Consider the following 115,343-nt stretch of genomic DNA (forward strand, 5'->3'; position numbering starts at 1 on the left):
AGAAAAGCATCATTTCCTTCAAAAGTCAATATTCTTGGTGCACGTGATGTAACCTTGAAGAATTGCTTCACCGAGGGATATTGAAAATTATATACTTCTTTTTCAAATACATTTTTGTACAGCGGGTGATCAAAGGAAATTGTAGTGATCTTTTTATCTACAGTAGTTTCTTCAAGCAATTTAGTAGCAGAAAAACCAGATAAAAACTGATTATATGAGTCAAGGTCACTGCCAACAGCCGGAATTACAATTACAGTTCCGCCATTTTCTCTAAACCTCCTAAGGACTTGCTGTAAGCTATTCGGGATAGTTTTTAAATTATTCAGAACAACCACATTTTGCTTGTCGATATTGCTGTAATCCAATTGATTTAGGATGGTTTGTTGTAAAGTGAACTCATTTGGGGTGTATAAACGGGATAAATAATCAGCATTCCTATCTCCAACAGCCAGAACTTTGATTTTTTCCTTCTTATTGATATTGAAAAAGAACTGATCGTCGTAATTCAAACTGGCGTCTGTAACTTGTAATCGACCTTTTATTTCTTTGTTCGCCGGAATTGAAAAGGTAACACTCGACTTTCCATTTGCCGCGAACTTGGCAGCCGTTTTTGCAATTAATGTGTCACTATTATAAAGGGATATAGGTAAGGCGTCACCATCCAATCCGCCAGATAATAGCGTTGTGAGCGAAACTTGCTCCGATATGTCGTTACTGATATAAGCAGAATCGATAGAAATATTCTGTAATTCCTTTGGTTGCACGGCTACAAAATATGTCGATGTGGCCGAATCTGCAATAATGGTTTTGGGACTAAGTCTTTGCTGAAAGTCAGAAACAAGAATCAAGTTTTTCCGAATTGAATTCGATTTTGAAAACAACGTATTTCCTTTAAGTTGAATTTCATCCAAAGTCAATTGCTTGTAGGAATAGGGAAGTGACAACAATGTATTTTGAATGTCCTTTAGTTTGATATTCTTGAACGTACGATGATTGGTAAAAAGACTGAAAACTTGTTCCGGGCCAACACTCTTGATTAAATCTTGAACAGATTTTTCTAACAACGTGATGCCATTCGATTTGGCTTGCATACTGAACGAATCATCAAGATAAACTACTGTCTCTTTTTCTTGAAGTGCAGTTGTAGAAGCTGAGAAAGGTTGAGCGAATGCAAAAATCAAACATGCCAATAAAAGCAGGCGAGTAAACAAAAGGAGCCACTTTTTAAGCGTATTGCTTTTTCTGGATTCCGAAACTACTTTTTGTAGCATAGCTACATTGGTAAAAGGAGTTTTCTTAAACCTTCGGAGTTGAAAAAGATGAATAATAATGGGAATTAGTAGAAGAAAAAGGGCCCAAAGAATTTCTGGATGTTTAAACTGCATTCCCAACTTTGATTGGGCAAATATAGGTATTATTAATATGGTTTCCCCCGTTGTTTGGTGTTAAGACTTATATAAATTCGTTGGCCCGAGCAGTCGTCAACAGAAGAAATAATAATCCTGCATAGACTGCTGCCGCATTTTATGGAAGAAATTCTTTATTTCAATTTGAGCTTCTTCATTGGCCACCGTTACGATGCTCTGGGGGTTGTCTAATTTTTCCAAAGCAGTGAAGTGTACCAATTCTATATCGTAGATTTTTTTACCGATCTTTTTGGGATTATCGCAAAGCCAGGTAAAGTCTATTTTATGCTTCACAAGTTTTTTGGCAATATTCTTTCCCTTAAACCCGGCGCCCCAAATGGCCAACGGGCGTTGTTTGTCATGGTCTAACTTCAGAAAATAGTGGAGTTTAATATCCAAAAAATAATTCTGGGCGTAATGTTCATGCGTTCGGGAAGTTCTAGTATCATAATCACGCCATAAATGGAGTATTTCGAAGCAGGGAATAATTTTTAGACCCTTTTCATAAAATCGAAAGGTAAGATCGTAATCTTCGGGATATCGGTTCGGCTCAAACGCTCCACATGCATCCAGGTCTTCTTTGAAACTCATCCAACAAGGCGATGGAATAACACATTCCTTATAGATTTCATCATAATTATTTCCATCCGACGTCAACTTGTTCAGCCATTTCTCATAGCGTTCGTACCCGTTACTGATGCCTCGGTCCGAAAAATAGTTCACTTGACCCACTGAAATATGACCATTTCCATGTGTATTAAGATTATTCACCATAACCGACAGCCTATTGGGTTTCATTATGTCATCTGAGTCCATACGTGTGATGAATGCTCCCTTTACATTGGAATAGGCCGTACGAAGGGCAGGAATAATACCTTCGCCTTTATTGGCAAACACTTTTATTCTTGAATCTGATTGGGAATAAGCGGTTAGAACTTTTAAACTATCATCTGTGGAATGGTCATCTACTGCCAATACCTCCCAAGCTTCAAAGTTCTGGTTGACGATAGAATCTAAACAGGCAGGTAGAAAATGCGCTGTGTTCTTAAAAGGGATAAGGATACTAACCTCGGGATTTTGCATTATGCAAAGTAAACAAAATCCCGAGGGAAAATACCCGAATTATTCAAAGGGCAGAACGTCAGGCTCTATGTAGCTTACCCTTGCTTCCTCACTGGAAAAGATATCAATTCCGTAATGTTGGTCCAACAATGCTCTGAAGGCAAATTTCAATCTTGGAAATTCCTTTATAAAAGCGCCAAAATCAGTTGACTCGGACTTTTGCATAAAATGATGGACTGTTTTTACAGCAGCTACGGTAAGCGTTGTATTAAACTTGTCTCCGCTTCCATGGAGTTTATCAAACAGTCTAATTTCATTACAAGCCTTGTCCACAGCTTTTTTCTCTCCATATTTTTTAAGGTACAGCCAAGCCAATCTTAAATGTGCTTCATGATCAAAAAGCGAAGGGGGGAGGTCTCCTTGTTCAAATAAGCTCTCGAATAGAACATCGCCTAATTCCGAATGGTGCTTGATTGATTTCTTATTCCAATATTGGGGATTAAAGCAAGGCATATGCATCAGTTTTATTAGACAGTTTCTTTCTTGTTGACATCTTTAAAGGTTATCATGTCCCAGACTCTAGCTGAAGCCCCATGATAGAAACCGGTTTCATTTTCATATCCCTTTGGGTTTTTAAAAGTTCCAAAAATGATATCGAAAATCGGGATGTCAGAATAATTATATGCGTGAATACCTTTGGCATGATGCACGGTATGCGCTTCTGGTCTTTGGATAAAGTATCCAATCCATGCCGGTGTTTTGATGTTACTATGTTGAAAGATTCCCAAGAAAGTGGTTATCAAAATAAACAGTGTAGATGCTTCAGCGGTAAAACCGGCTACAACAACTAAACATAGACTTCCTAAGAAAGTGAATCCTATCATATCCATTGGACTAAAGTAAAAAGCTCCATAGCTGTCCATACGCTCAGCACTGTGATGCATTTGGTGGAAAACTTTCCAAAGTCTATCATTCTTGTGCATGCTTCTATGCCAGACGTAGAGTGCAAACTCATAGATCATGATTCCCACAAATGCACCCCACCAAGTACCAAGGGCTGTCAAATCGAAAATCTGATAATCAACTAGGTAAGTGTCCCAGATAAGTGGAAAATACGTTGATAGATAAAAGAAAACAGCAAAGGAGGTTAGTCCTCGGAGTTTCCAAAATTTCATTTTGGGGAGTTTTCTGGCCGGAAAAACAGCCTCCCATACCATTAGAACCCCATACATTCCCAACACAATTAATGATATTGGATCGATTAGTACCTCCCAAGGGTTTGGTAGATTTTGCAAAATTGCTTCCATTTTTTGTTATTTAAAATATTAGATCATGTTTCACTTATATAGGCAAAAGTTTTTGCCTTACAATGTGAGGAAGCGATGTAAGTATTATATAGTCCACTGGTGTGGCGACTCGGGAGTGTAGCTGCAGTAAGTCCCGGTTTTGATCGAATTGGATAAATGTTTGGACAGTTTCGGATGTACTTTTTCAATTTTTTTTATTGCGCTTCGTATACGCCAGGTAACCGCGGATCTTGCTTTCTCCAACGAGGATCCTGTTTTTCTTGCTTTATTGGCCAAGCCCGTAACTTGTGATAGGTGCTCCAACAACACGTCATACTCTTCTTGAAGTTCATCCGCCTTTAAAGCTTGTCCCATCTCTTCAGCGTCTGAAATATCGGATTGAAGTTGTTGAATTTTGCTTTTGTAATCTCCAAGCGCTTTGTTGTCCACAAGTTCTGTTCCGTCACTGTCCAAAACAGTACCCATTAATTCGGTGCAATGGATTTCACTTTCAGGATTGGCTAACAATTTGGCAATATCTTGGAGTCCTTTGGAATCCTTTAGAACAACGGATTCATTGGCATACTGCACTTCCCACAATTCTCCTTTTTGTGTAAAGTCACCTGATGTATTGGAGGATTGGAACTGTTGTTTTTTAGCAACATTACTTGGTTTTCCCATCATAAAACTCCAAAAGGGTTCCAAATTGGATGCATTCTTATAGGGATTTACTGTTCGCTGCCATTCAATGGCTGTTTTTACATCGGCCTTTTTTCCATTGTTAATGTTCTCTTGGAAAATGCTCAAGTATCTTTCCCAATAGTATTGCATTCTTTCAAAATCGGCCAGATGATAATATACAGCAGCGGCATAAGCAGTGAAATCAGTCCAAACAGAATCATATGGAACCTTTTCAACGTACTCTGCTGCCTTTCGATAATCTCCCAATTCAAAATAGATGAATGATGCGTGCAGAAAATATGCGTCAGGATGAAGAGGATTTAAGTTTTTGGCCTTTAGATATAATTGTTCTGCTTCTTTTGAGTACCCCAGATATACCAAATGCATGGCCACCTGAATCAGATTATCAGCATCACTTGGATTCATCCGCAGTGATTTTCTCAAAAAATGCTCTGATTTTTCGTAATCCTCGAGATACAAAAACGTTCTGCCTAAAACGGTTAATGATATATAGTCGTTTTCATCAAGTTCTATGGCTTTTAAAGCATAATCATGCGCTCCTTTTTGACTTACTTCCCAGCGATCCCATAAGCGACAACTCCACTCGTTGAAATAGGAAAGTGAAATACCTGTATAGGCCCTAGCAAAATGAGGGTCTATGTCTAGTGCGGATTCAAAATATTTCCTTGCCTTTAAATCACTTTCCAATGAACCTTTTTTTAACTCGCTCATTCCCAACAACCAGTTTTCATATGCAGCAAGGTCTACTGATTCCTTTTTATATGAGAAAGAGAGTAAATCATAATTGATTTGTTGCTGTAGGACGCTTACAATCTGCTCTATAATACTGTCTTGAGCACTTAGTATGGCATCAAGAGTCTCATCATGATTTCCAGCAAAAATTACTTTATTGTCCCGGGCACGTACGAGTTTTACACCAATTCGAAAACTATCCTTCATCGGTCTAAAGTTTCCGGTGATTATATAATCGGCACCCAACTGGGAAATTGATGTGGTATCGGAAGTACTGAGGATATCAAGGGTCGAATATTGGGAAATAACAGAGAGACCAATAAACTTTGAAAAATTCACGATAAGGTCTTCCGTAAACCCAATGATCATCGGACTGAGGTCCTTTTCTTCACCCAATATTCTAAATGGGAGAACGGCTACAGTGGTCTCTTTGTTCCCTACAAGCTCCATTCAACAAATAGATTGATGTTTAAAGATACAAAATGCTTTATATAGACAAATTAATAGCCTTATGTAGACTTTTGGTGGCAAACATAAACTCAAATACGATTGAGAATTTATGTTCGAATACTACGACTTCGTTTTGTGGTTTTTAAATCCTTCCAAATCAATTTTTGCCTTGTAAAGTCTGCTATTTCCATTTTGATAGGTGCCCAAAAAATTTGATAGTTTTTGAATTGACTCAATACGTTTACTAGGTTTAGAACTTCTGCGACTTGTAAAATACAACATGTCATTAGCCTCGTCCATAAAGGGACAAAAGTCCATGTACTTTGAGTTTATTCCAATCGGTAGGGGTTTGGCTTTGGACCAATTTCCATTCCCATGGTTATAACTAATATAAATGTCACCGCTACCTTGGCCATCTTTACGATTGTATCCACCAAACATAAGATAAGACTCATCTGAAGAGATGAAAGCATTATATTCAAATCCTTCAGAATTGATATTGGCATCCAAAGGAACAGGCTTAGCATATGTGTCATTTTTATGTTCAGCATAAAAAATATCATCCCTGCCAATGGCGCCAGGGCAGTCACAGGTAAAATAAAGGTTTCCGTTTTTGGATACGGCGGGATAGAACTCATTACTGTCTGAATTGACAGGAGATCCCATATTAATAGGTTCTGACCAATCAGAGGATAAATCACTTCTTTTTACAAACCAAATATCAAAATCCTTGACTTCTTCCGATGGATTTAAAGGTCTGTTTGATACAAAATATAGTTGGAGGCCATCTGGTGACAAAAAGGGTTCCAGGTCCTTATATTCTCCTGAAAAAGAAGCTATGTGAGGTGTATTCCAGCTATTGCCATCTTTTGTAGAACTTGCAATGACCGAAACTTCTTCATTAGCTGATTGAATGGTAAAATACGCCTCATTTCCGCTTTGGGTCATTGTAAAATCCCTAACTTTTTCGAATTGTTGCAGCAACTTCAAAGCCGGATAAACCTGAATCTCATTTTGACCAAAACCAAATATGGTAAAGAGTAAGAATGAAGTAAAAGTCAATTTCATTTTTGCAACACCTTTGCGATTGATTTCTCAACGAGAGATTCCATTATGACATAGCCTTTTTTAGTTGGATGGACACCATCTTCCGCCAGTTCTTTTGGAAGTCCGTTTCGTTCATCGGCCATTGCGGTAAAATAATCCAGATAAAGGATTCCCTTTGCGTTCGCTGTTTTATTGAGCATGGCATTGAGCTTTGGAATCTTTACATTGGGCTCCAGACCAGGCCTCCATGAGTAATCGTAGGCGGGCAGAACGGAACATAGGATGGGACAGATCCCGTTGGCTTCGGCAAGCTCAATCATTGACAGTATATTGTCGTGAATCTGTTCCAGGGTCATTGGACCGGTATTTCCTGCAATGTCATTGGTGCCAGCAAGAATTAATACAACTTTTGGTTTCAAGGCGATCACATCTTGTCGAAATCTTAGAAGCATCTGTGGTGTTGTTTGTCCACTAATACCCCTGTTCACAAAAGGTTTACCTTCAAAAAACTCAGGATTTGCAATGGACCAACCTTCAGTAATTGAATTCCCCATAAACACAATACGGTTTTCGTCATTAGCTGGAGCTTCCAGAGTGGCGTTAGCTTCTTGATATTTTTGGAGATTGGCCCAATCTTGGGCTTGAATGGTCTTGGATAAGCCTAAAAAAGAAAGCACAACAAGTAATCTTATTTTAAATGTTAACATTATATCGGTCGGTTTAAAAATTGGGGGATAATTTGACAATAGAATTTATGCATATACAACTCAATTCTTAGGTGGTGTAATCATAATATGCGCTCGATGCGTTCCTGGGTTCATTAACCATGCATGACCTGGAGGTGTTGGAGTAGTGGGTAAGCCAGTTGAAGCCCCTGTCGCAAATGGGATATAAAAAACATAACGGACGTACTGATTTTCAATTTCCCTGGTTTCTGAGTTCACTTTTCCTGTAAACACGCACAAGGTCGCTTTGTCCGGCATTTTTAGTTTTCCAGCTTTTACTTCTTCTTCTCGAATATCAAAAATCTCCTGAGCCTCTTTTCCCATTGCTTTCAATTCTCTTCCTCTTGCCATAAAAGGTTCTAAGTCTTTATGATAAGCAGCGGTGGAAAAACTTTCTTTTTCAGGGTCATCTGCAAGTGCAATGTAATCGTTAGCACCTTTTTTTAATGTAACGAAGTTTCCGCTTGTGTCATACCCATAAACGGTTGCACCATCCTTATAATCTTGCGGAACAGCCATTATAGCCGTTTTTATTTGCCAGTCTTTTGAAGGAATTTCTTGGGCCTTCAAAATCTGGGTGAAGGCTAAACCAATGCAAAGTAAGGAGATAGTTTTTTTCATAGTTTTAATTTATAGCCTTTGCGCTCCAACCATCCTGTAAACAGAACAACAAGAAGTGCGAAGCAAAGAGAAATCAATAATCCAACAATACCCGAGTTTAAAATTTCAGGTAATCTAATATTGCTCAAGTTACGCAAAGGATAAATAAAATAAGGAATCATATAGCAGGTCAAAGTTGCCGTCCCGGCGGGTTTGATGATATTTGCCCATCGCGTTATTTTGAGAACATCCGAAATATAGTGTAGGAGTATGAAGCTTAAAAAGCCAATACCTGAGCATATGGCGAGCCATGAAGGTGTTCCTTGTATTTTTGAAATACCCCAAAGAGGTCTTGTAGAAAGTCCATAAACAAGGCATAATATGCCTAGACCAATAAGAACTGAATACGACCATTTAAAACCTTTTTCACCTAACCTTTTGAACAGCAAAGTAGCTACTACTCCTGCCGAAGTAAATGCGGGAATAGTTCCGGTATATACTGGTGAAATATAACCAAGAATGCCTTCAAATTGCAATAAATCAGTGGTTGTAGCCAAAACGGAGAGCGTATTGAAGCCAATCCATAACATCAGCATTACATACAAATTTCCTTTGGTAAAAAGGTACACCAAAGCATTTGCAAGATATGCCCAGCCTATAAGGCCAAGTATGCCCCACCATTGAGGTTTCATACTAACTTCCCCAAGATCACCACCTTGATATGAAATAGCTAAATACACCAAAATCATGATTCCAACGGATTGAAAAATGATATGCCACTTTTTAGGAATTGGGCTTTTTTTCCAATTCATCCAAATCAGTACAACGGCAACTGCCATTAAAAAACACCATAAATACCTTCCTAATCCAAGGGTTTCATTATGTGTTTCATAATTGACCATATAAAAGCCGATTAGTAATAGTGAAAAAGACCTAATAAGAATATGTTTGGCCAATCTCCAAGTACTTTCATTTTTTGAAAGTCTATGATTGATGGCATAGGGAATGCTGAGTCCTACAATAAAAAGGAATAAGGGAAATATGATGTCTGAAAAGCCTAAATAATCCTCCACTGCAGAGGCATGTTGTAGCCATTTTGGGACATTGTCCAAGGTCCAAAAGTCATTTACCCAGATCATTAAAACCATGGTAAGAGCCCTTAAAATGTCAATTGAGGCAATTCTCATATTTATTATTTATGACTCCAATTATCTGGGTCGTTACTATCATTAGGGGAAAGCCCTAAAATATCACCGGTGGTGTTTACTCCAAGCCCAATAACCGTTCGGTTAACATAGTTAAAGTAACTAGTCACCTGGTTTATCTCCAAAATTTGACCATCGGTGAAACCTTGGGACCTGAGTTCGGTGATATCATCCTTACCAATACTTGTATGTTCCAAAGTCAGCTTTTTGGAATAAGCTATTCCTGATAAATACTTCTCATCAAAAAAAGTATTGAGTGCATCAAGTTTGACTGCCTCCATAAAATCTGTTGCTCTTTTGGTATCGTCCACCAATCTTTTAAAACCTTCAAAATGATGTTGTACGCAGTAATCACATTGGTTCAAATAGCTTACATAAACACCTATGGCCTCCAAATACCATTTGGGAAGCTCATTGTTGGAGTTATGCAGCACATTTTTATACAATGCCATATGACCAACAAGTGAATGCGGTCTTAGGCTGTGAATGGACAATACATTGTCTATGTTGTTATTTGGACCTTTAACCCGGTCATATATTTTTCTTAGACGGCCATCTGCATTTTCATAATCCACAACTTTAATCCAACTCATATTGAAAATTTACCTGTCGATTGGATTAATATTTTGCACTTTTTCCGTTGGTTTTGGTCCGCAGAATGAAGCTCCTTAGATCATCATTTGCTTTTTGAAGGTCTTCACGTCTTAAATACATCATATGTCCTGAACGGTAACCCTTAAATTCAAACCTATCTTTCATGCGCCCGCTTGGATCAACTTGCCACATGGTATACTTTGCATTAAAATAGGTAGTGGCACCATCATAATAACCAGATTGAACCAAAACATTTAAATATGGGTTTTGCGCCATTGCTTGCCGAAGGTTATCCCTTGTATTGTCATCGTCATTGTTCCAAGGATGCACAGGTCCAAACATATTGTATTTGATATCTGTTTTGAATTTTAATTCTTCTTGCAGATAATAATTGATACCAGGAGTAAAACTATGCAGCCAAGAAGTAAGTTCTGCAGAGTAATCGGGACTCTCACCAAAGAGTTGTCTGTCGATACCTAGATACCGGCTATCCAATCTTCCAACATTGTAACCTCCATTGTCTTTCAATAGATTTTTCCAAAAGAATTGGGTTGGCACATCCAAATTATGATCTAGAATATCTTTTTCCTTCAATCCGGAATAATAAGCCATTTTTTTGGCAACACTCTTACGTTCCGAATCGGAAATAAAACCTCCTTTGGCTATGGCAGGAATCAATGTGTTGACAGTATACGCTTCTGATTCTGGTAATACCTCCAATAGGTCCTTTCCTTGAAGTTCAGAAGGTAAAGCTTTGTGGTGCCATGCAGCAGCCGTATAGTACGGTAAATTTAAAGCGCTTGAAACAGGTCCACCAACTCGTATTACCTTATAATCAGCCGGAGAAACCATAATCACTCCATTCAAATACATCCATTGCTGGTTTTGAAGGGCAAGTGAAAGTCCCATAACCCGTGTTCCTCCATAACTTTCTCCGATAATGTATTTCGGAGATCGCCAGCGGTTATTGCGAGTGACAAAAGTATTCAGCCATTCGGCCAAATATTTAACATCGGCATTAATGCCAAAGAATTTATCCCTGTCCACTTTTTCACCAGTCTCAGGAATGGTCCTTGAGTATCCTGTATTTGCAGGGTTAACGTATACGATGTCGGTTACGTCCAGCACAGAATATGGATTGTGTTTTACACCATAGGGTTGAACAGGATAACCTTCATCATCAATTTTTAGAATTCTAGGGCCCGTATAGGCGAGATGCATCCATACTGAACCGGAACCGGGACCTCCGTTAAAAGAAATCAGTAATGGACGTTCTGCTCTATTCTTAACATTGTTTCGGGTGTAATAGGTGTAATGTAAAGATGCAATGGGCTCACCCATTTCATCCCAAACGGGTTGGGTACCTGTGGTAGCCGTATAATTTATAGCTGTACCATTAATATTGACATTGTGTTGCGTGGTCACCGTAGTGTCGATGGGTAATTTTCTACTTTGCCCTAAGGCAACAGCACTGCACATAATCATGCAGAGCATAAATTGGAATGTTCTCATTTTATATTTGAATTAGTCAGATTCGTATGGTTTTGGTTCTTTCCTAAGTTAAAATAGATTCTATCGCAGCGAGCTCTTCGGGCGAAAAAGTAAGGTTGTCCAAGGTTTTAATATTGTCCAAAAGTTGTTCGGTTCTGCTAGCACCTATTAACACGGTTGTGATTCGCTCATCTTTCAGTACCCAAGCTAGCGCCATTTGTGCTAAACTTTGATTTCTTGAACTGGCAATGGCATCCAATTTCTCAACCTTTTGTAATATTTCCGAAGTGATTTGGTCAGATTTTAGATAACGAGCATCCTTTGATGCCCTGGAATCCTTCGGTATGCCTTTCAAATACTTGTTTGTAAGTATCCCTTGTTCCAAAGGTGAAAAGGGAATGGAGCCAATTCCTTTTTTACCTAATACGTCGAGCAATCCATCTTCTACCCATCTATCCATCATGTTGTACCTAGGCTGGTGAATAAGTAGGGGAGTTCCCAAATCTTTTAGAATCTCATATGCTTTCTCCGTGTCCTCTGCGTTATATTGGGATATACCAACGTATAATGCTTTCCCTTGCTGTACAATGTGATGCAAAGCTCCCATAGTTTCCTCCAAGGGTGTTTCAGGGTCCGGCCGGTGGTGATAAAATATATCAACATAATCCAATCCCATTCTCTCCAAGCTTTGATCCAAGCTTGCAATCAAATATTTTCGGGAGCCGAAATTCCCATAGGGGCCAGGCCACATATCCCATCCAGCTTTGGTTGAAATAATCAACTCATCCCTATAGCTTTTGAAGTCCTTATGAAAGAGTCTTCCAAAGTTATCCTCTGCAGCTCCATATGGGGGACCATAATTGTTTGCCAAATCGAAATGAGTTATCCCATTATCAAATGCAGCCCTTAAAATTTGACGGGCATTTTGAAAATCGTTGGTATGGCCAAAATTATGCCATAAACCAAGGGAAATCATAGGTAGCAAAAGTCCAGAATTACCGCAACGTCTGTATTGCATTTTTTCATATCTGGATGTGTTGGGGGCATATGATGCTATCCCAGAGAAGTCATTTATGGTCATAAATTAAAGTATAGTTGTTTTAAGGCAACTAAATTTATCACATTTCAATATAGATATTCTTGTTTTACCGATTTTAACTTAAATTTTTGATAAATCGAGATGTTGAAAATGTATCTTCCATACGATTCTTTGAGTAACCTAATGTCGAACTGAAATACAAAAACATGGGAAAGCTATCACGCCGTGACTTTAATGCAACCGTTGCAAAAGGGACAGGAGCTGCAGCATTGATGTCAATATCACCATTGGCCTGCGCTATGGGAATGCATAAAGACAAAAAGAAATTGGGAGTTGCCCTTGTAGGTTTAGGTAGTTACAGCACCTACCAATTGGCTCCGGCACTTCTGGAGACGGAGCATTGTTATTTGGCTGGAATTGTTACTGGCACAAAAGATAAAGAACAGATTTGGGCTAATAAGTATGGTATTCCAAAAGAGAATATATACAACTACGAAAACTTTGACGATATCGCAAAGAACGGAGCAATAGACGTTGTGTATGTGGTCTTGCCAAACAGTATGCATGCCGATTTTTCCATTCGGGCTGCTCGGGCAGGAAAGCATGTGATTTGCGAAAAACCCATGGCTATGAGCATTGAGGAGTGCGATGCCATAATTGAAGCCTGTAAAGGAAATAACATAAAACTTGGAATGGGATATCGCTTACATTCAGAGCCTTACACTCAAGAAGTAAAACGTTTAGTTAAAGAGAAGACCTTCGGAAATATCAACTATATCTCTGCTGAAGCCGGTTATAGGTCGATGTCCAATCCCGATCAATGGAGATTGAACAAAGAACTTTCAGGAGGAGGTGCGTTAATGAATATGGGGGTTTATGCTATTCAAAGTATTATCTATGGTACTGGCGAGAATCCAATTTCAGTATCTGCTCAGGAGTATAGCACCCGTCCAGACTATTTTAAAGATACAGATGAGACCATTACCGCCCAATTTGAATTTAAAAGTGGGGTAGTGGGTAATATTATGACTTCACACAATGTTAGAGCTAATAGACTATTTGCTTCATGTGAGAGGGGCTGGTATGAGCTGGACCCAGCAAGTACCTATATACCTTTGGCAGGCAGAACATCCAGAGGTGAAATGAACTTTCCACAAGAAAGTCAACAAAAATTACAGATGGACGATTTTGCAAAACACATCTTGTTTGATGAACCAAATAAAGCACCTGGTGAAATGGGCAAACGGGATATGATAATTGTTAAGGCCATTTATGAATCCATCGCTGGCGGTGGAAAGAAAGTAGCATTGAATTTTGAACCTTACTTTGGATTTGGAGGCTGATTCATGACAGAATATTAGAATTTTTCAAAAACGCCTAGCCCAAAAAGAGCAAAATCATACTTAACGGGGTCCACTTGGTCCAATTTCCTCAGGCTTTTATCCAATTCTGCTAGAGCTTTAGCGTCATTTTGTTTTCGTCTTAGCAGCTTAAGTTTTCTGGCCACATTACCTGAATGTACATCCAATGGGCATGATAATTGACTTGGACTTATACTTTTCCAAAGACCAAAATCTACTCCGGTACTGTTGTCCCGGACCATCCATCGTAAAAACATATTGATACGTTTGGCGGCAGAACCTTTTAAAGGGTCCGAAACATGTTTTTGTGTTCTTTGCTCATGTGGCAGTTCAAAAAAAACCTTTTTAAACAGTGATATGGCCGGTTGTAACGAATCTTTTTCTTGATGATTGGAGAAAGTGGATTCCAGCCCCCCGTGATTCTGGTATATGTTTTTTAAACTTTGAATGAAATAATGCAGATCTAGGCCATTAAAGGTTCTATGTACAAAGGAACTCAATCTATCCAAATCAGATTCCGAGTGGTTAGCTATAAAGTCGTGCGGAGCATTATCTAGCAAATCCATTAAGTGAAGCGCATTATTAATGATGCTCTTTCGATTTCCCCAAGCAATGGTTGCGGTTAGAAAACCACAGATTTCGATATCCTCCTTTTTAGAAAATCGGTGAGGAACTTGGATGGGATCACTCTCCAAAAACTTGGGATGATTGTATTGGACGACTTTTTCATCCAAAAAGGCTTTTAATTCAGATTGGGTCATGGTTCAGCTTCAAGAAACAATCAATCCATCTACCATAGTCAATTTGCGATCAGCCATATCCGCCAATTCTGAGTTATGGGTCACCAAAACAAAGGTTTGTCCAAACTCATCACGAAGTTGGAAGAAAAGTTTATGCAAATTATCAGCACTTTCTGAATCAAGGTTACCACTAGGCTCATCGGCAAGAATAACGGAAGGGTTATTGATGAGTGAGCGGGCCACGGCAACTCTCTGTTGCTCTCCGCCAGAAAGAGCGTTTGGTTTATGGTCTTGTCTACTGCCCAGCCCTAAAAAGTCAAGTAATTCTTTGGCTCGTTTTTCTGCCTCAGCTCTCGGTGTTTTTTTGATAAAGGCAGGAATACAGACATTTTCCAAAGCAGTAAATTCTGGAAGCAATTGATGAAATTGGAAGATAAATCCAATATGCTGGTTTCTAAAACGTGCCAAGGCTTTATCCTTCAATTCCATGACATTGATATCATTCACCATTAAGGAGCAATCATTGGCGTTTGAAGGTGCATCCAAGGTTCCCAATATTTGAAGTAAAGTGGTCTTTCCAGCACCGGATGCTCCCACGATGGATACCACTTCTTTTTTCTGTATTTCTAAGTCAACTCCTTTTAAAACTTGTAGCTGGCCGTAGTTTTTTTGAATATTTAAAGCTTTAATCATTAATAGGTGCTTTATGAGGTGAAAGTAATGATATCTAACGAGCACACAAAAATCAAATTTTAAATAAAGGTTTTATTCTTATTTACGACTTTTATCAGGATTTAGTTAAAATCAAATGGTTGTATAACCATCAACTTTGTTTAACTTTACACTATAAATGGATAAACAAAATAACACAAATCTGGAAATCGCAATTTTTGCAGGAGGATGTTTTTGGTGTACCGAAGCTGTTTTTCAACGACTTAATGGTGTTCATGAAGTCAGATCAGGATATACGGGCGGCGCAATTAAAAACCCGGCTTATCGGGAGATATGTACTGGGAGAACTGGACATGCGGAGGCGATTGAAATTACATTTGACCCCAATCTGGTGTCGTATACTGAATTGTTGGAAGTTTTTTTTGCTACACATGACCCTACAACGTTGAATAGACAAGGGAATGATGTGGGCACGCAATACAGAAGTGAGATTTTCTATACCGCTCCTAAACAAAAGGAATTGTCAGAGCAGTTTATCTCCTTATTGGAACAAGAAAAGATTTTTAATGCTCCAATAGTTACAGCAGTTTCTGAAGCGCAACCTTTTTATGTAGCGGAACAAGAGCATCAAAATTTTTACAACGACCATAGGTCTCAGCCCTATTGTCAAGTCATTATAGATCCAAAAATCAAAAAATTAAATAAGCATTTCTCAAACAAGCTTAATACCGTAAAATAACCATGGCACCATATAAAAACTTAGAGGAATACAATATCGAGGTCACCAATGAGGTTAAAGACAGGTTTTCCAAGATTATTGATGAGATAGGGGAGGATGTTAGTCGTGACGGGTTGCTAAAAACTCCGGAACGGGCAGCGAAAGCAATGTTGTTTTTAACACAGGGGTATCGGCAAAATGCGGCCGAAATACTCAAAGGAGCTATGTTTAAGGAAGATTATGACGATATGGTCATCATCAAGGACATTGAAGTGTATTCACTGTGCGAGCACCATATGCTTCCATTCTTTGGAAAAGCTCATATTGCTTATATCCCAAACGGACATATAGTTGGATTAAGTAAGATACCACGTATTGTGGATGTTTTTGCACGAAGACTTCAGGTACAAGAGCGTTTGACTCATGATATTTTGGAATGCATCAATGATACTTTAAAACCACAGGGGGTTGCCGTTGTCATCGAAGCTTCACATATGTGTATGATGATGCGTGGAGTGCAAAAACAAAATTCAGTGACAACCACTTCGGGTTTTAGGGGCCAGTTCGAAAAAATTGAGACTCGAAACGAGTTTCTAAAGCTAATAAGCTCCGATTTGTCGTAAACCATTTTTACATCTCATTACGATTTCCTATTTTTCTTGAATGGGAAAAGAAAAAGACCCCAAGTATAAATATCTACTGCTAGGATTACTATTTGACGCTATAGGAATGCTTTCATTTGCTATTCCAGGAATAGGAGAGTTTTCCGATGTGATTTGGGCTCCCATGGCCGGGTGGCTCATGACACGAATGTATAAAGGTAAAATAGGGCAGGCTGCTGGTATTGTTACTTTTGTTGAAGAATTAGTACCGGGTTTGGATATCATACCTTCTTTCACGATTATGTGGGTTTACACCTATTTGATTTCCAAGAATAAGAAGATAAAAGGAAGCCGCTAATGCGACTTCCTAACTAACTAAAATCTAAAACTGCTTTAAAAACGTGATTTTACTTATGAATTGGGTAGTATTTCTTGTGGGGTCGAAAATATCTGTTTGTGTATCGTTAAAAACAATGTAGATAAAGGAAAGCGGCATATATTCCCAGCTAAAACGTACGTTCCAACGGCCCTCCTCATTAAAGCTATTGTATTGATAAAAGGTGGATAATTGAACTCGAGGATTTAATGCCAACCTTAGACTTGCCGAATATAAATTTGTGGTCAAATTTGAATTGCCAATACCTACATTTTTAAGGGTATTGTGCTCATAATCCAAAGAAAGTGCAGCATGAGGAATAGGGGCAAACCTCGCTGCTGCATTGATGGTATTTCGGGTGCCGTTGTAAAAGTTACCAAAACTATATCCAATATCTCCAGACCACTTTCTAGATTGGTCTGTATTATATTGCATTAAATATCTGGTATAAAAATAGTTATCCTCTTGAATTTCTAATCCCAGCGGAGCAAAGTCAAAATTGATATTTTGCCATGTTGGGGTAAATGAGATTTCCACAAAGCTATTGTCTTTGAACCAAGTATATATAGGGAAAATATAAAGACTAGCTTGCTGAAATTCAGTTGGATCTGTTGCATCATGATTGTAATTGGCAAATACACCGGGGTCCCACCTTCTAATCCAGTCAATTTTTTCAGGACGCCATATATAATAACCACCCGGGTTGTGTCTAATTACGTTGTTCTGTCGAACAAATCCCATTCGCGGATTGTAGTTGGCATCTGTATATTCGGTCACCCAACCATAATAATGCGAATTAGTAGTACTTCCAGCAAAAATACGTCCGGCGTAGCCAGTCTTCCCCGTTGTTTCATCAATGGAACTTGAAAACAAATATTGGATATCCCATTGGCTTGTGGGCCGTATTTGCCCATCAATTGTAATTGTTGTGTTATTGTTTCCTTCTAGGTTGAGTTCCAAATAACTGTCATCCATTCTATGGGTCACCATAATACCCATATTGTTTTCCCTTCCATAATTTTTGAGATAACGAAAAACACCAAAATTGGCTCCAGCAGAATTTTCAGTCTCACGTTGTCGCACAAACAGGCCAGCTATTGCGTTTTTTTCAGTACGCTGGGTAAATCGAGTGCCGACATCAATAGGAGCTGGAGTAGCATTGAATTCACCTTGTAAACCTACACGTCTACTAAAAAAGGGTCTTATGGACTGCTGTAACCCTCCTGCCCAGATACCGGAGTTTTCCAAAAAGAATTGACGTCGCTCCGGAAAGAAAATATTGAATCGTTCCAGGTTGTTCACGGCACGATCCACATCAGCCTGGGCAAAATCAGTATTTACTGTGAGGTCTAAAACCGTTTTTGGGTTTATAGCCCATTTGGCATCAACTCCCACTTTAGGATCGCTTAGCTTATCTGTAAGCACATCCCCTTCTTTATTTTCATCATATTGATAAAGCGCATATGGTTCTATTCTAATATTAGCCGAAGGTGGAGGAACCTCAATCCCAGTAAGTTTGGCTGCGTAGGTCATACGATACGGGGTAAAGGATTGCGGAATGGCCGGAAAAGTGGAAACTTCAACTTCCCTACGGGCATAACGTACCATGGTCATTCCCCATTCAATGGTGTTACCATTTTCCGGAAGGTTGTAACGCAAAGATTTGAAGGGAATGGCCATTTCCACAAAAAAACCTTCCTCTGTTCTTTGGGTACGAACTCTCCATAAAGTATTCCAACCAGTATCAAAACTGTTGCCATTGAAATTTTGAAAATCACGTTGATTTCCATAAGGAGTGGTCTGAAAACCTTGAGCGTATTGTTTAAGGTTTTGGGGATCCAGGGCTATACCGAAAATGTCGTTTTCTCCCCAACTAAAATCTCTTCGAAGGTCTTGTATTCGAATCCCTTTAATTCCAACAGAGTCTTTGCAAAATGCCCCTACATAAAGATTTTTATCGTCATATAGAAACTTCACCTCTGTGGGATAAAGGAGTGTACCACCTTGTCTAGGCTCTCTCCTAAAGAAATCCTTGATAGTTTTTACATTTTCCCAATCATCTTCATCTAGGAACCCATCAACACGAATACCTTGTTGTGCTTTAGCAATCTTTATTTCTTGAGGATTTTCAGGTGGAGGGAAATTATCCGTAGTACTCTCTTGGGACTGAACGGGAGCAGCAAATATGAAAGCAATAGCAAGTAGTATACAGATTCTCAAAACAATAGGGTTTTAGAAGATTTTACCTGTGGACTAAATGCTATTCCAATAGTGCCCATGACTACGGATATAGCGAGTATTGCTAAAGCTGATATACCGCTGGTTTTAGGGGTCAACGGCTTGAAAGTAAATGAAGGCAAATCTTTATAATCACTACTGGTGAAAGATTGGTTATTGTATAAAAATGGAATTAAATGCTGCCTCCATGTTTCAGCAAACCCAATCACTTGACCTCGATAATTTTCATAATCCTTCGTTGAAGATCCAGAAATCTCATTAAGAGCTTGTTGCATTACAATTGCAGGTGAGATCCATTTTAGCTTCCCAACCCAAGTCTGTTGTTTGTCCAACTGATTCTCAAATTCACTAACTATAGGTTCCAATTCTTTCTTTACCACATCCTGCGAGGCCATATAGCGGTGATAGAACCTTCTGCTCTGATTGGGGTCATTAATGGCGTACTCAGGATGGTCACGTAGAAAGTTATCCAATATTTCATCTTGTTTTTCAGTTACCTCAGCTTTGACAGTTCGCATTTTATTGATCATAAGCGTCCGTGATGGCATTGGATATATTGTGCTTCCCAGTTGATTGATTATGGAAGGTGCCAGTAATACAAAAACTAACCAAAGCCCCAGAATAGTAATGGCATTTTTTGCTGAATTTGAAGCCTGCAGGTTAACCACAAAGGCCAGCGCAAACCAGAACAAAATATATGCGATCGTTAATCCAATAAAAGAAAACATGGTTCCCAAATCAATGGTGTCACCAAAAATTAGCAAAGTACCCCAGAGCAGAATTACAGTTAGTGTAGCTATCCATAAAAAACGAATTCCAATTTTTTGAAGCACCCAAATATGAATGGAGATGGGCTGTGAAGCCAAAAGTTTCAAGGAACCAGTTTCTCTCTCGGAGGTAAGGATATTGTATGAAAAAGCAATGATAATTAGGGGTAATAAATATATAATTACAAAGGACAAGTCAAAACTTCCAAAGAGTTGTTGTACCGGACTACTGATTTCAGTGAAATTTAAAGCAAAGTCATCGCCAGCCATTGTGGGTTTAACATAATGGGTAAACAGGTCACTTTGGCCTGTAGCGATAAAGGCCATTGCAGATGGTGGCATTGCCGCAATTCTTGGATGATAGTTACCTACTGCTGTGGGTCCTGATGGAATTGTCCATCTTGAGGCATTTACACTCAACCCTCTCTCGATTGAATCTAATTGCGCCAGCATTTTTTGGTCGGACTCATTAACCTGTTTTTTGATAGAGGCAATATCCAATTCTCTTTTTTCAACTTTTTGACTACCATTGAAGGAAGCAAAACCAAAAAGTACCAACAAAAGCACACTAAGAAATTGAATCCATCCGCTTCGCAGCAGGGTTTTCAGCTCATATATAAAATTATACTTGTACATGACTATATTTTTTTGATTGTGATGAATAGGAAACCAAAGGATACAATCAACCATGTTGAGAGTATCAAAAGATTGGAAGCGTTCGTTGATAAGATTTCGCCCAGTTTTGGAGGTGCATATTCAAATGGTGGCAGCTTCTTCCAGGTATCAGCATTAGCCCTGTAACTCCATTCGCCATATGATGAGTTTTCTGCAAAGTTGTTATTTAAAAATGCCTGGGTTTTAACTCGATAATCCTCGGCGGCGTCGGCAAAGTTCCAATGGGTCGCATAATCCGTTCTTGCAATGGCCATACTCAGGAATCTAGTTGGAAGAAAGGGTGAAAATGCAGCTAAACCCCGGTAAACCTCAGATTGTTCAGCGAATTGTTTTTTTAAAAACCTGTAGTGTTTTAAATATACCTCGGACTCATGTTCTTCTCCCTTTTGCATACGATAAGCATCAAAATTAAAGGGCAAAAGATGAAGACTGTCCACACCATATTCCGCTAAGACTTCTTTTTCTAATTGTTTGGCTTGCTTACTCCATGGATCATGTCCATCGAGTCCTTCAAGCTTATCCTTAAGAACATTGGCTGCAAATTCTTGACGTGTAGGGTAGGGGTGTTTGGTGTCTGCAATATTGCTTGAAATTTTTGGAACCAGTAAGCAAGCAATTATCCATATCGAAAGGGAAAAGACAAGGGCTATTCCTGATTTCTTCACTCTTGATGAAATAATAAGAACCAAATTGGTGAAAACAACATAGTAACAAATGAATACCAGAAAAAGTACTCCGAGTGATCCCCAGGAAAATACTCCAAAATCGTCTAGATTAGAAAGTACAACGCCGGCAATAAGAAATAGGATAGTGGTAATTAAAAAGATGGGGGACATTATGGCCAACCATTTTCCTAATATCAATTTGACAACTGAAGTACCTTGACTTTTTAGCAATGCCATGGTTCCCATTTCGTGCTCTTTGGTAAACGAATTATATCCTAGCAAAACAATCAGTAACGGAATAATGAAAAGAAGGATGAAATCGGGTGTTAAGTCACCAAATCGAGCCAATCCGGTTTGGTCAGTTGCCATACTGAATTGTGCTTCGTTACGTTTATGTGCCTCCAAAAAAATAGACGTTCCTGCATATTTGTCCACCCCCTGATCAAGTAAGGAGAGTGGATACTTTGGTTTGAAAGCATAGGTTCCATAATGTGCAGCTGAATGTGGATTTTTATCACCTTGATTATCCCAGATAGCTCTTTCAGTTGACTTAGCTTCGCGATACTCTTGGTTAATCGCATGGTATCTTTTGCCGCTTATCCATATAGCCATTACAAGTAGGCCAACCACAATAACAAAAGCTGTTGCGACCCGCCCATCTCTAGTGAGCTGTCTGATTTCTTTTATAAAAGTACTTTTGATCATTGGACTAATTCTTTATAGTCCATAGTATCTAAATAAGCCTGCTCAAGTTCTAAAAGTGAAAGATTATTAGCGTCAAACTCCTGTCTTAGCTGCCCATTTTTCATAATCCCAATGTGGGTAGCTACTTCTTTTGCTCTAAATAGATCGTGAGTTGCCATCAAAATGGCGACACCCTGACCTCTCAAATTTTCCAAAAGCTGTCCAAATTCATTACTTGCCTTTGGATCTAACCCCGAAGTTGGTTCATCTAACAATAATGATTTTGCATTTTTGGCCAAGGCAATGGCAATACCTACCTTTTGTCGCATTCCTTTGGAAAAGTTTGATATGCGTTGATGAAATGCACTTTTTTGAAGTCCCGCCTGACTTAAAAATTCTTCAAGCTCACTTTTCTTAAGACTTTTACCTCCAATACCAGAGAAGTATTCCAGGTTTTCAACTGCACTTAATGTTGGGTAGAGCATAAGGTTCTCTGGAATATAAGCGAGGAACCGTTTTGTTTTTTTTGGATTTTCATCCACGTTCAATCCATTGATAAATGCACAACCGGAAGTAGGCTTAAGGAAGCCTAAAAGCAAATTAATTGTGGTTGTTTTGCCAGCTCCATTTGCTCCGAGCAAACAATAGATTTCACCGGCTTTGATGTTTAGGTTCAACTGGTTCAATACCACCGCTTCACCATATTGTTTGGTGAGATTATCTGTTATAATCATTGAAAATAGTTTTAGGTTAGGATAATATGATTGGTCTTCAGCGTCAATATTGACAGAGAAGTATAGGGTATAGGGGTCACTCTAAATACGAATGCCCTGAACAGTAAGCAAAAAGAAGTCTAAATAGTGTGCGGTGGTCCCCTAAGAAGATTGAGGCCGAGTAGTGGTGTGCAAATTACGGAATCATCCGAAGTGATAGGTTGATAATTTTTGGTGATGACAAATGCAATTTCCGGTGTAAAAAAGAGTGTGCTTGGCTTCGTATTTAACTTAGCACATAGCTCACATTCATAGTCTACACCGTAAACCGCATCGTCACTATTATCAACTTTATTATGGGTATGAAATTCCGTATGTGATGTGAAAACATGGATGGCCCCAAAGCCCCATTGAAATAACAGTATGGAGGCTAGTAAGGAACTTAACCAAATATGTTTTCTTCCTGTTTTCACAGTTTTCTAATTATATAAGTGCAATTAGATTTAATTGAGTTATCCGATTGTTAAATCGAATGTCTCAGCAATATCTGTTTCTCCTCCTGCATCGCTCAAAGTCCCATTGTTTGGTTTCTTTGGTTCGTGACGCAAGGTTATGGTAATTGAGGCTGCCCCTGCGGTATCTGTGTTTAGTGTGAAAACTATTCCCACGGGATTACCATTTCCATCGGTATCACCATAAGTAACACTTCCAATAGATCCTGTAGTTTGGAAAAAGAACTGATGCTCTTCATCCAATTCAGCTACTTCCTCAGTAACATCTTCTGCAGGTGTTTCAGTCTCATTCAAGAGAACAATGGTACCGTCATATGCGGTATTACCTGCCAAATTACCGGATACGGTAATTACAGGAGCGTTTGGCCCATCTCCATCCAAATCCCTTGTTTGCAAGGTTATTGTATCTCCGCCGCCTTGAGGTACAAGACTAACCGTCATGGTTGTAATGGTTTCTTCTTCGACTACTGGCTCTGGATCATTGTCGTCACTAGAACATGACACAAAAAATAGACCTGTTAATACTGCTAAGGATAAGAATTTAATTGTTTTCATTTTTAATAAAGTTTAATAGTTAAATTTTAATTGAATAATAAAGTTCCTACCTAAATCATCAGCAAAATATCGCTGACGGTTCAAGTAGTCCCTGTAATTTGTGTTTAAAAGATTGTTTACAACCAACGAAGTGGTCAAATTTGTGCCATTGCCAAAAGGGAATTCCATTTTTGATTTCAACCCCAAAAGGTGATAGGCATCTGGTGCTGTATTGATTTCCAACAGTACTTCTTGTTGTTGTTCAGGTGAAAAGACCATAATGTTATCGGGAACTTCATTTTGTCTAAAAACATATTGGCTTTCCAAGGAAAACTCAAAATTTTTCCATTCAGGTTTGGCATAGGTGACTTTGTTCCTTATGTTGGCCGCAGGAACATTGATTAATGGCGTGTTATTGGAAATATCTCTGCCCTTAACCAATGAGAATCGATGTTCTGTTCTCAATTGATTGGTCCAATCCGAATAGATAGAGGCATCAAGCCCGAGCAATCTTGCATCGGTTTGCCTATACTCCCATACCGGAAAGGCACCCCTAATGTTGAACTCAACTCCGGAAGGTTCCAACAGTAAAAAGTTTTGGACCCAATTGCCGAAAGGTTCAAAAGCAAAGCCCCAGTTGTCGGAATTCATTTGATAGGAAGCAGAAATTTTATGTGATGTTTCGCTTTCTGCCCGTAATTCACCTAACTCAATTCGAGCTGCTGAATGATGCAGACCATCGCTGAATAATTCAGAAGGATTTGGTGCTCTTTGTGCTAGGGCGTAGTTGACCTTCAGGTTAGATTCATTATTGAACTCATAGTTTCCTCCAACGGTGGCCGATACATTGTGATAATTAAATATAGGATTGACCAACAATTGTGTTCCCAAGTCATCAATAATCAGATTCTGGAATTCTGTGTCGTAACCTCTTTCTTCCCAACGCGAAGTCTGATAGAACTTTTTGGCATCAATACGATTGAAGTCGTATCGGATTCCGCTTTCCAATAATAATTGATCGCTGACTTGATATTCACCTAGAATAAATGCGCCAAAGTCAAACTTTTCGTAGTCCGGAATTAACCTACGCACTCCTGTATCAGGATTTGCAAAATTTTCTTGATATCTACCGAGAAGTCCGACATGTAATTGATAATTCTCATTTGCATCCCATTTAAAATTAGTGGATATTGTATGTGTGGTCAATTCCAAATCTATAGACGCCCGGTTATCCCGTTCGCCGCGACGCACATCAAATTCAAACCTTCTGTTATTTTGAAAATCATACTGCAAACTCCATTTTCCTAAGCCTTCAAATCGTTTGTAAAAATTGAGTTTTCCTAGGTGATGGGTTACCTCCTGTCTTGGATTTTGCAAATCATAAGTAAACGACCTTATAACCTCAGGCTGTCCACTATTGATACTACGGACCAAATCATCTACATTACCAATGTGTGATGCCCTTAACACGGCAATTTCTGAATTGAAAAAGGAATACCGCGCATCCCACCCCCATGTAAACTGTCGTTTTCCAATTTGTAGGGAAGCACCAATTTCTTGTATACCGGTATTGGATAAAACGTAGTCTGGTGCTTCGCGATCCCCCAATCTTTTGAAAGAGCCTTGACCTTTAATAAACCAACCACTCTGATAGGCTTTTATCAACTCTGATGAGATATTACCCCCTCTACCGTTGGACATACCATTCAAAAGCGTTTTACCATATATAGTATCCTTAACAGGAACCTTTGCTTGTTCCATTACAATGACACCTCCTATGGCATCACCTCCATATTGCAAGGCTGAAGCGCCCTTTATGACTGACACGGCACCTGTAGTATTAATATCAATATTGGGTGCATGTTCGTCGCCCCATTCCATATCTTGCATTCTGACACCATCATTCAAGATCAAAACACGACTACCGTTTAAGCCATGGATGGTAGGCTTTACAATATTGGATCCGGTATTAAGGGATGAAACTCCTCCCAACTCTTTTAAAGCATCGCCTAAACTACCGGAGCTATATAGTTCCAATGTCTTTAGCTTTAATTTTTCTTCTTGCGCTGAATTGGTCTTATCATTTATGGCATCGCCAACCACATTTACCTCGTCCAATTCTTCAAGATGATGCTCGAGTTTTATATCGAATTCAGTAACCCCTGATACTTCAACATCAATAAAAATGGTGCTACATTCTGGGTGGGAAACTTCCAATTGATATTGACCTGGACATAGGTTTGGGATGCTATATTTTCCATTTAAGTCTGTTTCCACTTCTAGATTTTTATCAACAACAGATACACTGGCTCCGCCTAAAGGTGTTTTGCTGTGGTAATCTGTTATTTGTCCTTTAAGTACTTTATTACAATCTTGGGATTTAACCTGTATTGGAATAACAGTTAATAGAATAACGAAAAGCAATGCTTTCATTCTGAATTCAATATGTTAATGTGTGTTAGAAATTGTTTCCTTGAAGAAACGGGAAATCGAGCAGGGGGTCCTAAGACATAAGCGCAGGTGGGGGCCTAGAAAAAAGAAGGGAATTAAGTTTTGTTGCCACAAATGCTTGATTCTCGAAGAGTACGAGAGAATCAGTAGCAATGTCTTGAATTGCTACTTCAATTATTCCAGCAGTGAATAAGATATCTGAATTTTGGTTTTCTAGGGCAACTTCACAGGTAGCGCAATTTTCTATTGAGTCACCTTCAGTATCATTATGAGTGTATACATGAAGCGCAGACACCTTGACAAGCATCAAGGCTGCAAACAATAAAAACCCCAAAAATCTCTTACATCTGGGCATAGGAGCAAAGGTATATTTTTTGAGACAAAGAATTATGTTAACGAAAACATAATTTATGGGAGCAAAAAGCCCAATCCCATACGTTTCAGCATTTTCTTCTCAAAATTCCAGAAAAAACGAAATTGTCCAAATAACCAACCAAAGAAGACCAAAAGAACTTGGTAAATTGGGAAAATGAGTAAAATACGAATGGTCCAAAAAACCCAACCGCTTACGTTTTCTTTCTGAATACCAACAAACTCAGTAAATGGACCTGCCAGTTTACCAGAGATACTCCCTGTAATGGCAAAGACAATAAAAATCGCAATCATCTCCCAGCGCTGTTCAACGGGCCATTTATTGGTAAGTTTTTTAAAACACCAAAGAAAAAATCGTACCATGATGAAATACAGAATCACCATTACCACTGTAATGAAAAGCCATTCGAGTACCGTATTGTTAAGGTCAAAAATATGCAGTAAGCGCCTAGCAATAGTATAGGAAGTCAATAAAACCAATACTACACCAAAAATAGGAAAGAAAAGTTGCCAATTTTTAGTAATGTCCCAACGCGTTCTTATTTTTTCCATCCAATAAAATTCGATGGCAAAAATAGCATATTAAATCCTAGGAAGAAAAGGACCTAATCGTTGATTGTATTTTCTTTGAAAATATATGAAGTAGTTATAAAGCTTGTAATTCACCTCATATCCATAATCTATATTTGGATCATAATTAATTTGAAGCTCATACAAATTAGAGTTGAATCGACTCGGTTGAAGTACCCTCTGATTCCAATTAAGAACGAGCAGTTGATTGCGGTTTTCCAAAAAGCTTTGTGAATAATATCCTTCGGGCCGTGCTATACTTTGCAGCCAAACAAAGAAGCCTGGCTCAATGATAATAATTTCATACTCCGTTTCATCATCCTTGATTTCAACTTTTTCCTCATCATTTGAATTAAAAACAGCCTGTTCGTCTTGTGAAATATCCATTGCTTGTTTTTGTGAAGTGCAGGAAAATAATACGACCGCTCCTAGAGCAACCATAAAAATGTTATATAAAGTTCTCTTTTTCATAATATTAAGATACAAAAAAAGCCATTTGGACTAGCAAATGGCTTTGTTAAATAAAGTTAAGGTGACTGTTATTTTCCGAAGAGTCCGCCCAACAATCCGCCGAGACCGCTTTTTTTGCGTCCTCCACTGTTCAGCACCATTCCTGCCAAATCATCAACCACACTGCCGTCACCATCTGAATCCAAGAAGGTTTCAATAAGGGATTGTTGTTTTCTAGCAGAACTCCCGCCTCCCATTAATCCTCCCAGAAGACCGGTAAGGGCATCAGGACTGCTAACATTTTGTTGTCTTGTCTGTTTGCCCAAATATCCAAGTAGGATAGGGGCTGCTATTTTTAGAATTTGAGAAATGGCACCAGCATTAATTCCGGATTTACTGCTCAATGCATTTTCTACTTGAGGCTGCTTTGCGCCAAAAACATGACCCAGAATCCCAGCTCCGTCATCCATTACTCCTTTATCTACTCCACCGCCGAAAAGTCCACCAAGGTCATCCAAAATACTACCATCATGTTTGGATGATAGCGCATTCATTAATCCTTCAGCGCCGTTTGATGTGGAGGCATTTTTTTTCATTGCTCCCATTAAAAGAGGCATGGCCATGCTTAAAACGTCTGCTGTTTTGTTTTCAGATTGCCCAGTTTGACCAGCTACTCCGCTTATCAATTGTTTGCCCATCGGGCTATTCAATAAATCTAATAATCCTGACATTATATAGTGTTTAGTTTAGAACGACAATGTACAAAAAGAAAAGGTATACATCCTACTTTAATAATTTTATGATTTGCTCTGCCAACTCCAACCCGATGCGGTCTTGGGCTTCTTTGGTAGCTGCGCCAATATGGGGTGTCAATGAGATTTTCGGATGCATTAAAATTCGAATTTCTGGCTTTGGTTCAGACTCGAATACATCCAAACCGGCAAATGCAATTTTTTCACTTTCCAGGGCATCTATAAGGGCAACTTCATCCAAAACACCGCCTCGAGAGGCGTTAATGACCGCTGCACCAGTTTTCATCATTTCAAATTCCTTTTTCCCTAAGACATAACTCTTTTGAGCAGGTACGTGAACGCTGATGAAATCTGATTCTTTCAACACAGATTCCATATCCATGCTTTCTAGCTCAAACTTTACAGATTGACCATCATAAAAAGGAACATCTATAGTTGCATTGCTCACCATCTGATCATTGAAAATCACCTTCATTCCCAAACCAAGGGCCATTTTTGCCACTGCTTGTCCAATACGACCGAAACCAATAATTCCGATGGTCTTCCCCCTCAGCTCTATACCTCCGGCATAACTTTTCTTAAGTTGCTTGAATTTACTATCACCGTCAAGGGGCATGTTCCGGTTTGAATCGTACAAAAACCGAACACCACCAAATAAGTGAGCAAAAACCAATTCGGCCACAGATTCAGACGACGCGGCCGGAGTGTTTATGATGTGCACCCCTTTTGATTTTGCATAGTCTACATCAATATTGTCCATACCAACTCCACCACGACCAATTAATTCTAAAGTAGGGCAGGAATCAATTAGAGACTTTCTTGCTTCGGTGGCACTTCGCACTAACAAAGCACTTATTTCATTGGTATTAATATAGTTTTCCAGTTGTTCCTGGGCCACTTTTGTGCTTATCACTTCAAAACCTTCGGATTGAAGTCTATCTATTCCGGATTGTGCAATACCATCGTTGGCTAATATCTTCATGATTTTTTACCCCTTCTTTTCTAATTCACTCATGATATCAACCAAAACCCCAACACTTTCTAATGGCAGGGCATTGTACATAGAAGCTCGATATCCACCTACAGAACGATGACCGTTGATGCCGTTAATGCCGGCCTCCTTACACTTCTCATCGAAAACCTCTTTTAGCGTTTCATCAGTGATGTTAAATGTGGCATTCATTATTGAACGGTCTTCTTTAGCTGCAAATCCGGAGAAAACTGGGTTCAGTTCTATTTCAGAATAAATCAGATTTGCTTTTCGTTCATTGATTTCTTCAATGGCCGCGATCCCTCCCAAATCCTTGAGCCATTGCATAGTGAGCATAGATACATAGACAGCGAAAACAGGTGGCGTATTGAACATGCTATCTTTTCCCACATGAACAGCATAGTCTAACATGGAAGGAATTTTTCTCGATACTTTGCCTAAAACATCTTCTTTTACCACAACTAAAGTTGTGCCCGCTGGGCCCATATTCTTTTGTGCTCCAGCGTAAATCAAATCGAATTTTGAAAAATCCATCTGACGCGAGAAAATATCAGAACTCATATCACAGACCAACGGAACGCTGGTTTTCGGGAATTCCTTTATCTGCGTACCAAAAATGGTGTTGTTGGATGTAATGTGCAGGTAATCCAAATCCTTTGGGATTGTATACCCTTTGGGTATGTAGTTGAAATTTTGGTCTTGGGATGAGGCAACTTCCACAATCTCGCCAAACAATCTCGCTTCTTTGATTGCCTTGAGACTCCAGGTTCCTGTATTCACATAGCCTGCTTTCTTGTCAAGAAAATTGTAAGCAGCCATTAAAAATTGACTGCTAGCTCCTCCTTGAAGGAATAAAGCTTGGTAGCCTTTACCTTCCAATCCCAACAATTCCAAAGCGAGGGAACGTGCCTTTTCCATAATCGCAACAAACTCTTTACTTCGGTGTGAAATCTCTATTAATGAGAGTCCTATGCCGTCCAGTTCAACAATTGCTTCAGATGCTTTTTGCATTACTGCTTGAGGTAAAATACAAGGGCCTGCGCTAAAATTGTGCTTTTTCATGTGTTCGTTTAAAAAGGTGGTTGCCGCAAGGTTTTTGAGATAAATCCTGCAATTTCATTTTTAATTAAGCGATAAAGGTCTTAAAAAATCTTGGATATGAAAACTATGAATTCAGCTAAAGTTCCAACAAGAATTTCATGGTATCGACTCCGTCGGCATAATCATCCAGTTTTGGTTTTTGAGTTTCACCAAATGCAATCTCATTCTCAAACATATCATTGGAAACTATGCATTGAATGTCTTCTTTTCGAGATTCCAAAAAATCTTTTAACTCAGTTTCTGAGTTGTAAAAAGAATAAAACAAAGAAGCGATGGGAGAAGATAAGCTCTCATCCTCTTTTAAAATTAAAAAACCATTGTCCAGAATTTTGAATTCACTCATCAAATAAACCGCTTTGTTATAATCATAATTATTGGCGTATTTGGTTTGATTGATAATATCCTTGTAAGCAAATAGAGCTTTGAAAAGTTGGTCGAAATTATAATCTTTAGGCACATAGATTTTAGCGACATTTCTGCATCCCAACCCCCAGTACCTAAATATGTCTTCGCCAAGATTCCTAAGTTGTGTTTCAGATTCATTTCCGGTCAATATGGCTACAGCATTTCGGTTTTTTCGGATAATATTCGGTTTTTTTCCAAAGTAATATTCAAAATAGCGACTCGTGTTATTGCTTCCCGTGGCGATTACGGCATCAAAATGCTCAAATTTTCCATCCGTAAATTCAATCGCATCTTTTAACTCAGGTTCTTGCTGAATTAAATAGTTGGCTATAAATGGAAGCAAAACCTTGTCATGGGAAGATGTTTTTGCGAGCACTTTATTTCCTGAAAGCAGAATACAAAGGAAATCATGAAATCCCACTAATGGAATGTTACCGGCCATAACAACCCCAATGGTTTTAGGAGGTGAGTTATCAGCGATATTGTAATCTGAAAGCCATTGGACAAGATTTTCGTCTGTCAACAAGGCAGACCACTGCTCCAGTGCATGAAATAAATTTTCTTGTGTGAACCATGAATTTTGTTGTTCAGCACTTATTAAGACATCATTTAAGGACGAAAATTCTATTTGCGAATTTGAATTGTCATTTTCACAAAATTCCCTCAAATAATTTCCAAGTTTAACAAAAGCTTTCAATCTTCGGTTATCTGCCGTCATTATATTTGTACACTAAATTGGTAGGGTTTATTTTTGTCCTCCAAAAGTAAGCATGCTGAACTGATTTCGGCATACCTGAAAAAGAAAATTATGGCTATAATTATAACAGACGAATGCATCAACTGTGGAGCTTGTGAGCCAGAGTGCCCTAACACTGCGATATACGAAGGTGCTGATGAGTGGAGATATAGTGATGGGACCTCTCTAGCGGGGGATGTTGTTTTACCTGATGGCAAAGCGGTTAATGCTGATGAAGTGCAGGAACCTGTAAGCGATGAGATTTATTATATAGCTCCCGATAAGTGTACTGAATGTATGGGCTTCCATGAAGAACCACAATGTGCAGCGGTATGCCCGGTTGATTGCTGTGTTCCTGACGAAGACAGGGTAGAAACTGAAGAAGTACTTCTTGGAAAACAGAAGTTTATGCACCCAGATGGGTAAATGCTAAAGCATTTTAGCTGCTATTTCCTTAAATAATTTCGCGCAGACCATCGCGGTCATATCATTAATGTCTCTGGTTGGGTTGTATTCAACAATATCTGCACCAACGAGCGGAGCTTCCATTTTTTGAATGATTTCAATAACCTGTCTTGTGCTTAAACCTCCTGGTTCATGATGTGAAACCCCCGGAGCATAAGCGGGATCTAGGGCGTCGATATCCAAAGAAAGATATACTGGATTTTTAAACACAGGCATTTTAAAGGCATCAAAATCTTTCATTTCGTTAATTTTTACTCCCAGCCTCTCTGCGTGAATTCTTTGTGTGTCGTTTAAAGTACGAATACCTACTTGATATAAATTTTCGACAAGGCCATTAGTCATTATGTTGTAAAATGGGCAGGCGTGGGAATATGGGTCACCCTCAAAATCTTCGTATAAATCGCCATGTGCATCGATATGTAAAATGTCCAATTTCTCATGGATTTCATAGAATGCTTTTATAATTGGAAATGTGATTGAGTGGTCCCCACCAAAGGTTATCATAGGATTCCCCAGCTCTAAATGCTTCAACGTTGTTTCTGAAATATCAAAATAATCAGTGATATTGTGGTCGCCCGTGTCTTCAAATACATTGGGTGTGATTAATTGGCCATCCTCAGCGTAGTAATTTGCCGAATTGCTGTGATATGCCTTTCGAATTAGAGGAGGGGCTAAACCCGGACCTCTTAGAAAAGAAGACTTTTCATCATAAACGATTCCCTGAATTGTGATTTTACCCATGGCCCAAATTTAAAGATTGAAAGTAAACATTGCAGATTAATTGTTCTATCAAGGAAGAATACATCCTGGTATTTCTTTTTACTTTTGCCAAATCTTGCAACTATACACATGGAAGAAAAGAAAAAAGAGTATAAAGGATTTTGGAAAGATATTGGTTGTATCCTTTCTGTAGTTGCCATTTTGGGCATCATCACCATAATAATCCTTGGAATCTATATGTTGTTGCAGGGACTTTAGCTTTATAAAACATAGTTTTCTTTCTAAAACTTCAGCTTATATTTGCAGCCTCAAAATATGTTTAGATGAAAGCTGGTATCGTAGGATTACCCAACGTAGGAAAATCAACCCTTTTCAATTGTTTGTCAAATGCCAAGGCACAAAGTGCCAATTTTCCGTTCTGTACCATAGAACCCAATATAGGTGTAGTAAACGTTCCTGACCAAAGATTGGAAAAATTGGAAGATTTAGTAAATCCGGAAAAAGTCATTCCAGCCACTGTGGAGATTGTGGATATCGCTGGATTGGTAAAGGGTGCCAGTAAAGGAGAAGGACTTGGAAACCAATTCTTGGGGAATATTCGAGAAACCGATGCCATTCTTCATGTCTTACGATGTTTTGACAATGATAATATTGTGCATGTTGATGGCTCAGTTGACCCGATGCGGGATAAAGAGACAATCGATATGGAGCTTCAACTTAAAGATTTGGAAAGCGTTGATAAGAAACTGGACAAAGTAAAACGTACTGCTAAAACCGGAAATAAAGAAGCTCAAAAAGAAGAAGCGGTCTTGAATATACTCAAGGAAGGGCTAGAATCTGGCACATCTGTTCGTGCTATAGTAATTGATGATGATAACCGATTGGAATACGTCAAACCTTTGCAATTGATTACAGATAAGCCCGTAATGTATGTATGCAATGTTGATGAAGGAGCTGCCACCGAAGGTAATGCCTATGTCGAAAAAGTTAAAACAGCTGTTGCCGACGAGAATGCTGAAGTGATTTTCCTTGCGGTAGGAACCGAAGCAGATATTACTGAATTGGAAACTTACGAAGAGCGTCAGCTCTTTTTGGAAGATCTTGGGTTGAGCGAACCTGGCTCGGCTAAACTTATTCGCGGAGCATATAAATTGTTAGACCTGGAAACTTATTTTACCGCCGGTCAAAAAGAAGTTCGGGCCTGGACCATACCTGTTGGGGCGACTGCACCGCAGGCGGCTGGAGTTATCCATACCGATTTTGAAAAAGGTTTTATCCGGGCGGAAGTTATTTCTTATGATGACTATGTAAATTACGGTAGCGAAGCAAAGGTAAAAGAAGCGGGTCGTATGCGCGTAGAAGGAAAAGAATATATTGTTAAAGACGGAGATGTGATGCATTTTCGTTTCAATGTTTAGGGAATTATAGTTATATCAACAGTATTTGTTGATTACTTTCCCTTGTCCATACTTTTATTTTTAGCTCTAAATTTTATATTAGCGAGGATTAACCCTTACTAATGGCACAAACCCAGTATACAGAGGATAATATTCGTTCGTTGGATTGGAAGGAGCATATCCGCATGCGTCCCGGAATGTATATTGGTAAGCTCGGTGATGGATCTTCAGCCGATGACGGCATCTATATTCTTCTTAAAGAGGTCATTGACAACTGTATTGATGAATTCGTTATGGGTGCCGGAAAGACGATTGAAATCAATATTCGAGAAAATACGGTTCATGTTAGGGATTATGGTCGGGGGATTCCCTTAGGGAAAGTTGTGGATGTTGTGTCCAAAATGAATACAGGTGGAAAGTATGATACCCGAGCGTTTAAGAAATCTGTTGGATTAAATGGAGTGGGTACAAAGGCGGTAAATGCGCTTTCCAATTTTTTTAAAGTCGAATCTGTTAGAGATGGACAATTAAAAGCAGCTGAATTCAAAGCGGGAAATTTAGTAGAGGAGGAGCTGGTCGATTCCACGAAGCGCAGAGGAACCAAAGTAAGTTTTGTTCCTGATGAATCCATTTTTAAGAAATATAGATATCGAAACGAGTATGTGGAACGCATGCTCAAAAACTATGTGTACCTTAATCCAGGGCTGACCATTGTATTTAATGGCGAAAAGTTCTTTTCAGAAAATGGGTTGAGGGATTTATTGGAGGATAACAATAATCAGGAAGACTTTCTATATCCTATCATACATTTAAAAGGCGACGACATTGAGGTAGCCATTACCCATAGCAGAACACAATACAGTGAAGAATACCACTCCTTTGTAAATGGTCAACATACAACACAAGGAGGAACGCATCAAGCCGCTTTTAGAGAAGCCATAGTAAAGACCATCCGCGACTTTTATGGAAAAAATTATGACGCTTCAGATATCAGAAAATCAATCGTTTCTGCTATTTCCATTAAAGTAATGGAACCTGTTTTTGAGAGTCAGACGAAGACCAAACTGGGCTCTACGGATATGGGTGGAAAGCTGCCTACAGTGCGGACATACATTAATGACTTTATTGGAAAGTACCTTGATAACTACCTTCATAAAAATCAAACTACCGCAGAAGCAATTCAGCGTAAAATTGTTCAAGCAGAGAAGGAACGAAAAGAACTTTCTGGTATTCGGAAATTGGCCCGTGATCGTGCCAAAAAAGCGAGTTTGCACAACAAAAAGCTTAGGGATTGCCGTGTCCATCTTCAGGATATGAAGAAAGATAGAAGATTGGAGTCAACTCTGTTTATAACTGAGGGAGATTCAGCTTCAGGTTCAATTACCAAATCTAGGGATGTTAATACTCAAGCCGTTTTTAGTTTACGTGGAAAGCCCTTGAATTCTTATGGAATGTCCAAAAAGATTGTATATGAAAATGAAGAATTCAATCTTTTGCAAGCAGCATTGAACATTGAAGAGTCCATGGAAGATTTGCGCTATAACAATATTGTTATTGCTACAGACGCTGATGTCGATGGGATGCATATTCGCTTGCTATTGATTACATTTTTCTTACAATTTTTCCCAGAGTTGATAAAAGAAAACCATCTATATATTCTTCAAACCCCACTTTTTAGAGTACGAAATAAAAAAGAAACTATTTATTGCTACAGTGAAGAGGAAAGAAGAAATGCCATTCAAAAACTTACAGGGAAGCCAGAAATTACCCGATTTAAGGGGTTAGGTGAAATTTCTCCGGATGAATTCCAACACTTTATTGGAGATGATATTCGCCTTGAACCTGTAATGTTGGACAAAGCAATGAGCATAGATAATTTACTGAAATTCTATATGGGCAAAAACACCCCTGACCGACAAGAATTTATTATTAAAAACCTTAAAGTAGAACTTGATTTAGTTGAAGAAAAATAACTATAAATCAGATAAATGTATCCCCTTCTAAATGGAAGAGAATGAAGATTTGAATGATGAAGGTTTAGAAAACCAAGACAGTTCCCAGGATAGCCTTACCAGGGTTACAGGCATGTACAAGGATTGGTTTTTGGACTATGCCTCTTATGTTATTTTAGAACGCGCAGTTCCTGCTATTGAAGATGGTTTTAAACCGGTACAGCGCAGAATAATGCACGCCTTGAAAGAATTGGATGATGGCAGATACAACAAAGTTGCCAACGTTGTCGGGCACACCATGCAGTACCATCCCCACGGTGACGCTAGTATAGCCGATGCCATGGTTCAAATTGGTCAGAAAGACCTCCTAATTGACACTCAAGGAAACTGGGGTAACATTCTCACTGGGGACAGTGCAGCAGCATCAAGATATATTGAAGCCAGACTCTCAAAATTTGGGCTGGAGGTAGTTTACAGTCCTAAAATCACAGAATGGCAATTGTCATATGATGGAAGGAAAAAAGAACCTGTCAATCTACCAGTAAAATTCCCTTTGTTGCTGGCTCAGGGTGCAGAAGGTATTGCAGTTGGGCTTTCAACTAAAATACTACCACACAATTTCAATGAATTGATTGATGCTTCAATCAAGCATTTAAAAGGACAACGTTTTAAGTTGTTTCCGGATTTTCCAACAGCAGGCATTATTGATGTCACCAATTATAATGAAGGTTTGCGAGGAGGTAAGGTTCGTGTTCGGGCGAAAATATCCACCTACGATAAAAACACCTTGGTCATCAAGGAAATACCCTATGGAACCAATACGTCATCCTTAATAGATTCCATATTAAAGGCCAATGATAAAGGGAAAATCAAAATCAAAAGGATTGAGGATAATACCGCTGCGGAAGTTGAGATTTTGGTCCATTTACCTAGTGGAATCTCCCCAGACAAAACTATAGATGCATTGTATGCATTCACCTCTTGCGAGTCGTCAATTTCGCCTTTGGGATGTATCATTGAAGATAATAAGCCCCTGTTTATTGGAGTCCGTGAAATGCTGGAGCGTTCAACAGATTATACCGTTGAACTTTTAAAAGCAGAGCTTGAAATTCAATTGAGTGAACTGGAAGAACAATGGCACTTTGCTTCTTTGGAACGCATTTTTATTGAAAACAGAATTTACCGTGATATTGAGGAAGAAGAGACCTGGGAAGGAGTTATCGCAGCTATAGATAAAGGACTAAAACCTTATACAAAGAACCTTAAAAGAGCTGTAACCGAAGAAGACATTGTTCGGTTAACGGAAATCCGAATCAAAAGAATCTCCAAATTCGATTTGGAAAAAGCGCAGCAATTGATTGAAAGCTTGGATGAACGCATTGACCAAACCAAACACCACTTGGAACATTTGGTGGACTACGCCATAGATTATTTCAAAGAGCTTAAAAAGAAATACGGTACAGGTCGCGAACGCAAGTCTGAAATAAAGATTTTCGACGATATTGAAGCTACAAAAGTGGTGATCCGAAACACAAAATTGTATGTGAATCGCGAGGAAGGATTCATTGGTACTTCTTTAAGAAAAGATGAGTATGTTACCGATTGCAGCGACATAGACGATATCATTGTCTTTACCAAAAAAGGGGAGATGATGGTCACCAAGGTAGATTCCAAAACCTTTATTGGCAAGAACATTATCCATGTTAGTGTTTTTAAGAAGAAGGATAGCCGGACGACCTACAATATGATTTATAAGGACGGTAAAGGAGGTCCTTCTTATATCAAAAGATTTAATGTCACTGGCGTAACTCGAGATAAAATGTATCAATTGGCCGGAGGAAAACCTTCTGCCGAAGCGCTCTATTTTTCAGCTAACCCAAATGGTGAAGCTGAAGTGATTACGGTATTACTTCGCCAATCAGGAAGTATTAAGAAGTTAAAATGGGACCTTGATTTTGCGGATTTAATGATAAAGGGGAGAGCGTCAAAAGGGAATTTGGTCACTAAATATGCCGTAAAACGTATAGAGTTGAAGGAAAAGGGGGTTTCCACCCTGACGCCCAGAAAAATATGGTTCGATGACATCGTGGGCAGATTAAATGTTGATGGTAGGGGTGAGCTTTTAGGTGATTTTAAAGGAGATGACTTATTGTTGGTGATAGATCAAAAAGGGAAAGTGAAAACGATTCCGCCAGATTTACTGACCAGGTTTACTGATGACATGATCGTATTGGAAAAGTGGAATCCTAAAAAACCTATCTCTGTTGTACATTATGAAGGAGAGAAGGAGCGATATTATATAAAACGTTTCCTGATAGAAAATGCAAACAAAGAGGAGTTGGTAATTTCGGAGCATCCCAAATCACTCATGGAATTGGTTTCCACGGACTGGAGACCGATGATTGAGATAGAATTTCCTAAGCCAAGAGGAAAGGAAGCCAAACCGAACCAGCAAGTAGATGTGGAAAGCTTTATTTCATTAAAGGGCATCAAGGCTATTGGTAATCAGTTAACCGCTGAAAAGGTTAAAAATATAAATGCGTTGGAGCCACTTCCATTCGAAGAGCCAAAAGAGGCTCAACCTGAGGAAATAGAAGTTATAGACGAAGAACGAATAGGTGTTTCTAATGATAATACGAATGCCAAGGATGAAGATTCCGAACAAACCACTTTGTTTTGATATTTTATTCCGCTATTTTGCCGAATAAGCTATACCAACTAAACTAACACTTAAATATTTTTATGGATTTTACAAACCCGCTGGTTTACGGCGTTCCCGTTTTTATTGCTTTTATTTTAGTCGAACTTACATATAGTAAAACGCATGGGGATGATCACCTCTACAACTGGAAAGATTTAGCAGCTAGCGGTTTCATGGGTATTGGGTCTGCGTTATTGGGTCCCTTGTTCAAGGTCATCTTTGCTATCGTACTTTTTGAACAGGTTTATGAGCTTTGGAATCCTATTGTTGATGGAACCAGGACCAATCTTTTAGGGTATGAATCCTTTGGTTATGCCTGGTACATATGGATAATATGTCAGCTTGCCGATGATTTTACATACTATTGGTTTCATAGAGCAAATCATGAGATTAGAATTCTATGGGCGGCACATATAGTGCACCATTCCTCAGATAATTTCAATTTGGGAACGGCAGTTCGAAATGGCTGGTTCACTATTCTCTACAAACCACTTTTTTACATGTGGATGCCTGCAATTGGCTTTCCCCCAGAAATGGTAGTGGTTTGCCTTGGGATTGAAGCACTTTGGCAATTTCAATTGCATTCGGTTTATGTGCCCAAAATGGGATTCATTGAAAAAATCTTCAATACCCATACCATGCATCAGGTGCACCATGCGCAGAATGTGGAATATTTGGATAAAAACCATGGGGGTTTCTTAAACATCTTCGATAAATTGTTTGGAACCTGGAAGGAGCTAGATGATGATATTGATGTAAAATATGGTGTAATTCATTCTCCTGAATCATATAATCCTGTGGTTATACTTACCCATGAATTCAAGGATATTTGGAATGATGTAAAGAAGTCTAAAAAGCTATCACACAAACTCATGTATATTTTTGGCCCTCCTGGATGGAGTCATGACGGTAGTACTTTAACCGTGAAACAACAGCAAAAACTTTATGAGCAACATAAAGTTTCGCATCCTGAACTGGCTTATAATAGACCGAATTAATTATTCTTCAGCTACTTCTTGTCCTTTTGTTTTATTCTTTTTCATTCGAAGATCAAAGAATTCAACCATTAGCGAGAATGCTATGGCAAAATAGAGATAACCTTTCGGAATAGAGCCCACCTCATTATCGAACACAATCAAATGGGATAGGTGTGCAGCTTCCGCAATTAACATAAAGCCAATTAGGATAAGAAAAGACAACCCCAACACTTGAACTGACGGATGCCTATTCACAAACTCACCAACAGGATTGGCAAATACCATCATTATAACTACGGAGACAACAACAGCAGTAATCATCAATATTAAGGCGTCTGTAGGATTCGGGGAAATACCGTTCGTCATTCCAATCGCAGTAAGTATGGAATCAAAAGAGAAAACAATGTTTATCACCGTTATTTGAATTATGGCATTGGTCAAAGATGAAGACCTGGATTTAGTTACCTCTCGCTCATCGTGCCCTCTGTCCTCAATTTTTTCATGAATTTCCTTGGTGCTCTTATACAACAGAAACAGTCCGCCCAAAAACAAAATTACTGCTTGCCAGCTGATACCTCCGGTAATCCAGCCTTCATCCAGAACCAAAAAAGGCTTTTTCATTTTGGTAAGCCATGTAATCCCAAAGAGCAGTAGAATCCGCATCCCCATAGCGAGCACCAATCCGATATTGGTAGCCTTTTTTCTATCTTTTTTTTCTAACTTTCCTGCGGCAATTGATATGAAAATAATATTGTCTATCCCTAAAATAATCTCTAAGAATGTTAGCGTAAGTAGTGCCATCCAGGCATCCGGGCTGGTAAAGATTTCAAACATGGTCAGTGTTTTTTAAAAGCGGTTCCTTTAAATTTTCGTTTATCGCCTATGGCGTTATATTCAAATGTATAAGAAGAATCTGAAGTTGTCAATATTTTTATGTGTATAGATTTTTCTTCAGCTTTGTTTTTGGGATTCAAATTCTTTAGAACATACTCACACTCATTAATCCATCTTACCGACGAGCTATCTCGTTTGCCCTCGAAAAAATCAACTTCCAGATTTGAACTCCTTACAAAAGTGGTGGTTTTCTCTTCGCCATCAATAGTAGTTGTAAATGAAAATTCTCCAGTCTTGAAATTGCTACAGTTGCGTTCTGGTGGTTTTTGACAGGATTCCAAAAATACAAGTCCTGTTAAAAGAAAAACTAGTCTAAACATAGACGCAAATTACGACCAAAGAATGAAATTTGAGAACTAGCTCTCCTATTTTTTTGCATTGAAAGATTCGAAGGACCCGTCAGAATAAAAAATGACAATTTTTACTGCTTCTTTATTATTTGGGGGGGTAGTGGGCTCAACTTTAGATATTGGGGCATTCTGAACTTCGACGATATTCGCGGTTATATCTTCCGTCGGAAATTGTCCCTTTCCATTCAAAAGCCAATATAAATTTACCTCGGGGTAGGTTTGAACAACTTTTAAAACAAAATCAAGACTTGGCTTGTTTCTACCTTTTAGTAAATGAGAGATACTCGAACGTTGTACTCCAATCTTATCCGCAAAGGATGAAACTGTAAGTCCATAATGCTCAATTATTGTACGAATACGTTTTGCTATTAAATCATTCACAATTGTATATTATCGTTATGTAAAAGTAGTCAAATGGGCATGGCTTAACAAACGAATATTCCAATTTTCATAACTGTATCTTGATATTCATACATTATATGATATAATTTAAATATCTCATAATCAAATGATTGAAGCTGTTAAGTTGTTGCTATTTACATTTGTGAATTATTATGCTCTAAAACGGATAAAAAGGTAACAAACACCTTCTCTTTGATTTACATTTGTAACGATTTTATGATTTACTTTTGTAAACTTTAAGATCCAAAATAATGTTAGTGGACTACGAGAGCTTTAAGGAAACCTCTATTACCGGAAGGTATGTGACCTCTGAAATGTTGGAGATGGATTGGATGCGTAAATTAGATTTCCCAATCAAAGAGATTGGGGAATCTGTCAACGGAATTCCAATAAATGCTATTACGCTTGGCAATGGGTCTTCGAAAGTTTTGATGTGGTCCCAGATGCATGGTAACGAATCTACCACTACAAAGGCTGTTTTGGATTTGGTCAACATGCTAAAATCTAAAAAGGACCTATCAAAGCCGATTTTAGAACATTGCACTTTAGTGATTGTACCAATACTGAATCCGGATGGAGCTAGAAATTATAATAGAGTCAATGCGAATGAAGTTGATTTAAATCGAGATGCGAAGCAATTGACCCAACCAGAAAGCAAAGCGCTGAATAACCTCTTTAATGACTTCAAACCTGATTTTTGTTTCAATCTTCATGACCAGCGTACTTTATTCAGTGTTGGAAAGTCAGATAAGTCGGCCACAGTCTCATTTTTATCACCTTCCTCCGATGAAAGCCGAAAGCTGACTCCCACAAGGGAAATTGCAATGAAGCTGATAGTCTCAATGAACGAGAAACTACAGCAGATAATACCGGGACAGGTGGGCAGATATGATGATGGATTTAATGACAATTGTGTTGGCGATTCATTTCAAATGAAAGAAGTTCCAACAATTTTGTTTGAAGCTGGCCATTATGGTAATGATTATCAGCGAGAAAAAACAAGAGAGCTTATTTTTTATGCATTGGTTAAAGGCCTCACAACAATTTCCGAAAATAATATTGAGGTATTTAAAACTGACGATTATTTCAACATTCCTGAAAACGACAAATTATTTTTCGACATACTAATCTTGAATGCCCAAAAGAGTAATCCAAAAATGGATGATAATACCAAAGTGGGCATTCGTTATAAGGAAGTACTTAAGAATAACACAATAAATTTCATTCCAGAAATTGCAGATATGGGTAATATGCCTGGTTATTTTGGACATTTGACATTCGATTGTGCCAAGACAGAAGATTGGAATGCATTGAATGAGCGAAAAGATGTTATCAATTTACTAGAAGATGTAAGAAAATTGTGATGCGTTTTTGCCCAAATGTTACATTTTGTTTAAAAAAAAGACATTTTTTTTAAATATAATTTCTTAATTAACTAATTTTGCTGCAAATAATCACACTATGAGCAAGGTAAAATTAGACGAGATTGACCACCAGATTTTAGACATGTTGATTGACAATACCCGTACACCGTTCACGGATATTGCCAAGAAATTATTGATTTCTGCTGGTACGGTCCATGTTAGGGTCAAGAAAATGGAAGAATCTGGAATCATAAAAGGCTCTTCTTTGACTTTGGATTACGTAAAACTCGGTTACTCGTTTATAGCCTATGTTGGTATCTTTCTTGAAAAGACGCATCAAACTAAATTCGTATTAGAGCGTTTGAACCAAATACCCTATGTTACCGTTGCCCATATTACCACAGGAAAGTTCAATATCTTCTGTAAGATAAGAGCAAAGGATACTACCCATGCCAAGAATATCATTTTTAAAATTGATGATATAGATGGTATTAGTAGAACAGAAACTATGATTTCCTTAGAAGAAAGTATCAACGATAAAAAGCGTTTGATGCATACCATTTTCAACGAGCTATAATTTTCCAATAAATAACTTATGAGAGTTTCTGACCTTTCCCCATCAGAGTACAACCCCTATTATCATAACTATATTTTATCCGTTGGTGAAAGTGATTTGCTGACCGAATTGGAACAGGGGAAAGAGGTTATGACTACTTTTCTTGAAAGCGTTCCAAATGAAAAATTAAGTTATGCTTATGCTGAGGGAAAATGGACATTAGCCGAATTATTGATTCATATCTTGGACGCTGAACGTGTGTTTCAGTATCGCGCATTGCGTTTCGCAAGAAATGATAAAACGCCTTTAGCGGGTTTTGACCAAGATGTTTATGTGCCTGAATCCAACGCAGAAAAGAGGACAAAAAAAGATATACTTCAGGAATATAGAGCTATTAGGGAAGCAAGCCTGAGCTTGTTTCGTTCCTTGGATGACGAAGCTTTGAAAAGAGTAGGTGAGGCTAGTGGCTCACCAATGAGCACAAGGGCCTTGGGGTTTATAATTTGTGGGCATCAAGCACATCACTTAAAAATTATTCAGGAACGTTATCTTGATTAAGTGTAGTTTCTTACAATAAGCTATTGTTTTCAGTATCGTTTTCCGATTCAATTTCTTGATTTGGTATGGGATTTTCTTCTGTTCCCAGAACCGTTTCTGTCTTTGAGGCCTTATCAAGTTCCTTTTCTATATTTTCCTCAAAATTGGAAATAAAATTGGATAAGCTCTTACTTATCTTCACAAGATATATCGTATCCGGTGTTTTTACTTCTACAGCTTCAATGATTTCTCCATTTGGTTTTTTAAGGGTGATGATATCCTCATCCCCATAACCATATGGATATGAATCAATAAGTACTGCAGCCACATCATGGTCCAGTTTTTTGTAGTCGATTAGAATTCGTTTCATGGTAGATTAGGTTTTGATTACTTATCCTAATCTATAAATTTTTAAAGCTTGGGAACTCAAAGAGTTGTCAACGATAGGTTTTAGTATATGTACTCTTTATTCTGTGTAGTAAGCGAATGCTTTTTCGAAAAGATTTGCTGGGACTTTTACATCAGTAACGGCATTGCCAATGCTCTGCAGTAAAACAAAGTTTACTTCTCCGTGGGAATTCTTCTTATCGAAAATAAGAAGTTGAAGTATTGCATGAATATCCTCCGAGTTAAATGCCACACGGTCAAAATGGGCAAGGAACGTTTCTTTTATTTCTTGCAATGATAATTTGGAAAGACCCTTTAATTCATGAGAAAGGTAGCCTTCAAGGATCATACCGATAGCTATTGCTTCACCATGCAGCAGGGCTAATTTATCTTCTCGCTCCAAAAAATACGATTCTATGGCATGACCCAATGTATGTCCAAAGTTCAGGATTTTCCGCAAACCTTTTTCGGTCGGGTCTTGACTCACGACATCATTCTTAATGGCTATGGATTTTTGTATATGCTTTGCGGCTTCAAAACCATTCCCTGTGCTTAAATCCTTCCAGTATTCAGCATCAATGATTAATCCGTGCTTAAGCATTTCGGCAAACCCACTCTTTAGCTGTCGAGCGTCAAGGGTCTTCAAAAACTCTGGAAATACCAGAACCATTTGAGGTTGATTGATTATACCTATCTGATTTTTAAGTGCACCTAGATCGACTCCGGTTTTCCCTCCAATCGAGGCATCAACCATTGCCAAAAGGGTAGTGGGCACATTTATAAAATCAATTCCTCTTTTAAAAGTAGATGCCACAAAACCTCCAAGGTCAGTTAACACCCCTCCACCAAGATTAATCAATAGACTTTTTCGGTCACCCCCTTGATCAGATAGCCATTCCCAAACCAAAGAACAGGTGCCTATATGTTTATGGACTTCTCCTGATGGAATTTCATAGATTGCATCTGGCTCCATACCAATCTTGGGTAAAAATTCTGGTAGACAATGCTCCCTTGTATTCTCATCAACCAAAACAAATACCTTAGAATAATCACTTTTAGCAATATACTGCCTAAGGGAGGCCTCCGCAAGGTCTTCCATATGCACTTCGTGGGATAGCGATTTGATTGATTCCATAATTTGGTTTGCACTGCAAAATAAAGACTATTTTAATTTATAATCTTCCCATAGACCGACTTATATTTGAATCATTAAAAGATTCCTAATAATGCATCCAAATTTTGAGAATACTGCAACAGCATTTCGATTAAAAACAGACTCTGAGTTGGAGCGGGCATATTTTCTTTTTAGGTTAATAGCCAATGAGCCGCTTGTAAAAATAGGTACAGCTGTAACCAATTTTGCGATAAAGGCGCACCTTCCCATAGAGGGTCTTGTTAGAGCTACTGTGTTTGATCACTTTTGCGGAGGCGTCAATGAAGAAGATTGTTTGCCTATTATTGATAAAATGTATAGCAAAGGTGTTTGTTCCATTCTGGATTATTCTGTGGAAGGAAAGGAAACGGAGGACCAATTTGATTTTGCGCTGGCCAAAACATTGGAAGTGCTAAACTTTGTGAAAGAAAAGGATGCTATTCCCTTTGCAGTTTTTAAGCCAACAGGTTTTGGTCGTTTTAAACTGTATGAAAAAGTAAGTGCAAATATAAATCTGGACGAAAAGGAATCTTTGGAGTGGAGTAGAATTATTGACCGTTTTGATAAAGTATGCAGTAAGGCGCACGATTTAGATGTAGGATTACTGATAGATGCAGAAGAAAGCTGGATGCAAGACGCTGCCGATGCTATTGTGTTGGATATGATGCGAAAGTACAACACCAAAAAACCAATTATCTTCAATACACTACAAATGTACCGTTGGGACCGCTTGGATTACTTAAAAGAAGTTCTCGAAATTGCCAGCAACGAAGGTTTTAAGCTTGGATTTAAGGTAGTTCGTGGTGCATATATGGAAAAAGAAAACGACAGGGCGGATGAAATGGGATATAAGACACCGATATGTCCATCCAAAAAAATTACTGATGAAAATTTTGATGCCGCCATTACATTTATGATGAATCATTTGAATACCATTTCCATTTTTGCGGGCACTCACAATGAAGCAAGTTGTTTGAAATTGATCAAGCACATGGAAGAAAATGAAGTAGAGTCAAGCAATCCAAATATTTGGTTCGGTCAACTTTTTGGCATGAGCGATCATATTACCTACAATCTTACCGCTGAAGGATTTAGAGCAGCAAAGTATGTGCCCTATGGCCCGGTCAAAGACGTGATGCCCTATTTGATTCGTCGTGCAGAAGAAAACACCTCTGTTGCCGGACAGACAACACGGGAATTATCTCTATTACAAAAGGAAAAGAAAAGAAGGAAATTAGACCTTTAGTTCGTTGCAACATTAAACGCAATCACCTGGTCCTTACAATTCTTTGCTGTTAATATCATTTCTTTGCCTTCAACGGACTGAGATATAATATAGGTTTTACAGGGTTCGGACTTAGTATCACTCTTTCCAAAGTCGATATCACCGTCCATCAAAAACGACCTAATCAACAACGTATCTTTTTCTTGATTGAACTCCTCAGAAAAGACTACAGGTTTTGAGCGCATGTCTTTTAATACCCGGCAATTGGGAAAATAGCAGAAGTCAATTCCATTTTCACCCGATTTTTTCTTTAAAAAGAAAACAAGAAATATTATACCAATGGATAGTCCAACAAGATACCATCCCAAGCGTCTCAAAAATGCCATTCGCTATTAAAAAATAAGAAAGTTAATATCATTATAGGTAAGCCCAAACCAATCACCAACCGATTTATTAGTTAAGATTCCATGGTACATGTAGAGTCCGTTGCGAAGTCCTTTGTCAAAACGCAATGAATTTTCCAATCCACCATCCTCGCCCAATTTTAAAAGATAAGGCGTGAAGATATTGCTTATAGAAATGGAGGAAGTTCTAGGATAGCGAGAAGGAATGTTCGGCACTCCGTAATGTAATACATCAAACTTTTCCACAGTCGGCTTATCATGGCTTGTCACCTCAGAGGTTTCAAAACAACCACCCATGTCGATGCTCACATCGATAATCACCGCGCCTTTTTTCATATTTTCAACCATAGTGCTCGATACCACAATAGGAGAACGATCTTTTCCACGAGTCGCACCAATGGCAACATCACATCGCTTTAAGGCTTTTAATAAATTTTTAGGTTGAATCGTGGAAGTGTAAACCGTTTGATTCAAATTAGTTTGGATATTTCTTAGCTTGGTAATGGAATTATCAAATACCTTAATATTGGCTCCAAGGCCTAATGCAGAGCGAGCAGCGAACTCTCCGACCGTACCAGCACCAATAATGACAACTTCAACTGGTGGTACACCGCTAATATTCCCAAACATCAATCCATTTCCTTTGTTGGTAGTAGCCATCAATTCAGAAGCTACCAGTATAGAAGAAATTCCAGCAATTTCGCTTAGTGAACGCACCGCAGGATATTTTCCATCTTCGTCTCGAATGTATTCAAACGCAATGGCCGTCAATCGTTTTTTGGCCATGGCTTCAAAGTATTCTTTGCTTTGCGTTTTAATCTGAAGTGCTGAAATCACCGTAGTCTGCGGATTCAACAAATCAATTTCCGTAAGGGTAGAGGGTTCTACCTTGAGTATGAGGGGACAAGAAAAAACTTTTTTAGTGTCTCGTGTAATTTCTCCACCAGCATTTGTGTAATCTGCATCTGAAAAATTGGCTCCCTCACCTGCACCGGACTCTATAAGAACACGATGTCCATGAGCGGTAATTGCATTAACTGCATCAGGAGTAAGACAAATACGTTTTTCTTGATTTTGATTTTCTTTAGGAATACCAATAAAGAGTTCTCCTTTTTGTTTTAGGATCTCTAAAGTTTCTTCTTGAGGTAAAAGTTGTTGTTTACTAAAAGGAGAGGATGGTTGATTCATACAATGTAAATCTGTGGATAATCCCTAGGCTATGGGAACAAATTTACATTTTTTTTGCAAGCGTCTGTTGGCGTTGTTCCAGTTTCTCACGTTCTTTTCGGAGTTCTTCTTTTTCCTTTAAGATTTGAAGTTCGGTATCCATAGCATCCAAGTCAATACCGTGAACATGTTTGTCTATAAGTTTCACACGGATAAAATAAACAATGGGAACAACAACCATTGTGACGGCGATTACATAAAACACCTCATTCTCATCAACATCTTGTGAGTTATTTGCAATAACGCTATAAAGCTGAAAACTATACATAGCAATCGGAATCAATATGGCGTGATACCACCATTGTTTGTTAGTGACAAACCATATTACTAGCAGGGTCAATGGAACGATTTTAATCAGGTAGAACCACAAAGCGGTTCGGGCATCCGCAAACCCATTTGAACTGATTTCAAAAAAAATCAAATCCAAAGATTCAGTATCATTCGAAGTGTACTTATATGAATAAAATATTACCGGAGATAGTGCAACTAATAAGGTTATTAATCCCTCTATTATAAGTCTCTTCCTTACTTTCTTTTTGGCCTGCATACACTTATAACTGCAGATCCCTCCATTTATTGTATAAAAAAACCCCTTGCTTTAAGGGGTTTAAAAGAAAATATCTTTTATGTTACTTACTTTTTGCCAATTTTTAATTTATTGACATTAACTTGCTGATCCTTATCAACGTCGATGACATCGGTAGAAACCGCAGTCATTGCTAAGAAGGCAACAGCTAATACTCCAAAAAATAGTCTTTTAGTGTTCATCGTAAAAGAGTTTTTGGTTAATAAATGAATTCATTTCAATAACAAATGTAGGAAATTTTACTTACCCCCAGTGCATTTCACCGATAAAAATTGCATTTCATCCTAAAACAAAAGCTTTTTATCGACAGATTTGCCGTTAATCGAAACTTCAAAAAAGATAGATGTAATAAATTTCAATCAGCACTAAACTCGATTGAACGGGTGTTTTCATCGATAAAGTGTAAGAAAATCGAATCCGAATTTTGAGGTAACAGAGATTCTATTTTCCCTGGCCATTCTATAAAAATCCAAGCTTTAGAATTTAGGTAATCTTCCAATCCTAAATCCAAAGCTTCCATTTCATTTTCAATCCGGTAGAAATCAAAGTGATACGCCAAAAGATTTCCATTTTGGTCATGATATTCATTCACCAGACCAAAAGTTGGGCTATTCGCAGAATTGTCGCCACCAAGTTTTTCGACTATGGATTTTACTAAGGTTGTTTTACCGGCACCCATATCACCATGAAAACAAAGAGTCTTGCTTTTGACGTTGTCCAAAACATATTCGGCTGCCTTACCAAGTTCATTCTTATGGAATTTCATTTCGGAAATTATTTTGGCTCCAAAACTACAAAAGGTACTATCATTTCTTCAAGTGATACCCCACCATGTTGATACGTATTTCTGTAATACCCCACATAGTGGTTGTAGTTATTTGGATAAGCAAAGAACATATCATTCTTGGCAAAGATGAAGCAACTACTCAGATTGATATTTGGCAAGTGAATATTTTGAGGCTTTTCTGCTGCAAGAACATCTTTATTTTCATAGGTAAGACTTCTACCAGTTTTATATCGCAGATTAAGACTTGTATCACGGTCTCCAATTACCTTGGAAGGTTGCTTTACATTAATAGTCCCATGGTCCGTGGTCAATATAAGTTTCATTCCCATATCTTGAGCCGACTGAATGATCTCCAATAACGGAGAGTTTTTAAACCAGCTCAGCGTGAGTGACCTATACGCCTTATCATTTGAAGCCAACTCTTTGATAACCTCCATTTCTGTTTTGGAATGGGAAAGCATGTCCACAAAATTATATACCAAAACAGTAAGGTCATTGTCCTTTTGAGATCGGAAATTTTGAGCCAGTTGCCTTCCTTGTCTAAGGTTACTTATTTTATGGTACTCCCATTTTAAATCCATCCCTAAACGTTGAAGTTGAGCACCCAAGAATTCTGCTTCGAACAAATTTTTACCACCTTCTTCCGTATCATTTTTCCACCAGTCCGGATGTCTTTTTTCCATATCCAATGGCATTAAGCCTGAAAATATAGCGTTGCGCGCATACTGAGTGGCTGTAGGAAGTATACTGTAATATGAATCTTCTTGCTTCTTCTTATAGTGCATTCCAAGGGTTTCTTCAAAAGCTAGCCATTGATCAAACCGAAGATTGTCGATAACTACCAATAAAGTCTTACTACCTTCAAGTTCTGGTTGAATTTTTTTTCGGAAAAGTGTATGAGACATAGTTGGCCCATCACCGTCTTGAAACCAATTTGGGTAATTTTTATCGATAAATTTACTGAACTGTGAATTTGCTTCTACTTTCTGGGACTCCAATATTTCTGTCATCCCCGTGTCTTCAATTTCCTCCAACTGAAGTTCCCAATAAATAAGTTTTTTATACAACTCTGTCCACTCCTCATGACTATTTACCATAGATAGATCCATCGCAATTTTCCGAAATTCTTGCTGATAATTGGCCGTAGTTTTTTCAGAAACCAATCGGGAATTATCCAAGCTTTTTTTGAGTGACAAAAGAATTTGGTTCGGATTCACAGGCTTGATCAGGTAATCTGAAATTTTAGATCCAATTGCCTCATCCATTATATACTCCTCCTCACTCTTGGTTATCATTACCACCGGGATGGAAGCATCAAGTTTTTTTATTTCGGTGAGTGTTTCCAGTCCAGAAATGCCTGGCATATTCTCATCTAAAAAAACGATATCAAAAAAAGAACTCCTAAGTTCCTCCAAGGCATCTTGTCCACTTTTACTGGTGACAACCTTATAGTTCTTATTTTCCAGAAATAGAATGTGAGGTTTGAGCAGGTCAATTTCATCATCGACCCACAGAATTGTGATCTTGTTCATATAGTGTTTATCTTTGCGCTATTAAAAAATAACTTTCTTGGCCAATACCAATAAGCTCAAAGTATTTAACGATCCAATTTACGGTTTTATTGGAACTCCAAACCAACTTATTTTTGACCTGATAGGCCATCCCTATTTTCAACGCCTGAGACGAATCTCCCAAATGGGAATGTCCTACCTTGTATATCCTGGAGCTCATCATACCAGATTTCATCATGCATTGGGAAGCATGCATTTGATGACCAAGGCAATTCAAATTCTAAAGTGGAAGGGAGTCGAAATAAACGAAGAAGAGGAAACAGGACTTTTGTGCGCCATTCTTTTGCATGATATTGGACATGGACCTTTTTCGCATGCACTAGAAGGGTTTTTCATTAATGGAGTTCATCATGAGAGGCTTTCCATTGCTTTCATGCAATACCTAAATAATGAATTTGAAGGTAAGCTAGCTGTTGCTATTTCCATTTTTAAAGGTGAGTATCCAAAACCATTCATGAATCAATTGGTATCGAGTCAGTTAGATATGGACCGTTTGGATTATTTGAAGAGAGATAGTTTTTATACTGGAGTTACTGAAGGTAATATCAACTCGGAACGTTTAATTTCCATGCTAAATGTGGTTGATGATAATCTGGTGGTGGAAGAAAAGGGAATCTATGCCGTAGAAAAGTTTTTAATGGCAAGACGTTTTATGTACTGGCAAGTGTATTTACATAAAACGGGATTGATGGCTGAACAATTGCTCGTGAGAATAATGTATCGGGCCAAGGAATTACTTTCTTCAGGTATAGAAATCCAAGGTGGTCATGCCATACTATCCTTTCTACGCACTGATAATGATATTACCGTTGACTCCAAGGTGCTGGAGCAATTTGCGCTTTTAGATGATATTGATGTGCTTGGGGCAATCAAGGCGTGGCAGTTCCATAATGATTTTGTGCTATCAAAGCTTTGCACAATGCTTTTGCACAGAAATCTGCTCGATGTAAAAATAAAGAGTAAGCCATTTGTTCAGGAAAAAATGATGACCAAACTTAAATCAATCTCTAACTTATATGGTATTCCTGAGTCTGAAGCTACTTATTTTGTATTTCAAGGAGATATTTCAAATAAGGCGTATAGCCAAGGGCAGCATGGTATTAGAATCCTCAAGAAAAATGGTAAAGTAACTGATGTACTCAAAGAATCGGACCAACTAAGCCTCAAAGCGCTTTCTAAAACTGTAACAAAATATTATTGCTGTTTTCCTAAAGAAAGCGTTTAACAAATTTTGTTACTTTTGCACAAATGAAATTTACAGCCACCCAAATTGCCGGAATTTTAGAGGGAGAAGTTGAGGGTAATCCTCAGATTGCTGTTCATAAATTATCGAAGATAGAAGAAGGGGAAAAAGGCTCATTGACCTTTTTGTCCAATCCAAAATACACTTCATACATCTATTCCACCAAAGCGTCTATTACAATCGTTAACAAGGATTTCGTTCCAGAGCAATCGTTGTCAACTACCTTGATTAAGGTTGAGGACGCCTATAAGTCGTTTTCCAAATTACTAGAATATTACAACCAAGTCAAGAACAACAAAGTGGGAATAGAAAATCCTTCTTTTGTTTCTGAAAGCGCTTCATATGGTGAAGGCTTTTATCTTGGGGCGTTCTCTTATTTGGGAAACAATGTGGTTATTGGAAAAGATGCCAAGGTATATCCAAATGTATATATCGGTGATAATGTTACCATTGGTGATAATGTCGTCATTTTTGCAGGAGCGAAAATTTATTCCGAGTCGATAATAGGAAACGACTGTGTTATTCATAGCGGAGCGATTATAGGTGCTGATGGTTTTGGGTTTACCCCGAATGCAAATGGCGAATACAGTAAGGTTCCTCAAACCGGGAATGTAATTATGGAAGATAATGTAGATGTTGGTGCGGGAACTACGATTGATCGTGCCACATTAGGGTCAACTGTTCTCAGAAAAGGAGTTAAGCTTGACAATCAAATCCAAATAGCCCACAATGTTGAAATTGGAGAACATACTGCCATTGCTGCCCAGACAGGTATAGCAGGGTCTACTAAAATTGGTAAGCATTGCTTAATTGGAGGTCAGGTAGGTATAGTTGGGCACATCACTATTGGTGATAGAGTAAGGATTCAAGCACAATCAGGTATTGGCAGAAATGTGAAAGATGATGAGGTTCTTCAAGGGTCACCTGCATTAAATTATGGTGACTACAACAAATCATATGTTCATTTCAAAAATTTGCCAAAATTGGTGAACAAAATCAACGACATAGAAAAAAAGGTCGAAGGTGAGCAAAACTAGCACGAAACAACGCACAATAAAGGAAAAGGTAACCCTTAACGGAGTAGGGTTACATACAGGAGAGAACGTCACAATGACTTTTGTTCCGGCCCAAGAAAATCATGGATTTGCCTTTAAAAGAGTAGATCTTGAAGGTGAGCCAATCATCGAAGCAGATGCCAACTATGTGGTAAACACGCAGCGGGGCACCAACTTGGAAAAGAACGGGGTGAAAATCCAAACATCAGAACATGTACTTGCTGCTTTGGTTGGATTGGATATAGACAATGTTCTCATTGAATTGGATTCTCCCGAACCTCCTATTATGGATGGTTCTTCCAAATTCTTTGTTCAAGCTCTTGAAGAAGCGGGAATTGTGGAGCAGAAACAAGACAGAAAAGAGTATGTTGTTAAGGATGTCATCAGCTACAAAGATGAAGCTACTGGGAGTGAGATAACCGTTATCCCCGCAGAAACCTACCAGGTTACAACCATGGTAGACTTTGGGACCAAGGTTTTGGGAACACAAAATGCTTCATTAGAAGAGATTTCCGAATTTAAAACCGAAATAGCAGATGCCCGCACCTTTAGTTTTTTACATGAACTCGAGATGCTGTTGGAGCATGGTTTAATAAAAGGTGGAGACCTTAACAATGCCATTGTATATGTTGACAAGGAGATTTCTGAATCTACCATGAAGAAGTTGGAGAAAGCGTTCAACAAAAAGAAGCTTTCCGTAAAGACCAATGGTATATTGGACAACCTTACCTTACACCACCCAAATGAAGCAGCGCGTCACAAGCTGTTGGATGTAATTGGAGATTTAGCGCTTGCAGGCACACGAATCAGAGGAAAGGTGATAGCAAATAAACCGGGACATTTTGTAAACACCCAATTTGCCAAGAAAATTCAAAAGATAATAAAGCAAGAAAAACGTAATTATGTCCCTGATGTTGATTTGACAGCAACGCCGTTGAAAGATGTCAATCAAATTATGGACATGCTGCCCCACAGACCACCTTTTTTGTTGGTCGACAAAATCATGGAACTATCCGACCAACATGTAATTGGAATAAAAAACGTCACCATGAACGAGCCGTTTTTTGTCGGACATTTTCCAGGCGCTCCAGTAATGCCAGGTGTATTGCAAATTGAGGCCATGGCACAAACAGGAGGAATCTTGGTTTTAAGTACAGTTCCCGACCCTGAGAATTACCTTACGTATCTATTGAAGATAGATAATGTGAGATACAAACATCAAGTAGTTCCCGGAGATACACTAATATTCAAATTGGACCTATTGTCTCCCATTAGAAGAGGCATTTGTCAAATGCAAGGACGCGCCTATGCCAATGGCCGACTGGTTTCAGAAGCAGAAATAATGGCGCAAATCACTAAAGTAAAGGGAGAATAATATGAATCAGCCACTTGCCTACGTGCACCCAGGTGCAAAAATTGCAAAGAATGTAGTAATTGAACCCTTTACCACAATTCATAATAATGTCACTATTGGCGAAGGTACCTGGATTGGTTCCAATGTAACCATAATGGAAGGCGCCCGCATCGGAAAGAATTGTAATATTTTTCCTGGAGCCGTGATTTCTGCAATGCCTCAAGATTTAAAATATCAAGGAGAAGAAACAACGGTCCACATTGGTAATAACACCACTATTCGGGAATGCGCAACCATAAATAAGGGTACAGCTGATAGAATGAAAACTGTTATCGGTAATAATTGCTTAATTATGGCCTATTGCCATGTAGCGCATGATTGCCTGGTAGGGGATGGCTGTATTTTCAGTAATGATTCAACCTTAGCAGGTCATGTTACTATTGGTGAAAATGTTGTTTTGGCGGGTATGGTTGCGGTACACCAATTTGTATCTATCGGAAATCATGCCTTTGTAACAGGTGGTTCTCTGGTAAGAAAGGATGTACCTCCATATGTTAAAGCGGCGAGAGAGCCTCTTTCTTATGTAGGAATCAATTCTATTGGATTAAGAAGAAGAGGGTTCACTGCCGAAAAAATCCGGGAAGTCCAGAATATTTACCGCATTCTTTATCAGAAAAACTATAATAATTCCCAAGCGGCTTCTATAATCGAAGCTGAAATGGAAGCTACTCCGGAACGTGATGAAATATTACAGTTCATCCGAGATTCACAACGTGGGATTATGAAAGGTTACTTCAGTTCAAACTAAAATTATGGCAAACACTTCAGATATACGAAAAGGGTTGTGCATAAAGTACAATCACGACATTTTTAAAATTATTGAGTTTCTTCATGTGAAACCTGGAAAAGGACCAGCCTTTGTTCGCACAAAATTAAAAAGTGTCACTACCGGAAAGGTCATTGATAATACCTTTTCTGCAGGGCATAAAATTGAAGATGTTCGTGTGGAAACAAGGTCCTATCAGTATTTATATGCGGAAGGAGATACTTTTCATTTTATGAACACTGATGACTACAATCAGATTTCATTGCAAAAAAGCTCCTTGGACGCTCCAGACCTGTTGAAAGAAGGTGAAGTTGTAACTATTCTTTTCAATACCGAAGATAGCATGCCGCTTTCTGTTGATATGCCCGCTAGTGTCATCTTAGAAGTTACGCATACGGAACCTGGAGTAAAAGGAAATACAGCCACCAACGCTACCAAACCGGCTACCGTTGAAACCGGTGCTAGAATAAATGTACCTCTTTTTATCAACGAAGGAGATAAAATTAAGGTAGAAACGGAAAAAGGAACCTATCAAGAAAGAGTTAAAGAATAACTTAAAATGAAATTTCCTAAACCAACTGCTTTAAAGGAAATTGCCAAAATAATTGACTCTAAATTTATTGGAGACGAAAACTTTCCTGTACTTGGAATGAATGAAATCCATGTGGTTGAAAATGGGGATATCGTTTTTGTAGACCATCCAAAGTATTATGACAAAGCGCTGCAGAGCAAAGCATCTGTAGTGCTAATCAATAAAGAGGTAGAATGTCCGGAAGGGAAGGCACTTCTTATTTCAGAAGAACCTTTTAGTGATTTCAATAAACTTACCGAGCACTTTTCTCCTTTTAAAAGCGCAAACGCAGCAATTGCTGAATCGGCCAAAATCGGCGAAGGAACCATAATTCAGCCTAATGTTTTTGTTGGCAATAACGTTATTATTGGAAAGAATTGCTTGATTCACGCCAATGTTTCCATTTATGATAATTGTATCATTGGCGATAATGTTGTAATTCACAGCGGTACTGTTCTTGGTGCCGATGCCTTTTATTATAAGAAAAGAACGGAAGGTTTTGAAAGGCTACTCTCCAGCGGAAGGGTAATCATTGAAGATAACGTTGACATAGGGGCGTCCTGCACAATTGATAGGGGAGTAACTGGCGACACAACGATTAAAGAATGGACAAAATTAGATAATCAAATTCAGGTAGGGCACGACACTGTAATAGGTAGAAAATGCCAAATAGCATCCCATACTGGAATTGCAGGTTGTGTTGTTATTGAAGATGAAGTGGTATTGTGGGGCCAAGTTGGCGTGATAAGCGCCATCACAATAGGAAAAGGAGCGGTGGTGTATGCACAATCTGGAGTAGCCAAAAGTTTAGAAGGCGGAAAAACATATTTCGGCAGTCCAGCGGAGGAAGCAAGGTCCAAGATGCGTGAAATCAACACTATAAAAAACCTTCCCTCAATGCTAAAATCTTTAAAGGGAAATAGCTAGTAAATTACTTTAACTTTTAGTGGCAATAGTATATTTTTGTCGTTGCTAATAAATTAGAAATATGAGCGTCTTAGTAAACAAAGATTCAAAGATAATTGTTCAAGGTTTTACCGGGAGTGAAGGAACCTTCCATGCAAGTCAAATGATTGAGTATGGGACCAATGTAGTAGGCGGTGTTACCCCAGGTAAAGGAGGGCAAGAACATTTGGAGAAGCCTGTTTTCAATACTGTGGAAGAAGCAGTTGAGAAAGTTGGAGCTGATACCACGATAATATTTGTGCCACCAGCTTTTGCCGCGGACGCAATTATGGAAGCCGCAAGTGCAGGCATCAAAGTAATCATAACCATTACTGAAGGAATTCCAGTGGCGGATATGGTGAAGGCGAATGATTATATCAAAAACTTTGACTGTACACTCGTAGGACCAAATTGTCCAGGAGTTATAACTCCGGAAGAGGCCAAGGTGGGAATTATGCCTGGTTTTGTTTTCAAGAAAGGAAATGTAGGTATCGTTTCTAAATCTGGAACATTGACCTACGAAGCTGCTGACCAAGTTGTTAGACAAGGTTTAGGGATTACCACTGCAATAGGAATTGGAGGAGACCCAATCATCGGGACTACAACTAAAAAAGCTGTAGAACTTTTGATCAATGATGAAGAAACTGAATGCGTGGTTATGATCGGTGAGATTGGTGGTCAATTGGAAGCCGATGCAGCCAAATGGTATCAAGAAAGCGGAAGTAAAAAGCCTATCGTAGGCTTTATCGCCGGTGAAACTGCTCCGGCCGGTAGAACAATGGGGCATGCAGGTGCCATTGTAGGAGGTAGTGATGATACTGCACAAGCAAAGAAACGTATCATGAGGGAATGTGGTATTCATGTTGTGGACTCGCCAGCAGAGATTGGTATAAAAGTGAAAGAAGTAATAGGATAACCACTAGTTAAATCTATACTAAATCCCGTCTTATGCGGGATTTTTTTGTGCCAAAACATAAAACAAAAACTATATTTGGTTAAATAACCGGACAAACAAACACTGAACATTATGAAACTTTTAGATGGCAAGAACGTAATAATCACAGGGGCCAGTAGAGGAATTGGAAGAGGGATTGCCCAAGTATTCGGACAACATGGGGCAAATGTGGCCTTTACCTATAGCTCAAGCGAAGCTCCGGCGCTTGAACTTGAAAAAGAACTCTCAAATATGGGTGTTAAAGCCAAAGCATTTAAAAGTAATGCCGCTAGTTTTTCAGAATCAGAAGAACTTGTAAAACAAGTTCTGGAAATTTTTGATTCCATCGATGTTTTGATTAACAACGCTGGGATTACAAAAGATAACCTATTGATGCGCATGGGTGAAGAAGATTTTGATAAGGTAATTGAAATCAATTTGAAATCTGTTTTTAACATGACCAAAGCTGTGCAAAGAACCATGCTCAAACAACGAAAAGGTTCAATCATCAATATGAGCAGTGTAGTAGGCGTAAAGGGAAATGCAGGACAGACAAACTATGCTGCTTCAAAAGCAGGCATGATAGGATTTACAAAGTCAGTTGCTTTGGAATTGGGGTCTCGAAATATTCGTTGCAATGCTATTGCTCCAGGGTTTATCGAAACTGAAATGACCGATAAGCTTGATGAAAAAACCGTGCAAGGCTGGCGAGATGCAATTCCATTAAAAAGAGGAGGAAGTCCTGAAGACGTTGCCAATGCTTGCATATTTTTGGCATCGGACCTTTCAGGTTATGTCACTGGACAAGTACTGAATGTAGACGGTGGCATGCTAACCTAGTAATGAATGGAAATACGTACGGTGCTCTTGATTATTTTGGCTGTTCTTGCGGCCGTCGTCATCGTATACTTTCAATACTTTTATAAAAGCAACAGAAAAGCCAATTTCAATATTGTATTGGCGGGTTTGCGTTTTTTTACTTTGCTAAGCGCATTTATCCTGTTGGTAAATCCAAAATTCACCAAGAACGAATACTTCTTGGAGAAAGCTAATCTTGTGGTTTTGGTGGACAACTCTTCGTCCATTGAAAGTGGGGAAGACGAACAATTGATTACTGCTGTTTCATCAGTAACAAATCACACCGATTTAAATGAACGCTTCCAAATAGACCAATATGCTTTTTCTACAGAATTAGCTCAAGGTGATTCACTAAAGTTTGACGGGAAAAGCACCAATATCTCCAAAGCACTTTCCAAGATCGATGAAATCTATGCGAACGGCACTAATGCTATTATCTTGCTGACTGATGGTAATCAGACTTTGGGTCGGGATTATGAGTTTTTAAGCTTGGGCATGAACAACTCTATTTATCCTGTCGCCGTTGGAGATACCACACAATTTGAAGATATTTCAATTGGAAGAGTAAATAGCAATACCTATGCCTTTTTAAAGAATAAATTTCCTCTCGAGATATCGGTAAATTACAATGGAAGAAAACCAATTTCTAAAACACTAACTATATCCCTTGATGGAGTTGTTCAATACCAACAACAAGTGGATTTTGGAGAAAATGAAAACAGCAAAACTATAAATGAGTTATTGGAAGCGAAGTCGGTTGGAGTCAAGAGCATTAATGTTCAGATTGCTTCGTTGACCAATGAAAAAAACGTTTTCAACAATACAAGGGAAATTGCTGTTGAAGTAATTGATGAGAAAACTACAGTTACGCTAGTCTCGGAAATAATGCACCCCGATATTGGGGCCATTAAAAAAGCCATAGAAGCTAACGAACAGCGTGTAGTTAACATAAGAAAGCCGCAAGAGGCTTTAAATAGGGTAGATGAAACGGACCTCTTTGTATTATATCAGCCCACAAATAGATTCAAGCCCATCTACGACTATCTGCATAAAAGCGGAACAAATAGTTTTACCATTACGGGCACCAAGACCAGTTGGGCTTTTCTAAATAGTGTGCAGAACAATTTCTTCAAGGAAAATTTCAATCAACCGGAAGAAATTGAGCCGGTTTTGAATACAGCCTTCGGTTCCTTTGGACTTTCTGACTTTTCAATGGACAACTACCCACCATTGTTAGGTAATTTAGGCGATATTGAGCTTAAAGTTCCTAATGACATCTTAGTCCATCAAAGAATTAGAGGGGTGGACCTTGACAAACCATTATTTGCTATTTTGAACGAGTCCACTAGAAGAGAAGCTGTCCTATTTGGAGAAAATATCTGGCGATGGAGAGCACAATCCTATAGAAATACACAAAGTTTTGTTGAGTTCGATGAATTTATGCAAAAGCTAATGGTTTATCTTACCAGCAATGGTAAAAAAAGCAGATTAGAATTGGATTATAAATTGGTTTTTGAAAATTCAAGTGAAGCTAAGATAAGAGCCTATAGCTTTGATGAAAGCTTTATTTTTAACGACAATGCCAATCTTCTTCTAGAATACCGATCTGCAGAAGCTAATTTATCAAGGGAGCTACCAATGCTGTTAAAAGGCAGTTATTTTGAAGCTGACCTAAGCGATTTTTCTCCTGGCGAATACACTTTCACCGTTACCAACCAAGATGAAAACACCAAGCGTTCTGGAGTATTTAAAATACTTGAATTCAACCCTGAAAGATTAATGATTTCGACCAATCATGAAAAATTGCAACGACTCGCCCAAAAAGCCAAAGGCAGTGTTTTTTACTTGGATGAAATGGAAGATCTAATTGTAGAGTTAACCGATTCGAGTGAATTTATCCCTGTACAAAAGAGCAGACAAAATGTCGTATCTTTAATCGATTTCAAGCTTTTGTTGGGCCTAATGGCAGTAACACTTGCACTGGAATGGTTCTTGAGAAAATATAATGGATTAATATAAATAATATACGATGGATAGATTACCCAAAATTGCACTGCCCGTAGTGGTAGTTATTATTTTCGCAATAATATTGATTTCAAAGTCTGCGGTTACAATTGGATCTGGTGAAGCAGGAGTTTTATACAAGACCTTTGGAGGTGGTGTTGTTACAGATGAGCCTGCCCTAGGGGAAGGTTTTCATTTAGTGGCTCCATGGAACAAGGTGTATGTTTATGAAGTTAGACAACAGGAAGTATTTGAAAAAATGCAAGTACTTTCTTCCAATGGATTGGAAATAAAGCTAGATGCTTCTGCATGGTTTCAACCAAAATATGAGGATTTAGGAAGATTGCATCAAGAAAAAGGCGAGTCTTATGTAGATCGCGTTTTACTCCCTACCATTCGTTCTGCTGCTAGGAGTGTTGTTGGACGTTATACACCGGAACAATTGTATTCCAGTAAAAGGGATGCCATTCAACAAGAAATATATGAAGAGACCAAAAAAATTGTGGATGGTCAGTACATTCAATTGAACGAGGTGCTTGTAAGGGATGTTACGCTTCCGCCAACCATTAAAGAAGCTATTGAGCGTAAATTAAAGCAAGAGCAGGAATCTTTAGAATATGAGTTTAGATTAGTAACAGCCTCCAAAGAAGCTGAAAAAGTACGTATCGAAGCACAAGGTAAGGCAGATGCCAACCGTATTTTAAGTGCTTCCTTAACAGATAAAATACTTCAAGACAAAGGAATAGATGCTACGTTGGAGCTTTCAAAATCCCCAAATTCCAAAGTTGTTATTGTGGGTAGTGGAGATTCTGGTTTACCATTGATTTTGGGAAATAACTAAATAAATCTTTTTTGATATAAAAATATATTCTACTTTTGAAGTCGAAATGAGAAATAAAAACACACATCATCACCATTTTTATACTTGCACTCAGGCGAGATAGAAATGTATTGTTGTTTTTAAAATATATTCTAAACCCGTTTGAGAAATCAAACGGGTTTTGTTTTTGAAACCTATTTGGTTTCCGAACAAAATTTAAAGGAATGACTAAAATTAGAATTGCTGTTCAAAAGAGTGGACGCTTAAACCAAGACTCGTTAACGATTTTAAAAGATTGTGGAATTTCCATAGATAATGGAAAAGACCAGCTAAAAGCTACTGCCCGTAATTTCCCTTTAGAGGTATTATATCTTAGAAATGGAGACATTCCCCAATACCTAAGAGATGGGGTAGTGGATATTGCTATCCTTGGAGAAAACGTGTTGGTAGAAAAAGGAGTGGACATTACCATTGCTGAAAAATTAAACTTTTCAAAATGTAGAGTTTGCTTGGCCGTACCCAAAGGAATTACGTATAACTCGGTTAAGGATTTTGAAGGTAAACGCATTGCTACTTCGTATCCAAATACTGTAAATGATTATCTAAAATCAAAAGGGGTAACTGCGGACTTACATATTATCAACGGGTCGGTAGAAATAGCACCTAATATTGGACTTGCCGATGGTATTTGCGATATTGTTTCAAGTGGAAGTACACTCTTCAAAAACAATTTAAAAGAGGTTGAAGTGATTTTGGAGAGTGAAGCGGTATTGGCTGTATCCCCAAAAATCTCCCAAGAACGAAAGGAAATACTGGAAAAACTTCAATTTAGGATAAAATCAGTTTTACAAGCGAGACAGAACAAATATGTCTTGCTAAATGCACCTAATGATAAATTAGAAAAGATTATTGCTTTATTGCCTGGAATGCGAAGCCCAACGGTTTTGCCATTGGCCGAAGAAGGTTGGAGTTCAGTACATACAGTCATCAAAAAGAATACTTTCTGGGAGGTGATTGACGAGTTAAAATTGGCTGGAGCTGAGGGGATTTTAGTATGCCCAATTGAAAAAATGGTAGTGTAACATGTATCAGATAAAATTCATAGAGGAGCAAAACCGAAGTGAGATTGTTCCGTTCCTAAAAAAACTAGATGCTTCTATTCCTACTGAAGTCTTGGAAGAACGTTTATTGGGCATGTTTCAGAATGCGTATAAGTGTATTGGTGTTTATCATGGTTCCAAACTCATAGGTATATCAGGTTTGTGGGTATTGACCAAATACTATATTGGAAAGCATATCGAGCCAGACAACGTATATATTCTAAGTGAATATCAAGGCAAGGGAATAGGAAAACAGCTAATGGAGTGGATTTTCAATTATAGTAAATCAATAGGTTGTAACGGCTCTGAACTCAATTGTTATACAAAGAATGAATCTGGGCAAAGATTCTGGGAAAGTCAAGGGTATGTAATGGTAGGATATCACTACCAAAAAAGATTCTGAAAGCTATGCAGAAAATTAAATATCCAAATAAAGAAAATTGGGAGTCGTTATTAAAACGACCCACCCAAACCGTTTCTGATATTGAGGGAACGGTTACTGAGATTTTTGAAGAGATAAAAACTCTGGGGGATTCTGCTGTTAGGGAATACACGAAAAGGTTTGATAAAGTTAGCTTGGATTCTTTTTTAGTCACCAAGGAAGAAATTGAAAAAGCTTCAGATCAAGTTCCGGAAGAATTGAAGCAAGCTATTGCTCTAGCGAAGAATAATATTGAAAAATTTCACGCTGCGCAAAAAACGGACAGGGTTAACTTGGAAACTATGCCAGGGGTTTCCTGTTGGCAGGAAAAAAGAGCCATTCAGAAAATTGGATTATATATTCCGGGAGGTACAGCACCCTTGTTTTCAACAATTTTAATGTTGGCCGTTCCAGCTAGGATTGCAGGTTGCAAGGAAATCGTGCTTTGTACACCTCCAGATGAGTTTGGAAAAATCAATCCAACAATTTTATACACCGCCAATCTTTGTGGTGTGACCCAAATCTTCAAAGTAGGGGGGATTCAGGCCATAGCGGGAATGACCTTTGGTACGAAGACCATTCCTAAAGTCTATAAGATTTTTGGGCCAGGAAATCAGTATGTAACAGTTGCAAAACAATTGGCTACAAAATATGGTGTTGCCATCGATATGCCAGCCGGACCAAGCGAGTTGTTGGTAGTTGCTGATGATTCAGCTGAGCCGTCGTTTGTAGCTTCAGACTTATTGAGTCAGGCAGAACACGGAACTGATAGTCAAGTTATATTGGTTTCCACTTCAGAAAAACTATTGGATAGTGTGGCTTTAGAGGTTGAAAATCAAATAAAAGCACTTCCACGAAGAGCCATTGCTGAAAAAGCAATTGAAAACAGCAAACTCATTTTGGTTAATACCGACCTGGAAGCAGTTGACTTGATTAATGAATATGGCCCAGAACACTATATAGTATGTGTGGAGAATGAAGATTTTTACATTGAAAATACAATTAATGCAGGCTCGGTTTTTATTGGAAATTATACCCCTGAAAGTGCGGGGGACTATGCTTCGGGAACCAATCATACGTTACCAACAAATGGTTATGCAAAGCAGTATAGCGGTGTAAATCTTGATAGTTTTATGAAGAGCATAACATTTCAAAAAATAAGTAAGGAAGGAATATTGGGTATTGGGAATGCAATTGAGCTAATGGCAGAGGCTGAAGGGTTGGACGCACACAAAAATGCCGTTACTATTCGATTAAAAAGTTTAAAATGACATCTGTTTTCAACATAGATAAATTGGTCAGGGAAACCGTAAAAGGTTTAAAGCCGTATTCATCGGCAAGGGATGAGTACGTTTCGGATGGGTCTAAAATGATTTTTTTGGATGCCAATGAGAACCCTTTTGAAAATGGCCTAAATCGCTATCCTGACCCACAACAGCGCAGTTTAAAGACACTTTTATCAGAACAGAAACAAGTTCCCGAACAAAACATTCTGTTGGGAAATGGTAGTGATGAAGTTTTAGATTTGATTTTTAGGGCTTTTTGCGAGCCAAATCAAGATAACATCATCACCTTACCACCTACCTATGGTATGTATAAGGTATTGGCCGGAATCAATGCGGTTGAGAACCGGGAAGTTTTGTTGACCTCGGATTTTGAACCAGATGTACCACAGATTTTGGAAAAGGTTGGCGAAAATTCCAAAATTATTTTCATCTGTTCACCCAACAATCCAACAGGGAATACCTTTCAAAAGAAAAACATAGAAGAACTACTGGAAAATTTTAATGGCCTGGTTGTAATAGATGAAGCTTACGTAGATTTCTCTGAAAATGAGAGTTGGATTTCTACTTTAGACAGTTATCCAAATCTAATCATAACCCAAACCATGTCCAAAGCGTATGGAATGGCAGGGATTCGATTGGGGATATGTTATGCATCTGCAGAAATAATTACCATACTCAACAAGATTAAACCACCATATAATGTTAATCAACTAACACAATACCAGGCACTAAAGAGAGTGTTGGATGATACATTGGTGCAAGAAGAGGTTGAACAAATTTTGAAAGAACGTAAAGCCTTGGTCAATGCACTAAAGGAGGTGACTTTTATTGAAAAAGTCTATTCTTCAGATGCAAACTTTGTATTGGTAAAAGTAGATGATGCCAGTAAGCGATACCAACAACTGCTTGATGCCAATGTAGTTGTTCGAAATAGGAGTAATCAGCCTTTATGTGAAAATACATTACGGTTTACGGTTGGTACTCCAGACGAAAATAAAAAACTGATTGCTATTTTAAAGGAACTGAACTAATGGGCAAAAAAGTACTTTTCATAGATAGGGATGGAACTATCATCAAAGAAACTGTTGATGAACAGATAGATGCGTTTGATAAAATGATTTTTTATCCCAAGGTATTTACCTTTTTGGGGAAGATTGCAAAGGAACTCGATTATGAACTGGTCATGATTACCAATCAGGATGGGTTGGGTACAGATGTTTTTCCCGAGGAAACCTTTTGGCCCGTACATAATTTCATTTTAAAATCCTTCGAAAATGAGGGTGTTGTATTTGATAAAGTTTTGATTGATCGCACTTTCCCAAAAGACAATGCAGATACTCGCAAGCCGGGTACTGGTTTATTGACTGAATATTTTACAGAGGAATATGACTTAAAAAATTCATTTGTCCTTGGAGATCGGTTAACCGACATGGAACTTGCAAAAAACCTGGGGGCAAAGGGTATTTTCATCAATGATAAAACGAATCTGGGTACTAATGAGATTACAGTGAAACGGAGTGAATTGGATGATTTCATTGCGTTGGAAAACAATGATTGGGAAAAAATTTATGAATTTTTGAAATTGGAATCCAGGGTCTCAGAAATCTCACGGAAAACCAATGAAACTGACATCAAAATCAAACTTAATCTTGATGGGACCGGAAAAAGCGACATAGACACTGGTCTTTCATTCTTCGACCATATGCTGGATCAGCTCGCCAGGCATGGACAAATGGATTTGGACATAAAAGTTGATGGTGATTTAGAAGTAGATGAGCACCATACCATTGAGGATACAGCCATAGCCTTGGGAGAGTTGTTTTCCAAAGTTTTGGGAAATAAATTAGGAATAGAACGCTACGGTTTCTGTTTACCCATGGATGATTGCTTGGCACAAGTTGCCATCGATTTTGGTGGGCGCAATTGGTTGGTTTGGGATGCGGATTTTAAACGTGAAAAAGTCGGGGATATGCCCGCTGAAATGTTTATGCACTTTTTCAAATCATTTTCGGATGGAGCCAAAGCAAATTTGAACATCAAGGCGGAGGGCACAAACGAGCATCATAAAATTGAAGCCATTTTCAAGGCATTTGCAAAGTCAATTAAAATGGCAGTAAAACGAGATGTTGAAAAGATGGTTCTACCATCCACAAAGGGGGTTTTATAGATGAAAATAGTTATTATCAACTATGGTGCTGGAAATATTCAAAGTATCAAGTTTGCGATACAACGGTTAGGATACGAAGCAATTTTAAATGATACTGTGGAAGAAATCCAAAATGCAGACAAAGTGATATTTCCAGGAGTAGGGGAGGCTAGTTCTGCAATGTCAAAATTAAGATTGAGCGGTTTGGACGAAATTGTACCGCAATTAAAACAACCCGTTTTAGGGATTTGCTTGGGAATGCAATTGATGTGCAATTTTTCTGAGGAAGGCAATACGAAAGGACTTGGAATATTTGATTTGGATGTGGTGAAGTTTCCGAAATCTGTAAAGGTTCCACAAATTGGATGGAATGAAATTAGTAGTTTGAAATCGGATTTGTTTACTGCCGTCCCAGAGAAATCACATATCTATTTGGTGCATAGTTATTATGCGCCTCTTGGTGATGAAACTATTGCAGAATCGGAATACGCTTTGTCTTATAGTGCCGCATTGCAAAAAGATAATTTCTATGGAACCCAATTCCATCCAGAAAAAAGTAGTGTTATTGGTGAACGTATTTTACGAAATTTTTTAGAGCTGTAATGAATGCTGAATTTTATATATCAACAGAAAAGAGTAAACTAAATATTAGCAGGATACACCAGGAAGTTAAAAACTCGTACTGGGGAGATTATAGGACTATGGAAATGACAAAGTCTACAATAGAAAATTCAATATGTTTTGGGGTCTATTCCAAGACCAATGAGCAAGTAGGTTTTGCACGGGTACTAACAGACAAATTCGTTCTTGCCTACATAATGGATGTGCTTATTTTTGATGCACATAAAGGCAAGGGGCTTGGTAAAATGTTGATAGAATACATTCTGAATCATCCGATTATTAAAAATGTCCAAACCATTGCATTAAAAACCAAAGACGCCCATGGCCTGTATGAACCGTATGGTTTTAATAGAATAGGAGATTCCAGTATGTGGATGGCAAAAGATAGAGCAAAATACAACTAGAGGTATGCGAATAATCCCAGCAATAGATATTATTGAAGGTAAATGTGTAAGACTTTCCAAGGGAGATTACAGTACAAAAAAAGTGTACAATGAAAACCCTTTGGAAATTGCCAAAGAATTTGAAGCGCATGGAATTGAATACTTGCACTTAGTGGATTTAGACGGTGCAAAATCAAAACATATTGTAAACCATAAGGTATTGGAGGATATTGCAACCAAAACCAATCTTAAGATTGATTTTGGCGGCGGATTAAAAACCAATGAAGATCTTCATGTTGCCTTTGAAAGTGGAGCTAGTCAAATAACAGGGGGAAGCATTGCCGTAAAGGATAAGGATACTTTTCTGGGGTGGTTGAAAACCTATGGGACCGATAAAATAATTCTTGGAGCAGACGCTAAAGATGAAAAAGTAGCTGTTTCAGGCTGGCAAGAAGAATCCAATCAGGATTTGCTGCCGTTTATAAAATCCTATCAAAGCAAAGGAGTCAAATATGTGATTTGTACGGATATCAGTAAAGATGGAATGCTCGAAGGACCCTCATTTGAACTGTACAAACGGATATTGATGAAAACAAAAAAGGTAGAAACTCTCGTAACCGGAAGTGGTGTTGAAGACAGAAAAGTTATTGGAATATCGCTGATTGCCAGTGGAGGTATTTCACGCTTTGAGGAATTACCCAAACTAGCCGAAATTGGTTGTGAGGGAACCATTATTGGCAAGGCCATTTATGAAAATAGAATTAGCCTAAAACAATTGGAAAATTATATTCTGGAAAATGGATAGTCAAATACGAAAAGAATTTATCGAAAACGCATGCTACCGCATGGACGAGAGTCTGAGGATGATTAAAACCTGTTTGGACAGACTTCCTGAAAATGTGATTTGGCAAAAACCAAATGAAGTAACAAATAGCATTGGAAACCTAATCCTGCATCTATGCGGTAACATTACCCAATATGGAATTGCTTCTTTAAATGGTCTGGAGGATAACCGAAATCGGGATGAAGAATTTTCCATCCTGTCAGGGTATTCAAAAAATGAGTTGTTGAACAAATTGGTCGCTACCATTAGCAAAGCAAAAAAATCCATTTCAGAGGCTCCCATAGAAGAACTCTTAAAGAAAAGGTACGTACAGGGATTTGAATTTTCAGGTATAGGTAATATTGTTCACATTGTTGAACATTTATCCTACCATACAGGACAAATTGCACTTTGGACCAAATTATTGAACAATACCGATTTAGGATTTTATGATGGTATTAATCTCAATACAAAAAACGAGAACTAAATGTTGACAAAACGGATTATACCTTGTTTGGACATCAAAAATGGAAGAACCGTTAAAGGAATCAACTTTGTTGATTTAAGAGATGCTGGTGACCCTGTAGAATTGGCTGAAATCTATGCAAGAGAAGGAGCTGATGAGTTGGTCTTTTTGGACATTTCCGCTACAGAGGAAAGAAGAAAGACTTTGGCAAACTTAGTGTATCATGTAGCAGAGAAAGTAAACATTCCATTCACGGTTGGTGGTGGAATCTCATCTGTTGAAGATGTGGATATTTTGTTGCACAACGGAGCGGACAAAGTCTCTATTAACTCTTCGGCTGTAAAACGACCAGAATTGATTGATGAACTGGTCGCTAAATTTGGATCCCAATGTATTGTTGTTGCCATTGACGCAAAACAAATAGATGGAAGCTGGAAAGTACATCTAGTGGGGGGCAAAGTTCCAACGGAAATAGATCTTTTTGAATGGGCCAAAGAAGTTGAGGAACGAGGAGCGGGAGAAATTCTTTTCACTTCTATGGATCATGATGGCACAAAGGGCGGATTTGCGAACGAAGCGTTGGCAAAATTGTCCTCCCTTGTAAACATTCCTGTTATAGCTTCAGGTGGTGCAGGAGCAATTTCACATTTTACAGATACTTTTACTATTGGAAAAGCCGATGCTGCTTTGGCCGCTAGTATTTTTCATTTTAAGGAAATCGAAATAAAAGATTTAAAAGAAGAACTAAAGAAAGAGGGAATCCCTATTAGACTATAGCAATGAAAATAGACTTTACTAAAAATACTGACGGATTGGTGCCGGCAATAATTCAAGATGCCACGACTAAAAATGTTTTAATGTTGGGATATATGAATCAAGAAGCCTTGGACGTAACCCAAAAGACCAAGAAAGTCACCTTTTTTAGCCGAAGTAAAAATCGCCTTTGGACGAAAGGTGAAGAAAGTGGGAACTTCTTACACTTGGTCACTATTAAAAATGATTGTGACAATGATGCCTTGCTTATTACAGTAAATCCTGAAGGCCCAACCTGTCATACAGGAACAGATACGTGTTGGTCAGAGGAAAATGTTCAAGATTATGGGTTTCTTTCTACGTTAGAGGATATAATTACATCTCGAAAAGAAGATGTGGAAAATCCTGATAGTTACGTAGCATCCCTATTCAAGAAAGGAATAAATAAAATAGCACAAAAGGTAGGGGAAGAGGCCGTTGAAACGGTAATAGAGGCTAAGGATAACAATGACGACCTTTTTTTGAACGAGAGCGCGGATTTACTATTTCATTATCTAATTTTATTGCAAGCTAAAGGGTATCGTCTTGAGGATATTGTAAAGGTATTGGAGTCCAGACATTGATTATTGAAGAAAGTAGTCATATAATAGTTAGCTCATAACATATTGGTATACAGATTCTTTAAAGTTTCGACTAAGAGGGATACTTGCTTGGGTCAATTTTACTCTTACCTTTTCTAGTGCTTGTATTTTGGTAATGGAGACAACGTAGGATTTATGCACTTGAATGAATCCTGAATTAGGCAACAAATCCCAAATTCGCTTTAACGGCATAAGCGTCATAAACTTACTTTCCAAGGTATGAATAACAACATAGTTTTGCAGCGCCTGAATATATTCTATTTCTGAAATCTTGATTTTTTGGTAAATGCTATCACATTTTACAAAGAAAAATGGCTCGGTGTCATCCTGAAGAGAGCCTGCGGTTCCCTGAGTTTTTAACCGAAGATAGTCTTTGGCCTTTAAAACGGATTTGTGGAACCTAACGAATGTAATCGGCTTAACTAGATAGTCCAGTACATCCAGTTCGTATCCCTCCAATGCATAGTTGGGATAGGCGGTTGTTAGTATAACCAATGGCCGCTGGGTAGTATTCTTTAAATATTCGATTCCCGTCATTATGGGCATCTGGATATCCATAAAAATCAAATCAATACTTTTCCCATCAGATAATTTTAGAAGTTGTGATGGATTTGTAGCCTCACCAACGAAACTCAAAAACTCTGTTTTTGCTATGTAGTCAATAATGCACTCTCGTGCTAAAGGTTCGTCATCAACAACAACACAATTCATAGTCATGATCAGGCGATTTTAGAATTTTCAGTTAATTGCGTTTTCAAGGCTATCTCCAAAGTAATGGAATATTCTATATTGGACTTAAACACTTCAAGTTTATGGGAGCTAGGATATACAAGTTCCAATCTGCGTTTGACATTCGCTAGACCTATGCCCGAGGACTCCGAGATAGAGGCCACTATGAGTTCTGGCTTACTATTCGCTACTGAAAGGTATAGAATGTCATTAGTTGTTTTTAAATCGATGGTTATCCAGTTTCTGGAGTCCTCATGATGCGATACGTGTTTAAATGCATTTTCAACAAAGGGCATCAATAAAAAAGGTGAGATACTGTATCTCGAAGTATTGGAATTGTCAATAGAAACTTTAAGGTCCAAATAGGAAAGATCTTGTCTCAAGGATTCCAATTCAATATAATTTTTCAGATAACTGATTTCCTGGGTTAATGCAATTTCCGGTTCATTGCATTGATAAAGTTGATATCGCAGTAGTTCAGAGAATTTTGCGAGTGATGCCGAAGCCCTGTCTTGATCTTTATGTATTAGAACAAAAATAGAATTGATGGTGTTGAATAAAAAGTGTGGGTTGAATTGTGATTTCAAAAATTTCAACTCAGTTTCCAGTTTTTCTTTTTCCAAGTCTTGTTGTCGCTTTTGAGAGGCAATCCAAATTTTGGTCAGTTTTATGCTTAAACCCAATGTTGTCGCCCCAACACAGGAAGGCAATGCGTTATGCTTAAAAATAGTGATGGGAGTCTCGGGATAAATATTATATAATTCATATACCGATGTGTTGGCGACAAATCCAGCCAGATAATAGTTAGCCGTGATTACAGTTGCCATAAGGATAATCACACCAATGGTTGAAAGAAAGAATATAAGATGTTTCCCTTTTTGCAGAAACTTGGGAATTAGCACATAGAGACAAAAGTATACCCCTAAAGCCTGATACACCACATAGCCCAAATATTTGACGACTCCATAAGGTTCAGTTATAGATTCAAAGACTCCAGAAATACTACCAGAAAACAGCGACCACCATGCAAAGTGATAAATCGCCCAGAACAGAATATGGTGGATTTTATAGCGCTCTAAAAATGCAGTAAATGTAGCTAAAGTGTTTACAGGCATAATTCTTTAAAAACGTTTTCAGAATACAAGATACTACGGTATGTCTTCACCATCAAATTCAGCATGTTACAACTTGATATCATGCAGTCAATAGTTGATGAAAGGTATTTTACTGTGTTTTTTAATCTCATTGAACCTAAAATGTGATGTCGAATCTCTTGGTAAAGTATATCACCCCACATATCATTCTCTTTTTCAAAGTGATTTTGATTCCTGCTACTTGCATCCAAAATCATGCATATGAAACAATCTATTCTTATTTTAATCAGTTTTCTGGGTTCCGGACAATTGTTACTTGCACAATTGTCGGGTACTGTGGTGGATGTTGACGGCAATCCAATTCCTTTTGCCAATGTTATGGTTTACAGCCACCCTGAATACAATTTACAAACCGGTGTCATTACCAATGAAGATGGTTTCTTCACAATCGACTATACAAATCCAGGTACATATATACTGCGAGTTGACCTTTTATCCTTTAAAACTTGGAATTCTGAACGATTCACTATTTCTGCAACCAATATTAAAAAGGATTTTCAAACGGTAACCTTACAGGAGGAAGTGACAACTTTAGAAGGAGTCGAAATACGAGGGCAACGTAAACTAATTCAACGCACCCAGGAGGGTAGTATCATCAACGTTCAGGCGAGTGTGATGACACAAGGTAGTACGGCCCTACAACTGTTAGAGCGCTCTCCTGGCGTAATCTTGGACCAAAACAATAATATCTTTTCATTGAATGGAAAAAGTGGTGTTCTAATCATGATTAATGGAAAAGCCCAACGCATACCCATGGCAGATTTAATAAGTATGCTCAATGGCATGAGCGCCGACAATATTGAAAGAATCGAACTCTTGACCAATCCTTCAGCTCGATATGATGTGGATGGCAATGCCGGGATTATCAATATTGTAATGAGCAAAAATCAAACCTTAGGTATTCGTGGGAATCTTAATATAAGCACTGGTTATGGCGAAGGTCTAAAGCAAACAACAGGGCTTTCCCTTAATTATGGAGGTAGTCGTTCCACAATATTTGGTTCTTATACTTTCTCATATGATGATACTTTTAGTGGATTTAGAGGGGTAGGAGTATCTGAAATTCCGGTTTTGGGAGGAAATACGAATATTGATTTTACTAGTAGAACACAGCAGATAAATAGGAATCATAATGTCAATTTAGGTTATGAATACCGTTTCTCTGAAGAATCCGTGTTTGGCACCAACTTATTGTTTAACCAGTCAAGCCCTTTAGTTATGACTCAAAATGTGGGATTGTATGATTTTGTCTCGGACCCTTTTTTGGAGGCCCAAATACACTTGAATGGAGATGGAAACTTAAAAAACTTGACCACCTCCGCATATTTCGAAAAGACTGGTGAGCAAAATAGTTTTACCATAACCGGTGATTATATCAATTACAATAGCCAAACGCCCAATGAAGTACGCAGTACTTATTTTGACGAAAATGGAGATTCCTTTCAACCTGAAAGTGAAATTTACAATAATGGAAATCGCGGATTTAATGAGACGGATATCAATGTCGGCGTTCTAAAATTTGATTATAAACATATCATTGACGAGAATTCATCTATCGAGACTGGCGTAAAGGGCTCACTATCCAAAACCACCAATAACGCCCGCATAGAAATATTACAGGGCGATAGTTTTATTTTGGATGATAGATTTATAAGCAATATCCAGAATGATGAAAAAATAGCTGCAACATATGTGCTTGCCGACCATAGCTTCAATGAAAAATTGAAAGCACAACTAGGTTTGCGATATGAGTATTGGGACCAGTCTTTTGATGATAGCTCGTTGGACCGTAGTTTTGGTAAACTTTTTCCATCGTTCTTTCTAACCCACTCTTTCTCCGATACCACAGCGCTAAATTTCGCCTATAACAAGCGCATTACACGACCAAATTATTCTGATTTGGCATCCTATTTAGTTTATAACGGACCAACATCGGTATTTAGCGGAAATCCACAATTACTTCCTGCCATAACCGATAATATTAACCTAACCTATAATAACAGATCTTTTAGCATCTCTTTATTGGTTTCCAATGAACAGAACCCCATCGCACGTTTTCAAATAACTCGAAACTCGCAAAGTAATGTTGCTGTAATAGCTCCGGTTAATTTGGAATACCAAAGAAACATTGATATACAAACCAACATTCCGATTCGCATTGCCCATTGGTGGAACATCAACTTCAATGGCACTTTGGGTATTAGAGAGTTTCAGCTGTTGCATACGGATGAACGTCTAAAGCATGATTATGTGCACTTCAATTTTAATGGAAGCCAAAACATGCGATTGCCGGCAAATTTTTCATTGGAATTATCAGGGTGGTATACGTCAAGACATTTTAACGGCAGTACTAGAAATGAAGGCTTTGGTATTCTTAATGCTGGTTTAAAAAAAGAATTCAAAAACGGTAGTAGTTTACAATTTGCGGTAACGGACATATTTGAGAGTTTGGATATTAATTTCAAATATGGGAGTTTAACCCGAGAAGCATTTGGAGATGTCTTTGATGGCACATTCAGTCCTGAATCTGGTTTCTCTCGGATATTTAGAGTTAGTTATGCCTATCCCTTCGGAAATAAAAAAATAAAAGAAACCAACAGCCGTTCAGGGGCAGACGCTGAAAAATCTAGACTTTAGGCTACAAATTCATCTGCTAAACTTTACAAGCTAACTTATGATTTCACTATTCAAAATGGGTCAAAAACAAAAGTCCTGAACAAAATACTGGAGCCAAAACATTAGTACACGTTAACTTTTTTCTAAAAGTCATTGTGTGAATATAGAATACCTTAATTTTATATAATGGCTATGGATAGAAGAAAAGGGTTCCGTTTTACCACATACGAAGCACCCGAACAAACCCCATTCGAAAAACTCTTTGAGATTTTCCAGGAACTCATCACCCATACTTCTGGTGATGTAGAGGAAGCATTGGATTGGCTAAGGGAATTGGACAAAGAATACGAGCTTACCGATGATGACTATACCATCGATGATTTTATCGAAGATTTAAAGGCAAAAGGATTCATACGGGAAGAATTTGATACCGACGGACAGCAAGGTGATGAGGGTGAAGATGGCGATGGTGGAGGTAACCTTTCCATTACGGCAAAACTGGAACGCATGTTGCGTCAACGTGCTTTGGATCAAATTTTTGGTAAACTAAAGCGTAGTGGCGCCGGGAATCACAAAACAGGCAAGTCGGGAAGAGGCGATGAACATACAGGGGAGTTTCGAGAATACCGATTTGGAGATGCACTTGAGCATATCTCAATGACAGAGAGTCTTAAAAACGCCCAAATCAATCACGGTATTGGAAATTTTTCATTGAGCGAAGAAGACCTCGTAGTTGAGGATACGCAGTATAAGGCCCAAATGAGTACGGTTTTGATGATTGACATTAGCCATAGTATGATTCTTTATGGTGAAGACCGTATAACCCCAGCCAAAAAAGTAGCCATGGCGCTGGCTGAACTCATTACCACTCGCTATCCAAAAGACACCTTGGATATTCTGGTCTTTGGTAATGATGCATGGCCTATCCCAATAAAAGATTTACCCTATTTAAAAGTAGGCCCTTATCACACCAATACAGTTGCAGGTTTGCAGCTTGCCATGGATATGCTTCGCAGAAAGCGGAATACCAATAAGCAAATTTTCATGATTACTGATGGTAAACCTTCATGTCTGCGATTACCAAATGGTGATTATTATAAAAATAGCGTAGGGCTGGATGACTATATCGTTGAGAAATGTTACGGCATGGCTCAGCAAGCTAGAAAACTGCATATTCCAATAACCACTTTTATGATTGCCCAAGACCCTTATCTTATGCAGTTTGTTCGGGAATTTACCCAAGCAAATAGGGGAAAAGCCTTCTACACCGGTTTAAAAGGTTTAGGCGAAATGATTTTTGAAGATTACGAACAAAATAGAAGAAAACGTATCAAAGGATAGTATTATATAATGAAATTGAACCATTCTAAAATAAATACGCTGGGGCAATTGAAGGCCGCAGCTTACACTAGTAAAAGCATTAAGGACGAACTTAGGGAGAACCTGTTAGAAAAACTTTCTAACAAAGAAGAGACATTCCCAGGAGTTTGGGGTTATGAAAACTCAGTAATTCCAGAATTGGAAAGAGCAATACTTTCCAGACATAATATAAACCTTCTAGGACTACGTGGACAGGCAAAAACACGATTGGCCAGATTAATGGTTGAACTATTGGATGAATGGATTCCCATTGTTGCAGGTTCCGAAGTGCATGATGATCCATTTCAACCCATTTCTCGATATGCCAGCGAACTTATTAAAGAAAAAGGTGATGAAACTCCCATCAGTTGGATACATAGAAATGAACGATTCTATGAGAAGCTCGCCACACCCGATGTAACCGTAGCTGATTTAATAGGAGATGTGGATCCTATTAAGGCTGCGAACCTTAAGCTTTCATATGCAGATGACAGAGTAATTCATTACGGAATGATTCCACGTGCGAATCGCTGTATTTTTGTAATAAATGAACTCCCTGACCTTCAAGCAAGAATTCAAGTAGCATTATTTAACATATTGCAAGAAGGAGACATACAGATTAGAGGATTTAAACTAAGACTTCCGTTGGACCTTCAGTTTGTTTTTACCGCAAATCCTGAAGATTATACCAATAGAGGTAGTATTGTAACTCCATTAAAAGACCGGATTGGCTCTCAGATTTTGACGCATTATCCCGATGATATCCAAACCGCTAAGAGAATTACCAAGCAGGAAGCGTTACTTGACAGAAGGCAGTCCGATGCCGTCCATGTACCCGAAATTGCTATGGATGTTTTGGAACAAATCAGTTTTGAAGCCAGAAACAGCGAATATGTTGATGCCAAAAGTGGTGTGAGTGCTAGAATGAGCATAACAGCATTTGAAAATCTGTTGAGCACGGCAGAGCGGCGCATCATCATGTCTGGAGATAAAAAAACAACAGTTCGCTTGATTGATTTTCTGGGGGTTATCCCATCCATAACCGGTAAAATTGAACTTGTTTACGAAGGAGAACAAGAAGGAGCGGGCTCCGTGGCGGAAAATTTAATTGAAGAAGCTATCAAATCATTGTTTGCCAATTACTTCCCCAGGATTGATAAACTACAACGAAAAGATGCGGACACCGAATATGATGATTTAATCCATTGGTTTTTTGATGGAGAAGGTTTTGAATTACTAGATGAAGATTCCGATAAAGAATATAAGGCCAAATTAGATGCCATAATTCCTTTAAATCAGTTAATGCAGGAGCATCAACCGGAAATTTCCAAGGAAGATTCTTATTTTGTGAAAGAACTTTTACTCTGGGGATTGGTCGCCCACAAAAAGTTGAGTAAGCATCGCTTTGTAAAAGGAATCCAGTTTAAAGATTTATACGGAAGTTATATCAGAGACCTTTAGATTGATTTATTGCCACACATTGAGGTTGTTATTGTAGTTCTCAAAATTATAAGCTCCAACCATTTTTTTTCTGTACCAAATAGTAAGCAAGGTCAGGAAAGGCAGCAAAGAATAAAGAACTAAGGAAATAATGCTTATGATTCGAAAAGCGGAAGGCAATACATACTCTTGGAATTGTGTGTACGAGTTCATAACCATGGCACTATCGTAAATCTTGAAAAGGTATACAATCAAAATTGCGTAAACGACATACTCCAGGTTGCGCATTTTTGGGTCTGGAAGCTCATTTTCCTTTATTTTAAACCAGATTACATATAGATAGATAAAATGGATTCCGCCCAAAAACGGAATGATATAGTTATCAGGCTTTAAAAAGTAAAACCTATTTGTGTAGATACCATAAAAGCTGAGGACAATCAACACTAAAAGTGTAAAAAAAGTAATTAAATTGACTGTCTTCCAATTGAATATTTTAAGAAGTACGCCCATTGTTATAAGATTTGGATGTTAATTCTGGCGTAAAGAAAAGGATTACAGCTTCCGTGATTAAAATATTTCGATAAGAAGAAAACAATACTAGTTAACTGGATAATATCTCCAATAATTTAAGCTCCTTATTTCTTCATAGGAAACCTTTTGAGAAAGGTTGCACTTCTCCAAATCCATTCCAGAGGGCCATATTGGTATCGTTTTAACCACCATTTACTGAAGAGCACTTGAAAAACAATAATGACAATGGCAATGGCAAAAGTGTAGATATTTCTTAACTCTCCTAAATAGCCAAGACCCCATCCGAAAAGAATAAAAGTCCCGATAGCACTCTGAAGAAAATAATTGGTAAGTGCCATTCTGCCATAGGGTATGAATGTGGACAGCCACTTTTTTGGTTTTATTCGTTTGTAAAGAATAACAAACAAACATATAAGGATGAATGTCATTGCCACATTATTCAAATCGTAGGCAGAAAGACCAAACATTGCAACCCAATTATCAAAAGTCACATTTTCTCCAAGACTTCCAAAAGTCACGGCCATAAGTCCAATAGAGACAAAGTATAGAACAATGGACCAAATCAAAGTACGCTTTACAAACTTCTTGTTGTCCTCATAGGTTTTAAAAAAACCTATCCGCCCAATAATCATACCTAAGAGGAAGAATCCAAAGGTTAAATACCCTCTTCCAAAAACCCCAAATTGAAAGTCAAACTTGTTCAAATGGCTTGCATATCCGTTTGTACTAAAAACGTCAAGCAGCGAACCAGTCTTTAGGGTGTTGTAATATTCCATAAGTGATGGGCTGTCTGGCGTATAGTCCATAAGTCCGAAGATAGGGTCCCCTCCGTTCAACATAAAAAAAACATATCTTCCTGGACCTAGAAACAGGAACGCTGCAAGTGCGACAATCCATTTGGTTCCAATTTTATAAAAAGGAATGAGCAAAATCCCAAGCATGGCATAGATTGTCAAGATATCCCCGGCATAAAAAAGACTGTGCAAATACCCTATGGCCAACAATAAGATTAACCTCCACAGAAATCGACCCCCAAAGTACTGGTTCTTTCTGGCGGCATTATTCATTTGAATAAAAAAACTGAGTCCAAAAAGGAAAGAGAAAAGTGCAAAGAATTTACCTCTTAGTAAAAAAAGGATAAATCCATCCACAATCGAATCTGCAATACCCTGATTTGCTACTTCGGCAATGGCTGAGGGTGGTGGGCCGGCAATATAGTTTTCCACCATATGTACAATTACGATACCGGCTAAAGAAAAGCCTCTAAGGGCATCTACAATTTCAATTCGCTTGGTAGACGAAGTAATTTCCTTGGTTTCCATGAGATGTTTGATTGATGATATTGGTATGACATCAATATACTTAAAAATGTTACACATTACTTCATCAAGTTATAAATCAAACGTATTCAAGCCTTATCTGTATTTTTTCGTATTTTGGGTGAAACCTTTTGACATGCAAGATTGGCTCTTGGCTCTTTTGATTATAATTGGGGTATATGTGTTCCTGAGTGTCTTGCTATACCTATTTCAAGACTATTTTCTTTTTAAACCTGAAAAACTACCCAAGGACTTCGAGTTCGATTATGCCAATCAGGAAATTGAAGAATACAATGTAGAAACACGTGATGGCGCTGTTATCAATGGAATAAGATTTAAAGCCCAATCCCCAAAAGGTGTTGTTTTCTATTTAAAAGGCAATTCAAAAAGTATAAAGGGGTGGGGGAAGTTCGCAGTGGACTTTACTCGACATGGATATGATGTAATTATGGTCGATTATAGGGGGTTCGGCAAGAGCACGGGGCGAAGAACTCAAAAAGCTGTTAAACGTGATATGCAGGTCATCTACAATAAAATAAAGGACAATGTTTCTGAAAAGTATATCATATTATACGGACGTTCTTTAGGTTCTGGTTTTGCAACAAAGCTCGCATCCATGAACAACCCAAGGATGCTGATTTTGGATGCTCCATACTATAGTTTGAGTAAAGTCGCCAAAAAGTTTATCCCATTTATGCCTTTGTCACTATTGATAAAATTTCCAATGCCCACCTATAAATGGCTCAAATATGTAAACTGTCCTATCCATATTGTCCATGGAACAGATGACAAGTTAATCCCGTATAAAACCAGCGTAAAATTATCCAAAATAAAGCCAGAACTCACTAAACTCTATACAGTGATAGGAGGGGGGCATAAGGATTTGAACAACTTTGAATCTTATCATAAAATGTTATCAGAAATCATTCACTCGCGTCCCAAAAAGTTTGATTTAGACGGCTCTAGCATCAATGTAATCCATACCTCAAAGCGAGCCAATGCAAAAGCTTAAACGCGTTGTTTTATTTGGTTTAACCCTTAGTATAGTATTATTAGCCATGGTTTATTTTCTTCAGGAAAAGCTTATTTTTTTACCTACCACACTTCCTCAGGATTACAACTATTCCTTTACTAGTGATTTCGATGAATTTTTTCTCGATACTCCAGATGGAGCGAGGTTAAATGCACTGCAGTTTCATGCTGAGAATCCAAAAGGTATTATTCTATATTTTCATGGAAATGCAGGAGACCTTTCACGATGGGGAAAGATTGTTGAACCTTTCACAGATTTAGGTTATGAAGTATTGGTCATGGACTATCGAAACTATGGCAAAAGCACAGGCAAACTCAGCGAAGATGCTCTCCACAGCGATGCGCAATTGTTTTATAATCATGCAAAAATGCAATTTGATGAAGAGCAGATTATAGTTTTTGGGCGCTCCCTAGGTGCGAGCATTGCAACCAAAGTAGCTTCGAACAATAGACCCCAAAAGCTCATTTTGGAAACTCCCTTTTATAGTTTATTGGATGTAGCTAAGGAGCGTTTTTCTTTCTTACCGGTGAGACATATTTTAAAGTATAAATTCACTTCTTATGAATATATCCAAAATGTAAGGTCGCCTATTCGAATCTTTCACGGAACATCGGATAGTGTAGTGCCGTATGAATCCGGAAAAAAGCTTTTTGAATCCATTCCAAATGAGGATAAAAAATTATATACCATTGAAAATGGAGAACATAATGATTTAGTCAATTTTGAATTCTATCAAAGGGCAATTCAGAAAGAATTGGAATAATTAGAGAAAAAGGTCTGAGGATAAATATCTATCCCCTCTATCACAAACAATGGAAACTATTGTTCCATTTTCCAGGGAATTGGCTAACCTTAGTGCTACAGTAGCCGCACCACCACTGCTGACCCCGGCAAAAATGCCCTCTTCCATAGCAAGTCGTTTTGCCATCTCTTCGGCGTCAAGTTGACTGACCTCCATAATAGTATCCACCTTTTTAGGATTGAAAATTTTTGGCAAGTATTCTTCCGGCCATTTTCGAATGCCAGGAATTCGAGAATTATCTGTGGGTTGTACGCCCACAATTTGAACATTACGGTTTTGCTCCTTCAAAAAGGTAGAAGTTCCCATAATAGTCCCTGTGGTTCCCATGCTGGAAACAAAGTGGGTGATTTGGCCTTGTGTATCATTCCATATTTCTGGACCAGTAGTCTTATAATGTGCTTGCCAATTATCGTTGTTAGCAAACTGGTTCAGCATTTGATAACCCTCATTTTTAACTTTGGCTTCAGCGTAATCACGAGCCCCTTCTATTCCAACATCCGAAGAAGTAAGTGTAACCTTGGCACCGTATGCTCTCATTGTCTGGACACGCTCTTTAGTTGAGTTTTCAGGCATCACGAGTTCAATATCCAATCCATATACCCCCGCAATCATAGCGAGAGCAATACCAGTATTACCACTGGTAGCTTCGATTAATTTGGATTTGGAGTTAAAATCTCCTCGGTCTAGTCCGCTTTTTATCATATTGTAAGCAGGCCTGTCTTTTACACTCCCGCCGGGGTTATGACCTTCTAACTTGAAGTATAATTTCACATTTGGATTGGTGTTCAAAACACGAGATTCTACTAAGGGTGTATTCCCAATTAGGTCTAGAATACTTTTAGACATTCGAAGGGGTTTTTATTTTGATTTCTGGAGTGTGAAAAACTGTAGTATTTGCAGGAACGGAAGCTGTCAACCAAGCATTTCCGCCTATTATGGAATTTTCCCCAATTACAGTTTCTCCTCCTAAAATGGTAGCATTGGCATATATAGTAACATTAGACATTATTGTAGGGTGCCTCTTAGTTCGCTGTAAGCTCTTTGCAACGTAAAGAGCTCCTAAAGTCACCCCTTGATAAATTTTTACGTTGTCATGAATTACGGCCGTTTCTCCAATCACAACACCTGTGGCATGGTCAATAAAAAATGAATTTCCTATTTGCGCCCCAGGGTTGATATCAACTCCAGTTTGTCGGTGGGCGTATTCCGTCATCAATCGTGGAACCAATGGAAATCCATTTACGTACAATTCATGGGCCAGTCGGTATATGGCAATAGCATAAAAGCCGGGATATGCCATATATATTTCTTGAATTGAAAGGGATGCAGGGTCACAACTTAAAATAGCTTCAGCATCAAGATTCAATTTTTCCAATATTTCAGGAAGTTTTGCCACATAATTTTCCCAAACTTTACTGCAGGGTCTCTTGAGTTCCCAACATGCTAAATCTACCAAACGATTAAACTTTTCTTCAAGAACATCTAGGTTTTCTGCCACCGGAGTGTTCACGTCAAATAGAGTGTAAAAAAGCGTATTGGTAAACTCTTCGGTTTCTTGTTTTAATCTATAGTCTAAATAGGGTTGTTTCTTGTGCCTATTCAATTCTGCGATGATTTTTTCCTTATCCATATTGAAAATAAAGTTTAAAAATAGCCAAATCGTTATCACTCGGATAAAGAAATGGCTAACTTTAGCTTAAAAATAACACATCATCGTTGTACTGTGAATAATACAATTATATCCAAGGAAACTTTTGGCATTTTAAAGGAACTGGCCAAGAACAATAACAAGGAATGGTTTGAAAAGAACAAACCAGCTTTTAAGAAGCATGAAGCTAGCGTGAAATCATTTTTTGCTGCTTTGCAAGAACATATGGAGGTTCATGATGATATTGAGAAGATGAAAATGTTCAGAATCTATCGTGACGTTCGCTTTTCAAAAGATAAAACGCCTTACAAAACACATTTCGCCGGGTCGTTCTCCAGGTTGGGAGCTAGACTACGAGGTGGTTATTACCTTCAGTTAAAACCTGGAGGTAGTTTCGCAGCTACTGGTTTTTGGGAGCCACATAAAGACGATTTGTTTCGTATCCGTAAAGAATTGGAAATGGATGCTTCGGATTTTCGAAATGTTATCAACGAAAAATCATTCAAACAAATTTGGGGTGATTTGGTTGGGGATGGGGTGAAGACTGCACCTAAAGGATTTGACAAGGAACACCCCAATATTGATTTGATTAAAAGGAAGCAGTTTATTTTCGTGCGTAACTTTTCGGATGGTCAAGTACATTCCAAAGATTTTATCAAAGAAGTGGACAAATCTTTCAAGGCCATCAGACCTTATTTCGACTTGATGAGCGATATATTGTCAACAAATTTGAATGGTGAGTCCTTATTAGACTAAAACTTCTGACTCTAGAATCTGTACTTGATCCTTAAGACGTTCTATTACAATATGCATCATGCGCTTGTTCAATGCTGATGAATTTTGAATATAAATCTGGTATTCTTCCACAGTAAATTGCCCGATAATCATTCCCTTTAGGGAATTTCTGAATTTAATGTCTTTCTGGATTGCGTTTTCGATGTATTCCAACCGTTTTTCCAAGGACAACTCATAAAAAGTACCCTTGTGTTTTCGGATGTAATTTTTAAAGACTTCGAGTAGTAATGAGTTTTGAAACTTGATGACTGGGCGGAGCGTTTGGTTTTGAAAATGCTCATCAGAGCTCATGTTATCGTGCAAAAGACTTTGTTTTAACTCCGGTCGAATGCCCTTCAGGTGATTGGATCTTGAATCCATGTGCATTAGTTTCCCTTAAAATTACATAATCATCCTGCCTTCACTTCTACAGACGGTTTTAGTTTTTAACGATGTTATGAACAGCCTACAATTATTCATAACTTAGTCTGTTATTAAAAACATTGTTCATGAAGTTTGGAAAAGTCGAGCATCCAGAATTAATTGATTTTACAATCCCACAGGATCACCCTGATACAGAAGTGGTTCTCTCCAAAAACAAGATCAATAAAGAAACTAATATCTATGTAGGATGTGCCAAATGGAACCGCCAAGACCTTAAAAATTTCTATCCTAGGGGAACTAAAGATGAATTGGTCTATTATTCTTCACAGTTCAATAGTATAGAGTTGAACGCGACCTTTTATAGAATTTTTCCGGCAGAACAATATCAAAAATGGTACGATAAGACTCCAGAAGGATTCAAGTTCTTTCCAAAAATGACACAGGACGTGAGTCATTTGCGTCGATTGAATGATAAAGTTTATGAAATTACCGATAGGTACCTCGAAGTTACTTCGCTTTTAAAGGAAAAATTGGGCACCATTTTTCTTCAGATGCATAATAATTTTGGGCCCAAGAACTGGGATAGGGTAGTGCGCTTTGTTGAATATTGGCCAAAAGAGTTTCCCTTGGCCTTGGAGTTCCGGCATACAGATTGGTTCAATGATGAAAAAGTAGCTCAAGAGCTATATCATTTGTTGGAAGAGAATAGTATGACCAATGTTTTGGTGGATACTGCGGGAAGAAGGGATTTAATGCATATGCGTTTGACGAATAATGAAGCTTTTATTCGGTACGTCGGTGCTAATCATAAATCTGACTACCCAAGATTGGATGATTGGATTGAACACTTATCTGTATGGAAAAACAAAGGCCTCAATAACATTCATTTTTTTGTACACCAAAATTTAGAACTGGAGTCACCGCTTTTATCTGCATATTTTATAGAGCAACTAAATAAAGGTTTGGATGCCAAACTTACGGTCCCCAATACTCTTGTTAAAACCAAACCTAATACCTTATTTTAATAAGGGACGCCCACTTCTACAAAGGTGTTCTTGTTGTGGTATCTCGGAGAGATTGGTGCTGCCATACAGCATGTTGAACCCAAATAGAAAAGGGACAGTTCTTGTAGTTTGGAAACCTTACTACCGACTGCAATATTTTTAGCTAAGGCAATAGTACCAACCGCCGGTCCACCCACAATCGATAAATGCCATGTTTTCCCATTCTCATCAAGAATGTCAATGTTATAGCGTTCATTTCTGAATGCAGGCAAGGAGGGATTTTCTTTATAGATCCACGGACGTAGTACAACTAAATCGCCAGGTAAATGTTGGATTCTGCTGATTGTCCCATTAATTGGTGAATGAATACGATGATAGTTTTTATTATGCAAAAACACATTGGTGAATGTATAATCTTTGGGTATTTTTTTATCACCAATTCCAAAAACCGCAGCCACCGTTCGTATATCAGATTTTATGCATACCAAACGTAAATTATCTATACGTTCTTCATCACACAGCAAACCTTCGCAGGGCCATACATATGGACTTTCAACTCTTGGAAGGGCTTTAAATTCACGAATAAAGAAGTCTTGAAAGCATTCAAAGTCTGTTTTACCGTTTGGGGGCTTGAACTTTTCCAGATAATTTTTATCTGAATAATTCATCCTCACGTACGGTTCAATAATTTTTTTGGAAATAGGTTTATTATAAAAAGAAGTGTACCATGCTGAAATTGATCTTTGAAGATTGCTGGGAATGTTTCCCCAAACTTCTACTGATAAAAATTTATAGAGTTTGGCTCGCCACCTTGGTACTTTAAAAACGGTAAAACTGGGGTCGGAGTAATAGCTGGTAATCGTCTCCATGAGTGTTTGTTGATTTAGATTGACTCCTTGAATTTATGGACCCAAAATTTTATATGCCAACGAATTAAGAAAAGTTTATTTTTTGATTAACATATTTTATAATAACTAAATCTTTCTGTTAAATGTCAAAATACTATTGACACTTTCAGGCAAAAGACTAAATTTTGTTGAACAGAAATTAAACAATACTCTATGCGATTTCATACCAGAAAATGGGTAAAACCAGAAGATTTAAATGCCAATGGAACCTTGTTTGGAGGGAAACTTTTAGCATGGATAGATGAAGAGGCCGCACTTTATAGTATCATTCAACTAGAAAGCAAAAAGGTGGTCACAAAATATATGTCGGAAATAAACTTCATGAGCAGTGCCCAAAAAGGGGATATCATTGAAATAGGAATAGAAGTGGTAAAGTTTGGTGTTACATCAATAACCTTAAACTGTGAAGTCCGAAATAAGATGAACAGGGAAAGCATTGTTACTGTGGACCATATTATTATGGTGAATTTGGATGGTAATGGGAATCCCGCGCCTCATGGAAAAACCAAGGTGGAATTCGTTAAAGACCGACTTGAAGAACGTAAAAAGAAACTATCTTAAGATTGCGAAGCAACTTCTTGTACCTTATCCAAAACCCGAAGTAAGTTTTCACCCCACAGCTTAGCAATATCTTCTTCTGAATATCCACGTTTAACCAATTCCATTGTAACATTTAAGGTTTCCGAGGCATCTGACCAACCTTCGATTCCACCTCCGCCGTCAAAGTCAGAGCTGATTCCTACATGGTCAATACCTATAAGGTTTACCAAATAATCAATGTGGTCAACCAAGTCAGTAACGCTAACTTGTTCGGGAGCGTCAGGATTCTTGGAAGCTTTCTCATCACCCATTTTAGTAACTTTCGGATAGTTTTCCATAAACTCTTCCTGTTGCGCCTTATCAAGGGTACTAAATGATGACCGCTCATACCAATTAATGCCAAGAGAATCTGCTATCCCTTGATAGATTTGCTTCATATAAGCAGCTCGTTTTTCATGTTTTTCAGTATTTAAATAAGAACTGAAAGCTACCGTTTGGACGACACCTCCATTCGCTTTTAAAGCAAGTAATTGCTCATCATCCAAGTTGCGGCTATGGTCGCAGAGTGCTCTAGCCGAAGAATGAGAAGCAATTATCGGCGCTTTAGACAACTCCAACATTTGCATAATAGAAGCTTTTGAAGGGTGTGAAATGTCAATCATCATCCCGAGTCTATTCATCTCACTTACAGCTTCTTTACCCAATTCACTTAAACCATTATGAAGCCAAATATCATCTTTTTCTCCAGTATTGGAATCGCAGAATTGACTGTGTCCGTTATGTGATAATGAAATATATCGCGCACCACGCTCATGATACTCCTCAAATTTCGCAAGATCTTCTCCGATGGGATAAGCATTTTCAACCCCAATCATAGCAACCTTTTTGCCAGCGGCAACAATACGGCGCACATCTTTTGAAGTAAGCGCTATTTCAATATCTTCTGGAGCATATTCATTGCATAAGCGGTGAATGGCTTCAAATTTCGAGATTGCATTGTCCGATGCTTTGGCATATCCATCAGCGTTTAACGAATCTTGACCGGTATAGACAATCAGCCAAGCAACATCCAAACCACCAGCTTTCATTTTTGGTAGATTCACCTGTGTTTCAAGGTTTTGGGTGTAATTGATGCTTTCTGTGAAGTTTTTTACATTAATATCATCATGGGTGTCAATTGTGATGACTTTTTGATGGATTCGCTTAGCTTTTTCCTCCAAGGTTTCTGCTTTTTTAGCGCATGAAAATAGCACCAATGTGAATAAGAAAATAGGGATGTGTTTCATGACGGTTGGTTTACACATACAAATAAAGCAATTTGACAACAAATTGACCGCACTATAGAACAATAAATTGGATAGACTCTTGCAAATCCACATTTTTAGTTGAAATATTAATCAATACGAAGTTTGGGAACAAGGGAATTACTCACGTATTTAGAAAAATTGGAGATTGGGCTCAGTAATTTTTCATATGAAGAATTAGGTACAGCAGAAGCGGGAAAGCTCAAAAAATCTTTCGACCAATTTAAAAATGGTCTTGAGGACAAGGTATTTGGAATTCCCGAGATGGAACAACTGGATGTCATTTATGAGCAAATAGGAATTCAAACCCTTGATAGAACACCGGACAATGTGCTTAATTCAAAATCGAGTGATACGGATATTTTAGTCTCCTTGCTAGCCATGTTTGAAAAAACAAACCTTAGCCCAAAGCAAGCAGAAATCCTAAAGGCCTTATCCACCGTGGGTAACCGCATGGCGGGATTACAGAAGAAAAAAGTTAATACAACTCCAAAAGAATCCAATACATCATCTTTCCAAACGGAACGAATAGAGAGAAACCTGACCTCATTTCTTCAAACTGATAGGGTAAATCTGAAACCTGTTTTGACAGAATGTATGGGACAAATGGAGCTTTTGGAAGAGCTCATACGGCTGTATAAACAAAACATTTTGGAGTTTATTGGGAGTGTAAAAGTTCATATGCAAACAAAAAACTTTAGAGGAGTGGATTTTGCATGTCAAAAAATACAACCCTGCCTTAGAATGATGAAAACCGTGAGCTTACTTGAAATCACGGAACAAATGATTACTGTCTGTAACACGGACAACGACCTTAAATACCTTAACTTTCTGTACAACCAATTCTTAGTTGAATTTCCTAAAGTAGATGAATTGGTTGATTTTGAAATTGAAGTACTCCGTAATATGTAAAAACCAAACCTAACATAGCATGAAAGATCAAGATCTCCCTGATTACCATCAGAGCATCTTTCATCAGTTGTTTGAACACGCTTCTGACCAAGATTGCAAATTAATTTTATTAGACCAAATTTTAGAAATCGGTGACGAAAAAGAAATTCCATTGTTATTGGAATTGGAAAAAAGTCAAGTCCCGGAATTAAGACAAAAGGCATCCAAAGTAAAACAGCAACTGTTGTACAGGATGGATGTGTACGTCGCTATAGAAAATAAACGCTTGCCAATGAGCCTGTGCTTTCTGTACGATGAATTCAACATCAGGCCTTCAAATTCAAACTCCGGTGCGGGTGTCGGTTTTGATATTTCACCGGACATTTACGAAATGGAATAACACAATGTTGTTGTCTTTTGAACGGAATTTGTGTCGCAAAAACCCGAAAGATTAATCCTACAGAATATCATTTTTTAAGTTTCACAACTTGATACGGGAATTTCACCACAATTTATTGTTAAAGGATAATCTTTCCGCTAGGTTTACGTTATAAGTACAACCCAAATAATAAACCGCCCGTACTATGTTATACGATACCTATGGTGAAGAATATTTAGCCTTTCTTCATGAATTGAACGAAATTTTGAGCTCGAACGAACTTATAGAGTTAGATTACTTATAGTGTAAGCCCCATAAACTATATCTTATGAAAAATCAAAACCTAGAAAATTCGGCTTATTTAAATTTTATCCAAGATTTAAATGATATGTTGACAGAGATTAACATCAGTCAGTTAAGCCGTCCATGATCACCTAAAGTGATATGGTTAAAGCATAAAAAAAAGGGACGTATATACGTCCCTTTTTTTATTTGAATTAGCTATCCTCCCAAATATGACTTCAGGATTTTACTCTTCGATGTATGTCTTAATTTTCTAATCGCCTTTTCTCGAATCTGACGGACTCTTTCTCTAGTTAAATCAAAAGTACTTCCAATTTCTTCTAAAGTCATGGACTGTTGGTCTCCAATTCCGTAATATAATCGAACCACATCAGCCTCTCTAGGAGACAATGTTTCCAATGCCCTGTTGATTTCAGTATATAATGACTGATGCATTAAATTCTTATCCGGCTTGGGAGATTCATTTGAATTCAAGACATCATACAAACTTGATGTTTCACCCTCCTTCAAAGGAGCGTCCATTGAAACATGTCTACCTGTATTTTTCAATGATTGTTTTACCTCATCAACAGTCATATCCAATTCTTTTGCAATTTCCTCCGCGGATGGTGGGCGCTCATGAGCCTGTTCCAAATAGGAAAAAGTTTTCTTGATCTTGTTGATTGAACCAATCTTGTTCAATGGGAGCCTAACTACCCTTGATTGTTCTGCCAAGGCTTGCAAAATGGACTGTCTAATCCACCAAACGGCATAGGAGATAAATTTAAAACCTCGAGTTTCGTCGAAACGCCGAGCAGCCTTAACCAAGCCTACATTACCTTCATTGATAAGGTCGGGTAGAGTTAAACCTTGATTTTGATATTGTTTCGCAACCGAAACCACAAAACGCAAATTGGCATTGGTAAGTTTCTCTAGCGCAAGTTGATCACCTGTTCTAATTCGCTGCGCTAACTCAACTTCTTCCTGTGCTGTGATCAGGTCAATTTTACTAATGTCCTGAAGATATTTGTCAAGAGATTTGGATTCACGATTGGTTACTTGCTTGATAATCTTTAGCTGCCGCATAGGTGTCTTCTGTTACAGGTGGTTATAGCTTACATAATACATCATAAAAGATAATTTTCCAAGTTGCGGTTGATATTATTATCAAAATGTTATAACCAGCTACAAATTATTGCGTTTTTATATCAATATCCTAGTTGTTGATAGTAGGTTAATAGAAATAAAAGCATTGCCCGTATCCATAGGATAAAAACTCCTAATTTTGTAAGGTTTGTTAGTTTCCAACATTTAATTCAAAATTTCTTTGGAAGTAGAAAAAGTATTGCGCAAGAAAACACTTTACGATTACCAGCATGAAGACCTGAAAAAAATCTTCAAGCACATCAACGAGCTTCCACAGGGAACCAATATTTTATACCAGTTACCTACCGGTGGAGGAAAGACAGTGGTTTTTTCTGAAATAACCCGGAAATATATCCAAGAGACGGGAAAAAAGGTAATTGTACTCACCCATAGAATTGAATTGAGCTTCCAGACTTCCAAAATGTTGCATGGTTTTGGAGTGAGCAACAAAATCATCAATAGTGAGGTCAAGGAACTTCATGATCAAGATGATTATATGTGTTTTGTGGCGATGGTCGAAACCTTGAATAATAGACTTCAAGAAGAAAAAGTGACCATCAACAATATTGGATTGGTCATTATTGATGAGGCCCATTACAATTCATTCAGAAAACTTTTCAAATATTTTGAAGGTTCTACAATTTTAGGAGTTACAGCAACTCCTCTGAGCTCCAACATCAAGTTGCCGATGAAGGACCACTACAAACATTTGATTATAGGGGAGTCCATTAAATCATTAATAGAAAAACGGTTTTTGGCCAAAGCCAATCTCTATAACTATGATGTAAGCTTGCGTACTCTGAAACTGGGAATAAATGGGGACTATACCGTAAAGTCTTCAGATGAGTTCTATGGCAACCATAGCATGCTAGGCAAGTTGGTATCGGCTTACGAAGAAATTGCCAAGGGAACCAAAACACTTATTTTCAATAATGGAATAAGCACTTCATTGTATGTCTATGAAACCTTTAAAAAGGCTGGGTATGACATTCGTCATTTAGACAATAAAAATACAGCGTCCGAGAGGCGCGAAATATTGGATTGGTTTGCCAACACTCCAAATGCAATCCTTACTTCTGTAAGTATTCTTACGACCGGTTTTGACGAACCAAGTGTGCAGACCATCATTCTGAATCGGGCTACTAGGTCTCTGACGCTCTATTTTCAGATGATTGGGCGGGGCTCAAGGATATTACAGGAAAAAGATGAGTTCAGCGTGATAGATTTGGGGAACAACCTCGCAAGGTTTGGTCCCTGGGATGCTCCAGTGGATTGGCAGGAAATTTTTCATTTTCCAGATTTTTATCTCGAGAACATTAAAAATGACGAAGATATAGAACGCGAATTTGTGTATGAAATGCCCGATAGCCTTAAGGCCAAGTTTAGCAAATCCGAAGATATTACCTTCAACATAAAAGAAGAGTACAAAAGAATATTCGCCAAAGGAGGTAAATCAAAACAGGTACTCGAAATGAGCATTGAACAACATGCACAAATTTGCGTGGAGAATAGCGAAGATGTGTTCGATGCCCGCATTTTGGCCAAAGAACTTAAAGAAGAGATTTCGTATCGCGTACGTCAATATTCCTATTGCATTATGAATAACACCAAAAACTACAAAGAGTGGTTGGAGGAAGACTATGAACGTAAGTTGCGTTCAAGCATCTCGAAGAAGTTTGCGGCTTTAATGTAGTCCGATGAAGAAATTGATGATCATCGGTTATGTCTGGCCAGAACCAAGTACCACAGCGGCCGGTCATCGAATGCTTCAACTTATACATACATTTAAAAGCTTTGGTTATGAGATAACCTTTGGTTCCACGGCAGTTAAGACCGAATTCAGTGCAGATTTGGAAGCTTTAGGTGTCCGCTGTGTTTCCCTTAAATTAAACCATCACAGTTTTGACGATTTTGTGCAACAGTTAAATCCTTCCGTTGTCGTTTTTGACCGTTTTATGGTAGAAGAACAGTTTGGTTGGCGGGTTGCAGAATCTGTACCCGATGCCGTTCGGATATTAAACACAGAAGACCTGCACTCATTACGAAAGACACGCGAAGAATGTCACAAGGAAAATATTGATTTTTCCATTGAACAATGGCTCCAGAAAGATATTACGAAAAGAGAAGTTGCCAGTATCTACCGCAGTGACCTTACGCTTTTAGTTTCCACATTTGAACTGGATTTGCTCACAGAAGAGCTAAACATAGCCAACAAGCTGTTGCTGCATCTTCCTTTTATGCTGGAAAGTGTGGAGGAGCAACCAAATTGGCCCAGTTTTGAAGAACGACAGGATTTCATTACCTATGGAAATGGGAAGCATGCACCGAATGTGGATTCCATTAAATACCTCAAAGAGGAAGTCTGGCCATTGATACGAAGAAAGTTGCCCAAAGCTGAATTAAAAATCTACGGAGCATATTTGCCACAGCATATTCAAGAGATGCACAATCCCAAGGAAGGCTTTCATATTATGGGGTGGGTGGAAGATTTGGATACAGAAATCCAAAAAGCAAGAATCTGTTTGGCGCCACTTCGGTTTGGAGCAGGGATCAAAGGAAAACTGATCGATGCCATGCGAAATGGCACCCCAACCATAACAACACAGATAGGGGCAGAAGGGATGCATGGCAATTGGCCCTGGAATGGAGCCATTGCGGACGAACCCATCTCGTTTGCGGAGCAAGCAGTTTCACTTTATCAACATAAAGAAAGATGGGAACAAGCGCAATCCAATGGGATTCAAATGCTTACTAAATGTTTTAGCAAAGCCAATCTGGAAGAAAAGTTAAGAAAAGCCGTTGAAGCTGCGGCGTTAGATTTACAGGCTCACAGAAACCAAAACTTCATTGGGCAAGTATTGCAGCACCAAACACTTGCTAGCACCAAGTATATGTCCAAATGGATTGAAGAAAAAAATAGGAAAAATAGTGGTTTCGTTATCGGTCTCGGCTATGAGTAGTTGCGTGGGTTAACACTTAGCAAGTACACACCAAGCTGAAATTCCGCAGGAATTTCCAAAGTAGGCGAGAACAAGCAATTACTTATAGCCATTGTTACCTGCTGTTTTATTTAGATAGTATCATCTTCTTTGTTCCAATTTCTTTACCATCAGAAATCAATTTATATAAGTATAGTCCGGCCTCTAAAGAACCAGCTTCTATTATAACTTCCCCTTCTCCCGCTTTCAAGTTATTAAACTCCAATAGAAGACTACCTTTTAAATCAAACACATATAGTGAATTTTTAGTGGTATAGGTCGGCACTGTATATCTAATATAAGTGTCTTCATTAAATGGGTTTGGAATATTTTGAAGCAAAACAAAATTATTACTATCCACAGCACCATTCTTGATTTCTTGCAATTCCTTCATTTCAGATTTTAATTCGTTCAGTTCAACTTTGAAATACTCCAATTCTTGCTTTAGGGTTCTATTTTCATCATTTAATTCTTTTAATGCTTCCACAATAATTGGGGTAAATCCCGAATAATTGATTGCAAAAAAACCTTCGTCGTCCTCCATTACTAATTCAGGTAAAATTTCCTTGACTTCCTGGGCAACGAACCCAAAAGTTCTACCTGTATTAAATTTTCTGCTCTTATACTCTTCAGTTTTAAAATTGTATGACACCCCATTTAGTGAATTAACTTTATCAACTGCTGTTTTAATTTTATTAATATCTTTTTTAAATCTCTTGTCGGAAGTTTGCCACACAGTTGCCAATGCATTACCGTGAACGGTTAATTTGTATATATCGGTTGAGCTAAGGGTCATCAATTTGCTATTCCCGATATAGAAATTAAACGGTCTACTGGTCGTGCTATAATTTTGTTTAAGAAGCGTTTCCGAAGAGTTAGCCCCTAAGATTAGTCTAAGGTTATTGGAATCACTATTGTTCATTGTGGTTATTTGCGCATTTTCACCTCGAAACCTTAAATCATTTAAGTAATTGGACATACTGCCATCTTCACGAAATGTCCAGTAAATAATATCATCTCCGGTTCTGGTATTGCTGATTTGTAAATCACGGTTATAAGATAGTCTTAACCATGTTTTATATCCATTGCCAGGATTTCCATTTCCTTCTGTCTCGAATCCCAAAGCGGCGGCACCATTTGTGTTATTTAATGATTTAAGTTTTAGATAGCCCCTGTGAAAAGTATTTCCATTGATATAGTTTTGCCAAGTTGAAGAATTGTTAGTTTCACCTATCCCCAATTGGGAAACATTGTAAACAGGTCTTATGATAAACCTCTCAGTTGACCCCGATTGTGGATTAACAGCGGGTTCCCATTGCCTGATGGAGAAATCCATATCGCCATTGTTTGAACGATCGCTAGTTATTTGCCACGCCGATTTACCTTGTTTTCGAAATACAACACTGCTTCTCCATCCATTTGTCCCGCCTTCCGCAGATGCCCCGCTATTAGTATTTATGTTATCTAAAATTATTGCTGGATGATAATATGCACTGAAAATAAATTCGTTTTCCGGAACAGTTCCTGTTTGATTATGTAGAAATATTCTTGGTACAAAGAGTTTGGATGGATTAGCAGGGTTGATGCCATAAAGAATAGACTTACTATTATTCTTTCCTGTACCCAAAGTTCCTGGATTAGGAATGGTATATGAAAGTTTAGATAATTGGAATGATTCGTTAGAAAGGTCTTGGGTTTGAGAAAAACCCCTTACTGATACAGTAATTATAATGACTACAGTAAAATAAATTTTTAATTTATACATGATTTCAAATATTAATTGCAGGTAACGGTTAAGATATCGTTCGTTTTAACGAATCATAACGACCGATAACGAAGTTCATGGTTTTTTCCTTCAAAATCAAGCAGAAAACTAGGATGAAGTTTATGAGTTTTCAACATTAGGTTAAGACCAGAATTCTTTTTCTGGCAACTCTTTACCTATTTTGGAAGTCTTTTGGCTTTCTATTATTGCTTAAAGTCAAGCATATTGACAATCTGAGCCTTACTTCAGATTCGCATTTACGATTTCAAAGCTAAATGTTGCCTTTCCTGAAGTCGCTTTCCAAAAGTTATACAAGCTGCCCCAAGAAGCATCTGGGTCTCCCTGTTTGGCAAAATTCTCCAAATTTGAATTCAAGGCATCCCATTTTTCTTGAGGTACGGTTCCTGTCGAGATTACAACAACCAATGCGTTAAACGTTGTTTGCGCATTTTCGTGCGAGGGTACACGGGCACCATTTTCAGCAATAATATCTGCAGCGGAGTATGTTGTAATTCCATCTGCGGTAAAGACGCCAAAATCTGCGGTAGAACTTGGATTTTCTGCTACCACAACCGATTCAAGCTCATCTGGACCAATAAGTCCCATGGCATAAAGTTCCAAATTGGAATATGGAACCGAGTTTCCTCCATTCGCAACGGTACCAAAACCAACATCACCATCTACACTCCCGCGATAGGTGTTACCTCCTAAATCTTCAATTTCGTCAAATCCTCCCAACTGTCCGCCAGCACTGGAATAGCCCCAGTGTCCGCCCACAGTTGTCGGTATTAGTCCATGATTACTCCAGTAATGCTGTATTTCATGCAAGAATGGACCATTTCTTATATATTCGACCCTCGGCATATGAATCACGGTTTTTAAATTCCCAGAAGACCCAAAAGAAGCCGAATTGTCCCAAATGTTTCTTCCCAATCCTTCAATATCGTTTTGCGCAGGGGTTGATAATCCATAATACAGATTATTTGGCTGTGACTCCTCGACATTCAGAATAATGATAAAATCAAAATCATCATTAAAATGTTCAAATACTTTATTTGATACCATTCGCATATCGCCTTCATCCTCCAAAAATTTATTGTAATCATCTTCTGAAAGTATGAGATTGGTGAACTGGTACTCCTCATCGATGGTAAAACCTGATTCTAAAACTAAGGTATCAGGATTTTCAGGAACATCTGGGTCATCGGGATTGTCTGTATCGTTTTCATCCGGTTCATTAGGATCCGAAGTTTCATTTTCGGCATCGGTATCAGGAATTACATCTTCTTCGCTACTGCAAGAAAGAACCAAAAAAGAAAAAAAGACAAACAGGGTAAGGCGGAAAAATGATTTGGGGCTATGCATAAGTGTTCATATTTACTAAAATGAACGATTATCCACTATACATATTTTAAAAATATGTTAGATCTCGATGAAATGCAGTCCTAGATTTATACAACGATTCTATTGCAGATTTTGCTGTATTACAATTTTCACATTCTGGTTATCTTTGGGCAAACTCTTTTTAATGACAACATCAACCAATTGGCAAACAGCCATTGAATTTGAAGATATTACCTATAAAAAGTGCGATGGGGTGGCCCGGATTGCTTTTAATAGACCGAATGTTAGAAACGCATTTAGACCACATACCACAAGTGAATTGATAAAAGCTTTTTACGACGCCCAGGAAGATACTTCCATTGGCGTAGTCTTACTTTCAGCCGAAGGACCTTCAACAAAAGACGGGATTTGGTCGTTTTGTAGTGGAGGAGATCAAAAGGCTAGGGGACACCAAGGCTATGTGGGTCAAGATGGCCAACATCGACTAAATATATTAGAAGTTCAGCGAATGATTCGGTTTATGCCCAAAGTGGTCATCGCCGTAGTTCCCGGTTGGGCCGTAGGTGGGGGTCATAGCCTGCATGTAGTGTGCGATATGACACTAGCGAGCAAGGAGCATGCAATTTTCAAACAGACTGATGCCGATGTCACCAGTTTTGACGGAGGTTATGGTTCAGCGTATCTCGCCAAAATGGTTGGACAGAAAAAAGCACGGGAAATTTTCTTTTTGGGGAGGAACTATTCCGCGCAAGAGGCTTTTGAAATGGGAATGGTAAATGCTGTCATACCTCATGAAGAATTGGAAGATACCGCTTATCAATGGGCCCAAGAGGTGTTGGAAAAATCTCCAACATCGATAAAAATGCTCAAATTTGCTATGAACCTTACGGATGATGGTATGGTTGGACAGCAAGTTTTTGCCGGAGAAGCTACGCGCTTGGCCTATATGACCGAAGAAGCTAAAGAAGGAAGAAATGCCTTTTTGGAGAAACGAAAGCCTGATTTTGGTAAGGATAAGTGGATTCCTTAGTAAAACGAATATCCTTAAATTGAAAAGAGCCTTGCCGTTATGGTCAAGACTCTTTTACGAGAACACTATATGAAAATGAAAAAATTTACTTTCGTTATTATTACAATGTAAATGTAGCACCAGTGTTCCCGTAAATGAAATTATTGTTGTGAAGCGACGTTTTATTGTGGTTAGTTCGATATTTTGACATATAATATCGATTTACTGCACTGATTTCACCACCTCGGATAAGAAACCATTGATATCAAAATTAGGTTCTTCGGCCAATCCTGTGCGGACCACCACTAAATCTTTGGAAGGAATAACAAAGACATATTGCCCCTGATATCCATTACAGGAAAACAAATCTCTGGGCACATCTGGGTATTTTCCATTAGCGTTGAGCCAAAAGTGCGCTCCATAAGTACCGTTGGAATGTAATGTGGGTTCTGTAATATAGTTCACCCATTCAGGATTGAAGATTTGTTCCCCGTTCCAACTTCCTTTATCGAGGTATAATTGTCCAAACCTTGCCCAATCCCGTGTGCTGGCCCAACTATAGGAGGAGCCAACATAATTTCCTGCAATATCAGCTTCAAGAACCATGGAGTACATTCCAATCTTATCAATTAGAGTAGCATATGGAAAATCCAAATATTCTTGATGCGAACGGAACTGTTGTCTTAAAATTCCAGATAAAAGGTTGGTAGTTCCCGAGGAGTAATTCCATATTTCAGTTGGTTGGGCAATCAGATTCTTTTCACGTTGAGCCTTGGTCATATCCGTTTCCAGAAAGAACATTTGGGTTGCGTCAGAGATTTTGGAATAATCTTCATCCCATTCCAGACCGCTCTGCATGCGTAATAGGTGATTTAGGGTTATGTTTTTGCGTTCATCCTTTTCCCATTCGGTAATTGGAGCGGGCCACGACATTTCTAGTTTCCCCTGATGTTCTAATATTCCATAACAAGTGGCCAATACACTTTTGGTCATAGACCATCCTAAAATGGGGGTGTCCTGGGTAAAACCATCAATATACCTCTCAGCCATTAAATGTCCTTTATAAAGAATCAGTAGCGTACGGGTTTTTTGGGTTTCTGGATGGTCAAAGGCCGTTGCCACAGCTTTATTCAATCGGTCCATGTCAATATTTTCGAATATGGAATCCTGGGGAGCAGCCTGTCCATAAGGGTAGGGGATAGTATCCATGGACTGATTACGCATAGGGGCTGGAACGGGTTTATTTTCATCAAAATCGTCGTTGACCAAAACCGTGCCTAAACCTTCGCGATAAATAGCTTTTCGGCTCATTAAACCATATACGGAGGCAGAAGCCCATTTGCTATCGTTGTTTAGTTCGGTTTCTGCCAGTTTGATAAGTGGTATATTATTATCATTCTCTGTTAAAGATGCTGAAGTCCGGTTGGCAACAAAAACACCTGAAGCCATATTTTTGGAGGCATAGCCAGAAATTATGGCCAATTTTGGATAATTGAGATAGACCACAATTCCAATAATCAAAACCAATAAGATAAGAATGCGTTTAAGTAATTTCATGGATTAAGATTTGTAACTTTCAAACACGAAAATAAACAATTACGATATGTCTCATGTAGGAATGATCATTGAAGAACGAAGTCGCGATATAGGCGATTTTTTGGTTGGTAGGCTTATTCCCTTTCGAAAAAAACGTATGATTGGTCCCTTTGTATTCATAGACCATATGGCTCCAGTGCAGTTGGGTCCTAACAAATACATGGATGTAGACCAGCATCCGCATATTGGCTTATCAACTTTGACCTATTTGTTTGATGGAGAAATTATGCATGAGGACAGCTTGGGCACCAAACAGCTGATTAAGCCCGGTTCTGTAAATTGGATGACCGCAGGAAAGGGCGTTTCCCATACCGAAAGAACACCAGAACACTTAAGAAATGGCAACATTTTCACCGCACAGGGATACCAGATTTGGGTGGCATTGCCAAAGAACTTGGAGGATATGGAGCCTCAGTTCCATCATATTGAAGCTGACCAATTGCCCAAATGGCAAGACGACAAGGCCAGCTTTACATTGGTAGCCGGTGAAGGTTATGGCAAAAAATCACCAGTCCCAACCTATTCTCCCTTATTTATGGTTGAAATTAAAACCACCGACTCGTATCAATTGAATGTAGCTGGACAATTAAAGGGTGAAATTGGTATCTGTGTGGACAAAGGAAGTATTGATGCTTGTGGTGAAATTATAGGCAAGGGCAATATTTTGGTAAGCAAAGTTGAAGATACCTGCACAGTTACAGTACACCCTAATTCTCATTTATTATTGTTCGGAGGTGATTCCTTTCCAGAAGAAAGACATATTTATTGGAATTTTGTTTCCACAAGTAAAGAAAAGATAGCCGAGGCTAAAAACAATTGGAACAACAAGACCTTTCCAATGATGGAAAACGACCAAACCTATATACCTGCTCCCAATTAGGTTGTTGGTTAAAATTAATATTAGTTAGCAACAAATCATTTAAAATGCTCAAAACCCAACGAACCGCCTATTTGCCAATCTTATTTTTCTTTAGCTGTATTCTATTTAATTCTTGTGCACCTGAAAAACCAACCACAGAAGAAGTTCTTTATAACCAATATTGCGCCAGTTGCCACATAGCTCCCAAAATTGATGCATTACCCAAGGATATATGGGAAAATGCTGTTTTGCCAGATATGGCCTCTCGGATGGAAATTGAAGAAATGTACCAAGACCCCAATGAGGTCAAATCAGGATTTAGACCCAAAATAAAATTGAAGGACTGGGCAATGTTGCAAAACTATATTGTTTTAATGGCCCCGGAAAAATTGGCTTCAAACAAAATACCAAAGTTGAATACGTTGGAACTATTTGAGGCCACAGAGGTAGCCCTTGATGGCCAAAACGGAGGATTTATCAGCTATTTGGAATTTGCGAAGAATGGCACCGACCTCTATTACGGAGATATTTTCGGATCTCTGATGTCCCATCGTTTTGAAACTGGGATGAACCATCAAATCTACAAAGGGGATACTCCCATAACATGGTACAATAAAAGCGATTCCTTGAGCATCTTCACAGAAGTTGGAATTCTTGACCCTTCTGAACTGGAGCAAGGCAAGTTGGTATCTGTGAAAGAAGAGGATACCATTTCATTACAAAATAGGTTTCACAGGCCAGTTCATACCCTCCTAGAGGATCTAAACGATGATGGTAAGGTAGAAATGGTGGTAAGTGAGTTCGGAAATGAAACGGGAAGACTATCGTTACTCGTCCAAAACGATTCTTTACAATATGACAAAACGGTGCTAATAAACCTGCCAGGTTGTATCCGAACACTCGCTAAGGACATGAATAATGACGGAAAAACCGATTTAATTACAATAACATCACAGGCCTATGAAAGCGTCACCATTTTATATCAGACTGAAGATTTAAAATTCAGGGCAGAAAAAGTGTTGGAGTTCAGTCCTGTTTATGGAAGCAGTTGGTTTGAGCTTGTAGATTATAATGGCGATGGTCATGATGACATAGTCACGGTAAATGGAGATAACGCTGATAAGTCCTATGTTCATAAACCTTACCATGGTATGCGAATTCATTTGAATAATGGAGATAATACCTTTACTGAATCATATTTCTACCCCTTGAATGGTGCCACAAGGGTTTTGGCCCGTGACTTTGATAAAGATGGAGATATTGATTTTGGGTTGATTAGTACTTTCCCGGACTATGAAAATGCTCCAGAATTGTCTTTCGTATATCTGGAAAACACGGATGCAAAGAATTTTGAGTTTGCTACCAAGGTTTTGGAACAGCCGAATTCAGGTAGATGGTTTTTAATGGATGCATCCGATATTGATAAAGATGGAGATGAAGACATTATTTTAAGTTCCTTTACTTATGTATTCACCCCAGTTCCGGATGCATTATCAAAAAAATGGGAGAATAGTAATGTCGATATCTTAGTTTTAGAAAATAAATTACACTGAAAGCATCCTTAAACATAGCGTTGGTAATAATCTTCTTCAGCTTGGTTGCCTGTAATCAAAAAAGTACGCTGCAACATAACGAGTCTTCTCAAAAATATCAATGGTATGGACATGAAGTAGTGGTATCCGCATACAATTCCGTATCCTGGCAAACCCAAGGGGATCCAAATATTGCGGCATGGGGAGATACTTTGAAACCAGGAATGAAAAGTATTGCGGTGTCCAGAGATTTGTTGCGAATGGGGTTAACGCATAATACTATGGTCAAAATTGATACTTTTCCCGATACTTTTTACGTAAAGGATAAAATGAACAAACGCTGGAAAAATCGGATTGACCTGTATATGGGAGTGGATATAAAAAAGGCAAGAGAGTGGGGCAGAAAAAAAATGCTTATCTGCTACGCCATACCCATTGATAGCTCATCAACAACTAATGTCAAATGAAAAAAGCAGCAATCCTATTCGTTTTAAGTAGTCTGCTCTGGGCTTGTCAAGTGCAAAAAACCATTGTGGATAAACCCATTTTATTTGATGATGAACGGATTTCATTGACCAAAGAATATCTCTTAAATCGATATAATCTTGAACAGGAAACTCCTGAAATTGTCCCTCGAATGATTGTGCTTCATTGGACCGCGATTCCCACACTTGATGGCTCTTTTGACGCATTTAAGGACAGTAAACTGCCGAATTGGCGTCCAGATATTGAAAATGTGAGTGGTTTAAATGTTTCCACACAATTTTTGGTAGATAGAGATGGTACCATTTATAGATTGATGCCTGAAAATTTTATGGGACGCCACGTCATTGGTTTAAATCATTGCTCCATTGGGGTGGAGAACGTTGGCGGTACCGAAGAACACCCTTTGACCAAAGAGCAGTTAAAGTCCAACATTTGGTTGGTAACCTACCTCGCTGAGAAATATAACATTGACTACTTGATTGGTCATTACGAGTATACGCTGTTTGAAGGACATCCGTTATGGTTGGAAGTGGACGATGGATATCGCACCGAAAAAACAGATCCAGGAACAGATTTCATGAAAAAGGTCAGAAAAGCAACGAAAAGGTTTAATTTTAAACCCGTGCCATCAAAATAATACTATGCGTTACAAAATTTTTCTTCTACTGGGGTGCTTCAGTTTTTTGACTTATTCCCAGGAATCCATTACAACCAATCTATTTGAAACTTACGAGCGGTATAAAGAATCTTCCCTTCAGAAGCGGAGGATAAAACACCATCAAATACAACCATTGATTGAAAGATTTGATGCAAACCCAAAATTCCAAGTTCAAAAAGTAGGGGGGTCCATTGAAGGAAGGGATTTAAAGTTAATCAGCATAGGTTCTGGCCCAGTCAATATCTTTCTTTGGTCACAAATGCACGGTAATGAACCAACCGCGACCCAAGCAATTTTTGATATTTTGAACTTTTTGGATGCTCCGGGATTTCAACAAGAGAAAAGAGAAATCCTATCAAAGTTGAAGTTGCATTTCTTACCTATGCTCAATCCTGATGGGGCAGAGGTATACCAAAGACGCAATGCATTAGGAATTGACATTAATCGTGATGCTTTAAGATTACAGTCTCCCGAAGGGAGGGCTTTAAAAAGAATCCGAGATAGTCTCGATGCTAAATTCGGCTTCAACTTACATGACCAAAGCACCTATTACAATGCCGAATTGACCAATAAACCGGCTACAATTTCCTATTTGGCGACTGCCTTCAATTACGAAAAAGATATTAATGAAGTGCGTTCCAATGCCATGAAGGTCATTGTTTATATGAACAACATCATTCAAAATTATGCTCCAGGACAAGTTGGGCGTTATAGCGATGATTTTGAGCCCCGTGCATTTGGTGATAATATTGCTAAATGGGGAACAAGTCTTATTTTAATAGAATCAGGAGGATATACTAATGATGTTGAAAAACAGGAGATTAGAAAATTGAATTATGTCTCCATTCTCTCAGCTCTATATACCATTGCCCAGGAAAGTTATTTGGGCATTCCTATAGAAGATTATGAAAAGATTCCAAGAAACGATAGAAAGCTATTTGATTTAAAGATTGAAAATGTTACCTATCAGCTTTTGGGCAAAGAATATATCCTTGACTTGGGCATTTATCGTCAAGAAGTAGACCTTGAAGGTCATGACACATTCTACAATAAAAGTATCATTATAGACCAGGGTGATTTATCCACCTTCTATGGATATGAAACCTTTGACGCATCTGGTTATACCATTGTGCCGCCTAATAAAGGGAACCCGGAAGTATCTATTTTTTTGGACGACCCGATGAAATTGCTTCAAAATGGGGTTGGATATATTTTCAGTAGTCATCCGCAGAACAGGGAATTTAATCCTGGTTATCAGCATATAGTTCAACTTGGCGTACATCCACCAAAATTTGAAATTAAAGTTGGTCAAAACCCCACTTTCTTTTTGGAAAAGGAAGGAGAGATTACCCATGCAGTCATTAACGGATTTCTACTCGATTTGAGCAAACCTTTGGATACACAAAAATTTGGCAACGCCTTAATCTATCGTTAATACCCAAATTGAATAGTCGTTTCCGGGCCATACTTGATCAAAACGATTAACATGGTGAACAATATGCCTACGATTGAGGCAAATAAAGAGAGTACTAAACCTTTATATCCGTTTGATAGAGGACCTATCGCACTGTTCTGAATTATTTCTTTTACTACATCCATAACTTTCTTTTTTTGAGTTATTCATTACATAGTTCATTAGGATGCAATTAGTTGTTGTCTATACTGTAAAAACAATCGTTGGTCTAAAAACCCTACCAAAAGCCGTTCCAAACCTGGATGATTGGCAATGAAATTACTACCTTCAACACCAATAAAATCAATATATTCTAGAAAAATGAAGACAAAATTCCTTTTAATTGTTTTTGCGTTATTTCTAATACAATTTGGGTATGCGCAAGAAACCATTGATCTATTCAACGGTGAAAATTTAGACGGATGGGTAAACCATGGCGAAGAAAAATGGTATGTTGAAAATGGAGAGCTTATTTGCGAAAGTGGCCCAAAAGCGGGTTATGGATACTTGGGAACCAAGAAGTTTTACAAGAATTTTGAACTTACCTTGGATTTCAAGCAAGAAAACAACGGTAACAGCGGGGTTTTCATCCGATCAACATTCGAAGGAACCAAAGTTTCGGGATGGCAAGTAGAAGTTGCACCACCAGAACATGCAACCGGTGGAATTTATGAGTCTTATGGACGAGGTTGGCTGATAAAGCCAGATACAGAAAAGGACAAAGCCCTTAAAATGGGAGAATGGAATACCATGAAAATTTTGGTGAATGGCGATACGATTACCACCTGGTTGAACGGAACTGAAATGGTGAACCTTACAGATGAAAAAATAGGCGCAGGGGAAGGTTCTATTGCCTTACAGATCCATGATGGCGGAGGAATTCGGGTAAAATGGAGAAACATTAAATTAAAACCACTCCAATAAATAAACAATTAAGCAAAAAAAAGCGCATCCTAATCGATGCGCTTTTTTATTGCTCTTATTTTATTGGGATTACTTCAAACTTTCGAAATTCTACAGGTCCATGGTCGCCTTGAATCATTAATGGGCCTGGCTCTCCTTCTTTGCTATCCAAAGCTCCACCGGTAATGCCAGGAATAGTTTGACCGGAAATCACCGTTTTTCCATTAGCAATAATAGTTACCCTACGTCCCAACAAGGTAATATCGTAAGATTGCCATTCGTCCGGATTCTTTGCTGTATTCTCATTGGGTTCCAGAAAACCATAAATGCCACTAAAGTAAATATCAGAAGGCTCAAGTCCTTTGTTGTCAGCTATCTGCACTTCATACCTTCCTCTCAGATAAATCCCGCTATTGCTTCCTTCTGGATAACGGAACTCAACTTTTAATCTGAAATCTGTAAACTTCTGATTACTAATAAGATTGGCGCCTCCTTTAGCATTTTTTAAAATTCCTTTCTCCACAGACCATTGATTGTTCTCAGAATCCAAATACCAGCCATCAAGATTTTTGCCATTGAAAAGAGCCATGGGTTTTCCCCATTCCGGATTTTCCGTTGCAGCCATCTCAGGGGCTCTTACACCTTTCCATGTGGCTATACTGCCATCCGTATAAACCATGGTTCCTTTGAGAATATTATCAATCAACTCGCCATGAAAGATCATATCATTTCCTACAGGCTCCCACTGCCGTGGAATATCGAAACTGAACTTATTTCCATGCATTCTTACTTCTGATATTGGCCTGGCACTGCCGAAAGCAAAAACAAATCGACCTACAAGGGTTTCATGCCCAGAATGACGCACCTCCAACCATGAAGGGACGGTTTCTCCCTTGAATTCCATTTCTAAATCCCATCTGCCTTCAACAGGATGGAACTTTTGAGAATAACCGATAAAAACATTCAAGAGAACAAAAATCGAGACTAAAGGAAACAGAGGTTTGATACGTAAATTCATATATGTTATACTTAATGGGTACCAAGATAATGCTTAAAAAGATAAAATTCAGCTTAACTAGAACTACAGTTTTTAGTTTGCTCCTTCACAACACATTGAAAGTAAATACTTTAAAAAGTATTCAAAAAAAGAATACAAAAAGAACTCCATAAAAAGTATTTTGGACCTAAAATATTAATCAATAAACTTAAACAGATTATGAAGAATTTTTACCTATTGGCAATAGCTTTGTTGTCATTAACTTTTTCAAATGCACAAGAACAAGCAGTTAAGGCAAATCCTATCGGCTTAGCTTTTGGAGTTGCAAACGCAGGGTACGAATTTGCTACAAATGAGACTCAAACGCTAACAATTTCAGGGCTTTATTATAATATTTCCGATGCTTCGGGTTTTGGGGTCGGAGCTGAATATCGATTCTACTTTTCAAGTGACGAGGCTTTGCGGGGATGGCATGCTGGTCCATCCGTAGGGTACGTTTCCCTTGAAGATGACTTCAACAATTCTGCTGGTTTTTTCGCGATTGGTGGGGAAGTAGGGCACCAGTGGATTTTTGGAGAACATTTCTTACTTGATGTATTTGCGGGAGTTGGATATGTAGCTGGGGATTCTGATGACTTGGCAGTTTCAATTGATGCTACTGCTGTAAGTCTTGGTGTTGCTATAGGTTACGCTTGGTAGGTGACTAATAATCGAACAAAAAAAAAGCGGCCAATAGCCGCTTTTTTGTTTCATTATTATTAGGGCTACTCACATCCTCCAGTAAATCCGTTCGCGCTAAATTCGGTCTGAACGGCCCCTTGCAATCCACCATTTGTTAGCTGAATTACTAAATTGTTATTGCCACTCCCATCGCGCTTAGGGGTACAATATTCAAACAAATAAAAACTGTTTGCCTGTTCAGAAACCCGTTGTGATATTTGAGTGAAGGTTGCCTCCAATTCTTCTTTATTACTAGCAAAAACACTAGCTGTTTTTCCTATTTCTTCCAAAATTTCAGTGTCTATCTCTGCTCCAAGTCCTATGGTAAAGAACGAAATGTTTCTGTTTGCCTGCTCAACAGCTTGTAATGCAGCATCTCTTGTAAATCTTGATGCTTGATCCGTACCATCCGTAAACAAAACAATCGATGCAGCTCCAATTACCGAAGCTTGATTATTCTCTTGCAACAAATCTTCGGCGAAATCCACAGATTTGATAACCGCTCCATATAAATCCGTTGATGGGTCATTGCTAATGTCAGATGTTATACCGTCAATTGCAGAGGTCAACTCCGTTGTGGATGATGTCAATTCATTTAAAAGATGAAGTTCGTTTTCTCCATCAAACCAATAAATGGCCATCTTAAATGAGGTGGTTTCTGGAGAAGGCATAACATTGGTAATAAAACTTGTGGATGCCGCCTTTAACTCCTCCAAACTACTTTGCAATACACTGTTACTTAAATCCAACACCAAAATAGTATTGTTGCTAAATACTTGGGAATTCGGAGAAATTCTTGCTTGTGATTCAGAAGAAGAAATGGTGTTAAAACAGTCATCATTTCTGCCCTGTTCATAAATGGTGAACTGATTTGCAGTAAGTCCTGAAATTGGATTGCCAATCAAATCAGATACTTTAAATAATATGGAAACTTTTCCGGGTAGGGTGGTGAACTGGTCCTGGATGGAAAGTAAAAGCTCATTGTCTTCGAAACCCAAACAGTTGTCGGGATCCTTTCCTTGCCCAAGTTCTCCTTGGTTAATATCAAAGTTTACATCGTCATCCGCATTGCCGCAGGCAATAAAAAGGATTGAAAAAACAATAAGGGATAGATATTTAAATGCATTTTTCATTTTCAAAAAGTTGAGGTTCTGCTTGAAAAACGCTCAATTCTTCTGAAAATTACTTTGAATCACCACAATAGATTTAAAGAAAAGTTAAAAAAACCTGGCAGCTGTTAAAAAAAAACCTGTGCACTTAAATTTTGGTAACTTCAAGCTGACAACAACTCAATTCAAAAAACTATGCCAACGTATCAGATTAAAGTGAATGGAGAATCCAGGTCAGTCGATGTGGCCGAAGACACTCCAGTTTTATGGGTGTTACGGGATCATCTAGATCTTGTAGGTACTAAATACGGTTGTGGAATAGGGCAGTGTGGAGCTTGTACCGTTCATGTTGATGGTACCGCCATGCGAAGCTGTTCCCTTACCTTATCCCAGATTGATGGAAAATCAATTACAACCATTGAAGGACTTTCGGAAAATGGAACACATCCGGTTCAAGAAGCCTGGAAAGAGGTTGATGTGCCTCAATGTGGTTATTGCCAAGCAGGCCAGATCATGACCGCTTCCGCATTTTTAGAGAACAACCCAAATCCTTCCGAGGAGGATGTCAATAATGCCATGCACGGAAATATTTGCCGTTGTGCTTCCTATTCTAGAATTCGCAAAGCAGTTATGATTGCTGCCGAGAATATGGACTAAAGATTCCATTGTACACCTAAAAACAAAAAAATGTCAACAAATAAATCCAATACATTAAGTAGAAGGGCATTCATCCGCAATTCTTCTTTAGCAGGAGGAGGTATGGTAATTGGTTTTAACCTATTGCAATCCTGTAAACCCAAAGTTATCGCTGAACCTGCCATAGATTTGGCAAGTCTGGATTACAATGATTTTAATGCATTCATTAAAATATCGGATAACGGAGCTGTAACTATATATTCGCCCAACCCTGAAATCGGACAAGGAGTAAAAACTTCCATGCCAATGATTATAGCCGAAGAGCTTGATGTGGCTTGGAAGGATGTGTATGTTGAGCAAGGTATTTTAGATACTGAAAATTATCAAAGACAGGTTGCTGGAGGAAGTCAATCCATTAGATTTGGATGGGATGCACTTAGACAAACTGGAGCCAAAGCAAAACACATGTTGGTCAGCGCAGCTGCTACTCGCTGGGGCGTGGACCCTTCGGAGTGCTCAGTAAGCGAAGGAGTCATTACCAATGCCGCAGGAGAATCGCTAGGATATGGGGATGTAGTGAATGAAGCTGCCCTTTTGGAGATTCCGGAGGACGTTCCTCTTAAGGATCCAAAAGATTATAAAATTATGGGTAAGGATGCTTCCAATGTGGATATTGGAAAGATTGTTACCGGAAAGCCTTTATTTGGATTGGATTACAAAGTAGATGGCATGGTCTATGCCGCAGTGTTACGCCCACCGTCTTTTGGCCAAAAGTTGGTTTCTTTTGACGATACCGACGCCCGTGCCATGCCAGGCGTTATTGATGTTGTGACCATTGGAGAAAAAGTAAGGGCGCTTTTGGAAGAAGATCCAGGCTTTGCCAGTAAAATTTCTTCAAGTAATAAGGTGGTAGTTGTTGCTGAGTCTACCTGGCAAGCAATGAAGGCAAAAAAAGCTGTAAAAGCAGTTTGGGAAGATGAATCCAAAGTAGAAAGTACAGAAGAGCACGATAAAATCCTGAACGATTTATTGGATGGTAACAACTTTAACACCATGCGTTCCGATGGAAATATCAAAAAAGCTTTTGCGGAAGCTGATGAAACCTTAGAACGCACCTATGAATCTCCCTTTTTGCCTCACAATTGCATGGAGCCTATGAACTTCTTTGCTAATGTAACTGATGAAAAAGTTCATCTTGTGGGTCCAATTCAAACTCCAGCCTGGAAAGCGGGACTGGTTTCCAAAATGTTGGGGAGGGAAGAAAAAGATATTCTTCTTGAAATGACACGAATGGGAGGAGGTTTTGGAAGAAGGTTATATGGTGATTTTGTGATTGAAGCTGCCGAAATTTCGGATAAAATCAAAAAACCTGTCAAGGTTGTTTACTCCAGAGAAGATGATATGGAAGATGGCATCTATAGAATGGCCATTAAATATAGAATTAAAGCAGGAATCAAAGATGGGAAAATTACGGCCTATCATTTGAAAGAAGCAGCGGTAAATGACAATATGTATGGGCTTATACCCAATTTCTTTCCCGCAGGTGCCGTAGAGAATTACCAAGTAGACGCTGCAAGTTATAATAGCAACATTACAACAGGAGCTTGGAGAGCACCATATACCAATTTCTTGGCTTATGCTGAGCAAAGCTTCTTTGATGAGTTGGCCGAAATGATGGAAGTCGATAAAATTCAACTTCGTCTTGACTTGTTGGACAAAGTAAAACCTGAAGAGGATGAACGTATCCAATATTCACCAGATAGAATGAAAGAAGTTATCAAGACCGCTGTGGATAAATCTGGATGGGGAACCAAACCTAAACATGTTTACCAAGGTTTTGTGAACTATTATTGTCATAACACCCATGTTGCAGAAGTAGCGGATGTTGAGATTGAAAACGGACAACCGGTGGTGAAAAAGATTACCTGTGTCGTAGATTGCGGTATCGTGGTCAATCCTATGGGAGCTCTCAATCAGATTGAAGGTGGTGTCATTGACGGAGTAGGGCATTCTATGTATGGCGAATTGCAATTTAAAGACGGAAAACCGACTGCAAATAATTTTGACCGATATCGCTTAATTAGAATGAAGGAAGCGCCGATTGTTGAGACCCATTTTATTCAAAATGACCTATCACCAACAGGTTTGGGAGAACCCACACTTCCACCAGCCGGAGGTGCCGTGGCCAATGCATTCAAAGCAGCCACAGGAAATAGACTCTACCAACAGCCATTCACCAAAACACCAGAATTATTAAAAGTACCTGAAAAGGAAATTATTGGTTGATTTTATGACGATATTATTGTTTGGGATTACTAAAGACATCGTGGGAAGTTCCACGTTGTCTGTTCCCACTTCTAGTGCCACAGGCAGAAGGGTTCCAAGAACGGTAAAAGATTTAAAGCAATTTTTGGGTGAAACCTATCCAGAACTTAATAAGCTTTCTTCCTTGGCCGTGGCTGTAAATAATAGTTACGCTGAAGACGAAGAAGTCATCAATTCCTATGATGAAATTGCACTGATTCCTCCAGTAAGTGGAGGATGATTAAGGCATAAGCAGTATCTTTCACATACTTTGTATAATATATGTTGGTTGACAATCACAATAGAAGAATAAATTATTTAAGGCTTGCGGTAACAGACAGGTGCAATCTGCGCTGCAATTATTGCATGCCCTCCGAAGGGATTGACTTTGTCAAGAACGACAAGCTTCTGACTATAGGTGAACTCTCCAAAATCAGCGAGGTTTTAGTCAGTCAGGGAATAGATAAAATCCGGATTACTGGCGGTGAACCCTTTGTTCGTAAAGACCTCATGGCTTTACTGCGAAAACTCAGCACCTTGGATAAGCTCCAAGACATTTCGGTCACAACCAATGCGACGCTAATTGGTCCTTATATCGATGAGCTCAAAGCACTTGGGATTAAAAACATCAATGTAAGTTTGGATGCTATCAACCGTGAGACTTTTGAGCGCATTACCCGCCGCAATCAGTTTGACACTGTGCACAACAACCTTATTCGTTTGATTACGGAAGGTTTTAATGTGCGAATCAATTTTATTGTTTTAGAGGGACAAAACGAACAGGATATCGTGCCTATTTTAGACCTGATGAAACACTATAATGTTTCCGTTCGATTTTTGGAAGAAATGCCTTTTAATGGAGGTAGTAAGAACTTTAGCGGAATCAAATGGGACTACAAGGCAATTTTGGAGCATATTTCAAAATCCTATTCAGATTTTCAAAAATTAGAATCCCCTCCTACATCCACTTCAATCAACTATAAAATTGAGGGACATAAGGGCACTTTTGGTATTATTCCATCTTTTAGTAGAACATTTTGTGGTAGTTGTAATAGACTTCGTGTAACTGCTACCGGAGATGTGATTACCTGTCTTTATGGAAAACCCAAAGCCAATCTTAGAGATGTCATTAGAGGAGAAAACGGGGTTGAAGAAATCAAAAATGTGGTGTTAGAAACTATTGGAAACCGAGCTAAAACAGGCTTTGAGGCACAAGCAGAACATTCTAAAACCATTTTTGAAAATTCTATGACCTCAATTGGCGGTTGATAAATAATAAGACACAATGAAGCAGGAAGTTCCAAGATTATACGGATTGGTTTTGGCAGGTGGTAAAAGCACCCGCATGGGGTCAGATAAAGGATTGATAAAGTATCATTCCATAACCCAGCAGGAACACTTATATAATTTATTAAACCAAATATGCGACACGGTTTATCTCAGCATGCGTGAAGAACAAGTGGAACTTTTAAAGGGTGATACGAATGTCATAGTTGACCAAAACGAATATCGTGGACCTTTTAATGGGATTCTTAGTGCTCATAAAACACATCCTAAGGCCGCATGGCTTATATTGGCTTGTGATCTTCCTCTAATTGACTTAAAGTCTTTAAAGAAGTTGGTTGAAAATAGAGATTCAGAAAAGTTTGCAACCTCCTTTGCAACTAAAGAATCTGGATTACCCGAACCATTGATTACGATATGGGAACCAAAAGGCCTTGAAGCTGCAATGGAATATCTATCGTCCGCAGATAGCAGTTGTCCCAGGAAGTTTTTAATCAATTCTGAAATTACATTGGTGCATCCAGAACAAGATGAAATTCTATACAACGCCAATTCATTGGAAGACTATGAATTTATAAAGTCCAGAATAGCATTGTCCAATGGAATCTAGGTATTTACGACAGACAATTCTTCAAGATTTCGGGAAGGCTGGACAGGCCAGACTTGCTGAAGGACGTGTATTGGTTGTGGGTTTGGGCGGTTTAGGGCTACCTGCATTGCAGTATCTCAATGCTATGGGCGTTGGAACACTTGGATTAATGGACCAAGATGTGATTGAGTTGCATAATCTACAGCGACAAATCCTTTACAACGAAAAGGATTTGGGCAGACAAAAATTGGAAGTAGTTTTTGAAAAATTAAAAGAGCAAAATTCGTCAACGGTTCTAAAAACCTATGATTCGTTTTTGACAAAAGAGAATGCATTGGATATTCTCAAGGATTATGATGTTATTTTGGATGCCACAGATAATTTTCCTACCCGCTATCTTATCAATGATGCATGTGTTATCCTCGAAAAACCATTTGTTTATGGTGCATTACATGGTTTTGAGGGTCAGGTAAGTGTTTTCAATCATCTTGATGGTCCTACGTACCGTTGCTTGTTCCCAACTATGCCTTCGTCTGAAGAAATACCAAATTGCAATGAAAATGGAGTACTTGGAGTTATTCCAGGTATTATCGGAACATTTCAGGCACTTGAGGTAGTAAAACTGTTGACCGGTGTAGGAGAGGTGCTGTCTGGCATACTACTCCTTTACAATGGATTGAATCAACAAATAAATAAAATTACCTTCAAAGTCAACTCCCTAAATAAAAACATAAAGGAGCTGCAAGAATTTTACGAGCCTGTAAACTGTGAAATGGTTTCAACAATCAGTGCGGAAATCTTTCAATCCATGCGAGAATCCAATGTAAAAATCTCCCTTATTGATGTTAGAACAGAAGAAGAATTCATGGAAAATCATCTTCAAGAGTCATTGAATTTTTCTTTAGATAAAATACACCAATACACTCCAAATCAAACTGATAAAGAAATTTATGTTGTTTGTCAATCTGGAAAACGAAGTGAGATGGCCGTTCAACAACTTCAGGAAGCATATCCTAACTTAACTTTTTATTCTATTTTAGGTGGGATGAACAAAATAATGGCCTTATGTCCATAGCCTTTGGCGACTTTATCCTTTTGCTTATTGCTTTTTTTATTGTGGCCACGCTATATTCAGCGGTGGGTTTTGGAGGTGGATCAAGTTATCTAGCCATTTTGGCCTTAGTTGTCACCAGTTTTTTGACTATCAGGAGCACGGCATTACTTTGTAATTTAACCGTTGTGTCTGGAAGTTGCATACTGTTTTACAAAAGTGGACACCTCCATCTAAAAAGATTTTTGCCTTTTGTCATCATCAGCATCCCCTTGGCGTTTTTAGGAGCTTCCTTTCGATTAGAAGAACAGAGTTTTTTCATTATTCTGGCTGTTGCCCTGATTGTTTCAGCTATTGCATTAATTTATCAAACAACACTGCATAAATCCAATAATACCGAGAAAAAGTATCCCACCTACCTTTCCTATCTGCTGGGAGGTGCAATCGGATTACTCTCCGGTCTGGTTGGGATTGGTGGCGGAATTTTTTTAGCCCCCATACTTCATCATATGCGATGGGATAAGCCAATTGTAATCGCTGCCCTGGCAAGTTTCTTCATTTTGGTAAATTCAATCTCTGGACTAGGGGGGCTGTTTTGGAGTGGTTCTTTTCAAATTTTCTGGCCCGAAATTTTAGGTTTATTGTTCGCTGTTTTTCTAGGGGGGCAATTAGGTGTCAGAATTAGCTTAGGAAAACTATCCGCAAAGCGGATTCGATTGCTAACGGCCGCACTGGTGCTATTTGTTGGTATAAAAGTGCTTTTGAAAAATGGATTACAACTAACGCTATTTTCATGATAATATTTGAAACAGCATTACAGAAAGTTCTTAAGCATGTTCCGGATTATGGTGTGGAACCGGTCGCGTTGGAATCATCCTTGGGGCGAATACTTGCTGAGACAGTTGTAGCTGATAGAGACTTTCCTCCATTTGATAGAGCTACAAAAGATGGCATTGCCATAAAATACAACCCAGATATAGATGCAAACACTTCATTCCAAATAATCGGCATTGCTCAAGCAGGAAGTCCACAACTAAGTCTGGAAGATTCATCTGCATGTATTGAAGTTATGACGGGAGCTGTGATCCCAAAAAATACAGATACCGTTGTGATGTACGAGCATCTCCAAAAGAAAAATAATTTTTTCAGCATCACAAAACCAGTTAAAAAAGGACAAAATATTCACTATAAAGCAAGCGATACTGGTTCTGGTGCTGAATTGCTTCAACCAGGCACCATCATTACCTCGGCAGAAATCGGTGTTTTAGCAACCGTTGGTAAATCTGAGGTTATGGTAAGGAAATTGCCAAAGGTTGCCGTGATAGCTACTGGAAACGAATTGGTGAATGTTGATGAAAAACCACTTCCACATCAAATCAGAAAATCCAACACCTATACCCTGAAAGCCCTTTTGCAAAATGAGTCTGTCCAAGCAGATGTTTATCATTTAGTTGATGAACCCAATCTTTTGAAAAATAAGCTTAGTGAGTTGCTGGAA

At 38.4% G+C, this 115,343-nt stretch carries 119 protein-coding genes (2 of these 119 cut by a window edge); 63 read left to right on the plus strand and 56 right to left on the minus strand.

All coding sequences use genetic code 11. The features are described 5' to 3' along the window. The 12 genes from ACOKFG_RS10950 to mgrA form a co-directional block, all read right to left on the minus strand. Window positions 1–1,385, minus strand: partial view of a BatA domain-containing protein gene (locus ACOKFG_RS10950; protein WP_422861234.1) — the 5' portion only. Its footprint begins 538 nt before the window's first position; only the first 1,385 of its 1,923 coding nucleotides appear in the window; it begins with the start codon at window positions 1,383–1,385; the stop codon falls past the left edge of the window. A gap of 96 nt (window positions 1,386–1,481) precedes the next feature. After that, window positions 1,482–2,489, minus strand: coding sequence for a glycosyltransferase (locus tag ACOKFG_RS10955; protein ID WP_422861235.1), 1,008 nt, complete (start codon window positions 2,487–2,489; stop codon window positions 1,482–1,484). 39 nt (window positions 2,490–2,528) lie between these two features. Then, entirely contained in the window at window positions 2,529–2,981 is a 453-nt protein-coding gene (locus tag ACOKFG_RS10960; RefSeq protein ID WP_422861236.1) for a hypothetical protein, read from the minus strand. Between the two features lie 14 nt (window positions 2,982–2,995). Beyond that, entirely contained in the window at window positions 2,996–3,775 is a 780-nt protein-coding gene (locus ACOKFG_RS10965; RefSeq protein WP_422861237.1) for a sterol desaturase family protein, read from the minus strand. 84 nt (window positions 3,776–3,859) lie between these two features. Continuing rightward, a complete protein-coding gene (locus tag ACOKFG_RS10970; protein WP_422861238.1) occupies window positions 3,860–5,638 on the minus strand; it encodes a tetratricopeptide repeat protein in 1,779 nt (592 codons plus the stop codon). A gap of 120 nt (window positions 5,639–5,758) precedes the next feature. After that, window positions 5,759–6,706: a hypothetical protein gene (locus ACOKFG_RS10975; RefSeq protein ID WP_422861239.1), complete on the minus strand. Its 948-nt coding sequence runs from the start codon at window positions 6,704–6,706 to the stop codon at window positions 5,759–5,761. Beyond that, window positions 6,703–7,392: an SGNH/GDSL hydrolase family protein gene (locus ACOKFG_RS10980; protein WP_422861240.1), complete on the minus strand. Its 690-nt coding sequence runs from the start codon at window positions 7,390–7,392 to the stop codon at window positions 6,703–6,705. The genes ACOKFG_RS10975 and ACOKFG_RS10980 overlap by 4 nt, the downstream gene beginning before the upstream one ends. A gap of 60 nt (window positions 7,393–7,452) precedes the next feature. Next, the gene (locus tag ACOKFG_RS10985) at window positions 7,453–8,031 is read right to left on the minus strand and encodes a hypothetical protein (RefSeq protein ID WP_422861241.1); all 579 of its coding nucleotides are present in this window, start codon (window positions 8,029–8,031) and stop codon (window positions 7,453–7,455) included. Next, window positions 8,028–9,197, minus strand: coding sequence for a heparan-alpha-glucosaminide N-acetyltransferase domain-containing protein (locus ACOKFG_RS10990; protein WP_298789479.1), 1,170 nt, complete (start codon window positions 9,195–9,197; stop codon window positions 8,028–8,030). Before ACOKFG_RS10990 ends, ACOKFG_RS10985 begins: the two co-directional genes overlap by 4 nt. Before the next feature lie 5 nt (window positions 9,198–9,202). Continuing rightward, complete coding sequence (locus ACOKFG_RS10995) at window positions 9,203–9,808, minus strand: peroxidase-related enzyme (RefSeq protein WP_298789480.1); 606 nt, start codon at window positions 9,806–9,808, stop codon at window positions 9,203–9,205. 25 nt (window positions 9,809–9,833) lie between these two features. Further along, entirely contained in the window at window positions 9,834–11,321 is a 1,488-nt protein-coding gene (locus ACOKFG_RS11000) for a S10 family peptidase (RefSeq protein WP_422861242.1), read from the minus strand. A gap of 43 nt (window positions 11,322–11,364) precedes the next feature. Next, window positions 11,365–12,381, minus strand: coding sequence for an L-glyceraldehyde 3-phosphate reductase (gene mgrA, locus ACOKFG_RS11005; RefSeq protein WP_422861243.1), 1,017 nt, complete (start codon window positions 12,379–12,381; stop codon window positions 11,365–11,367). Between the two features lie 164 nt (window positions 12,382–12,545). On the opposite strand from mgrA, the gene ACOKFG_RS11010 reads away from it, so the two are divergent. Then, complete coding sequence (locus tag ACOKFG_RS11010) at window positions 12,546–13,682, plus strand: Gfo/Idh/MocA family protein (RefSeq protein WP_422861244.1); 1,137 nt, start codon at window positions 12,546–12,548, stop codon at window positions 13,680–13,682. A gap of 14 nt (window positions 13,683–13,696) precedes the next feature. Here ACOKFG_RS11010 and ACOKFG_RS11015 read toward each other — a convergent pair whose 3' ends face one another. Further along, entirely contained in the window at window positions 13,697–14,461 is a 765-nt protein-coding gene (locus ACOKFG_RS11015) for a TIGR02757 family protein (protein WP_422861245.1), read from the minus strand. A 9-nt stretch (window positions 14,462–14,470) separates the two neighbouring features. Then, entirely contained in the window at window positions 14,471–15,133 is a 663-nt protein-coding gene (locus tag ACOKFG_RS11020) for an ABC transporter ATP-binding protein (protein WP_422861246.1), read from the minus strand. Window positions 15,134–15,290: 157 nt separating this feature from the next. Here ACOKFG_RS11020 and msrA point away from each other — a divergent pair, with 157 nt between their 5' ends. Genes msrA through ACOKFG_RS11035 form a run of 3 tightly spaced genes read left to right on the plus strand, consistent with a single transcriptional unit; the run spans window position 15,291 to window position 16,790 of the window. Continuing rightward, window positions 15,291–15,851, plus strand: a complete 561-nt coding sequence (gene msrA / locus ACOKFG_RS11025; protein ID WP_422861247.1) for a peptide-methionine (S)-S-oxide reductase MsrA — start codon at window positions 15,291–15,293, stop codon at window positions 15,849–15,851. A gap of 2 nt (window positions 15,852–15,853) precedes the next feature. After that, window positions 15,854–16,453 (plus strand): GTP cyclohydrolase I FolE, encoded by a 600-nt coding sequence (gene folE / locus ACOKFG_RS11030; protein ID WP_298789492.1) that lies wholly within the window; start codon window positions 15,854–15,856, stop codon window positions 16,451–16,453. Between the two features lie 40 nt (window positions 16,454–16,493). Beyond that, window positions 16,494–16,790, plus strand: a complete 297-nt coding sequence (locus ACOKFG_RS11035) for a hypothetical protein (protein ID WP_298789494.1) — start codon at window positions 16,494–16,496, stop codon at window positions 16,788–16,790. Window positions 16,791–16,814: 24 nt separating this feature from the next. Here the strand turns inward: ACOKFG_RS11035 and ACOKFG_RS11040 are convergent, their stop codons facing one another. The 14 genes from ACOKFG_RS11040 to ACOKFG_RS11105 all read right to left on the minus strand — a co-directional run bounded on the left by ACOKFG_RS11040 (window position 16,815) and on the right by ACOKFG_RS11105 (window position 31,406). Beyond that, entirely contained in the window at window positions 16,815–19,028 is a 2,214-nt protein-coding gene (locus tag ACOKFG_RS11040; protein WP_422861248.1) for a DUF5916 domain-containing protein, read from the minus strand. Further along, window positions 19,025–20,449: a DUF3526 domain-containing protein gene (locus tag ACOKFG_RS11045; protein ID WP_422861249.1), complete on the minus strand. Its 1,425-nt coding sequence runs from the start codon at window positions 20,447–20,449 to the stop codon at window positions 19,025–19,027. The genes ACOKFG_RS11040 and ACOKFG_RS11045 overlap by 4 nt, the downstream gene beginning before the upstream one ends. A gap of 2 nt (window positions 20,450–20,451) precedes the next feature. Beyond that, window positions 20,452–21,858, minus strand: coding sequence for an ABC transporter permease (locus ACOKFG_RS11050; RefSeq protein WP_422861250.1), 1,407 nt, complete (start codon window positions 21,856–21,858; stop codon window positions 20,452–20,454). Beyond that, entirely contained in the window at window positions 21,855–22,571 is a 717-nt protein-coding gene (locus ACOKFG_RS11055) for an ABC transporter ATP-binding protein (RefSeq protein ID WP_422861251.1), read from the minus strand. Before ACOKFG_RS11055 ends, ACOKFG_RS11050 begins: the two co-directional genes overlap by 4 nt. Window positions 22,572–22,690: 119 nt before the next feature. Next, window positions 22,691–23,023: a hypothetical protein gene (locus ACOKFG_RS11060; RefSeq protein WP_299172931.1), complete on the minus strand. Its 333-nt coding sequence runs from the start codon at window positions 23,021–23,023 to the stop codon at window positions 22,691–22,693. A 39-nt stretch (window positions 23,024–23,062) separates the two neighbouring features. Further along, window positions 23,063–23,617: a type 1 periplasmic binding fold superfamily protein gene (locus ACOKFG_RS11065; protein ID WP_422861252.1), complete on the minus strand. Its 555-nt coding sequence runs from the start codon at window positions 23,615–23,617 to the stop codon at window positions 23,063–23,065. A gap of 12 nt (window positions 23,618–23,629) precedes the next feature. Next, on the minus strand, window positions 23,630–26,029 hold the full coding sequence (locus tag ACOKFG_RS11070; RefSeq protein WP_422861253.1) for a TonB-dependent receptor: 2,400 nt from the start codon (window positions 26,027–26,029) through the stop codon (window positions 23,630–23,632). 70 nt (window positions 26,030–26,099) lie between these two features. Further along, window positions 26,100–26,402, minus strand: coding sequence for a hypothetical protein (locus tag ACOKFG_RS11075; protein WP_422861254.1), 303 nt, complete (start codon window positions 26,400–26,402; stop codon window positions 26,100–26,102). 53 nt (window positions 26,403–26,455) lie between these two features. After that, window positions 26,456–26,971 carry a DUF6787 family protein gene (locus tag ACOKFG_RS11080; RefSeq protein WP_422861255.1) on the minus strand — a complete coding sequence of 172 codons (516 nt, stop codon included), beginning with the start codon at window positions 26,969–26,971 and terminating at the stop codon, window positions 26,456–26,458. A gap of 30 nt (window positions 26,972–27,001) precedes the next feature. Further along, complete coding sequence (locus ACOKFG_RS11085) at window positions 27,002–27,460, minus strand: DUF6146 family protein (protein ID WP_422861256.1); 459 nt, start codon at window positions 27,458–27,460, stop codon at window positions 27,002–27,004. A gap of 68 nt (window positions 27,461–27,528) precedes the next feature. Further along, window positions 27,529–28,170, minus strand: a complete 642-nt coding sequence (locus ACOKFG_RS11090) for a DUF937 domain-containing protein (RefSeq protein WP_422861257.1) — start codon at window positions 28,168–28,170, stop codon at window positions 27,529–27,531. 52 nt (window positions 28,171–28,222) lie between these two features. Next, window positions 28,223–29,173, minus strand: coding sequence for a D-2-hydroxyacid dehydrogenase (locus ACOKFG_RS11095; RefSeq protein ID WP_299172948.1), 951 nt, complete (start codon window positions 29,171–29,173; stop codon window positions 28,223–28,225). 6 nt (window positions 29,174–29,179) lie between these two features. Continuing rightward, entirely contained in the window at window positions 29,180–30,244 is a 1,065-nt protein-coding gene (serC, locus tag ACOKFG_RS11100) for a 3-phosphoserine/phosphohydroxythreonine transaminase (protein WP_422861258.1), read from the minus strand. Window positions 30,245–30,359: 115 nt separating this feature from the next. After that, window positions 30,360–31,406, minus strand: a complete 1,047-nt coding sequence (locus ACOKFG_RS11105) for an acyl-CoA reductase (protein WP_422861259.1) — start codon at window positions 31,404–31,406, stop codon at window positions 30,360–30,362. Between the two features lie 90 nt (window positions 31,407–31,496). Between ACOKFG_RS11105 and ACOKFG_RS11110 the strand changes: the two genes are divergently transcribed. Then, a complete protein-coding gene (locus tag ACOKFG_RS11110) occupies window positions 31,497–31,850 on the plus strand; it encodes a 4Fe-4S dicluster domain-containing protein (protein ID WP_298789523.1) in 354 nt (117 codons plus the stop codon). A gap of 3 nt (window positions 31,851–31,853) precedes the next feature. Here ACOKFG_RS11110 and speB read toward each other — a convergent pair whose 3' ends face one another. Continuing rightward, window positions 31,854–32,630: an agmatinase gene (gene speB / locus ACOKFG_RS11115; RefSeq protein WP_298789525.1), complete on the minus strand. Its 777-nt coding sequence runs from the start codon at window positions 32,628–32,630 to the stop codon at window positions 31,854–31,856. Window positions 32,631–32,738: 108 nt separating this feature from the next. On the opposite strand from speB, the gene ACOKFG_RS11120 reads away from it, so the two are divergent. From ACOKFG_RS11120 to ACOKFG_RS11140, 5 genes are all read left to right on the plus strand, one after another. Further along, complete coding sequence (locus tag ACOKFG_RS11120; protein ID WP_298789526.1) at window positions 32,739–32,867, plus strand: hypothetical protein; 129 nt, start codon at window positions 32,739–32,741, stop codon at window positions 32,865–32,867. A 65-nt stretch (window positions 32,868–32,932) separates the two neighbouring features. Continuing rightward, on the plus strand, window positions 32,933–34,027 hold the full coding sequence (ychF, locus tag ACOKFG_RS11125) for a redox-regulated ATPase YchF (RefSeq protein ID WP_298789528.1): 1,095 nt from the start codon (window positions 32,933–32,935) through the stop codon (window positions 34,025–34,027). 101 nt (window positions 34,028–34,128) lie between these two features. After that, on the plus strand, window positions 34,129–35,979 hold the full coding sequence (locus ACOKFG_RS11130; protein ID WP_422861261.1) for a DNA topoisomerase IV subunit B: 1,851 nt from the start codon (window positions 34,129–34,131) through the stop codon (window positions 35,977–35,979). Between the two features lie 31 nt (window positions 35,980–36,010). Then, window positions 36,011–38,638 carry a DNA gyrase/topoisomerase IV subunit A gene (locus ACOKFG_RS11135; RefSeq protein ID WP_422861262.1) on the plus strand — a complete coding sequence of 876 codons (2,628 nt, stop codon included), beginning with the start codon at window positions 36,011–36,013 and terminating at the stop codon, window positions 38,636–38,638. 62 nt (window positions 38,639–38,700) lie between these two features. Continuing rightward, window positions 38,701–39,657, plus strand: coding sequence for a sterol desaturase family protein (locus ACOKFG_RS11140; protein WP_422861263.1), 957 nt, complete (start codon window positions 38,701–38,703; stop codon window positions 39,655–39,657). Here the strand turns inward: ACOKFG_RS11140 and ACOKFG_RS11145 are convergent, their stop codons facing one another. The 3 genes from ACOKFG_RS11145 to ACOKFG_RS11155 are packed head-to-tail and all read right to left on the minus strand — an operon-like array spanning window position 39,658 to window position 41,261. Next, a complete protein-coding gene (locus ACOKFG_RS11145; RefSeq protein WP_298789536.1) occupies window positions 39,658–40,470 on the minus strand; it encodes a TerC family protein in 813 nt (270 codons plus the stop codon). A 2-nt stretch (window positions 40,471–40,472) separates the two neighbouring features. Then, window positions 40,473–40,850, minus strand: a complete 378-nt coding sequence (locus ACOKFG_RS11150; RefSeq protein WP_298789537.1) for a DNA topoisomerase IV — start codon at window positions 40,848–40,850, stop codon at window positions 40,473–40,475. Window positions 40,851–40,895: 45 nt separating this feature from the next. Further along, on the minus strand, window positions 40,896–41,261 hold the full coding sequence (locus ACOKFG_RS11155) for a helix-turn-helix transcriptional regulator (protein ID WP_313809733.1): 366 nt from the start codon (window positions 41,259–41,261) through the stop codon (window positions 40,896–40,898). Window positions 41,262–41,533: 272 nt separating this feature from the next. Between ACOKFG_RS11155 and ACOKFG_RS11160 the strand changes: the two genes are divergently transcribed. The 3 genes from ACOKFG_RS11160 (at window position 41,534) to ACOKFG_RS11170 (ending at window position 43,760) form a co-directional block, all read left to right on the plus strand. After that, a complete protein-coding gene (locus ACOKFG_RS11160) occupies window positions 41,534–42,646 on the plus strand; it encodes a M14 family metallopeptidase (protein WP_298789539.1) in 1,113 nt (370 codons plus the stop codon). 97 nt (window positions 42,647–42,743) lie between these two features. Continuing rightward, window positions 42,744–43,223 (plus strand): Lrp/AsnC family transcriptional regulator, encoded by a 480-nt coding sequence (locus tag ACOKFG_RS11165; protein ID WP_055392737.1) that lies wholly within the window; start codon window positions 42,744–42,746, stop codon window positions 43,221–43,223. A gap of 18 nt (window positions 43,224–43,241) precedes the next feature. Next, entirely contained in the window at window positions 43,242–43,760 is a 519-nt protein-coding gene (locus ACOKFG_RS11170; protein WP_298789552.1) for a DinB family protein, read from the plus strand. A 10-nt stretch (window positions 43,761–43,770) separates the two neighbouring features. Here the strand turns inward: ACOKFG_RS11170 and ACOKFG_RS11175 are convergent, their stop codons facing one another. Both ACOKFG_RS11175 and aroB read right to left on the minus strand, forming a co-directional pair. After that, window positions 43,771–44,109 (minus strand): hypothetical protein, encoded by a 339-nt coding sequence (locus tag ACOKFG_RS11175; protein ID WP_298789554.1) that lies wholly within the window; start codon window positions 44,107–44,109, stop codon window positions 43,771–43,773. Window positions 44,110–44,205: 96 nt separating this feature from the next. Beyond that, a complete protein-coding gene (gene aroB, locus ACOKFG_RS11180) occupies window positions 44,206–45,261 on the minus strand; it encodes a 3-dehydroquinate synthase (RefSeq protein WP_299485198.1) in 1,056 nt (351 codons plus the stop codon). 91 nt (window positions 45,262–45,352) lie between these two features. On the opposite strand from aroB, the gene ACOKFG_RS11185 reads away from it, so the two are divergent. Further along, a complete protein-coding gene (locus tag ACOKFG_RS11185; RefSeq protein ID WP_299485200.1) occupies window positions 45,353–46,525 on the plus strand; it encodes a proline dehydrogenase family protein in 1,173 nt (390 codons plus the stop codon). On the opposite strand, the gene ACOKFG_RS11190 is transcribed toward ACOKFG_RS11185, so the two are convergent. From ACOKFG_RS11190 to ACOKFG_RS11215, 6 genes are all read right to left on the minus strand, one after another. Then, the gene (locus tag ACOKFG_RS11190; protein WP_298789560.1) at window positions 46,522–46,890 is read right to left on the minus strand and encodes a DUF4258 domain-containing protein; all 369 of its coding nucleotides are present in this window, start codon (window positions 46,888–46,890) and stop codon (window positions 46,522–46,524) included. The genes ACOKFG_RS11185 and ACOKFG_RS11190 overlap by 4 nt on opposite strands. A gap of 6 nt (window positions 46,891–46,896) precedes the next feature. Then, on the minus strand, window positions 46,897–48,096 hold the full coding sequence (locus tag ACOKFG_RS11195) for an alanine dehydrogenase (protein WP_299485203.1): 1,200 nt from the start codon (window positions 48,094–48,096) through the stop codon (window positions 46,897–46,899). 43 nt (window positions 48,097–48,139) lie between these two features. Further along, entirely contained in the window at window positions 48,140–48,682 is a 543-nt protein-coding gene (locus ACOKFG_RS11200) for a hypothetical protein (protein ID WP_298789564.1), read from the minus strand. An 86-nt stretch (window positions 48,683–48,768) separates the two neighbouring features. After that, the gene (locus ACOKFG_RS11205; RefSeq protein ID WP_298789566.1) at window positions 48,769–48,903 is read right to left on the minus strand and encodes a hypothetical protein; all 135 of its coding nucleotides are present in this window, start codon (window positions 48,901–48,903) and stop codon (window positions 48,769–48,771) included. Between the two features lie 173 nt (window positions 48,904–49,076). Then, complete coding sequence (gene tsaE / locus ACOKFG_RS11210) at window positions 49,077–49,487, minus strand: tRNA (adenosine(37)-N6)-threonylcarbamoyltransferase complex ATPase subunit type 1 TsaE (RefSeq protein ID WP_298789568.1); 411 nt, start codon at window positions 49,485–49,487, stop codon at window positions 49,077–49,079. A gap of 8 nt (window positions 49,488–49,495) precedes the next feature. Further along, window positions 49,496–51,040 (minus strand): PglZ domain-containing protein, encoded by a 1,545-nt coding sequence (locus ACOKFG_RS11215; RefSeq protein WP_299485207.1) that lies wholly within the window; start codon window positions 51,038–51,040, stop codon window positions 49,496–49,498. A 37-nt stretch (window positions 51,041–51,077) separates the two neighbouring features. Between ACOKFG_RS11215 and ACOKFG_RS11220 the strand changes: the two genes are divergently transcribed. The 21 genes from ACOKFG_RS11220 (at window position 51,078) to hisIE (ending at window position 70,311) form a co-directional block, all read left to right on the plus strand. Then, on the plus strand, window positions 51,078–52,304 hold the full coding sequence (locus tag ACOKFG_RS11220; protein ID WP_299485208.1) for an HD domain-containing protein: 1,227 nt from the start codon (window positions 51,078–51,080) through the stop codon (window positions 52,302–52,304). Window positions 52,305–52,327: 23 nt separating this feature from the next. Then, window positions 52,328–53,359 (plus strand): UDP-3-O-(3-hydroxymyristoyl)glucosamine N-acyltransferase, encoded by a 1,032-nt coding sequence (gene lpxD, locus ACOKFG_RS11225; RefSeq protein ID WP_298789574.1) that lies wholly within the window; start codon window positions 52,328–52,330, stop codon window positions 53,357–53,359. Continuing rightward, entirely contained in the window at window positions 53,346–54,752 is a 1,407-nt protein-coding gene (locus ACOKFG_RS11230; protein WP_299485210.1) for a bifunctional UDP-3-O-[3-hydroxymyristoyl] N-acetylglucosamine deacetylase/3-hydroxyacyl-ACP dehydratase, read from the plus strand. The genes lpxD and ACOKFG_RS11230 overlap by 14 nt, the downstream gene beginning before the upstream one ends. Window position 54,753: 1 nt before the next feature. Further along, on the plus strand, window positions 54,754–55,539 hold the full coding sequence (gene lpxA / locus ACOKFG_RS11235) for an acyl-ACP--UDP-N-acetylglucosamine O-acyltransferase (protein ID WP_298789578.1): 786 nt from the start codon (window positions 54,754–54,756) through the stop codon (window positions 55,537–55,539). A gap of 4 nt (window positions 55,540–55,543) precedes the next feature. After that, window positions 55,544–56,110, plus strand: a complete 567-nt coding sequence (gene efp / locus ACOKFG_RS11240; RefSeq protein ID WP_298789580.1) for an elongation factor P — start codon at window positions 55,544–55,546, stop codon at window positions 56,108–56,110. A gap of 6 nt (window positions 56,111–56,116) precedes the next feature. Further along, window positions 56,117–57,055 carry a UDP-3-O-(3-hydroxymyristoyl)glucosamine N-acyltransferase gene (locus ACOKFG_RS11245; protein WP_298789582.1) on the plus strand — a complete coding sequence of 313 codons (939 nt, stop codon included), beginning with the start codon at window positions 56,117–56,119 and terminating at the stop codon, window positions 57,053–57,055. 61 nt (window positions 57,056–57,116) lie between these two features. Next, a complete protein-coding gene (gene sucD / locus ACOKFG_RS11250) occupies window positions 57,117–57,989 on the plus strand; it encodes a succinate--CoA ligase subunit alpha (protein ID WP_298789584.1) in 873 nt (290 codons plus the stop codon). Between the two features lie 111 nt (window positions 57,990–58,100). Beyond that, complete coding sequence (gene fabG / locus ACOKFG_RS11255; protein WP_298789585.1) at window positions 58,101–58,847, plus strand: 3-oxoacyl-[acyl-carrier-protein] reductase; 747 nt, start codon at window positions 58,101–58,103, stop codon at window positions 58,845–58,847. Window positions 58,848–58,853: 6 nt separating this feature from the next. Then, complete coding sequence (locus tag ACOKFG_RS11260; RefSeq protein WP_298789588.1) at window positions 58,854–60,884, plus strand: VWA domain-containing protein; 2,031 nt, start codon at window positions 58,854–58,856, stop codon at window positions 60,882–60,884. A gap of 10 nt (window positions 60,885–60,894) precedes the next feature. Next, on the plus strand, window positions 60,895–61,710 hold the full coding sequence (locus ACOKFG_RS11265; protein WP_298789590.1) for a prohibitin family protein: 816 nt from the start codon (window positions 60,895–60,897) through the stop codon (window positions 61,708–61,710). A 203-nt stretch (window positions 61,711–61,913) separates the two neighbouring features. Beyond that, on the plus strand, window positions 61,914–62,771 hold the full coding sequence (gene hisG / locus ACOKFG_RS11270) for an ATP phosphoribosyltransferase (RefSeq protein ID WP_422861264.1): 858 nt from the start codon (window positions 61,914–61,916) through the stop codon (window positions 62,769–62,771). 1 nt (window position 62,772) lies between these two features. After that, a complete protein-coding gene (locus tag ACOKFG_RS11275; protein WP_422861265.1) occupies window positions 62,773–63,192 on the plus strand; it encodes a GNAT family N-acetyltransferase in 420 nt (139 codons plus the stop codon). Between the two features lie 5 nt (window positions 63,193–63,197). After that, window positions 63,198–64,481, plus strand: coding sequence for a histidinol dehydrogenase (gene hisD, locus ACOKFG_RS11280; protein WP_422861266.1), 1,284 nt, complete (start codon window positions 63,198–63,200; stop codon window positions 64,479–64,481). Next, window positions 64,478–65,527, plus strand: coding sequence for a histidinol-phosphate transaminase (hisC, locus tag ACOKFG_RS11285; protein WP_422861267.1), 1,050 nt, complete (start codon window positions 64,478–64,480; stop codon window positions 65,525–65,527). Before hisD ends, hisC begins: the two co-directional genes overlap by 4 nt. Next, the gene (hisB, locus tag ACOKFG_RS11290) at window positions 65,527–66,663 is read left to right on the plus strand and encodes a bifunctional histidinol-phosphatase/imidazoleglycerol-phosphate dehydratase HisB (RefSeq protein ID WP_422861268.1); all 1,137 of its coding nucleotides are present in this window, start codon (window positions 65,527–65,529) and stop codon (window positions 66,661–66,663) included. Before hisC ends, hisB begins: the two co-directional genes overlap by 1 nt. Then, entirely contained in the window at window positions 66,664–67,245 is a 582-nt protein-coding gene (gene hisH / locus ACOKFG_RS11295) for an imidazole glycerol phosphate synthase subunit HisH (protein WP_422861269.1), read from the plus strand. Further along, window positions 67,245–67,667, plus strand: coding sequence for a GNAT family N-acetyltransferase (locus ACOKFG_RS11300; protein ID WP_422861270.1), 423 nt, complete (start codon window positions 67,245–67,247; stop codon window positions 67,665–67,667). The genes hisH and ACOKFG_RS11300 overlap by 1 nt, the downstream gene beginning before the upstream one ends. Window positions 67,668–67,671: 4 nt before the next feature. After that, on the plus strand, window positions 67,672–68,451 hold the full coding sequence (locus tag ACOKFG_RS11305; RefSeq protein ID WP_422861271.1) for a HisA/HisF-related TIM barrel protein: 780 nt from the start codon (window positions 67,672–67,674) through the stop codon (window positions 68,449–68,451). Further along, the gene (locus ACOKFG_RS11310) at window positions 68,444–68,956 is read left to right on the plus strand and encodes a DinB family protein (protein WP_422861272.1); all 513 of its coding nucleotides are present in this window, start codon (window positions 68,444–68,446) and stop codon (window positions 68,954–68,956) included. The genes ACOKFG_RS11305 and ACOKFG_RS11310 overlap by 8 nt, the downstream gene beginning before the upstream one ends. Then, window positions 68,957–69,712, plus strand: a complete 756-nt coding sequence (gene hisF, locus ACOKFG_RS11315) for an imidazole glycerol phosphate synthase subunit HisF (protein WP_422861273.1) — start codon at window positions 68,957–68,959, stop codon at window positions 69,710–69,712. A 2-nt stretch (window positions 69,713–69,714) separates the two neighbouring features. After that, complete coding sequence (gene hisIE / locus ACOKFG_RS11320; RefSeq protein WP_422861274.1) at window positions 69,715–70,311, plus strand: bifunctional phosphoribosyl-AMP cyclohydrolase/phosphoribosyl-ATP diphosphatase HisIE; 597 nt, start codon at window positions 69,715–69,717, stop codon at window positions 70,309–70,311. Window positions 70,312–70,338: 27 nt separating this feature from the next. On the opposite strand, the gene ACOKFG_RS11325 is transcribed toward hisIE, so the two are convergent. Both ACOKFG_RS11325 and ACOKFG_RS11330 read right to left on the minus strand, forming a co-directional pair. Continuing rightward, complete coding sequence (locus ACOKFG_RS11325; RefSeq protein ID WP_298789613.1) at window positions 70,339–71,046, minus strand: LytR/AlgR family response regulator transcription factor; 708 nt, start codon at window positions 71,044–71,046, stop codon at window positions 70,339–70,341. 2 nt (window positions 71,047–71,048) lie between these two features. After that, window positions 71,049–72,173, minus strand: coding sequence for a histidine kinase (locus tag ACOKFG_RS11330; RefSeq protein ID WP_298789615.1), 1,125 nt, complete (start codon window positions 72,171–72,173; stop codon window positions 71,049–71,051). A 240-nt stretch (window positions 72,174–72,413) separates the two neighbouring features. Here ACOKFG_RS11330 and ACOKFG_RS11335 point away from each other — a divergent pair, with 240 nt between their 5' ends. The 3 genes from ACOKFG_RS11335 (at window position 72,414) to ACOKFG_RS11345 (ending at window position 77,648) form a co-directional block, all read left to right on the plus strand. Beyond that, window positions 72,414–74,849 (plus strand): TonB-dependent receptor domain-containing protein, encoded by a 2,436-nt coding sequence (locus tag ACOKFG_RS11335; RefSeq protein ID WP_422861275.1) that lies wholly within the window; start codon window positions 72,414–72,416, stop codon window positions 74,847–74,849. Window positions 74,850–75,014: 165 nt separating this feature from the next. After that, on the plus strand, window positions 75,015–76,169 hold the full coding sequence (locus tag ACOKFG_RS11340) for a VWA domain-containing protein (RefSeq protein ID WP_298789619.1): 1,155 nt from the start codon (window positions 75,015–75,017) through the stop codon (window positions 76,167–76,169). 9 nt (window positions 76,170–76,178) lie between these two features. After that, window positions 76,179–77,648: a magnesium chelatase gene (locus tag ACOKFG_RS11345; protein WP_422861276.1), complete on the plus strand. Its 1,470-nt coding sequence runs from the start codon at window positions 76,179–76,181 to the stop codon at window positions 77,646–77,648. A gap of 6 nt (window positions 77,649–77,654) precedes the next feature. Here ACOKFG_RS11345 and ACOKFG_RS11350 read toward each other — a convergent pair whose 3' ends face one another. Continuing rightward, window positions 77,655–78,137: a hypothetical protein gene (locus ACOKFG_RS11350; protein WP_422861277.1), complete on the minus strand. Its 483-nt coding sequence runs from the start codon at window positions 78,135–78,137 to the stop codon at window positions 77,655–77,657. Between the two features lie 125 nt (window positions 78,138–78,262). Next, a complete protein-coding gene (locus ACOKFG_RS11355; RefSeq protein ID WP_422861278.1) occupies window positions 78,263–79,480 on the minus strand; it encodes a DUF418 domain-containing protein in 1,218 nt (405 codons plus the stop codon). A gap of 46 nt (window positions 79,481–79,526) precedes the next feature. Between ACOKFG_RS11355 and ACOKFG_RS11360 the strand changes: the two genes are divergently transcribed. After that, window positions 79,527–80,489, plus strand: coding sequence for an alpha/beta fold hydrolase (locus ACOKFG_RS11360; RefSeq protein ID WP_313819520.1), 963 nt, complete (start codon window positions 79,527–79,529; stop codon window positions 80,487–80,489). After that, complete coding sequence (locus tag ACOKFG_RS11365) at window positions 80,476–81,273, plus strand: alpha/beta fold hydrolase (RefSeq protein WP_299485238.1); 798 nt, start codon at window positions 80,476–80,478, stop codon at window positions 81,271–81,273. Before ACOKFG_RS11360 ends, ACOKFG_RS11365 begins: the two co-directional genes overlap by 14 nt. On the opposite strand, the gene cysM is transcribed toward ACOKFG_RS11365, so the two are convergent. Further along, window positions 81,274–82,158, minus strand: coding sequence for a cysteine synthase CysM (gene cysM / locus ACOKFG_RS11370; protein ID WP_299485240.1), 885 nt, complete (start codon window positions 82,156–82,158; stop codon window positions 81,274–81,276). Further along, the gene (locus tag ACOKFG_RS11375; protein ID WP_298789631.1) at window positions 82,151–82,942 is read right to left on the minus strand and encodes a serine acetyltransferase; all 792 of its coding nucleotides are present in this window, start codon (window positions 82,940–82,942) and stop codon (window positions 82,151–82,153) included. The genes cysM and ACOKFG_RS11375 overlap by 8 nt, the downstream gene beginning before the upstream one ends. 93 nt (window positions 82,943–83,035) lie before the next feature. Between ACOKFG_RS11375 and ACOKFG_RS11380 the strand changes: the two genes are divergently transcribed. Beyond that, entirely contained in the window at window positions 83,036–83,716 is a 681-nt protein-coding gene (locus tag ACOKFG_RS11380; RefSeq protein ID WP_299485242.1) for a DUF2461 domain-containing protein, read from the plus strand. Here the strand turns inward: ACOKFG_RS11380 and ACOKFG_RS11385 are convergent. Next, window positions 83,708–84,115: a glyoxalase gene (locus ACOKFG_RS11385; protein ID WP_299485245.1), complete on the minus strand. Its 408-nt coding sequence runs from the start codon at window positions 84,113–84,115 to the stop codon at window positions 83,708–83,710. The two genes, ACOKFG_RS11380 and ACOKFG_RS11385, sit on opposite strands and share 9 nt — an antisense overlap. Window positions 84,116–84,243: 128 nt before the next feature. On the opposite strand from ACOKFG_RS11385, the gene ACOKFG_RS11390 reads away from it, so the two are divergent. Then, window positions 84,244–85,143 carry a DUF72 domain-containing protein gene (locus ACOKFG_RS11390; RefSeq protein ID WP_422861279.1) on the plus strand — a complete coding sequence of 300 codons (900 nt, stop codon included), beginning with the start codon at window positions 84,244–84,246 and terminating at the stop codon, window positions 85,141–85,143. Here ACOKFG_RS11390 and ACOKFG_RS11395 read toward each other — a convergent pair. Beyond that, window positions 85,140–85,991 (minus strand): phosphatidylserine decarboxylase, encoded by an 852-nt coding sequence (locus ACOKFG_RS11395; RefSeq protein ID WP_422861280.1) that lies wholly within the window; start codon window positions 85,989–85,991, stop codon window positions 85,140–85,142. The two genes, ACOKFG_RS11390 and ACOKFG_RS11395, sit on opposite strands and share 4 nt — an antisense overlap. Before the next feature lie 192 nt (window positions 85,992–86,183). Between ACOKFG_RS11395 and ACOKFG_RS11400 the strand changes: the two genes are divergently transcribed. Further along, window positions 86,184–86,591: a hotdog domain-containing protein gene (locus tag ACOKFG_RS11400; RefSeq protein ID WP_298789641.1), complete on the plus strand. Its 408-nt coding sequence runs from the start codon at window positions 86,184–86,186 to the stop codon at window positions 86,589–86,591. Here ACOKFG_RS11400 and ACOKFG_RS11405 read toward each other — a convergent pair. Continuing rightward, window positions 86,588–87,856, minus strand: a complete 1,269-nt coding sequence (locus tag ACOKFG_RS11405; protein ID WP_422861281.1) for a dipeptidase — start codon at window positions 87,854–87,856, stop codon at window positions 86,588–86,590. The genes ACOKFG_RS11400 and ACOKFG_RS11405 overlap by 4 nt on opposite strands. 123 nt (window positions 87,857–87,979) lie before the next feature. Between ACOKFG_RS11405 and ACOKFG_RS11410 the strand changes: the two genes are divergently transcribed. Together ACOKFG_RS11410 and ACOKFG_RS11415 are read left to right on the plus strand one after the other, a co-directional pair. Beyond that, entirely contained in the window at window positions 87,980–88,786 is an 807-nt protein-coding gene (locus tag ACOKFG_RS11410; protein ID WP_422861282.1) for a hypothetical protein, read from the plus strand. 19 nt (window positions 88,787–88,805) lie between these two features. Further along, window positions 88,806–89,165, plus strand: coding sequence for a hypothetical protein (locus ACOKFG_RS11415; RefSeq protein ID WP_422861283.1), 360 nt, complete (start codon window positions 88,806–88,808; stop codon window positions 89,163–89,165). Between the two features lie 480 nt (window positions 89,166–89,645). On the opposite strand, the gene ACOKFG_RS11420 is transcribed toward ACOKFG_RS11415, so the two are convergent. Beyond that, on the minus strand, window positions 89,646–90,512 hold the full coding sequence (locus ACOKFG_RS11420) for a sigma-70 family RNA polymerase sigma factor (RefSeq protein ID WP_422861284.1): 867 nt from the start codon (window positions 90,510–90,512) through the stop codon (window positions 89,646–89,648). A 241-nt stretch (window positions 90,513–90,753) separates the two neighbouring features. Between ACOKFG_RS11420 and ACOKFG_RS11425 the strand changes: the two genes are divergently transcribed. After that, window positions 90,754–92,265: a DEAD/DEAH box helicase family protein gene (locus ACOKFG_RS11425; protein ID WP_298789651.1), complete on the plus strand. Its 1,512-nt coding sequence runs from the start codon at window positions 90,754–90,756 to the stop codon at window positions 92,263–92,265. 4 nt (window positions 92,266–92,269) lie between these two features. Next, window positions 92,270–93,532: a glycosyltransferase gene (locus tag ACOKFG_RS11430; RefSeq protein WP_422861285.1), complete on the plus strand. Its 1,263-nt coding sequence runs from the start codon at window positions 92,270–92,272 to the stop codon at window positions 93,530–93,532. 106 nt (window positions 93,533–93,638) lie between these two features. On the opposite strand, the gene ACOKFG_RS11435 is transcribed toward ACOKFG_RS11430, so the two are convergent. Then, window positions 93,639–95,315, minus strand: coding sequence for a tail fiber domain-containing protein (locus tag ACOKFG_RS11435; protein ID WP_422861286.1), 1,677 nt, complete (start codon window positions 95,313–95,315; stop codon window positions 93,639–93,641). Between the two features lie 240 nt (window positions 95,316–95,555). Then, window positions 95,556–96,680 (minus strand): hypothetical protein, encoded by a 1,125-nt coding sequence (locus tag ACOKFG_RS11440; RefSeq protein WP_422861287.1) that lies wholly within the window; start codon window positions 96,678–96,680, stop codon window positions 95,556–95,558. 163 nt (window positions 96,681–96,843) lie between these two features. Here ACOKFG_RS11440 and ACOKFG_RS11445 point away from each other — a divergent pair, with 163 nt between their 5' ends. After that, complete coding sequence (locus tag ACOKFG_RS11445) at window positions 96,844–97,689, plus strand: 1,4-dihydroxy-2-naphthoyl-CoA synthase (protein WP_298789658.1); 846 nt, start codon at window positions 96,844–96,846, stop codon at window positions 97,687–97,689. A gap of 201 nt (window positions 97,690–97,890) precedes the next feature. Here ACOKFG_RS11445 and ACOKFG_RS11450 read toward each other — a convergent pair whose 3' ends face one another. Beyond that, window positions 97,891–99,225: a serine hydrolase domain-containing protein gene (locus tag ACOKFG_RS11450; RefSeq protein ID WP_422861288.1), complete on the minus strand. Its 1,335-nt coding sequence runs from the start codon at window positions 99,223–99,225 to the stop codon at window positions 97,891–97,893. Between the two features lie 46 nt (window positions 99,226–99,271). Here ACOKFG_RS11450 and ACOKFG_RS11455 point away from each other — a divergent pair, with 46 nt between their 5' ends. From ACOKFG_RS11455 to ACOKFG_RS11475, 5 genes are read left to right on the plus strand one after another with little or no spacing between them, the layout of a single operon-like run. Then, entirely contained in the window at window positions 99,272–100,144 is an 873-nt protein-coding gene (locus ACOKFG_RS11455; RefSeq protein ID WP_422861289.1) for a pirin family protein, read from the plus strand. A 44-nt stretch (window positions 100,145–100,188) separates the two neighbouring features. After that, on the plus strand, window positions 100,189–101,676 hold the full coding sequence (locus ACOKFG_RS11460; RefSeq protein ID WP_422861290.1) for an FG-GAP repeat domain-containing protein: 1,488 nt from the start codon (window positions 100,189–100,191) through the stop codon (window positions 101,674–101,676). 20 nt (window positions 101,677–101,696) lie between these two features. Next, complete coding sequence (locus ACOKFG_RS11465) at window positions 101,697–102,122, plus strand: hypothetical protein (RefSeq protein WP_313819521.1); 426 nt, start codon at window positions 101,697–101,699, stop codon at window positions 102,120–102,122. Beyond that, complete coding sequence (locus tag ACOKFG_RS11470) at window positions 102,119–102,778, plus strand: peptidoglycan recognition protein family protein (protein ID WP_299485271.1); 660 nt, start codon at window positions 102,119–102,121, stop codon at window positions 102,776–102,778. The genes ACOKFG_RS11465 and ACOKFG_RS11470 overlap by 4 nt, the downstream gene beginning before the upstream one ends. Before the next feature lie 4 nt (window positions 102,779–102,782). Further along, window positions 102,783–104,234, plus strand: coding sequence for a M14 family zinc carboxypeptidase (locus ACOKFG_RS11475; RefSeq protein WP_422861291.1), 1,452 nt, complete (start codon window positions 102,783–102,785; stop codon window positions 104,232–104,234). Here the strand turns inward: ACOKFG_RS11475 and ACOKFG_RS11480 are convergent. Then, a complete protein-coding gene (locus tag ACOKFG_RS11480; protein ID WP_298789672.1) occupies window positions 104,231–104,398 on the minus strand; it encodes a hypothetical protein in 168 nt (55 codons plus the stop codon). The genes ACOKFG_RS11475 and ACOKFG_RS11480 overlap by 4 nt on opposite strands. Before the next feature lie 175 nt (window positions 104,399–104,573). On the opposite strand from ACOKFG_RS11480, the gene ACOKFG_RS11485 reads away from it, so the two are divergent. After that, the gene (locus tag ACOKFG_RS11485; protein WP_299485275.1) at window positions 104,574–105,176 is read left to right on the plus strand and encodes a 3-keto-disaccharide hydrolase; all 603 of its coding nucleotides are present in this window, start codon (window positions 104,574–104,576) and stop codon (window positions 105,174–105,176) included. 55 nt (window positions 105,177–105,231) lie between these two features. Here the strand turns inward: ACOKFG_RS11485 and ACOKFG_RS11490 are convergent, their stop codons facing one another. After that, window positions 105,232–106,173, minus strand: a complete 942-nt coding sequence (locus tag ACOKFG_RS11490; protein ID WP_422861292.1) for a 3-keto-disaccharide hydrolase — start codon at window positions 106,171–106,173, stop codon at window positions 105,232–105,234. A 198-nt stretch (window positions 106,174–106,371) separates the two neighbouring features. On the opposite strand from ACOKFG_RS11490, the gene ACOKFG_RS11495 reads away from it, so the two are divergent. Beyond that, entirely contained in the window at window positions 106,372–106,851 is a 480-nt protein-coding gene (locus ACOKFG_RS11495; protein ID WP_299173121.1) for a DUF3575 domain-containing protein, read from the plus strand. Window positions 106,852–106,916: 65 nt separating this feature from the next. On the opposite strand, the gene ACOKFG_RS11500 is transcribed toward ACOKFG_RS11495, so the two are convergent. After that, window positions 106,917–108,005 carry a VWA domain-containing protein gene (locus ACOKFG_RS11500; protein ID WP_299173122.1) on the minus strand — a complete coding sequence of 363 codons (1,089 nt, stop codon included), beginning with the start codon at window positions 108,003–108,005 and terminating at the stop codon, window positions 106,917–106,919. 171 nt (window positions 108,006–108,176) lie between these two features. On the opposite strand from ACOKFG_RS11500, the gene ACOKFG_RS11505 reads away from it, so the two are divergent. The 8 genes in view from ACOKFG_RS11505 to ACOKFG_RS11540 are tightly spaced (at most 41 nt apart) and all read left to right on the plus strand, a layout consistent with a single transcriptional unit that may run on beyond the window. Next, on the plus strand, window positions 108,177–108,638 hold the full coding sequence (locus tag ACOKFG_RS11505) for a (2Fe-2S)-binding protein (RefSeq protein WP_299173125.1): 462 nt from the start codon (window positions 108,177–108,179) through the stop codon (window positions 108,636–108,638). 30 nt (window positions 108,639–108,668) lie between these two features. Then, window positions 108,669–110,903 (plus strand): molybdopterin cofactor-binding domain-containing protein, encoded by a 2,235-nt coding sequence (locus ACOKFG_RS11510; RefSeq protein WP_299173128.1) that lies wholly within the window; start codon window positions 108,669–108,671, stop codon window positions 110,901–110,903. 4 nt (window positions 110,904–110,907) lie between these two features. Further along, window positions 110,908–111,162 carry a MoaD/ThiS family protein gene (locus tag ACOKFG_RS11515; RefSeq protein ID WP_298789684.1) on the plus strand — a complete coding sequence of 85 codons (255 nt, stop codon included), beginning with the start codon at window positions 110,908–110,910 and terminating at the stop codon, window positions 111,160–111,162. 41 nt (window positions 111,163–111,203) lie between these two features. Continuing rightward, window positions 111,204–112,190, plus strand: a complete 987-nt coding sequence (gene moaA, locus ACOKFG_RS11520; protein WP_422861293.1) for a GTP 3',8-cyclase MoaA — start codon at window positions 111,204–111,206, stop codon at window positions 112,188–112,190. A 16-nt stretch (window positions 112,191–112,206) separates the two neighbouring features. Next, window positions 112,207–112,815, plus strand: a complete 609-nt coding sequence (locus ACOKFG_RS11525; RefSeq protein WP_298789687.1) for an NTP transferase domain-containing protein — start codon at window positions 112,207–112,209, stop codon at window positions 112,813–112,815. Then, entirely contained in the window at window positions 112,805–113,869 is a 1,065-nt protein-coding gene (locus ACOKFG_RS11530; RefSeq protein WP_299485288.1) for a HesA/MoeB/ThiF family protein, read from the plus strand. The genes ACOKFG_RS11525 and ACOKFG_RS11530 overlap by 11 nt, the downstream gene beginning before the upstream one ends. Next, window positions 113,860–114,642 carry a sulfite exporter TauE/SafE family protein gene (locus tag ACOKFG_RS11535; protein ID WP_299485290.1) on the plus strand — a complete coding sequence of 261 codons (783 nt, stop codon included), beginning with the start codon at window positions 113,860–113,862 and terminating at the stop codon, window positions 114,640–114,642. Before ACOKFG_RS11530 ends, ACOKFG_RS11535 begins: the two co-directional genes overlap by 10 nt. Then, window positions 114,639–115,343, plus strand: the 5' portion of a protein-coding gene (locus ACOKFG_RS11540) for a molybdopterin molybdotransferase MoeA (protein ID WP_299485293.1). 492 nt of this gene lie beyond the right edge of the window; the window shows 705 of its 1,197 coding nt (coding positions 1–705); the start codon lies at window positions 114,639–114,641; its stop codon lies off the right edge, out of view. Before ACOKFG_RS11535 ends, ACOKFG_RS11540 begins: the two co-directional genes overlap by 4 nt.

This window comes from Flagellimonas rhodophyticola (assembly GCF_049332665.1).
GTDB lineage: Bacteria > Bacteroidota > Bacteroidia > Flavobacteriales > Flavobacteriaceae > Flagellimonas.

Bases quoted from the DNA above. Each gene is read 5' to 3' on its own strand.
- ACOKFG_RS11525 (WP_298789687.1), top strand. From the start codon at position 112,207: ATGAAGCAGGAAGTTCCAAGATTATACGGATTGGTTTTGGCAGGTGGT.
- aroB (WP_299485198.1), bottom strand. From the start codon at position 45,261: ATGGAATCAATCAAATCGCTATCCCACGAAGTGCATATGGAAGACCTT.
- ACOKFG_RS11535 (WP_299485290.1), top strand. From the start codon at position 113,860: ATGTCCATAGCCTTTGGCGACTTTATCCTTTTGCTTATTGCTTTTTTT.
- ACOKFG_RS11325 (WP_298789613.1), bottom strand. From the start codon at position 71,046: ATGACTATGAATTGTGTTGTTGTTGATGACGAACCTTTAGCACGAGAG.
- ACOKFG_RS11150 (WP_298789537.1), bottom strand. From the start codon at position 40,850: ATGTTTAGACTAGTTTTTCTTTTAACAGGACTTGTATTTTTGGAATCC.
- ACOKFG_RS11305 (WP_422861271.1), top strand. From the start codon at position 67,672: ATGCGAATAATCCCAGCAATAGATATTATTGAAGGTAAATGTGTAAGA.
- ACOKFG_RS11450 (WP_422861288.1), bottom strand. From the start codon at position 99,225: ATGAAATTACTTAAACGCATTCTTATCTTATTGGTTTTGATTATTGGA.
- ychF (WP_298789528.1), top strand. From the start codon at position 32,933: ATGAAAGCTGGTATCGTAGGATTACCCAACGTAGGAAAATCAACCCTT.
- hisH (WP_422861269.1), top strand. From the start codon at position 66,664: ATGAAAATAGTTATTATCAACTATGGTGCTGGAAATATTCAAAGTATC.
- ACOKFG_RS11015 (WP_422861245.1), bottom strand. From the start codon at position 14,461: ATGACCCAATCTGAATTAAAAGCCTTTTTGGATGAAAAAGTCGTCCAA.
- ACOKFG_RS11510 (WP_299173128.1), top strand. From the start codon at position 108,669: ATGTCAACAAATAAATCCAATACATTAAGTAGAAGGGCATTCATCCGC.
- ACOKFG_RS11000 (WP_422861242.1), bottom strand. From the start codon at position 11,321: ATGAGAACATTCCAATTTATGCTCTGCATGATTATGTGCAGTGCTGTT.
- ACOKFG_RS11300 (WP_422861270.1), top strand. From the start codon at position 67,245: ATGAATGCTGAATTTTATATATCAACAGAAAAGAGTAAACTAAATATT.
- ACOKFG_RS11355 (WP_422861278.1), bottom strand. From the start codon at position 79,480: ATGGAAACCAAGGAAATTACTTCGTCTACCAAGCGAATTGAAATTGTA.
- ACOKFG_RS11430 (WP_422861285.1), top strand. From the start codon at position 92,270: ATGAAGAAATTGATGATCATCGGTTATGTCTGGCCAGAACCAAGTACC.
- ACOKFG_RS11435 (WP_422861286.1), bottom strand. From the start codon at position 95,315: ATGTATAAATTAAAAATTTATTTTACTGTAGTCATTATAATTACTGTA.
- ACOKFG_RS11245 (WP_298789582.1), top strand. From the start codon at position 56,117: ATGAAATTTCCTAAACCAACTGCTTTAAAGGAAATTGCCAAAATAATT.
- ACOKFG_RS11365 (WP_299485238.1), top strand. From the start codon at position 80,476: ATGCAAAAGCTTAAACGCGTTGTTTTATTTGGTTTAACCCTTAGTATA.
- hisC (WP_422861267.1), top strand. From the start codon at position 64,478: ATGACATCTGTTTTCAACATAGATAAATTGGTCAGGGAAACCGTAAAA.
- ACOKFG_RS11310 (WP_422861272.1), top strand. From the start codon at position 68,444: ATGGATAGTCAAATACGAAAAGAATTTATCGAAAACGCATGCTACCGC.
- ACOKFG_RS11140 (WP_422861263.1), top strand. From the start codon at position 38,701: ATGGATTTTACAAACCCGCTGGTTTACGGCGTTCCCGTTTTTATTGCT.
- ACOKFG_RS11335 (WP_422861275.1), top strand. From the start codon at position 72,414: ATGAAACAATCTATTCTTATTTTAATCAGTTTTCTGGGTTCCGGACAA.
- hisG (WP_422861264.1), top strand. From the start codon at position 61,914: ATGACTAAAATTAGAATTGCTGTTCAAAAGAGTGGACGCTTAAACCAA.
- ACOKFG_RS11515 (WP_298789684.1), top strand. From the start codon at position 110,908: ATGACGATATTATTGTTTGGGATTACTAAAGACATCGTGGGAAGTTCC.
- lpxA (WP_298789578.1), top strand. From the start codon at position 54,754: ATGAATCAGCCACTTGCCTACGTGCACCCAGGTGCAAAAATTGCAAAG.
- cysM (WP_299485240.1), bottom strand. From the start codon at position 82,158: ATGTCTAAAAGTATTCTAGACCTAATTGGGAATACACCCTTAGTAGAA.
- speB (WP_298789525.1), bottom strand. From the start codon at position 32,630: ATGGGTAAAATCACAATTCAGGGAATCGTTTATGATGAAAAGTCTTCT.
- ACOKFG_RS11395 (WP_422861280.1), bottom strand. From the start codon at position 85,991: ATGGAGACGATTACCAGCTATTACTCCGACCCCAGTTTTACCGTTTTT.
- ACOKFG_RS10975 (WP_422861239.1), bottom strand. From the start codon at position 6,706: ATGAAATTGACTTTTACTTCATTCTTACTCTTTACCATATTTGGTTTT.
- ACOKFG_RS11375 (WP_298789631.1), bottom strand. From the start codon at position 82,942: ATGGATAAGGAAAAAATCATCGCAGAATTGAATAGGCACAAGAAACAA.
- ACOKFG_RS11170 (WP_298789552.1), top strand. From the start codon at position 43,242: ATGAGAGTTTCTGACCTTTCCCCATCAGAGTACAACCCCTATTATCAT.
- ACOKFG_RS11530 (WP_299485288.1), top strand. From the start codon at position 112,805: ATGGAATCTAGGTATTTACGACAGACAATTCTTCAAGATTTCGGGAAG.
- ACOKFG_RS11065 (WP_422861252.1), bottom strand. From the start codon at position 23,617: ATGAAAACAATTAAATTCTTATCCTTAGCAGTATTAACAGGTCTATTT.
- ACOKFG_RS11360 (WP_313819520.1), top strand. From the start codon at position 79,527: ATGTTACACATTACTTCATCAAGTTATAAATCAAACGTATTCAAGCCT.
- ACOKFG_RS11055 (WP_422861251.1), bottom strand. From the start codon at position 22,571: ATGATTATAACAGATAATCTCACCAAACAATATGGTGAAGCGGTGGTA.
- ACOKFG_RS11345 (WP_422861276.1), top strand. From the start codon at position 76,179: ATGAAATTGAACCATTCTAAAATAAATACGCTGGGGCAATTGAAGGCC.
- ACOKFG_RS11175 (WP_298789554.1), bottom strand. From the start codon at position 44,109: ATGAAACGAATTCTAATCGACTACAAAAAACTGGACCATGATGTGGCT.
- hisB (WP_422861268.1), top strand. From the start codon at position 65,527: ATGGGCAAAAAAGTACTTTTCATAGATAGGGATGGAACTATCATCAAA.
- hisF (WP_422861273.1), top strand. From the start codon at position 68,957: ATGTTGACAAAACGGATTATACCTTGTTTGGACATCAAAAATGGAAGA.
- ACOKFG_RS11460 (WP_422861290.1), top strand. From the start codon at position 100,189: ATGCTCAAAACCCAACGAACCGCCTATTTGCCAATCTTATTTTTCTTT.
- ACOKFG_RS11085 (WP_422861256.1), bottom strand. From the start codon at position 27,460: ATGAAAAAGAGAACTTTATATAACATTTTTATGGTTGCTCTAGGAGCG.
- ACOKFG_RS10970 (WP_422861238.1), bottom strand. From the start codon at position 5,638: ATGGAGCTTGTAGGGAACAAAGAGACCACTGTAGCCGTTCTCCCATTT.
- folE (WP_298789492.1), top strand. From the start codon at position 15,854: ATGGCACCATATAAAAACTTAGAGGAATACAATATCGAGGTCACCAAT.
- ACOKFG_RS11420 (WP_422861284.1), bottom strand. From the start codon at position 90,512: ATGCGGCAGCTAAAGATTATCAAGCAAGTAACCAATCGTGAATCCAAA.
- ACOKFG_RS11275 (WP_422861265.1), top strand. From the start codon at position 62,773: ATGTATCAGATAAAATTCATAGAGGAGCAAAACCGAAGTGAGATTGTT.
- ACOKFG_RS11080 (WP_422861255.1), bottom strand. From the start codon at position 26,971: ATGGAAAAAATAAGAACGCGTTGGGACATTACTAAAAATTGGCAACTT.
- ACOKFG_RS11195 (WP_299485203.1), bottom strand. From the start codon at position 48,096: ATGAATCAACCATCCTCTCCTTTTAGTAAACAACAACTTTTACCTCAA.
- mgrA (WP_422861243.1), bottom strand. From the start codon at position 12,381: ATGACCATAAATGACTTCTCTGGGATAGCATCATATGCCCCCAACACA.
- ACOKFG_RS11505 (WP_299173125.1), top strand. From the start codon at position 108,177: ATGCCAACGTATCAGATTAAAGTGAATGGAGAATCCAGGTCAGTCGAT.
- ACOKFG_RS10980 (WP_422861240.1), bottom strand. From the start codon at position 7,392: ATGTTAACATTTAAAATAAGATTACTTGTTGTGCTTTCTTTTTTAGGC.
- efp (WP_298789580.1), top strand. From the start codon at position 55,544: ATGGCAAACACTTCAGATATACGAAAAGGGTTGTGCATAAAGTACAAT.
- ACOKFG_RS11190 (WP_298789560.1), bottom strand. From the start codon at position 46,890: ATGGCATTTTTGAGACGCTTGGGATGGTATCTTGTTGGACTATCCATT.
- tsaE (WP_298789568.1), bottom strand. From the start codon at position 49,487: ATGAAATTCCATAAGAATGAACTTGGTAAGGCAGCCGAATATGTTTTG.
- hisD (WP_422861266.1), top strand. From the start codon at position 63,198: ATGCAGAAAATTAAATATCCAAATAAAGAAAATTGGGAGTCGTTATTA.
- ACOKFG_RS10985 (WP_422861241.1), bottom strand. From the start codon at position 8,031: ATGAAAAAAACTATCTCCTTACTTTGCATTGGTTTAGCCTTCACCCAG.
- ACOKFG_RS11415 (WP_422861283.1), top strand. From the start codon at position 88,806: ATGAAAGATCAAGATCTCCCTGATTACCATCAGAGCATCTTTCATCAG.
- ACOKFG_RS10965 (WP_422861237.1), bottom strand. From the start codon at position 3,775: ATGGAAGCAATTTTGCAAAATCTACCAAACCCTTGGGAGGTACTAATC.
- hisIE (WP_422861274.1), top strand. From the start codon at position 69,715: ATGAAAATAGACTTTACTAAAAATACTGACGGATTGGTGCCGGCAATA.
- ACOKFG_RS11200 (WP_298789564.1), bottom strand. From the start codon at position 48,682: ATGCAGGCCAAAAAGAAAGTAAGGAAGAGACTTATAATAGAGGGATTA.
- ACOKFG_RS11260 (WP_298789588.1), top strand. From the start codon at position 58,854: ATGGAAATACGTACGGTGCTCTTGATTATTTTGGCTGTTCTTGCGGCC.
- ACOKFG_RS11095 (WP_299172948.1), bottom strand. From the start codon at position 29,173: ATGAAGATATTAGCCAACGATGGTATTGCACAATCCGGAATAGATAGA.
- ACOKFG_RS11215 (WP_299485207.1), bottom strand. From the start codon at position 51,040: ATGAACAAGATCACAATTCTGTGGGTCGATGATGAAATTGACCTGCTC.
- ACOKFG_RS11385 (WP_299485245.1), bottom strand. From the start codon at position 84,115: ATGGATTCAAGATCCAATCACCTGAAGGGCATTCGACCGGAGTTAAAA.
- ACOKFG_RS11405 (WP_422861281.1), bottom strand. From the start codon at position 87,856: ATGAAACACATCCCTATTTTCTTATTCACATTGGTGCTATTTTCATGC.
- ACOKFG_RS11105 (WP_422861259.1), bottom strand. From the start codon at position 31,406: ATGACGGCAGATAACCGAAGATTGAAAGCTTTTGTTAAACTTGGAAAT.
- ACOKFG_RS11495 (WP_299173121.1), top strand. From the start codon at position 106,372: ATGAAGAATTTTTACCTATTGGCAATAGCTTTGTTGTCATTAACTTTT.
- ACOKFG_RS11390 (WP_422861279.1), top strand. From the start codon at position 84,244: ATGAAGTTTGGAAAAGTCGAGCATCCAGAATTAATTGATTTTACAATC.
- lpxD (WP_298789574.1), top strand. From the start codon at position 52,328: ATGAAATTTACAGCCACCCAAATTGCCGGAATTTTAGAGGGAGAAGTT.
- ACOKFG_RS10990 (WP_298789479.1), bottom strand. From the start codon at position 9,197: ATGAGAATTGCCTCAATTGACATTTTAAGGGCTCTTACCATGGTTTTA.
- ACOKFG_RS11445 (WP_298789658.1), top strand. From the start codon at position 96,844: ATGACAACATCAACCAATTGGCAAACAGCCATTGAATTTGAAGATATT.
- ACOKFG_RS11090 (WP_422861257.1), bottom strand. From the start codon at position 28,170: ATGTCAGGATTATTAGATTTATTGAATAGCCCGATGGGCAAACAATTG.
- ACOKFG_RS11480 (WP_298789672.1), bottom strand. From the start codon at position 104,398: ATGGATGTAGTAAAAGAAATAATTCAGAACAGTGCGATAGGTCCTCTA.
- serC (WP_422861258.1), bottom strand. From the start codon at position 30,244: ATGAAAAAGCACAATTTTAGCGCAGGCCCTTGTATTTTACCTCAAGCA.
- ACOKFG_RS11490 (WP_422861292.1), bottom strand. From the start codon at position 106,173: ATGAATTTACGTATCAAACCTCTGTTTCCTTTAGTCTCGATTTTTGTT.
- ACOKFG_RS11020 (WP_422861246.1), bottom strand. From the start codon at position 15,133: ATGATTAAAGCTTTAAATATTCAAAAAAACTACGGCCAGCTACAAGTT.
- moaA (WP_422861293.1), top strand. From the start codon at position 111,204: ATGTTGGTTGACAATCACAATAGAAGAATAAATTATTTAAGGCTTGCG.
- ACOKFG_RS11455 (WP_422861289.1), top strand. From the start codon at position 99,272: ATGTCTCATGTAGGAATGATCATTGAAGAACGAAGTCGCGATATAGGC.
- fabG (WP_298789585.1), top strand. From the start codon at position 58,101: ATGAAACTTTTAGATGGCAAGAACGTAATAATCACAGGGGCCAGTAGA.
- ACOKFG_RS11035 (WP_298789494.1), top strand. From the start codon at position 16,494: ATGGGAAAAGAAAAAGACCCCAAGTATAAATATCTACTGCTAGGATTA.
- ACOKFG_RS11135 (WP_422861262.1), top strand. From the start codon at position 36,011: ATGGAAGAGAATGAAGATTTGAATGATGAAGGTTTAGAAAACCAAGAC.
- ACOKFG_RS11130 (WP_422861261.1), top strand. From the start codon at position 34,129: ATGGCACAAACCCAGTATACAGAGGATAATATTCGTTCGTTGGATTGG.
- ACOKFG_RS10955 (WP_422861235.1), bottom strand. From the start codon at position 2,489: ATGCAAAATCCCGAGGTTAGTATCCTTATCCCTTTTAAGAACACAGCG.
- sucD (WP_298789584.1), top strand. From the start codon at position 57,117: ATGAGCGTCTTAGTAAACAAAGATTCAAAGATAATTGTTCAAGGTTTT.
- ACOKFG_RS11400 (WP_298789641.1), top strand. From the start codon at position 86,184: ATGCGATTTCATACCAGAAAATGGGTAAAACCAGAAGATTTAAATGCC.
- ACOKFG_RS11205 (WP_298789566.1), bottom strand. From the start codon at position 48,903: ATGAACACTAAAAGACTATTTTTTGGAGTATTAGCTGTTGCCTTCTTA.
- msrA (WP_422861247.1), top strand. From the start codon at position 15,291: ATGGATAAACAAAATAACACAAATCTGGAAATCGCAATTTTTGCAGGA.
- ACOKFG_RS11185 (WP_299485200.1), top strand. From the start codon at position 45,353: ATGCATCCAAATTTTGAGAATACTGCAACAGCATTTCGATTAAAAACA.
- ACOKFG_RS11485 (WP_299485275.1), top strand. From the start codon at position 104,574: ATGAAGACAAAATTCCTTTTAATTGTTTTTGCGTTATTTCTAATACAA.
- ACOKFG_RS11075 (WP_422861254.1), bottom strand. From the start codon at position 26,402: ATGCCCAGATGTAAGAGATTTTTGGGGTTTTTATTGTTTGCAGCCTTG.
- ACOKFG_RS11045 (WP_422861249.1), bottom strand. From the start codon at position 20,449: ATGTACAAGTATAATTTTATATATGAGCTGAAAACCCTGCTGCGAAGC.
- ACOKFG_RS11470 (WP_299485271.1), top strand. From the start codon at position 102,119: ATGAAAAAAGCAGCAATCCTATTCGTTTTAAGTAGTCTGCTCTGGGCT.
- ACOKFG_RS10960 (WP_422861236.1), bottom strand. From the start codon at position 2,981: ATGCCTTGCTTTAATCCCCAATATTGGAATAAGAAATCAATCAAGCAC.
- ACOKFG_RS11070 (WP_422861253.1), bottom strand. From the start codon at position 26,029: ATGAAAGCATTGCTTTTCGTTATTCTATTAACTGTTATTCCAATACAG.
- ACOKFG_RS11110 (WP_298789523.1), top strand. From the start codon at position 31,497: ATGGCTATAATTATAACAGACGAATGCATCAACTGTGGAGCTTGTGAG.
- ACOKFG_RS11165 (WP_055392737.1), top strand. From the start codon at position 42,744: ATGAGCAAGGTAAAATTAGACGAGATTGACCACCAGATTTTAGACATG.
- ACOKFG_RS11340 (WP_298789619.1), top strand. From the start codon at position 75,015: ATGGCTATGGATAGAAGAAAAGGGTTCCGTTTTACCACATACGAAGCA.
- ACOKFG_RS11050 (WP_422861250.1), bottom strand. From the start codon at position 21,858: ATGATCAAAAGTACTTTTATAAAAGAAATCAGACAGCTCACTAGAGAT.
- ACOKFG_RS11330 (WP_298789615.1), bottom strand. From the start codon at position 72,173: ATGCCTGTAAACACTTTAGCTACATTTACTGCATTTTTAGAGCGCTAT.
- ACOKFG_RS11010 (WP_422861244.1), top strand. From the start codon at position 12,546: ATGGGAAAGCTATCACGCCGTGACTTTAATGCAACCGTTGCAAAAGGG.
- ACOKFG_RS11145 (WP_298789536.1), bottom strand. From the start codon at position 40,470: ATGTTTGAAATCTTTACCAGCCCGGATGCCTGGATGGCACTACTTACG.
- ACOKFG_RS11500 (WP_299173122.1), bottom strand. From the start codon at position 108,005: ATGAAAAATGCATTTAAATATCTATCCCTTATTGTTTTTTCAATCCTT.
- ACOKFG_RS11265 (WP_298789590.1), top strand. From the start codon at position 60,895: ATGGATAGATTACCCAAAATTGCACTGCCCGTAGTGGTAGTTATTATT.
- ACOKFG_RS10995 (WP_298789480.1), bottom strand. From the start codon at position 9,808: ATGAGTTGGATTAAAGTTGTGGATTATGAAAATGCAGATGGCCGTCTA.
- ACOKFG_RS11440 (WP_422861287.1), bottom strand. From the start codon at position 96,680: ATGCATAGCCCCAAATCATTTTTCCGCCTTACCCTGTTTGTCTTTTTT.
- ACOKFG_RS11160 (WP_298789539.1), top strand. From the start codon at position 41,534: ATGTTAGTGGACTACGAGAGCTTTAAGGAAACCTCTATTACCGGAAGG.
- ACOKFG_RS11120 (WP_298789526.1), top strand. From the start codon at position 32,739: ATGGAAGAAAAGAAAAAAGAGTATAAAGGATTTTGGAAAGATATTGGT.
- ACOKFG_RS11350 (WP_422861277.1), bottom strand. From the start codon at position 78,137: ATGGGCGTACTTCTTAAAATATTCAATTGGAAGACAGTCAATTTAATT.
- ACOKFG_RS11475 (WP_422861291.1), top strand. From the start codon at position 102,783: ATGCGTTACAAAATTTTTCTTCTACTGGGGTGCTTCAGTTTTTTGACT.